This is a genomic window from Streptomyces sp. NPDC030893, assembly GCF_055571535.1.
Genome location: NZ_JBVIFC010000002.1, coordinates 243,748 through 359,090, shown reverse-complemented (window position 1 = coordinate 359,090; position 115,343 = coordinate 243,748). Strand labels below are relative to the sequence as shown.

Genomic DNA, 115,343 nt, shown 5'->3' with positions numbered 1-115,343 from the left:
GGGGCGCTCGTCGGGGCGAACGACGGGACGGTGCCCGTCGGGCTCGGCAGGTCGGAGGCTCCGGGCAGTTGGGAGGAGGCGCCCGGCGACGCCTGGTCGCTGCCGTTCGCCGACACGACGGCGACCGCCACGGCCGTGCCTATCGCGACGGTGGCGAGCGCGCCGCCGCCTATGAACAGCAGCCGGCGCCGCTTGGCGCGGGCCTCGGACGCGTCGGCGAGCGCCGCCCAGTCGGGCGACTGGCCGGAGCCACCGCCGCTCCACGGCTGCTGGGAATTCGGTTTCCAGGGATCCCACTGCTGCGAAGGTCCCCCCTGCCCAAAACTCATGGGGCGCATCTTAGACGTGCCCCGGGGTGTGCTGGTCCGCCTCAACGGCTGCCGCAGGGCCTAGCGTTGCGCGCATGGTGACGGGCAAAAGCGACATCTCCGGGTGGTTGGTGCGTCCCGCGGGCGGCTGGTGGTGGGCCGGACTCGTGGCCGTACTGGGGGCGCTGACGGTTCATACGGTGCTGGTGACCTCGGACGGAGGCATGGACAACCGGATCGTCGTGGACGCCGCGCGAACCTGGCTGGACGGCGGATCGCCGTACGACGACCGGCACTTCCTCTATTTCCCGAGCGCGGTCATGGCCGCCGCGCCGCAGGCGCTGCTGCCGCGCTCCGTGCTCGACGTGCTGGTGCCGGTGGCGGTGACCCTCGCCCTCGCGCTGGGCTGGGCCTGCGCGCTGCGGCTGCACCGGGTGCCGCTGCGCAGCCGGCTCGCCGTTCTCGGGCTGCTGGGCCTCGCGGCCGGCTTCGCGCCGTTCGGGCAGCTGGTGCGGCTCGGCAACTGGACCGTGACGGCCGTGCTGGCGCTGCCCCTGTGCCTGCTGCTGGCGAGCCGGGGCCGGTGGCTCGCGGCCGGCGCGGTCATCGGGGTGGCGGTGGCGGTGAAGCCCCTGCTCGCGCCGATGGCGCTGCTGTTCCTGTTCGCCCGCCGGTGGGGGGCGCTGGCCCTGGTGGTCCTGGTGCCGGCCGCCGGCTCGGTGGTGGCCGCGCTGTTCCTGCCCGACCCCACGGGCTTCCTGACCCGCACGCTGCCCTTCCTGCTCACCGGTGACGACGCCTTCCTGCGGCTCTACGAGGCCGGACCGGCGGCCGTGCTGCCCCGGCTCGGTGTGCCGCAGGCCCTGGCCACGGTGCTGTCGGTGCTCGCGGCCGCCGTGGGGGTGGGGTGCGCGTACCTGCGCTGGCGGGGGCCCGGGCCTCAGGCGCTGCGGCTGTCGGAGACGTCGGCGGGGCTGATGCTGTCGGCGTTCCTCGTCTCCCGGCCCTCCTACAACCACTACGTCCTCGTCGTCCTGCCGCTGCTGCTCGCCGGCCTGCCGTACGCCGGGTCGGTGACGCGGCGGCCCTGGTTCTGGCTCGCCCTCGTGCCGCAGCTGCCGGGGGTGACCTGGCCGTGGCTGGAGTCGGGGAAGCGGCGGGCGTTCCGGGACGCGGTCACCCTGTGTGTGCTGGCGGCGACGGTCGCGTACCACTGTGTGCGGGGGGCGCGGGACGCGCGGGGCGCGCGGGGCGGGCGAGGGACTGGTGGGGTGGATGCGGGGGGTGCGGGGGATGGGGCGCGGGAAGCGGGGGGAGGGCGGGGTGGGGGGCGTGGGATCGGTGCGGTCCGGCGGTGACGTCGCCGGTGGCGGTCTCGTTTTGACCCGTCCGGTCGAGCGTGGGTATTCTGCATGTTCGTTGTGTGTAGTGGCTTGCTCATTCTCACGTGAGGGGCCCTTACACCGGTCCACCGGACCGATGACCAGCGACCGGCACGCGGTTTGCGTCACCGCTGTGCGGTCAGGGCTGTCGTGATCGTCTTCGGTGACCTTGTCAGGACCATTCACTGAAGAAGCGAAGGCTACGAACCGTGCGTACGTACAGCCCCAAGCCCGGCGATGTGACGCGCCAGTGGCACGTCATCGACGCTCAGGACGTCGTCCTGGGTCGTCTGGCCTCCACTGCGGCCTCCATCCTGCGCGGCAAGCACAAGCCGATCTACGCGCCCCACGTCGACACCGGTGACTTCGTCATCATCATCAACGCGGACAAGGTGCACCTCTCCGGCAACAAGCGGACCCAGAAGATGGCGTACCGCCACTCGGGTTACCCGGGCGGTCTGCGCTCCGTCCGCTACGACGAGCTCCTCGAGAAGAACCCCGAGAAGGCCATCGAGAAGGCCGTCAAGGGCATGCTCCCCAAGAACACCCTGGGCCGTCAGATGCTCTCCAAGCTGAAGGTCTACTCGGGCGACCAGCACCCGCACGCTGCCCAGCAGCCGGTGCCGTTCGAGATCACCCAGGTCGCGCAGTAAGTCCGGCCACCCCCTAAGACGAAGAGAATCTGAGGAGCATCGTGGCCGAGACCACTGCCGAGCAGCCGATCGAAGAGATCGACATCGAGAGCTACACCACCGAGTCCGAGGTGCCCGTCGAGGGCGAGTACACCTCGGAGTCCATGGCGTCCCGCTTCGGCGAGCCCCAGCCGGCCGCCGGCCTGGGCCGCCGCAAGAACGCCATCGCCCGTGTCCGGATCGTCCCGGGCACCGGCAAGTGGAAGATCAACGGTCGTACCCTCGAGGACTACTTCCCGAACAAGGTGCACCAGCAGGAAGTCAACGAGCCCTTCAAGGTGCTCGAGCTCGAGGGCCGTTACGACGTCATCGCCCGCATCGCGGGTGGCGGTGTCTCCGGTCAGGCCGGTGCGCTCCGTCTCGGTGTCGCCCGTGCGCTGAACGAGGCGGACGTCGACAACAACCGCGGCCCGCTGAAGAAGGCCGGCTTCCTCACGCGTGACGACCGTGCGGTCGAGCGCAAGAAGGCCGGTCTGAAGAAGGCCCGCAAGGCTCCGCAGTACAGCAAGCGCTGATCCCAGGGCGCTCGCGCGTACTCCGAACGCCCCGGCGGCACGCCACAGTGCCGCCGGGGCGTTCGTTTATTCATGGCTGTGGGCGTATAACGGCACAAGGCGCTCAAACGCTAATGTGATCGGATGGTCGGGCGTTGGGCGCCGGGCATCGCTGTGGTGGTGGGCATCGCTGTGGTGGTGCGTGCCCGGAGGTGTGGTTGCCCGGAGGTGTGGAGCCGCACGCGCCTCGTGACCGTCGAACACATCACAAGCTTCGTCAGTGGCACAACCGTCGGCCGTACGGGCGGGTCCAACGCCTCGGCAGGGCCCGGGTGGCGGGGCTCCGGTTCGGCTATTGATACTGACGCATCATCAGGAGGACAAGTGGGACGACTCTTCGGCACGGACGGCGTGCGCGGTGTCGCCAACGCGGACCTGACCGCGGAGATGGCGCTCGGACTGTCCGTCGCCGCCGCGCACGTACTGGCCGAGGCCGGCACGTTCGAAGGTCACCGGCCCAAAGCCGTGGTCGGGCGTGACCCGCGCGCCTCCGGGGAGTTCCTCGAAGCCGCCGTGGTCGCCGGTCTCGCGAGCGCGGGCGTGGACGTCCTGCGGGTCGGCGTGCTGCCGACGCCGGCCGTCGCGCACCTCACCGGTGCGCTCGGCGCCGACCTCGGTGTCATGCTCTCCGCCAGCCACAACGCCATGCCGGACAACGGCATCAAGTTCTTCGCCCGCGGCGGTCACAAGCTCGCCGACGAGCTGGAGGACCGGATCGAGTCCGTGTACGAGGAGCACCGCACGGGCGCGCCCTGGGACCGGCCGACCGGCGCCGGCGTCGGCCGCGTGCGGGACTACGAGGAGGGGCTGGACACGTACGTCGCCCACCTCGTGGGTGTCCTCCCGAACCGGTTGGACGGTCTGCGGATCGTTCTCGACGAGGCGCACGGTGCCGCGGCGAGCGTCTCGCCGGAGGCGTTCACCCGCGCGGGGGCCGAGGTCGTCACCATCGGTGCCGAGCCGGACGGGCTCAACATCAACGACGGCTGCGGGTCCACCCACCTCGAGAAGCTGAAGGCCGCGGTCGTCGAGCACGGGGCCGCGCTGGGCATCGCGCACGACGGTGACGCCGACCGGTGCCTGGCCGTCGACCACACCGGTGAGGAGGTCGACGGCGACCAGATCCTCGCGGTGCTGGCGCTGGCGATGCGGGAGCGGTCCGCGCTGCGGTCCGACACCGTCGTCGCCACCGTGATGTCGAACCTCGGGTTCAAGCTGGCGATGGAGCGGGAGGGCATCCGGCTGGTGCAGACCGCTGTCGGGGACCGGTACGTGCTGGAGGAGATGAAGAACCAGGGCTACGCCCTCGGGGGCGAGCAGTCCGGGCACGTCATCATCCTCGACCACGCGACGACCGGTGACGGCACGCTGACCGGGCTGCTGCTCGCGGCGCGGGTCGCGGGGAGCGGGCGGTCGCTGCGGGAGCTGGCGTCGGTGATGGAGCGGCTGCCGCAGGTGCTCATCAACGTGCCGGATGTGGACAAGTCGCGGGTGCGGACCTCGGCGGAGCTCGCTGCCGCGGTGGGCGAGGCGGAGCGGGAGCTGGGGGAGACGGGGCGCGTGCTGCTCCGGCCGTCGGGGACGGAACCGCTGGTCCGTGTCATGGTCGAGGCGGCGGACATCGACCAGGCCCGCTCGGTGGCGGGGCGTCTGGCGGACGCGGTGAAGTCGGCGCTGGGGTAGCGGTCGTATGCCTGCGGCGCCGCTGTCCCTGTGGTGGGGGTGCGCGTAGCGCCTACGGGGGGTGGGTGGGTCGGTGCCGGGTCGGGGGTGGCCGTCCTCGGACTGGCGCGCAATAGGTCGGCTGGTAGGGGTTCGGGGCGCGGACGCGCCAGTCGCTGCGGGCGACCACCCCCGCCCCGTCCCCTCCCCGCCGCGCGCGACCACTGCCGCACCCCGCCGTCCACCCCGATCGCCGTACGCGCCTGCGGGCACCCGCCCTTCCGCGCTCTCCGCGGGCGTGCCTCCCCCAGAGGGGGTACCCCCAGGGCGGCACGGGTGGGCGCGACGGCACCCCGTGAGCGCCGGGCTGCGCGGACACCCCCGGCCCGCACCCAGCGCCGGGGCTGCACAACACCCCCCGCTACAGCTTGCGCAGCCTCAGGCGTTGGACCTTGTGGTCCGGGCCCTTGCGCAGGATCAGCGTGGCCCGGCCCCGGGTGGGTGCGATGTTCTCCACCAGGTTCGGCTTGTTGATGGTGCGCCACATCGTGCGCGCGTAGTCGAGGGCCTCCTCCTCGGAGACCTGGGTGTACTTCCGGAAGTACGAGGACGGGTCCTGGAACGCGGTCTCCCGCAGCCGCTTGAAGCGGTTGAGGTACCAGCGCTCGATGTCCTCCGTGCGGGCATCGACGTACACGCTGAAGTCGAAGTAGTCGGCGAGGCCCACGCGCGTGCGGCCGTCCTGGCCGGGCAGTGCCGGCTGGAGGACGTTGAGGCCCTCGACGATCAGGATGTCCGGGCGGCGCACCGTGAGCTTCTCGCCGGGGACGATGTCGTAGATGAGGTGGGAGTAGACCGGCGCGGTGACCTCGCTCTTGCCCGCCTTGATGTCGGCGACGAAACGGGTCAGCGCGCGCCGGTCGTAGGACTCGGGGAATCCTTTCCGCGACATCAGGCCCCGCTCCTGGAGCTCGCGCGTCGGCAGCAGGAAACCGTCCGTCGTGACCAGCTCCACGCGCGGGTGCTCGGGCCAGCGGGACAGCAGGGCCCGTAGGAGACGGGCGACCGTGGACTTGCCGACGGCCACCGAACCGGCGACCCCTATGACGAAGGGCGTGCCCGACTGGGAGCCCTGCTCGCCCAGGAACGTGTTCAGCGCGCCCCGCAGCCCGTCGGTGGCGCCGACGTAGAGATTGAGCAGCCGGGACAGCGGGAGGTAGATGTCCCGCACCTCGTCGAGGTCGATGACGTCACCGAGCCCGCGCAGCCGTTCGACCTCCGCGGCCGACAGCGGCAGCGGGGTCTTGTCGCGCAGCGCGCTCCACTCGGAGCGGGTGAGGTCGACGTAGGGAGTCGCCTCCGGCCGCTGCCGGTGGGCGCTCCGGGGCATCGAGGAGACCGGAGAGATCACAGTCCATTGTTAACGGAGTTTGAACGGGGCGACAGGTGGGCTGTGTCACGCCGGCCGGTCCGCGGTGGCCGACGGGAGCGTCGAGGTCACGGTCGGATTTCGGACCGCCGATTGTCGATCACCTGTGCGATTACTGTGTGTACGGTGCGTTCAAGATCGAACGGAGCCGGGCTCCGGCTTCCACAGACCTCGACGCAACACGACGAAAGAGTACCGACGTGAAATCGACCGCCGTCCGCCGCACCGCCCTCGCGGCCTCCGCCGCCGCGCTGACCCTGCTCGTCACCGCCTGCGGCGGGTCGTCCGACGACGGCGACAAGGCCGAGGCGGACCAGTCCGCACCGGCGGCCAAGGCCGAGGGGACCGCCCCGGCGGGCAAGGCGCTGAGCGCCGCCGAGCTGGAGAAGGCCGCCCTCGCGCAGGGCGACGTCGAGTACGGCGAGGTCGCCACCAAGATCCCGGCGGAGGACGACGTCGCCAAGGACCAGGTGAAGACGGGGGACGAGGCCTGTCTGCCGCTCGTCTACGTCCAGGGCGCCATCGCCCAGGGCGAGCCGGCGGCGGACGTGAAGCGCTCCTGGACGGGTCAGACGGAGTCGCAGTCCGAGGGTTCGGGCCCGGACGGGCAGGACATGACCGAGATCGACATCAACAAGATCATGCTGAACCTCGCGTCCTACGAGGACGGCGGTGCCGAGAAGGCGCTCGCGGCGCTGAAGACGGCCGCCGAGAAGTGCGCCGGCGGCTTCGACGCGACCGTGGGCAGCGACGAGATGCGGATCGCCAAGGTCACCACGACCGACGCCCCCGAGGGCGGCGACGAGGCGGTCGCCGCCACCATCGGCGTGGCCACCGGCGCGGACACCCACGCGCCCATGAAGATCGTCGTGGTCCGCAAGGGCGCCACGCTCGCCTCGTTCGGCATCGTCAACATCTCCGCCATGATGACCGGCAAGGACTTCGAGATTCCCACGGCCGTCATCGACGCACAGCTCGCCAAGCTCGGCTGACGCGAAGACCCGCCCGCAGCGTTCGTACCCCGGTGGGAATTTCCGATTTCGGGCACGTGATGACCGTTTCCGGCAGCTGACGGACCGTAGGCTGCCGGACATGTGCGGAATCGTGGGATATGTGGGGCCGCAGTCGGCGCTGGACGTCGTGACGGCCGGACTGAAGCGACTGGAGTACCGGGGCTACGACTCGGCGGGCGTCGCCGTGCTGGCCGACGGCGGGCTGGCCACCGCCAAGCGGGCCGGGAAGCTCGTCAACCTGGAGAAGGAGCTGGCCGAACGGCCGCTGCCGGCCGGGACCACGGGCATCGGGCACACCCGCTGGGCCACCCACGGCGGCCCGACGGACGCCAACGCCCACCCGCACCTCGACAACGCGGGCCGGGTCGCCGTCGTCCACAACGGCATCATCGAGAACTTCGCCGCCCTGCGCGAGGAGTTGGCCGAGCGGGGCCACGAACTCCGCTCCGAGACGGACACCGAGGTCGTCGCCCATCTGCTCGCCGAGGAGTTCTCCGCGTGCGCGGACCTCGCGGAGGCGATGCGGCTGGTGTGCCGGAGGCTGGAGGGCGCGTTCACGCTCGTCGCCCTGCACGCGGACGAGCCGGGCGTGGTCGTCGGCGCGCGCCGCAACTCGCCGCTGGTGGTGGGTGTCGGCAAGGGCGAGGCGTTCCTCGCCTCCGACGTGGCCGCGTTCATCGCGCACACCCGGGACGCCGTCGAGCTGGGACAGGACCAGGTGGTCGAGCTGCGCCGGGACTCGGTGACGGTCACCGACTTCGACGGGGGCGCGGCCGACGTCCGCGAGTACCACGTCGACTGGGACGCCTCCGCCGCCGAGAAGGGCGGCTACGCCTCCTTCATGCTCAAGGAGATCGCCGAGCAGCCGAAGGCGGTCGCCGACACGCTGCTGGGCCGCATCGACGGATCGGGCTCACTGACGCTGGACGAGGTCCGGATCCCGGCGGGCGTGCTGCGCGAGGTCGACAAGGTCGTCATCGTCGCCTGCGGCACGGCCTTCCACGCGGGGCTCATCGCCAAGTACGCCATCGAGCACTGGACCCGGCTCCCCTGCGAGGTGGAACTGGCGAGCGAGTTCCGCTACCGGGACCCCATCCTCGACCAGCAGACCCTCGTCGTCGCCATCTCCCAGTCCGGCGAGACCATGGACACGCTCATGGCGCTGCGTCACGCGCGGGAGCAGGGCGCGCACGTGCTGGCGATCTGCAACACCAACGGTGCGACGATCCCGCGCGAGTCGGACGCGGTGCTGTACACGCACGCCGGGCCGGAGGTCGCCGTCGCCTCGACCAAGGCGTTCCTGACCCAGCTGGTCGCCTGCTATCTGGTCGCGCTGTACCTGGGCCAGGTGCGGGGCACCAAGTGGGCGGACGAGATCCGCGCGGTGGTACGGGACCTGTCGTCGATCGCCGGCGCGGTGGACCGCGTCCTGGGGACGATGGAGCCGGTACGGGAGCTGGCGCGGTCGCTGGCGGGGAAGGACACGGTGCTCTTCCTCGGCCGGCATGTGGGTTACCCGGTCGCGCTGGAGGGCGCACTGAAGCTGAAGGAGCTCGCGTACATGCACGCGGAGGGCTTCGCGGCGGGCGAGTTGAAGCACGGGCCGATCGCGCTGATCGAGGACGACCTGCCGGTGGTCGTCGTCGTGCCGTCGCCGCGGGGCCGGTCGGTGCTCCACGACAAGATCGTCTCCAACATCCAGGAGATCCGGGCACGGGGTGCGCGGACGATCGTCATCGCGGAGGAGGGGGACGAAGCGGTCGCCGGGTACGCGGATCACCTGATCCGGATCCCGGCCACCCCGACGCTGCTCCAGCCGCTGGTGGCGACGGTGCCGTTGCAGGTGTTCGCGTGCGAGCTGGCGACGGCGCGGGGGAACGAGGTGGATCAGCCGCGGAACCTGGCGAAGTCGGTGACGGTGGAGTAGGCGCGTGCGCGTGTTCCGGGACGGATCCGTGGAGCCGGTGACACCGCCTAGGGTGCCGGTATGAGCATCATCGGAGTCGGGATCGACGTGGCCGAGATCGGGCGGTTCGCCGCCTCGTTGGAGCGGACGCCCGCGTTGGCCCGGCGGCTGTTCGTGGACGGCGAGTTGCTGCTGCCCAGCGGGGAGCGGCGGGGTGTCGCCTCGCTCGCCGCGCGGTTCGCGGCCAAGGAGGCCCTGGCCAAGGCGCTCGGGGCGCCGGCGGGGCTGGTGTGGACCGACGCCGAGGTGTGGTGCGAGGACAGTGGGCAGCCGCGGCTGCGGGTGACGGGGACGGTGGCCGCGCGCGCCGCCGAACTGGGCGTACGGTCCTGGCACCTGTCGCTCAGCCATGACGCCGGGGTGGCCTCGGCGGTCGTGATCGCGGAGGGGTGAGACCCGTGTTCGCCTTCCCCGGGGCCGGGGTCGACCTGCCGGTGTGGGGCGAGGCGTTCCTCGTCGCCGCCGCCGTGCTCACCCTGGTCTTCGCCCTCGTACGGCTGGTGCGCAACCGTCGCCGGTGACGGCGATGCGTGCTTCGCCCGAACGGGGGTACACGCGGGGAGCCGGTGCCCGGACTGGGGCCGATTGATTTGGGAGGGCTAACTGTGACGTCGACGATGGCGCGGACGGACCGAGCTCAGCGCGTGACCGAGCTGCCGGAGGTCGCCGATCCCGGCCAGGTCGCGCCCCAGGACGCACGCGAACTGTCCAAGCAGTTCTTCCGCCGGCTCACGGAGCTGGAGGAGGGCACGCACGAGTACCAGTACGCGCGCAACACGCTGATCGAGATGAACATGTCCCTGGTCCGCTACGCGGCCGGCCGGTTCCGCAGCCGCGGACCGGAGGAGATGGAGGACATCGTCCAGGTCGGCATGATCGGTCTGATCAAGGCGATCGACCGGTTCGAGCTCTCCCGCGAAGTGGAGTTCACCTCCTTCGCGATCCCCTACATCGTCGGCGAGATCAAGCGGTTCTTCCGGGACACGTCGTGGTCCGTGCACGTGCCGCGCCGGCTCCAGGAGGCCCGGGTGCAGCTCGCCCGCGCCACCGAGGAACTGCGCAGCCGGCTGGGCCGTACGCCGACCACCGCCGAGCTCGCCCAGCTGATGAGCCTGACCGAGGCCGAGGTCGACGAGGCGCGGATCGCCTCCAACGGCTACAACTCCGCCTCCCTGGACGCCACCATCGGCAGCGAGCCGGACGGTGAGAGCGTGCTCGCCGACTTCATCGGGGCCGAGGACGCCGCCCTGGAGCTGGTCGAGGACTTCCACGCGCTCGCCCCGATGATCGCCGACCTCGACGAGCGCGAGCGGAAGATCGTGCACTGGCGGTTCGTGGAGGAGCTGACGCAGGCGGAGATCGGTGAGCGGCTGGGCTGCTCGCAGATGCATGTGTCGCGGCTGCTGTCGCGGACCCTGAAGCGGCTGCGGGCGGGGATGCTCAGCACCACCTGAGGGCGAAGTCGGCAGAGGGACGAGGGGTGCGGCTCGGCGGGCCGCACCCCTCACCTGTCGGCAGATGGACGTCACCGTGCCGGCCCGTCGATGACGGGAGTCGGACGCGCCCGTACGGGAAACTCGGACGCATGCGGACTGCGTACAGCGTGGAGACGGTCAGGGCGGCGGAGCGGGAACTGATGGCACGGCTGCCGGAGGGGGCGCTGATGCAACGCGCCGCCGCCGGTCTCGCCGCGGCCTGCGCGGATGTGCTGGGACGGGTGTACGGCAGCAGGGTCGTGCTGCTGGTCGGCAGCGGGGACAACGGAGGTGACGCCCTGTACGCCGGCGCCCGGCTGGCCCGGCGCGGGGCGGGGGTCAGCGCCGTACTGCTCGCGCCGGAGCGCGCGCACGGTGGGGGGCTCGCGGCGTTGCGCCGGGCGGGGGGCAGGGTGGCGGTGGCGGGCGCGGCCGAGGGGCTGATCGAGCGGGCCGATCTGGTTCTGGACGGGATCGTCGGGATCGGCGGCAAGGGCGGGCTGCGGCCGGAGGCGGTGCCGCTCGCCGACGCGGCCGGGCGGTCGCGGGCGGCCGTGGTCGCCGTCGATCTGCCGAGCGGGGTCGACGCCGACACCGGGGAGGTACGCGGGGCGGCGGTCCGGGCCGACCTCACGGTGACCTTCGGGACGCACAAGCCGGCGCTGCTGATCGATCCGGCGCGGGAGTACGCCGGGACGGTACGGCCGGTCGACATCGGACTGTCGCTTCCGGAGACCCCGGAGGCGGAGGCGTTGCAGCACGCCGATGTGGCGCGGCTGCTGCCGGTGCCGGCCGTCGAGAGCGACAAGTACCGGCGGGGCGTCGTCGGCATCGCCGCCGGCTCCGCCCGCTACCCGGGAGCCGCGGTGCTCGCCGTGGCGGGGGCGCTGCGGGGCGGGGCGGGGGCCGTACGGTACGTCGGCCCCGCCGGGCAGGCCGTGATCGCCCGCTTCCCCGAGACGCTGGTGTCGGACCGGGGGCCGAAGCACGCGGGACGGGTGCAGGCGTGGGTGGTCGGACCGGGGGCCGGGGACGACGCGGCGACGGTCGCGGAGGTGCTGGCGGCGGACGTGCCCGTGCTGATCGACGCGGACGGGCTGCGGCTGGCGGAGGCGGCGGCGGTACGGGCGCGGCGGGCGCCGACGCTGATGACCCCGCACGCGGGGGAGGCCGCCGCGCTGCTGGGCGTGGAGCGGGAGGAGGTCGAGGGTGCGCGGCTGGCCGCGGTGCGGGAGCTGGCGCGGCGGTACGGGGCGGCGGTGCTGCTGAAGGGGTCGACGACGCTGGTCGCCCGCGCGGGCGGGGACGGGCCGGTGCGGGTGAACCCGACGGGGACGTCGTGGCTGGCCACGGCGGGCAGCGGGGACGTGCTGTCGGGGCTCGGCGGGTCGCTGCTGGCGGCGGGGCTGTCGGCGGTGGACGCGGGGAGTGCGGGGGCGTATCTGCACGGGCTCGCGGGGCGGTTCGCGGCGGAGGGGGCGCCGGTGGGGGCGCAGGATGTGGCGGAGGGGATCGTGGGGGCGTGGCGGAATGTGGTGACTTCCAGCCCCTCCGGCGTTTGAGGAGCGGGGTCCGGGGCGGAGTCCCGGGACGGAAAAGGGCCGGCGGGGGGCTCTGAGAGACTGTTGGCGATGAAAGAGACAGTGCGGGCCCGTGCCGAGATCGACCTCGCTGCCGTGCGGGCCAATGTGCGTGCCCTGCGCCGGCGCGCGCCCGGCGCCGCCCTGATGGCCGTCGTCAAGGCGGACGCCTACGGGCACGGCGCGGCCGCCTGCGCCCGGGCGGCCGTCGAGGCCGGGGCGACCTGGCTGGGCACCGCCACCCCGCAGGAGGCGCTCGCGCTGCGCGCGCCCGGTGCCGGGGTGCCGGACCACGTACGGATCATGTGCTGGCTGTGGACGCCCGGCGGGCCCTGGCGGGAGGCGGTCGAGGCCGGCCTCGACGTGTCCCTGAGCGGCATGTGGGCGCTGGACGAGGTGACCAGGGCCGCCCGCCTCGCCGGACGGCCCGCGCGGGTGCAGCTCAAGGCCGACACGGGGCTCGGCCGCGGCGGCTGTCAGCCCGGCGACGACTGGGCGGAGCTGGTCGCGGGGGCGCTGCGCGCCGAGGCGGAGGGGCTGCTGCGGGTCACCGGCCTGTGGTCGCACTTCGCCTGCGCCGACGAGCCAGGGCATCCCTCCATCGCCGCCCAGCTCTCCCGCTTCCGGGAGATGGTGGCGTACGCGGAGGGGCGGGGCGTCGACCCCGAGGTGCGGCACATCGCCAACTCGCCCGCCACGCTCACCCTCCCCGAGAGCCACTTCGACCTGGTCCGCCCCGGCATCGCGATGTACGGCGTCTCGCCCAGCCCCGAGATCGGCACCCCCGCCGACTTCGGCCTGCGTCCCGCGATGACCCTCTCCGCATCCCTGGCCCTGGTGAAGCACGTCCCCGGCGGGCACGGCGTCAGCTACGGCCACCACTACGTCACCCCGGGCGCCACCACCCTCGCCCTGGTCCCGCTCGGCTACGCGGACGGCATCCCGCGCCACGCCTCCTCCGCCGGTCCGGTACTGGTCGAGGGCAAGTGGCGTACGGTCGCGGGCCGGGTCGCGATGGACCAGTTCGTCGTCGACCTCGGCGGGGACGACCCGGGGCCGGGCGCCGAGGCCGTGCTCTTCGGCCCGGGCGACCGGGGCGAGCCCACCGCCGAGGACTGGGCGCAGGCGGCCGGGACCATCGCGTACGAGATCGTCACCCGGATCGGACACCGCGTCCCGCGCGTCTACGTCGACGACGGGAACGAGGGGAGCGGCACGTGAGCGAGGGCATCGCGGAGGCCGCCGCCTCCGCCGCCGAGATCTCCCGCGGGGGCTGGCGCCGGGCGACCGGCGTCGCGGGCGTCGCGATAGGCGTGCTCGCCACCGGAGCCGCCGCGGGCGTCGCCATAGAGCGGATGACGGTCGGGCGGGGCATGCGGAAGAAGGCCAGGCTCGCCCTCGACTCCACCGGACCGTACGGCTCGCTGCGCGGCACCCCCGGCACGGCGTACGCCGATGACGGCACCGAGCTGTACTACGAGGTCGACGACGTCGACCCCGATCCGGAGGCCACGCCCGCGCGGCGGCGCCGGCTGTTCGGGCGCAGGTCCCCGGCCCCGGTCACCGTCGTCTTCAGCCACGGCTACTGCCTCAGCCAGGACTCCTGGCACTTCCAGCGGGCCGCGCTCCGGGGCGTCGTACGGACCGTGTACTGGGACCAGCGCAGCCACGGCCGCTCGGCGCGGGGCGCGGCGCAGACGGAGCGGGACGAGCCGGTCACCATCGAGCAGCTGGGGCGCGACCTGAAGGCCGTCATCGACGCGGCCGCGCCCGAGGGACCCGTCGTGCTCGCCGGACACTCCATGGGCGGGATGACGGTGATGGCCCTCGCCGACCAGTACCCCGAACTGATCCGGGAACGGTGCCTGGGCGTCGCCCTGGTCGGTACGTCGTCGGGGCGGCTCGGCGAGGTCAACTTCGGGCTGCCGGTGGCCGGGGTCAACGCGGTGCGGCGGGTGCTGCCGGGTGTGCTGAAGGCGCTGGGGCAGCGGGCCGAGCTGGTGGAGAGGGGGCGCCGGGCCACGGCGGACCTGTTCGCGGGCATCATCAAGCGGTACTCGTTCGCGTCCCGGGACGTGGACCCGGCCGTCGCCCGGTTCGCCGAGCGGATGATCGAGGGGACGCCCATCGACGTGGTCGCCGAGTACTACCCGGCGTTCCACGACCACGACAAGACCGAGGCCCTCGCCCACTTCGCCGGACTGCCGGTGCTGGTGCTCGCCGGGATCAAGGACCTGGTGACGCCCAGCGAGCACAGTGAGGCGATCGCCGATCTGCTGCCCGACGCGGAACTGGTGCTGGTCCCGGACGCCGGGCACCTGGTGCTGCTGGAGCACCCGGAGGTGGTCACCGACCGCCTCGCCGACCTGCTCGTCCGCGCGGGCGCGGTGCCCGCGGGGACTACGGTGGGTGGCTATGGAAGCAGCAGCACCCCACAACCCGGCTGAACCGGGGCAGGCCGTGAACTCCGTCGAGCTGACCGTCACCTCCCCCGAGCGGATGCGCGCACTCGGGCGCAGGCTCGCCGGGCTGGTGCGCGCCGGCGATCTCGTCCTGCTCTCCGGCGAGCTCGGCGCCGGCAAGACGACACTGACCCGGGGGCTCGGCGAGGGCCTCGGCGTACGGGGCGCGGTCACCTCGCCGACGTTCGTGATCGCCCGGGTGCACCCGTCGCTGGGGGACGGCCCGCCGCTGGTCCACGTCGACGCGTACCGCCTGTCCGGCGGGCTGGACGAGATGGAGGACCTGGACCTCGACGTCTCGCTGCCGGAGTCGGTGATCGTCGTGGAGTGGGGCGAGGGGAAGGTCGAGGAGCTGACCGACGACCGGCTGCGGATCGCCATCCACCGGGCGGTCGGCGACACCACGGACGAGGTGCGGCAGGTGACCGTGACGGGTCTGGGCGAGCGGTGGGCGGGGGCGGGGCTGCACGCACTGTCGGCCTGAGCAGGGGGGTCCTTCTCGGCGCTGGCCGGGCGCGTGCGCTTGTCGTTCGGCTGCGGCGCCGTCCGGGCCGGTCTCGCAGTTCCCCGCGCCCCTGGAGGGTGCTGCCGTTCCGTCGGCTCCGTCGGCTCCGTCGGCTCCGTCGGCTCGGAGAGCGAGGGCCGGGGTCACGCCCCTGGGGGCGCGGGGAACTGCGCGACCGGCCACCCACGGCCCGCAGCCGAACGGCAAGCGCACGCGCCCCGCGCCCGTACATTCCGACAAGGTGTCGGCAAACGGTTGCGTTCGGCGTCTCCGGCGTGGTCACATGGTACCCAGTGCGTAGTTAGGTGTACCTAACTACGTCCGGCCCCCGGCCCTCAGGAGGCGTCCATGCCGGCCACCCAGAACCCGTCCGGGTCCACGGCCCAGCCGCAGCAGCTTTCCGGGGTGCCCATGCGTGATCTGCTGGCCGCCTGCGCCGCGGCCGCCGCGGTCTCCACCCCACCCCGCGCTCCCGAGCCCCGGCGTGCCGAGCCGGTCGTGCGGGACCACCACGAGGCGGCGTGACGCCACCGGGCCTCACGGCACGACGACGACCGTCCGTCCGATCGTCGCGAACGTCCACATCGCCGCGCCGTCCGCACGCGTCTCGCGGATGCCGCCCGTCCGCTCCCGCGGGTCGAGCACCGGCGCCGAACCGTCCACCGCCGCGCTGAACCCGATCGCCGTGCCGTCGACGTCGGCGAAGCGCACGACGTGCTCGATGGGGACGCCGTCCGATCCGGTGACCTTCCCGGACCGGGAGGTGACCCGGTAGACGCCCGGCCCGGGGTCCACCGTGCTGGGGCTGACCCCGAAGGTGCGCCGCACCGTGCCGGCCTCCTCCACCAGCCACACCCGGTCGGCCTTCAGCGAGTAGACGACCCGCTTGCCCGCACCCGACCGCGCGGGCAGGGCGGCGGGGTGGCCCCTGTCCGGGAGTGCCTTGCGTACGGCTCCGGCGGCTCCGGCCGCCGGGTGGCGCAGCTCGGGCGGGACGTTGGCCGCCGCCTGGTGGGCGAGGACACCGACCGTCGCGAGGGCCGCCGCGGTCAGCCCCGCCACGATCATCGAGCTGGTGCCTGACATCGCCGTCACCTCTGTCCCGCTCTGCGCCTTTATGTACGTATGCCGTCGTGACGGTAGCAGTACGTGACCGTCCGGCCGCCGCGGCCGTGGGCGGGGCGCGGGAGCCGTAGGCTGTTCGCGTGCTCTTGCTCGCTCTGGATACCGCAACCCCCGCCGTCACCGTCGCGCTGCACGACGGCGACGACGTCATCGCCTCGTCCAGCCAGGTGGACGCCCGCCGCCACGGCGAGCTGCTGCTCCCGGCGGTCGACAGGGTCCTCGCCGAGGCAGGCCTGCGGCTGGACGCCGTCACCGGGATCGTCGTCGGCACCGGACCCGGCCCCTACACCGGGCTGCGGGTCGGCCTGATGACGGCGGACACCTTCGGGCTCGCGCTGGGCGTGCCCGTGCACGGTGTGTGCACGCTGGACGGTCTGGCCTGGGCGGCCGACCTGGAGGGCCCCTTCGTCGTGGCGACCGACGCCCGCCGCAAGGAGGTCTACTGGGCGCGCTACGCCGACTCCCGCACCCGCCTCACCGAGCCCGCCGTCGACCGGCCCGCCGACATCGCCGAGCAGGTCGCGGGCCTGCCCGCGGTCGGCGCCGGCGCGCTGCTCTACCCGGACACCTTCCCCAGGGCGTACGAGCCCGAGCACGTGAGCGCCGCCGCCCTGGCCCGGCTGGCCGCGGAGCGGCTGGCGGCGGGCGAGGAACTGCCCGCGCCCCGGCCGCTGTATCTGCGCCGGCCCGACGCCCAGGTCCCCAAGAACTACAAGGTGGTCACCCCCAAGTGACGGGAACCGAGACGGCCGTGCTGCGCGAGATGCGCTGGTGGGACATCGACTCCGTACTGGAGCTGGAGCGGGATCTGTTCCCCGAGGACGCCTGGTCGCGCGGGATGTTCTGGTCCGAGCTGGCCCATGCGCGCGGCCCAGGGGCGACCCGGCGTTACTTCGTCGCCGAGGAGGGCGGCCGGATCGTCGGCTACGCGGGCCTGACCACCTCCGGCGCGGAGTCCGACGAGGGCCCGGCCGCGGGCGCCGACGTCCAGACCATCGCCGTCACCCGGGACCACTGGGGGACCGGCCTGGGCGCACGGCTGCTGACCGAGCTGCTGCGGGCGGCGACGGCGTTCGAGTGCGCCGAAGTGATGCTGGAGTGCCGGGTGGACAACGTCCGGGCCCAGAAGCTCTACGAGCGCTTCGGCTTCGAGACCATCGGCGTCCGGCGCGGCTACTACCAGCCGGGGAACGTGGACGCCCTGGTGATGCGGCTGACCGACCCGTCCACCTCCGTGACCCCGGCCGAACCCGACAACGGCGTACAAGGAACCGAGATCCATGGCTGACGAACCCCTGGTACTGGGGATCGAGACCTCCTGCGACGAGACCGGTGTCGGCATCGTGCGCGGGACCACCCTGCTGGCGGACGCCGTCGCCTCGAGCGTCGACGAGCACGCCCGCTTCGGCGGCGTCGTCCCGGAGGTCGCCTCCCGCGCCCACCTGGAGGCGATGGTCCCCACCATCGAGCGCGCGCTGAAGGAGGCGGGCGTCGGCGCCCGCGACCTCGACGGCATCGCCGTCACCGCCGGCCCCGGACTCGCGGGCGCGCTGCTGGTCGGCGTCTCGGCGGCCAAGGCGTACGCCTACGCCCTGGGCAAGCCGCTGTACGGGGTCAACCACCTCGCCTCGCACATCTGCGTCGACCAGCTGGAGCACGGCCCGCTGCCCGAGCCGACCATGGCCCTCCTGGTCTCCGGCGGCCACTCCTCCCTGCTGCTCTCGACGGACATCACCTCCGACGTCCGGCCGCTCGGCGCGACCATCGACGACGCGGCGGGCGAGGCCTTCGACAAGATCGCCCGGGTGATGGACCTGGGCTTCCCCGGCGGCCCGGTCATCGACCGCTACGCCCGCGAGGGCGACCGGGACGCGATCGCGTTCCCGCGCGGACTGACCGGCCCCCGCGATCCGGCGTACGACTTCTCCTTCTCCGGGCTGAAGACCGCCGTGGCCCGCTGGATCGAGGCCAAGCGCGCCGCGGGCGAGGAGGTCCCGGTGCGCGACGTCTCGGCGTCCTTCCAGGAGGCGGTCGTGGACGTCCTCACCCGCAAGGCCGTACGGGCCTGCAAGGACGAGGGGGTCGATCATCTGATGATCGGCGGCGGTGTGGCCGCCAACTCCCGGCTGCGGGCCCTCGCCGAGGAACGCTGCGAGGCGGCCGGCATCCGGCTGCGCGTGCCCCGCCCCAAGCTGTGCACGGACAACGGCGCGATGGTGGCCGCGCTGGGCGCGGAGATGGTCGCCCGGAACCGCCCGGCCTCCGACTGGGACCTCTCGGCCGACTCCTCCCTCCCGGTCACCGAACCCCACGTGCCGGGCCTCTCGCACACCCACGACCATGTGCACGAGACCGCCAAGGAGAACCTGTACTCATGACGGTGGCGCTGATGTGGGAGGCCCGCGCGGTGCCCGGCCGGGGACCCGAGCTGGTGGCCTGGGCCGAGGAGCGGGTCCGGGAGCTCACCCGGCGCCCCCCGCGCCGCGAGACCTTCCGCGCCCCGCAGGACCGCGTCCTGGTCATCACCTGGTGGGACGCCCCGTACGACGACCCGGACCTCCCCGAACTCCCGGAACCCCCCGGCGAGCTGATCACCCGTCCGGTGCACCGGTGGCGGTTCGAGTCGCTGGGAGCCGACTGAACGCCGGGGTTCCCGGGATGCGGGTGACCGTCGTCCGCGGCCCGGATGCGGAGACTGCGATCCCGCCTGCCACCTGGGCTTCCGTGTGCCGATGAGGAGCCGGCAGTGGCCCGCCCGATGTCCGGGCGGGCCATTTTCCGATCATTTTCAGCCGTAACTTGTCAGGTTCTTGACGATTTCGTGGCGCCCTCGGAATGATCACCGCGGCTTCATGCCTTTCGCAGGATCTTCACGGGGGAGGGGGCTCGTGTGCGCACCCGCACGAGCGTGATCGGGCTGGCTCTGGTGGCCGCCATGTCGCTTCCGGGCGGCGTGCTCACCGCGACGCCGGCGGCCGCGGCCGGATGCACGGCCGGCCAGGAGACGGACTTCGACGGCGACGGGACACGGGATGTCGCGATCGCGGATCCGGAGGCCACCGTCTCGGGGCGGGCCGAGGCCGGAGCGGTCCACATCGCCTACGGCGGCGGCAAGGGCGTCACCACGATCTCGCAGGACACGGCGGGGATCCCGGGCGCGTCGGAGCAGGGGGACCGCTACGGTCACACCCTCGCGACCTTCGACCACAACCGCGACGGCTGCACCGACCTGGTCGTCGGCATCCCGTACGAGGACCTCGACGACCAGGCCGACGCGGGCCTCGTCCAGATCCTGTACGGGGCGCCCGGCGGCCTGGCCACCGGAACGGCGGTGCGCGAATACCTCCAGGGCAGCGGCTCGGGCAACATCGGGAGCACCGCCGCGGAGGCCGGTGACTGGTTCGGCCACGCCCTGGCCGCCGGGGCGACTTCCTCCGGTGAGCCGTACCTGGTGATCGGCGTGCCGGGGGAGGACGTGGGCACCGTCGTGGACAGCGGCATGGCCCACTACCTGCGCGGCAGCACGAACGCCGGGTTCACCCAGAACACCGCCGGTGTCTCCGGGGACGCGGAGGAGCACGACCGGTTCGGCTATGCGGTGGCCGCCTCACCGCACCATGTCGCCGTCGGCAACCCCGGTGAGGCCATCGGGGACCAGGCCTTCTCCGGCGGCCTGCAGATCCTCAAGCACACGCTCAACTCCGGCGGCATCCCCACCCCGGTGGCCGGTGTCCACCAGGACGCCCCCGGCATCAACGGCGTCGCCGAGGCCGGCGACCGGCTGGCCGCGGCGCTCGCCGCCGTCCCGTACCGCCCCTCGGGCGCCTCGTCCGCCAACGAGACGCTGCTCGCCGTGGGCGTTCCCGGGGAGGACCTCGCGACCGGCGAGGACGCCGGGCGGGTCATCGCCCTGCGGGTGAACGCCGCCGGCGCCGTGACCCAGACGGCCGACATCCACCAGTCCTTCGCCGAGGTCACGGGCGTCGGCGAGGCCGGCGACCAGTTCGGTCAGCACCTCACCGCCGTGAACACCGCGCCCGGCTCCGTCGGGACGGCGGAGACCGTCCTGCTGGCCGTGGGCGTCCCGGGAGAGGACATCGAGGCGGAAGCGGCCCGGGACGCGGGCGGCGTCCAGATCTTCCCCCTGGTCGGTGAACCCGGCAACACGGACGTCTGGCTGGAGAAGGGCCAGTTCGGGCTGCCCGGACTGCCGGGACCGCGGGAGTACCTGGGCACCGGCCTGTCGGCCGACCGGGAACGGCTCCACATCGGCGTGCCCTACGGGCCGGAGAGCGACCGGGGCGTGTACGGCGTGCCGTGGACGAGTCTGCTCTCCGGCCGGCCCGGCCCGGTGACCGGCGTCCGCCCCGGCCAGGACGGCGTACCCGCCGACGGTCGCGCCTTCGGCGCGGTGGTCGAGTGACCGCGCGACGAGGCGACAGGCCGAGGCCGGACGGAACCGGCGGACCCGAGAGAACCGAGGACAGGAACGTGATCGAGACCCGGCCGCGGCGTCGTGCGCGCCGCACCGCGACCGTCGCCGGCGTGTTCGCCGTGCTGCTGGTGACCGGTCCCACCGCGCCCCCCGGCGCCGGGGCGGCCGAGGAGGTCCGGGACACGGCGCGCACGGCGGCCGCCACCCCGGTGAGGACGGCGGCAGGGACGTACGCGCGGGTCCAGCAGAGCGAGCGACTCGCCCAGGCCGCCGCGGAGGAGAACGGCGAGCCGGTGGAGGTGGCCGGCCTGCGCCAGGAGCGGCGCGAGGTCTTCGCCCAACCCGACGGCTCCTTCACCGCCTACGAGTACACCGAGCCCGTCCACGCCGTCCGCGGCGGGAAGTGGGTCGACGTCGACACCACCCTGGTGCGGGGCGCGGACGGAACCTGGTCGCCGAAGGCCGCCACCGTCGAGGTGGAGTTCTCCGGCGGCGGCGACGGGCCGTTCGCCCGGATGCGCAAGGCGGGCCGCGAGTACGCCCTGAGCTGGCCGGGCGGGCCGCTGCCCGAGCCGCGGGTCGAGGGCGGCTCCGCCACCTACCCCGACGTGCTTCCCGGCGTCGACCTGGTGGCCCGCGCCGAGGTGGACGGCCTGGCGCACCTGCTGGTCGTCAAGACGGCCGAGGCGGCCGCCGACCCGGAGCTGCGGAGCATCGAGTTCGGCCTGGGCACCGAGGGGCTGAAGGTCCGTGAGAGCGCGGACGGAGCGCTCCAGGCCGTGGACACGGCGGTCGGCGGGACGGTCTTCGAGGCCGGGAAGCCGGTCATGTGGGACTCCGCCGACCAGGCCGGCGCGGCGGGCCCGGAGCAGCAGCGGTCCACCGCCCCCGGCCGCGCGGAGCCGGCCGCGTTCACCGTGACCGCCGTGACCGCCGGGTCCGCCGGGTCCGCCGGGGAGACGTCCGCCGCCGCGGCCGCGGAAGGCCCCGGCCCGGGCGGCCGCACCGCGCCGGTCGGCATCGAGGTGACCGCGGACCGGCTCACCCTCGTGCCGGACCAGGAACTGCTGACGGGTAAGGACACCGTCTACCCGGTGGTCATCGACCCGATCCAGCGCACCACCTCCCGCAGCGCCTGGACCGGCGTCATGTCCGGCATCCCGGGCGAGCAGGACTGGAAGTACTCGGGCAGCGCCGGCGCGGGCAAGTGCCCCACCGACTACAACCCGGTCTCCTGCAACGGCGTCGGCGTACGGCGGCTGCTGTTCACGATGCCGATGTCGTTCTACAAGAACAAGTCGATCAAGAACGTCAGCTTCTCCGCCCGGGTGGAGCACGTCTACTGGGCCGACGCCCGCGCGGAACCGATCGACCTCTACCGGATCGGCGGCAAGAACTACGCCGTCAACTCCGGCAGCGACTGGTCGAACACCAAGGACGACTGGGACGACTTCCTGCAGACCGTGGACAGGAAGATCTCCCCGACCAAGTGCTCCAGCCAGGCCAACCTGCACTTCGAGGGCGGCGAACTGGTCGACGAGGTGAGCGCGGCGGCCTCCGGCGGCTGGACATCGATGACGCTGGGCCTGCGGGCGAAGGACGAGGGCGGCTTCGGCGGCTGGAAGCGGATCTGCGGCAACGCCTATCTGAAGATCGGCTACAACAACCCGCCCAAGCAGATCAGCACCGGTCACATGTCCACCAGCCCCGGCGGCAAGTGCGTGTGGGGGGCGAACCGCCCCTACACCGACGTCCTGCCGCAGCTGCGCACCGAGGCACGCGACCCGGACCACACCTCCTCCCACACGGACACGGTGAAGGTGCAGTTCAAGGTGGACTGGACCGCCAAGGACGGAACGTCCCGCTCCTACACCCAGGACACCGGCCACAAGGCACCCAACGTCGGCACCTCCTTCAGCCACACCATGAAGTCCGACGTCACCAAGGACCTCAAGCCGAACTCGGTGATCTACTGGTCGGCCCGCGCCCACGACGGCGACGACTGGGGCGGCTGGAGCTACGACGGCGACGCCCAGCGCTGCGAGATCGTCTACGACCCGACCCGGCCCGGCGCCCCCGCGGTGACCTCCGGGCAGTACCCGGACGACGGGGTGTGGCACCACGGCGTCGGCACGGTGGGCACGTTCACCTTCACGCCCAACACCAACGACGACGTGGCCGACGGCGACGTCATGGAGTACCGCTACAGCTTCGACGGCGGGCCCATGGAGCAGATCGCGGCCACCGGCCCGGGCGGCCCCGCCTCGGTGACCTTCACACCGATGTCCGCCGGACCCCACTGGGTGACGGTCGAGGCGTACGACAAGGCGAAGAACTCCAGCGTGCCCGCCCAGTACGAGTTCCTGGTCACCGACGGCCGCCCGGTCACCGCACAGTGGAACCTCGCGGACGGCGAAGGCACCGTCGACGCCCACGACGAGTCCGGCCGCTACCCGGCGGCCGCCGGCTCCGGCGTGCGGTTCGGCGTCACCGGCCCCGGCGGCGGAGTCGACGGCGCGGCCCGGTTCGACGGCAGCGAGAACGCCTACCTGGACTCCGGAACCAGGGTGCTGGACACCGGGAGCAGCTTCAGCGTCAGCGCCTGGGTCCGGCCCACCGCGCTCGACCGGGACATGGTCGTGGTCAGCCAGGACGGCACCGGCGAGCCGGGCTTCACCCTCGGCTACGACGCGACGGCCGGATCGTGGGCCTTCTCGACACCGGTGAGCGACGTCGACACCCTCGGACACTGGAAGGCCTCGGCGGGCGTCACGGTCCTCAAGGACCAGTGGGTGCTGCTCACCGGCGTCTACGACGCGCACGCCGCCGGCGGACCGCAGCTGAGCATCTACGTCAACCAGCAGCTGAAGAAGACCGTCCAGCGGCGCTCGCCGTGGGCCTCCTACGGCACCCTCCAGATCGGGCGCGCCACGGCCAAGTCCGGCTACCGCGACCACTTCACCGGCGACCTCGCCGACGTCCGGGTCTTCGACCGGGTGCTGCCCGCGGCCCAGGTCGCCGAGCTGATCACCGTGAAGCCCGACCGCAAGGGCTACTGGCCGCTGGACGAGGCCACCGCCGGGAGCACCGGCAACGTCCAGCCGGGCGGCCGGCCACTGGCCCTGGGCGGTGACGCGTCCGTGTACCGGCCGGCCGACCCGCTGGAGGACGTCCCCGCACTGGTCGGCGAGGGCCACCTCGTCCTGGACGGCGACGGCGACTGGGCCGCCACCGACGCTCCACCGGTGACCGGCGACGGCAGCTTCACCATCACCGCCCGCGCCCAGCTCACCAACGAGTACTCCGAGCAGTCGCAGACCGTGTTCTCCCTGCCCGGGAAGAACACCGACCGCGTCGTGGTGCGCTACCAGGCGTCCACCGGACAGTGGGAGCTGGAGGTGGCGCGGGAGGACGCGGCGGAAGCGCCCACCGTCGTCCGTACCAACGACCAGGAACTCCCGGCCAGTGGCGGCGCGGGACAGCATCTGGCCGTGGTGTACGACGCCTTCGCCAACGAGCTGCGCCTGTACGTCGAGGGACAGCTGGCCGCCACCGCGTACGGCGAGGACGACACCCTGTGGCCCGCCGTCGGAGGACTCCAGGTCGGCCGTTCCGCCCAGGGCGGCGGCAGCGAGTACTTCGCCGGCGCGCTCGACGAGGTGCGCGTGTACGGCGGAGCGGTCGACGCGTCCGGCGTCAGCCTGATGAGCCAGCTCACCGCCGTCCCCGACCTGTAGCCCCACGGGGGGAACCGGCCACCGGCCGGCTCCCCCCGGCCCCGAGCCTCGCGACCTGAACCCGCCTTCGGACCTGCGGAGAGAAGCCCCGGTGAACCCCTTCAGAGGCCGTCTGATCAGCCGCCGCATACCTCAACGCGCCGTCGGCGCCATCGTGCTGGGCTTGAGTCTGACCCTGGTCACCACCACGGCCGAGGCCGTGCCGCCGGCCGACCGGAGCGCCGGCGGAGGCCGCCCCGGAGTCCAGGAGTCACCGGACCCCGCCGAGGGCCGGGACGCCAAGGCCGCCCCACGGCCCGCGGACCCCAACGCGAAGGCCGCGGTCAGAACCCTCGACAAGGCGAGCTGGCCGGCGGCCGGCAGTGCCGAGATCGCCGTCGGCGCCCCCGGGAAGGCCACCGGGACCGAAGTCGGCGGACTGCCGGTGACGGTCAGCAAGGCCGGAGCACCCAAGGGGGCGGGGGACGGCGCGCGGAAGGCGGAAGGAAGGAGCGCCTCGGCCGCTCCCGCGAAGGTGCGCGTCACCTCCCTGGACCGCGAGCGGGCCCGGCAGTTGGACAGCGCCGCGGTGCTGGGGATCAGCAGGACCGACGGCGCGGACCAGGCCGGCGCGGTCGAACTCTCCGTCGACTACTCGGCGTTCGCCGAGGGCTTCGGCGGCGACTACGGAGCCCGGCTGCGCCTGGTGCGGCTGCCCGGCTGCGCCGCCACCGCCGAGCCGGGCAGCGCCGAGTGCCCCGAACTGCCCGTACCGCTGGCCGCGGAGAACGACACCGCCGAGCGGACGGTGACGGCGCGGGTCACCGCCGAACCGGAAGCGGCGGGCCTGTCCGCCCAGGCCGGCGAGGCGACCACGCTGATCGCCCTCGTCTCGGGGACCGAGTCCGCCAAGGGCGACTACAAGGCGACCCCGCTGGCGCCGTCGGCCAGTTGGTCGGTGGCCAACTCCTCCGGCGGGTTCTCCTGGAGCTACCCGCTGCGCACGGTGCCCACGCCGGGCGGTCTGACCCCGACGATCGGGCTCGGCTACTCCTCCCAGACGGCGGACGGCCGTACCGCGGTCACCAACAACCAGGGCTCCTGGATCGGTGACGGCTTCGGCTACGAACCCGGTTACGTCGAGCGTGCCTACAAGCCCTGCGCGGACGACGGTCACAAGGACTCCGCCGAGCAGTGCTGGGCGCACGACAACGCCACCATCGTCCTGGAGGGCAGCGCCGCCCAGCTCATCAAGGACGACAGGACCGGCAAGTGGCACATGACCGGGGAGAGCGGCGCCCGGGTCGAGAAGCTCACCGGCGCCGTCAACGGCGACGACGACGGCGAGCACTGGAAGGTGACCACCCCCGACGGCACCGAGTACCACTTCGGCCTCGACCGGCTGCCCGGCTGGACCTCCGGCAAGGAGGAGACCGACTCCGCCTGGACCGTCCCCGTCTTCGGCGACGACTCCGGCGAGCCCTGCTACGACGCCACGTTCACCAAGGCGCACTGCAAGCAGGCCTGGCGGTGGAACCTCGACTACGTCAAGGACACCCACGGCAACGTCATGTCGTACTTCTACGAGGCGGAGACCAACCACTACGCCCTCAACGGCAAGACGGACGTGAACGGCACCGCCTACCACCGGGGTGGCCACCTGAAGCGCATCGACTACGGTCAGCGCCACGAACAGGTGTACGCGGCCGGCGCCCCGGCCCGGGTGAAGTTCACCGTCGCCGAACGCTGCCTGCCCACCGCCACGTTCACCTGCGCCGAGGACAAGCGCACCACCGCCGACGCCGCCCACTGGCCCGACGTCCCCGTCGACCTGGAGTGCAGGGCCGGCACCCGCTGCAAGGCCGGACAGGCGGCTCCCTCGTTCTGGACCACCAAGCGGCTGACCGGCATCACCACCCAGATGCGCACCGGCGCGAACACCTACGACGACGTCGACGCGTGGACCCTCACCCACCGCTTCCTCGACAACGGCGACGACTCCAAGACGCTGTGGCTGTCGAGGATCCAGCACGAGGGCCGGGCCGGCGAGAACCACATCGAGCTGCCGACGGTCGACCTCCAGGGCATCCAGCTGGAGAACCGGGTGGACAAGGACGGCGACAACATCGACGCCTTCCACCGCTACCGGCTGGCCACCGTCCTCAGCGAGACCGGCGCCCAGCTCGACATCACCTACGCCCCCACCGAGTGCACCGCCGGCGCGCTGCCCGAGCCGGGCAAGTCCACCAAACGCTGCTACCCGGTGAAATGGGCACCGCCCGGCCACATCGACCCGATCACCGACTGGTTCCACAAGTACGTCGTCGCCGAGATCACCCAGACCGACCGCACCGGCGGCGGCGAGGACCTGGTCACCCGCTACGCGTACAAGGGACCGGCGGCCTGGCGGCATGCCGAACCCGACGGCATCACCGACGCGAAGTACCTCACCTGGGGCCAGTGGCAGGGCTACGGCAAGGTCACCGTCACCGCCGGCAACGGCGAGGTGACGGAGACTCGCGTCGACTACACGTATCTGCAGGGCATGCACGGCGACAAGGACCCGGACGGCGGCACCCGTTCGGTGAAGGTCACCGACTCCTCGGGGGTGGAGTACACCGACCACGAGGAGTACGGCGGCTTCGAACTGGAGGCGGCCACCTACGACAAGGGAACGGGCGGCAAGGTCGTCTCCAGGGTCTTCACCGAGCCGTGGAAGCACGACACCGCCACCCAGACCAGGTCCTGGGCCACCACCAAGGCCACCGTCGTCCGGTTGAAGACCACCCGCGGCCACGAACTGCTCTCCGACGGCACCTGGCGCAGGACCAGGTCGGAGTCGACGTACGACACCGACACCACCACCGGGCGGCTGCTCAGGACCGAGGAACTCGGCGACCTGGCCACGGACGCCGACGACCGCTGTGTCCGCCTGTGGTACGCCGACAACCCGGCGAGGAACATCTACGAGCTGCCCTCCCGCAGCGAGTCCGTCTCCGTCGACTGCGCCGCCACCCCCGACCGCCGCACACAGGTCATCGCCGACGAGCGCACCTCCTACGACGGCGGCGCCTTCGGGGCCGCGCCCAGCAGGGGCGACGCCACCAGGACCGAGCGGCTGGCGTCCCACGACGGCACCAAGGGCACCTACCAGGTCAGCGGCACCACCGAGTACGACGCCTTCGGGCGCCCCACCCTGCAGACCGACCCGGTCGGCTCGACCACCCGCACCGCGTACACCGACGTCAACGGGCTGATCTCCAGGACCAAGGTCACCAACGCGCTGGGCCACTCCACGACCACCGACCACGATCCCGCCCGCGGCCAGGCGACGGGGCAGACCGACCCCAACGGCCGGCGCACGGACCTGGCGTACGACGCGCTGGGCCGGCTGACCTCGGTCTGGCTGCCGGACCGGCGGAAGTCCCAGACGCCGAGCATCAAGTACGGCTACCACGTCCGCAAGGACAAGACGGTCGCCGTCAGCACCGAGAAGATCGAGAACGGCGGCACCTACGGCATCGAGTACGAGCTCTACGACAGCCTGCTGCGCCCGCGGCAGAAGCAGACCGAGGGGCCGGACGGCTCCCGCATGGTCGCCGACACGTTCTACGACGGCACCGGTGACGTCCGGAAGACCAACGCGACGTACAACGCGTCCGGCGCGCCGTCGGACGAACTGCTGACCGTCACCAACGGCGAGGTCGGCGCGCAGACGCTGTACGAGTACGACGGCCTGAGCCGTGTCACCGCGGAGATCTTCGCCGTGGCCGGCCTGGAGAAGTGGCGCACCACCACGGTCCACGACGGCGACCGCACCCACATCGACCCGCCCAAGGGCGGAGTGGCGGTCACGACGATCACCGACGCGGCCGGGCGGCTGACCGAGCTGCGCCACTACCAGGGCGAGAGCCCGAACCCGGACGGCGCCGAAGGCCCCGGCAACGGCTACGACGCCACCAGGTACACGTACACCCCGGCCGGCCGGACGAAGACGGTCACCGACGCCGAGGGCAACGCCTGGCGCTACGAGTACGACCAACTGGGCCGTCAGGTGAAGGCCGTCGACCCGGACGCGGGCACCACCACCACGGTCTACGACGCGGCCGACCGTCCCGTCCGGACCACCGACGCCCGCGGCAGGACCATCTCCACCGTCCACGACGCCCTGGGGCGGGTCACCACGACCTGGGAGGGCGCGCCGGACACCGGCACCAAGCTCACCGAGACCAAGTACGACAGGGCCGGCCGTCTGGGACACGCCTACGGTTCGTACCGGTACACCGACGGCGGGCAGTCCTTCGCCGCGGTCGTCCAGACCGTCGACGAGTTCTACCAGCCGCTGCAGACGGCCTACTCGGTGCCGTCCTCGACCGGTGACCTCGCCGGCATCTACCAGTTCACCACCACCTACAACCAGGACGGCACCGTCCGGGGCATGGGCATGCCCGCGGCGGGCGGACTCGCCGCCGAGGCCTTCGAGTTCGGCTACGACGAGCTGCAGCGTCCGGTGTCGATGACGAGCACCCTCTCCGACTACGTCACCGACACCCGCTACTCCACCACCAGCCTGCTCCAGCAGCTCGAACTCTCCACCGGCAGCGGCAAGAAGACCTGGCAGAACTTCGACCACGAGAAGGGCACCGACCGGCTGACCCGGTCGGCGGTCAGGACCGAGGGCGCGACCGGTCCGCTGAAGGAGGCGCACTACTCCTACGACCAGGCAGGCAACGTCCGCTCCATCTCCGACACCGCGGGCGGCTCCCCGGACGTCCAGTGCTTCGCCTACGACACCGGGCAGCGGCTGGCCGACGCCTGGACCCCGGCGGCCACCGCCGGGCAGGCCACCGGCTCCGGCACGGTCGGCGGCGGACTGGGCGGCTCGGCCCCGGCCGCGTGCGGCCCGGCTCCGGGCGAGAACCCGCTGGGCGGCCCGGCGCCGTACTGGAAGTCGTACAGCGTCGACGCCCTCGGCAACCGTCTCAAGGAGGTCGTCCACGACACCGGTCTGGACGCCGCCAAGGACGTCACCCGCACCTACACCTACGGCGAGAACGGCGCCGGACCGCACGCCGTCACCAAGGTCGTGGAGGAGACCCCGACCGGCGACCGTCAGACCACCTACGGCTACGACGCCTCCGGCAACACCACCGAGCGGGTGCTGGGCGGCGACACCCAGAAGCTGGACTGGGACGCCGAGGGCCAGTTGACGAAGACGGTCGAGGCGGACGGCCGCGAGGCGACCTATGTGTACGACGCCTCCGGCAACCGTGTCATGCGCGAGGACGCCACCGCCACCACGGTCTACCTGCCGGGCATGGAACTGAGCCTGGCCAAGGCGGGCGGCGAGGTGGAGGCCACCCGGTACTACTCCTTCGCGGACCAGACCGTCGCCGTCCGCACCGACGACGGCAGACTGTCGTGGCTGGCCGCCGACCACCACGGCACGGGCGAGCTGGCCATCGACGCCGTCACCGGCGCGATCACCGGACAGCGCCGCCTAGACCCCTACGGTGTGGAGCGGGGCAAGGCGACCGGGAGCTGGCCGGGGGAGAAGGGCTTCGTCGGCGGCACGGTCGACGCGCAGACGGGTCTGACGAGCATCGGAGCGCGCGAGTACGACCCGAAGCTGGGCAGGTTCGTCTCGGTCGACCCCGTCGTCGACTTCACCCAGCCCCAGCAGATCAACGGCTACGCCTACGCCAACAACAGCCCGGTCACCCTCTCCGACCCGTCGGGCCTGTTCGTGGGCTTCTTCTACAGCCTGATCAAGGTCGTCACCTGGGTGTTCAACCAGATCTCCCGCAGCAAGTACGGCAACTCCTACCACGATGTGAGGGCGGCCCAGAAGAAGAAGAACAGCGCCGAGCGGCGGTACAACTCCGCGAAGCAGCAGACCAAGCAGGCCGCCAAGGAACTCGTCAAGATAGCCAAGGACGAACTCGGCATCGACGCCGCCCTGGACTGCTTCTCCAGCGGTGACCTGGGCTCGTGCGGCGAGACCGCGCTGAATGTCGCCGGCTCCTTCGTCGGCGGTCTGGTCGGCAAGCTCGCGATCAAGTACGGCGCTTTCTGGAACTGGAAGAAGGGTGCCGCGCTGGCCAAGAAGGTCTGGGGCCTCCTGGAGGACCTGATCGGCGGGGCCAGGCGGACGTGGAAGGAGTCCAAGGCCCTCGACGAGGCCGACGACGCCCTGACGGCGGCCAAGAAGAAGGCGGAGAAGAACCGGGGCAAGGGCAAGGAAGAAGAGGCCACGAGCTGTCCGGCCAACAAGAAACACAGCTTCCTGCCCGACACCGAGGTCCTTCTCGCCGACGGCACCAGCAAGCCGATCAAGGACATCGAGCTCGGCGACAAGGTCACCGTCACCGACCCGGAGACGGGCGAGACCACGGTCCGCGAGGTCGTCGCCACCATCGTCACCGAGGACGACAAGGACTTCGTCGACCTCACCATCGCCACCGACGAGGGCGCCGCGGCCCTGATCTCCACCACGACCCACCCCTTCTGGGTCGAGTCCGAACGGCAGTGGATCGACGCCGGCGACCTCGAGCCGGGCATGACCCTCCGCACCCCGACCGGCGACACCGCCACCCTCGCCGGCCTGCGCCACTTCGAACAGCGGCAGCGCACGAACGATCTCACCGTCGCCGATATTCACACGTACTATGTGGCTGCGGGCACGACGCCCATTCTGGTTCACAATAGTGGTGGAAAGGTCACTCCCTTCCCGCCTCTTCCGAATATGAATGGCATGACGCAAACCCGGGCGTACGATACCCTTCGGGCCAATGGCTTCGATATGACGGGGCCCACTGGGGATTCAGGGGCCTGGGCCACTTTCAAGGACGCCTCGGGTAACAAGGTGTCCATAGAAATGGCGAACGGTCGTGTCGTGAGAACCAATATGGTGGACATGGGTCCGAACGTTAAGAACCGTCCGCAGCGTTGGAATCCCGATGGGAGTCCTTATTCTTCGACGCAGGACCACAAAGACACGGGTGAGTATCTCAGCAACTGCCCATAGGGGTGTGTGAACGGTGAACGAGTTCAATGGAGTCGACGAAGCCGACGCGTGCAGTTCGTACGCCCGGAAGATTCAGGCGATCTCGGGGATCACCGCTCGATGGGCCGATCACTGTATTCAGACGGCGGTGTGCCAGATGGATGCGGATCGGCCCGAGGGGGACCTGACGCTCGGGTTCGTGGAGGAGGGCAGGCCGTACGCGCCGGTCTGGCTGCATCTTGCACGGATCCGCTACCTGCGCATGGGGGATCTGCAGGAGACGGGACCATGCTTGGTCGACGGCGTCGACGTCTCGTTGCTGCCTGCCCGGCGATCCGGCTGGCCGGCCGAGGCGCGCATGCACGCGCTGCGGAGCTGGGAAGGCAGGTGGGGCGAGGCCGGCCTGGAGTGCGAGATGGCGTGGATCACCATTTCCGGCCCGTGGAGCTTGGAGGCGATCGCGCAGATCGTCAACGTGTCCGTCACGCCGCCGGAACTGGCCGACATCCCCGCCTGAGGGTGCCGGCGGGGACGGTCGGGTCCCGGATCGGCCCCGGGCGGATGTGGGCTCGCCTGACGCCAGGTGTCCGAATGTTGCGGGTCGTGTGGCGAATGTTCAGGTGGTTCACGGCGTGCGAAGGTCTTCGCCATGGGGGCGGGCGGGGTTACGATCGCGCGCATGACTTCCCCGCAGCCCGCTGAAACCCGGACGCAAGGGCGCAGCGCACAGACCGCGACGCTCGCCGAGATCGCGCGTGAGGCCGGCGTCTCCGCACCGACTGTTTCGAAGGTCCTCAACGGGCGGGCGGACGTCGCTCCCGGCACCCGGAGCCGGGTCGAGGGACTGCTGCGCGCCCACGGCTACCGGCGCCGGCGGGCCGAGGCGACCCGCTCGCCGCTGATCGACCTGGTCTTCCACGAGCTGGAGAGCGCCTGGGCGATGGAGGTCATCCGGGGCGTGGAGAACGTGGCCAGGGACGCGGGGCTGAGCGTGGTCCTCTCCGAGAGCGCGGGTCGGCTCACGCCCGGCCGTTCCTGGGCCGATCAGGTGGCCGCCCGCCGCCCGCACGGCGTGATCCTCGTGCTGTCCGGCCTCGACGAGTCCGGCCGGGCGCTGCTGACCAGCCGCTCCATCCCGTTCGTGGTGATGGACCCGGCCGGCGACCCCGGCACCGACGTGCCCTCCATCGGCGCCACCAACTGGCAGGGCGGGCTCGCCGCCACCCGGCATCTCGTCGAGCTGGGCCACACCAGGATCGGCGCGATCAGCGGCCCCTCCCGGATGATGTGCAGCCGCGCCCGCGTGGACGGCTACCGGGCCGCCCTGGAGACGGCGGGGCTCCCGGTGGACCCGGGGTTGATCGTCGCGGGGGACTTCCACCACGACGCCGGCTACCGGCAGGGCCTCGCCCTGCTGCGCCGCGAGGACCGGCCCACCGCGATCTTCACCGGCAACGACCTCCAGGCGCTCGGTCTCTACGAGGCCGCCCGCGAGCTGGGACTGCGCATCCCGGAGGACCTGAGCGTGGTCGGGTTCGACGACCTGCCCCTGGCCCGCTGGGTGGGGCCGCCGCTGACGACCGTACGGCAGCCGCTGACGGAGATGGCGGAGGCGGCGGCCAAGCTGGTCCTCGACCTCGGCAAGGGCGAGGACGCCGCCCCGGCGGCGACCCGGGTGGAGCTGGCGACGAGTCTGGTGGTGCGCAGCAGTACGGCGGCACCGGGCGGGGCCTGAGCCGCTTCGAAAGTTTCGAGTTGTTGGAAGTCTGAGAATTTCACAAGAAAATCTGTCCGGTAGTCGCCGCTCGTCATAATTCGGACTTATGTTCCTGCCCGTGACGGGACATCAGGGGAACGACGGCACCGGCGGTGCGGACATACGGGCCGGGGGCCGGGCGCGGGCACTGAGGATCACGGGATTCTCGCTGGCGGGCCTGCTCCTGCTGGGCGCCGGAGCGGCAGGCTGGGCGTACTGGCAGCTCGACGACAACATCAGCAGCGTCGACATCAACGGTGCCCTGGGCGACGACCGCCCCGCCAGGCCCCTGACCACCGAGTCCGCCGCCGAGCCGCTGCCGACCGGGCCGCTGAACATCCTGGTGCTCGGTTCGGACTCCCGCAGCGGCGAGGAGAACCGGGAACTCGGCGGCGGCGAGGGCGGCACCGCCCGCTCCGACACCGCGATGGTCGTCCACCTCGACGCCGGACGGACCGCCGCGACCGTGGTCAGCATCCCGCGCGACACCCTCGTCGACCGGCCCTCCTGCCCCCTGCCCGACGGGGAGTCGACGCGCCCCGCGTCCGGCGCCATGTTCAACAGCGCGTACGAGGTGGGCGGGCCGGTGTGCGCGGTGAAGACCGTCGAGACGCTCACGGACGTACGGATGGACCACTACATCGAGATCGACTTCGCCGGCTTCGCCCGCCTGGTCGACGCGCTCGGCGGTGTCACCGTCACCACGGAGGAGGACATCGACGACGACCGCAGCCACCTCACCCTGGACGCCGGCACCCACCACCTCGACGGCACCGACGCCCTCGCCCTGGCCCGCACCCGGTACGACATCGGCGACGGCAGCGACCTCGGCCGCATCGAGCTCCAGCAACTGCTGGTCAAGGCGCTGCTGGAGCAGGTCGGCCGGCAGGACCTGCTGACCAGCCCCGCCCGGCTGTACGAGGTCGCCGACGCCGCCACCGGCAGCCTCACCACCGACACCGGCCTCGACTCGCTCGGCGAACTGACCCGCTTCGGGCAGAGCCTGAAGGGACTGGCCTCCCATGGCGTCACCACCGTGACCATGCCGGTGGTCCCCGCGCCCTGGGACCGCAACCGCGTGGTGGCGGACGAGCCGGAGGCGAGCGAGCTGTGGGCCTCACTGAGGTGAGGCGAGGCGAGGCGAGGTGATCACCCGTTCGGCTGATCGAGGCCGGCCCCGGCACGGCGTGCGTCCCGGACGCGTAGCGTCACCGTGTCGCTTGTGCCGCAGTGGCGCCCGCACCCACACTTCCGAGCCGGGTTCCGATCTGGACGAGGTCCTGTGGCAGGCGTGGAAGGCCATGGATCTCCCCGAGGGCTACCGGGCCGAGATCATCGAAGGGGCCATCGAGGTCGCCTCGCCCGGACACCGCAATCTCCAGCGCGACCGCGTCCGCAGGCGCCGTGAGTGCGCACGGGCCGGCATTCCGGTGTACGTGATCGTCGACGACTTCGACGACGACGGGGCGGTGACCGTCCTGACGTGCCCTGCCGGGAAGAAGGCCACGTACGTGGACGAGCACCGGGTCCCCTACGGCACCGACGCGGTGATCCCGGAGGGGCCGGCCAAGGGGTTCGCGATCGGCAAGGAGATCGTCGCGTCCTGAGGCGGTGGCCCGGACCGTCCTCTCAGCGCACCGGGTGGCCCAGCAGCATGGTCGGGGCGCCGTTGACACGGGTGAGGAAGACCGTGACGGACTCGCGGCCGTGCGGCTTGGGCAGCACCTTGCGGCGCAGCTCCTCCGGCTCGACCGCCGACCCGCGCTTCTTGACGGTCAGGGTGCCGACCGAGCGCTCCCGCAGCAGCGCCTTCAGCTTCTTGACGTTGAAGGGGAGCCGGTCGGTGAGCTCGTAGGCGGTGGCGTACGGCGTCGGGCGGTGCTCGTCGGCGGTGATGTAGGCGATGGTCGCGTCGAGGAGCCCGCCGTCGAGTTCCTCGGCGACCTCGGCGACGAGATGGGCCCGGATGACGGCGCCGTCGGGCTCGTACAGGTACCGGCCGGGCGGGCGTACGGCGGGGTCGGGCAGGCCCCGGGAGGCGAGGGTGCGCGGGCCGGGCAGCAGGGTGGCCCGTACCGGGGCCACCTGCCCGGCGCCGAACCACAGCACCGCCTCCTTCACCTCCCCGCCGTCCGAGATCCACTCGGCCTCCGCGCCGGCGGGCACCGCCTCGTGCGGGATGCCGGGCGCGACCTTGAGCGCGGCGGCGCGGGATGCCGTACGGGCCGCCGTGACGGCCCAGGACAGCGGGGGCGAGTAGGCCTCGTGGTCGAAGATGCGCCCCCGCCCGCCGCGCCGGGCCGGGTCGACGAACACGGCGTCGTAGCCGGCCGTGTCCACCTCCGTCACGTCCGCCTCGCGCACCTCGATCAGGTCGGCCAGCCCCAGCGCGTCGGCGTTGGCCCGGGCGGCCGCCGCGGTGAGCGGGTCGCGGTCCACCGCCAGGACGCGGATCCCGGCGCGGGCCAGCGCGATCGCGTCCCCGCCGATCCCGCAGCACAGGTCGGCGACGGAGGTCACGCCGAGCTCCCTGAACCGCCCCGCGCGGTACGCCGCCACACTCGCCCGCGTCGACTGCTCGACCCCGTTGGGCGTGAAGAACATCCGCCGCGCGTCCTGCGCCCCGAACTTCGCCACCGCGCGCTGCCGCAGCCGCGCCTGGCCGAGCGCGGCCGACACCAGTTCGGCGGGGTGCTCGCGGCGCAGCCGGGTCGCGACGGCGAGTTCGCGCGCCGGGTCGGTGTCGCGCACCTCGTCGAGGAGGGCGCGGCCTTCGGGGGTGAGGAGCGGGGCGAGGTCGTTCACCGGGTCATTGTGGGCCAGTCGGTGGACCGTACGCCTCCGGCCGCGGTGTCGGGCCGGGTCCGGGGCGTCCGGCTGCGAGGATCCGGCCCCATGCGAGCAGTACGACAAAACGATAAAAACCGGCCGAGGTGTGGCGTACGTGTGCGTGTACGGACCGCCCTCGCCGTACTCGCTCTCGCCACCATCGCCTCGGCCTGCGGACAGGGCGACGGCGTCGAGGTCGAACCGGCGGGCGGCCAGCAGCCCCTCCAGGCGCCCCCGGCCCGTGCCCTCGACGCCTACGCCACCAAGCTGCGCGCCGCCCACGCCGCACGGGTCGCCGCCGCGAAACGCTGGGGCCTGAAGAAGGTGCCCCGGACGGCCCCGCCGCCCCCGGCGAGGAAGCCGAGGATCACCACCCGCGACGGCTTCGAGGTCGCCGGCCACCGCCGCCTGGGACTCCCCCCGGTCTTCACCACCGTCCCCACCAAGGAGAAGATCCTCTTCCTCACCATCGACGACGGCGAGGAGAAGGACCCCGCGTTCCTGCGGATGATGAGCGAGCTGAAGATCCCGTACACGGCCTTCCTCAGCGACTACCTCGTCAAGGACGACTACGGCTACTTCGAGGAGATGCGGGACCGGGGCGTCGGCCTGCAGAACCACACCCTCCACCACCCCTACCTGCCGGCCCTGTCGTACAGCCGCCAGAAGCGCGAGATCTGCGGCATGCAGAAGGTCATGGAGAAGCGCTACGGCGAACGCCCCGCCCTCTTCCGCCCGCCCTACGGCAACTACGACAAGAACACCCTGCGCGCCGCCAAGTCCTGCGGCATCACCCACGTCCCCCTCTGGAACGAGGAGGTGTTCGTCGACCGCTGGGAGTACCGCGAGTGGGACCGCTCGCTGCACCCCGGCGACATCGTCCTCACCCACTTCCGGGGCCGCGACGACTGGAAGGGCACGATGCCGGACATGGTCCGCCGCTTCCTCGACAAGGTCACGGCCGAGGGATACGCGGTGGCCCGGCTGGAGGACTACCTGTGAGGCGGGGGAGGGCCCTGCCGGCCCTCCTGGCGGCCGTCGCCCTGCTGGGCGCGGGATGCGCCCCGTCGGACGGCCCGCTCCGGCGCGCCGCACCGGCAGGGCCGACGGCGGCGGACAGCGCCTCCCGGGCCGCCCTCCCGCCCGTCGTCGACCACATCCCGACCGACGACAGGGTCGTCTTCCTCACCTACGACGACGGCGCCGAACGCGACCCCCGCTTCATCGACCTGGTGCGCGAACGCCGGCTCCCCGTCAGCATGTTCCTGACGGACAGTGTGGTGGGCCCCGGCTACGCCCACTTCGCCCGGCTGCGCGCGGTCGGCGCGAGCCTGCAGAATCACACCCTCGACCATGCCGCCCTGCGCGGCCTGCCGTACGCCGGCCAGCGCGCCGAGATCTGCGGCCAGCAGCGCAAGCTCACGTCCCGCTTCGGCGTCCGCCCCCGCCTCTTCCGCCCGCCCTACGGCACGTACGACACCACCACCCTGCGTGCCGCCGCCGACTGCGGCATCGCCGCGGTGGTCCTGTGGCGGGCCACCCTGGAACCCGACGGCCACCTCACCTACACCCACGGCCCCCACGATCTGACCCCCGGCGACATCATCTCCGTACCGTCGGGCGAGGCCCCGCCCCTGACACTGGCGCAACGAACGGAACGGCTGCTGGGGGAGTTGGGGCAGCGGGGGCTGAGGGTGGGCCGCCTGGAGGACTACGCAGGGCGTCGCATCCCATCGGGGGCCCCTGACGAACACGACTCGCCTTCCGGCCGGTGGGGGGTCCCTGAGGAGCACCGCTCACATAGCAGCCCGTCTGGGGGTACCCCCTCTGGGGGAGTTTGAGGACGAGGCCCGTTCAGGGCCGAAGCGGGGGCCTGGGGGCGGCAGCCCCCAGTAACGGTCACTGCAACACCGCCAGCTGCACAACCCGGTGCGACCAACGCCCCCACCGCCGACGCGCCGCACGGCAACTGGCACTCCGCTTGACCGAGTGCTAACCGCAGTCATAGTCTCAGTTCTGGCACTCCCCCCTGGAGAGTGCCAACACACGCGACGGGCAGGTCCGGCACCCGCGACGACGGATCGACCTGGTCGCCACCTCAGACAGTTAACCCCGTGAGATCTCCGAAGGGGGAGGTCGGATCGTGACGACCGCCAGCTCCAAGGTTGCCATCAAGCCGCTCGAGGACCGCATCGTGGTCCAGCCGCTCGACGCCGAGCAGACCACGGCTTCGGGCCTGGTCATTCCGGACACCGCCAAGGAGAAGCCCCAGGAGGGCGTCGTCCTGGCCATCGGTCCGGGCCGCATCGAGGACGGCAAGCGCGTCGAGCTCGACGTGAAGGTCGGCGACGTCGTTCTGTACAGCAAGTACGGCGGCACCGAGGTCAAGTACAACGGCGAGGAGTACCTCGTCCTCTCGGCCCGCGACGTCCTCGCGATCGTCGAGAAGTAAGGGAACCCCGGGGACAACCCCCCGGAGCACCCGACCTCGAAGCAAGCACTTTTGCTCGAACACCGCGCCCCTGGCCCCAGCATCCGACAAGGAGCCGGGTGACCGGGGGCGCGGTGATTTCACCTAGATTTCCGAGAGGGCTCCCGCTGCCATGGCGAAGATCCTGAAGTTCGACGAGGACGCCCGTCGCGCCCTCGAGCGCGGCGTCAACAAGCTTGCCGACACGGTGAAGGTGACGATCGGTCCGAAGGGCCGCAACGTCGTCATCGACAAGAAGTTCGGCGCCCCCACCATCACCAACGACGGTGTCACGATCGCCCGCGAGGTCGAGATCGAGGACCCGTACGAGAACCTCGGCGCGCAGCTGGTGAAGGAGGTGGCGACCAAGACCAACGACATCGCGGGTGACGGCACCACCACCGCCACCGTGCTGGCCCAGGCGCTGGTCCGCGAGGGCCTGAAGAACGTCGCCGCCGGTGCCTCCCCGGCCGCCCTGAAGAAGGGCATCGACGCCGCCGTTGCCGCGGTCTCCGAGGACCTGCTCGCCTCGGCCCGCCCGATCGACGAGAAGTCCGACATCGCCGCCGTCGCCGCGCTGTCCGCCCAGGACCAGCAGGTCGGCGAGCTCATCGCCGAGGCGATGGACAAGGTCGGCAAGGACGGTGTCATCACCGTCGAGGAGTCCAACACCTTCGGCCTGGAGCTGGACTTCACCGAGGGCATGGCCTTCGACAAGGGCTACCTGTCGCCGTACTTCGTGACGGACCAGGAGCGCATGGAGGCCGTCCTCGACGACCCGTACATCCTGATCACCCAGGGCAAGATCGCCTCCATCGCGGAGCTGCTGCCGCTGCTGGAGAAGGTCATCCAGGCCAACGCCTCCAAGCCGCTGCTGATCATCGCCGAGGACGTCGAGGGCGAGGCCCTGTCGACCCTGGTCGTCAACAAGATCCGCGGCACCTTCAACGCGGTCGCCGTCAAGGCCCCCGGCTTCGGTGACCGCCGCAAGGCGATGCTGCAGGACATGGCCGTCCTCACCGGCGCCACGGTCGTCTCCGAGGAGGTCGGCCTCAAGCTCGACCAGGTCGGTCTGGACGTGCTGGGCTCCGCCCGCCGCGTCACCGTCACCAAGGACGACACCACGATCGTCGACGGCGGTGGCAACAAGGAGGACGTGACCGGTCGCGTCGGCCAGATCAAGGCCGAGATCGAGACCACCGACTCCGACTGGGACCGCGAGAAGCTCCAGGAGCGCCTCGCGAAGCTCGCCGGCGGCGTGTGCGTCATCAAGGTCGGCGCCGCCACCGAGGTGGAGCTGAAGGAGAAGAAGCACCGTCTGGAGGACGCCATCTCCGCGACCCGCGCCGCGGTCGAGGAGGGCATCGTCTCCGGTGGTGGCTCCGCGCTGGTCCACGCCGTCAAGGTCCTCGAGGGCAACCTCGACAAGACCGGCGACGAGGCCACCGGTGTCTCCGTGGTCCGCAAGGCCGCCGTCGAGCCGCTGCGCTGGATCGCCGAGAACGCCGGCCTCGAGGGCTACGTCATCGTCTCCAAGGTCGCCGAGCTCGAGAAGGGCAGCGGCTACAACGCCGCCACCGGCGAGTACGGCGACCTGGTCAAGGCCGGCGTCATCGACCCGGTCAAGGTGACCCGCTCCGCCCTGGAGAACGCCGCCTCCATCGCCTCCCTGCTGCTCACGACCGAGACCCTGGTCGTCGAGAAGAAGGAAGAGGAAGAGCCGGCCGCCGGCGGTGGCCACGGCCACGGCCACGCCCACTGACGACGTAAGGTCGCCAGCGCCTGAACGAGGGCCCGGCTCCCCGGAAACGGGGCGCCGGGCCCTCGTCGTGCGTACGGCGGAACCATGTCACGGCCGACGTGGTCTCTCCCCACAGCAGTACGAACGTATGAACAGAAGGGGGCGGGCATGCACCAGGTGCTCTACGGGGAAAGGTCCCGAAACCCGCTGGCGCGCACCGTGGAACTCACCGAGAGCGGGCTGCGCCGGGGTGGCAGGAGGACCCCGCTCGACGAACTGAACCTCGCCGCCATGGCAGAAGCGTTTCGGCGGGGGCAGTGGCTCGGAGGCGGCGGCAGCGAGCGCCCCCTGTCCTCCCTCCCCCAGGACCGGGGCGTCATACCGGTCACCCGTGCGACCGGCACCTGCACCCCCCTGAGGACGCATCAGGCCGCCGAGTTCGCCCGCACGCTGGGCGAACTCGCGGTGCGCAGATGCGGCGGACCCGACCAGGTGGCCGCCCTCGCCGCGCGCGCCCGGGCGGAGGGCGTACCGCTGTGGATCGCACGCCGGTACGCGCACGGCCCCGCCGGTCCGGTGACGGTGACCGTGGACCGCCGCTCGGTACGCGCGGACGTCTGGGGCCCGCACGCCCCGGCCGTACGGATCAGAGCCCCGTACGGCTACCGCACCGACACCGCCGACCGGGCGAACGGCCTGATCATGACCGTCGGCGAGATCGCCGCGGAGCTCGAACTCCGCAAGAAGGTCCGCAGGTCCAAGAGCAGGGTGGAGATCCGTCTGCCCGACCGGCAGTGGACCCTGCGCCGCGAGAACGCGGTGACCTCGTCGCTGCTGCGCGACGGCACCCGGATCGCCGTCCTCACCCGCCCGCCCCGGGACTCGGCCCCCGTCCCCGGCACCGTGCTGCTGCCCCTGGCCGACGTCCACCACGAGAGCGCCGACCCCCTGGACGCCGTCATGGCCCACACGGTCGCGGTCTCCTTCGGCCTCGGCGACACCACGGGCACGGCCAGGTTCCGCGCCATGAACCCGGACCGGGACGCGGACGACGACATCTGGGAGTACCCCTGGTTCAGCAACCTCGGCAGGGGCCGCGACGACAACGAACCCGGCGGCGCCGACGGCTGGGGCAGCGACGGCGGGGACGGCGGCGACGGAGGCGGTGGAGGTGGAGACGGCGGTGGAGGCGACGGAGGAGGCGGAGGCGGAGGCGACTGAGCCCCTCCGCGAACCGCGCGACTACGGCGTACCGGGCACCGCCACCACCGCCCAGACGGTCTTGCCGGGGGCACCGGGGCGGGGAGCCGTTCCCCACTCCTTGGCCAGAGCCGCGACGAGGAGAAGCCCCCGCCCGCCGTCCTCCCCGGAGTCGGCGTCCCGCGCCTCGGGCAGCCGCTTACCCCGCGCGTCGGCGACCTCGACGCATACGTACCCGCCGTCCTCCCTGCTGAGCCGCAGCTCGGCGTCCCGGCCGGGCATCCGGCCGTGGGTGACGGCATTGGCGCCCAGCTCGGCGACGATCAGTTCCACGGCATCGTGCACGGGGGTGCCGTACCGCCAGCCCCAGGCGTCCATCTGGCAGGACGCGAGCCGGCGGGCGAGCCGGGCACCGCGCGGGGACGGGGTGAAGCGGAACGAGAACACCGTCTGATCGGCGAGCGGAAGCGGCAGCGCGGACCGCCGCTCCTGGCGTGGGGAAGTCGTCATGCCCCGAAGGTCCCGCGCCGACACCCCCGCTCACCAGGAGCGACGTCCCCACGGCGGTCCTCTGTCGGGGTGGCGGGCGACAGCGTCGGGCCTGTCGGGGCGCGGGCGTCCGTCGGCCCGCTCCGACGGCTCTCCGCTGCAGCCGTATGCGCGGTCAGACGGGCTCGAGGAGGTCTACGACGGAGAGCCCGGTTTCGCCGTTGACGAGAGTCAGGGCGATGTCGGCGCGAGCAGCCAGGGCGAGCGGATCAAGGCCTTCGACGTAATCGGCGTGGATGATCCGGTCCAAGCCCGCTCCGACCAAGGGGGCGGAGGTGCGGAGTGAGGCTTCCAATGCCACGCCCTGGGTTGCGCCGCCGTGCAGAATGATGTTCCGGGTCCGGTACAGGCGCCGGAGTGCGATCCGGAAGGCACCGGCGACATCGTTCAGAACCGGGCGCGGATTCTGCACCAGGTCGGCCATGCGCTGCGCGGCTGGACGGTCGCTGTACTTCGTGGAGGCGCCGGTGAAGTCCAGCGCCGTGGCCCCGTGGGTGAGCAGGGCCTCTGCGACCACGCGGGCTCGCTCCTGATTCGTAGTGCATCCTGCTACCACCCGGGCGAGTTCGTCCGGCGTGCGTGGCTTGTGCCGGTGCGCGAGGGCAGTGAGCTCGGCCCGGGGCCAGGAACACGCGATGATGGCCGCCATCCGGTCTGCCGCCACTGCCTTACCGGACCGTTCGCCCTCTCCCTTGGGGTCATCGGGGTTCGACAGCAGCGACTCGATGGCTGCCCAGGCGCCCGCCACGGCCGGAGCCAATGGACCACGATTGACCGCGGCCGCCAGCTCCAGGGCGTCGTCGGTCCGACTGAGGGCGCCTGCGACCTTGTACAGGTGACCCTCATTGACCAGGGTCAGGACATCTGCGCCGCGCGCGGGGGGATTGAGTGGGATGGGACGGGGGTGGCCGGCGACCCAGATATGAGGGAGGGGTCGCACACCGCCCCGGTCGCGGCGCAAGAACTGCGAGCGGGCTGTCATCCGCTCCAGCATCTGACGAGCCTGCTCGGCGGCGCTGAAGGGATCGAGGGCCGTGAACCGGTAGACGAACCCGCCGCCGGGCCGGATGCCCGCGGTGTCGTGACCGTGCTCACGCAGCCAGGCCACGACCTTGCCTTTGCCGTACCAGTGTTCCAGCGGTTCGGCGAGCTCGCGCCGGGGCATCTTCTCCACGCCACCAGGACGTCGTACGTGCGGGCCTGCGCACGGGCCAGCTCGACCGCCGCAGCCGCCGTGTCGGCCGTAGTGGCATGCGCGTCGTACAGCTCCTTCGCCCAGGCCTTCAGACAGCTGGCGCTGTAGCCCAGGTCGAGGAGGTGAGAGGCCACGGTTCGGGAGAACCTCTCCGGTTTGACGCGCTGATCGACGGGAGCGCTGACCGCCGTCGCCCACCTCTCCAGATAACCGGAGCGGACATGGCCGATGATCTCCTTGAGCCGACGACGCGCGGGACTGGGGTCCGGCAGCGGATGCTTCAGCAGGCTGGTGAGTTCCTTGCGTAGCTCCTTGTCTCCAAGGCCTCGGTCAGGGCCGATCAGAGCGCCGAGCTGGATACGCTGCCAGTCACACGCGCCCGGTGACAGTACTCCGTGGGCCTGCCAGTAACCGGCCTCCCAGAGTTCTTCCAGGGCCAGCACCGAACCTATGTCCCAGAGACGACGCGCCCACGGCGTGCCCTCATCGGTGAAGAAGTCCGCCATCCGGGCGAGCACATGCCGGGCATAGGGGTCAGAAGCGGAGGCCGTAACCATCGCAGCACCCTAGCGGAGGCCGAGATCTGCCACCGCAGGTCGAGCAAAGTCGTGTTACCGTTATCGCAGACTTAAAGGGGCACCCGCCGTTCAACGGCCGCTGCCCCTTTCTTCTTGCCCTCGTAGAGTCCCAGGCTCTGCGTCCCCTGTCGGTGGGGCCGCGCTATCGAGGAGCGATGAACCCCATCACCCCGGCAGCGGGCGCGCCTCGTTGTCGTCCGTCACCTCGTACACGTCGATCCGCAGCAGCTCGCGGACGTGGGCGGGAACCCGCTCGACGGCCTTCGCGGACGAGGACGGCACGACGAGTGCGTACCGTATGCGGGTGTCCTGGCTGGTCATGCGGCGCAGGAGCTGCCCGTAGGCGATGTCGGCGCCAATGCCCTTCTCCTTGGTGCGGCCCTTGGCCTCACAGATCAGCCGCTCCTCGCCGCGCACCGCTTCGGTCCAGCGGTCCGTGGGCTCGACCGGCGTCCACCCCGCGCCGAGCAGCCAGGCACGGAAGGCGTCGGTGATCCGGTCCTCGTCGCTGTCCCGGACCAGCATCTTCCGCAGCGCCGCCAGATCGGCCTCCTCGCTGCGCCGCAGCCGCCCGCGTCCGTCCGCGTCGAGGTCGGCCGGCCGGACGACGACCAGCCGCAGCCCGTGGGCGGGGATCTCGGTGTCGCGGCGGGCGTCGTACAGGGCCCGCTGCTCGCCCTGGTGGACACCGCTCACCGTGAGCCGGTTCGGCTTGTCGAAGTGAGGTACCGGCTGGTCGCGCGGGAGCTCCCGGTACTCGACCACCAGCCGGTGCCCGGGCCAGTAGGCGTCGACCGGCAGCCGGACCTGACGGCCACCTGCCCCCGGGGCGGTCGCGTGGCGTCATGACGCGCGGTGTGTCGGGCCCCTGTGACAACGGTGCCCGTGCGGCCCGTCCGGGTCATCGGGGTACGCCGGGACCCGTGCCGCGCCGCACGGCACCGCCTGTCAGGCCCGGTGGCCGGCCGGCGGCGACGCGGGGAGGCGGCTGGGTGAGGCATCGGGGGCAGCGTGTCTCGTGGCCGGTCGGCCGGAAGAGGGTCGCTTGCACGTGGTCGCCCTCGCATTCCCGGAAGGCGGCGAGGCGGCTGGACGGGCGGGCGGGGGCGGAGCGTTCGGCGGTCGGGGTGCGGCCGGTCGGGGTGGGCGCGGGCGGCACGTCGCGGAGGAGGTAGCGCAGGAGCCCGCCGGGGCGGTGGACGGGGGTGCCGTCGTCGGGGAGGCCCCGCAGGATGTGGGTGCGGATGGCGGTGGGGGCGTGACCGGCGGCGAGCCAGCGGGCGACGAGGCGGGCCAGTTCGTCGTGCATGCCCCGGGGGACGCGGCGCAGGTCCGGGGAGAGGCGGAGGAGGGCGGCGACGAGGGCGCGGGCGGCTTCGGGGACTTCGGTGGTCTCCGGGGCGGGCTCGGACTCCGGGTCCGGCTTCCGCTCCGGCTCGGCGGGACGGTGGGAGGTGTTCTCCCCGGGGTCTTTCCTTGGATGACCGTCGGTGGGCGGAGGGGCCGGAGCACCGGCCGCCGGAACGCGGGTACTCGGAGCGACCTGCGGCGATGCGTCGGCGGCGGGTACGTGTACGGGCAGTCGGGCGAGGATCTTGGCGGCCTCGATCTCGCTCAACGGCACGTCGGAGACGAGCTGTTGGGTGACCCAGTGTCCGCCGGGCCCCTGGAGCCGCCGCTCGTGCACGAACCCCTCCTCCTTCAGCTGCCGCTTGGCCTGCGTGAAGGCGCACGCGCCGATGCGGGCGCGCTCGGCGGTGCGCGACAGCGACTCGCGCGCCCCGTCGGGGAGGGAGAGCTGCCAGGTCAGCAACCGCACGGCGTGGGAGGACAGCCGGGGATGCCGGATGAGGTCGTGGGAGAACTGGGAGAAGGCGCGCGGGGGCGCGATATGGTGCCGGTAAATCACGGTGGAGGTCCGATCCACTGGTGGTTCAAGGCCCTCGCGGACGGGTGCAACCGCCGCGGGGGTCGCCTTCGTTCCGTGCCCGGTGTGGCACGCGGAAGACGTGATGTCGAGGCGACGCTACCGTACGCACCGTGTACGGGTGGTCGCGTTGAGTGAAGAAGGCTTGCGTGGAGAACACTCGGGAAGGACCGGCGGACAACGCGTTCGACGTCGATGTCGCTTGGGATGCGGTCACCAGGTCTCGCGAGCGGGACGACGCCTCCGGGGAAGCGCTGGCCCTGACCGTACTGGGACAGGCCCTCGACGAGGCCGGCCGCTCCGACGAAGCCGATTACCTCCACCGGCGGGCCCATGACGTCACCCCCACCGGAACCGTTCGTCTGGTCCAGGCGGAGCTTCTCATGCAGCGCGGCTTCGAGTTGGAGCAGGACGGGGGCGACCCGGACACAGCCTGGGGCGAATGGTTCGGGAAGAACGAACGAGAGGCCGAGATCGTCAGGCAGCGTGAAAGGGCGCTCTCCGCCGCTCAGAGCGCGTTCCGCCAGGCGGGGAGGATCTTCCGCACGGCCGGCATGCGGGAACGCGGTGATGACGCGGCTCGTCGGGCCCATGGGCTCCAACCCTCCCGGTTCAGGCACTTCTCCTGGTACCTACAGGTACTCCAGCCCTACGCGAAAGAGGTCGATGTGAACGGTGATTCCGGCTCCGCGGAATCCTCGACGCCCAGTTCTGCGGAGCCACCGAGGCCGGTTCCCCGTTCGGGCTTGCCGGAGAAGTGCGGGGAAGCCGGTGCGGAGTACCCGGGCGGTGCGCACGCAGCGCCCGGGTCGCTCTTCGAGGAGATCCTCGTCGGGTTCCTCGCCGTCAAGTTCCTCGGGCCGTTCCTCGAAGCCTTCGCCGGCAAGCTCGGAGAGCAGTTCGGAGAGTCTGCCGTCCGTGCACTCGGGCGCATCAGGGTGACACGCAGGCGCGGCACGGACTCCAGGGATCTGGAGATCGACGATCCGGACACCGGCGTCCCGACGGTCCTGGTCCTGCCGGAGGACTTCACAGAGGAGGCTCAACTCGCCCTCATCGGCCTCGACGTCACCGCAGAGGAGGTGCGCGGAACGACCCTGCGCTGGAACCCGGACACGGTGGCTTGGGAAACGGTGGAGGACGAGCAGGACTCCTGAGGCACCTGCATCGCGCTGTGCGCAGGAGAGTTCACTCGTCCGGCGCAATTCTTGCTGGCCCCGGCGTGGTTGATGTGGGGGCGTCCTACGGTGCGAGCACGGGTGACCGGTGGACGGATGTGCTGAGGGGGCTGGTGCGATGGAGTCGGGAGCGGACTCGGGTGCGGGCGTGGACGGTGCGGGCGCCGAGTCCAACGGGGAGTTCCTGCGGTGCTTCGGCCGCCAGATGAAGCTGCTGCGGGAGGCCGCGGGGCTGACGCAGGCGCAGTTGGGGGAGCGGGTCGGGTACGGCGAGGCGCTGATCGCGGCGGTGGAGCAGGGGCGGCGGATTCCCCGCCCGGAGTTGGTGGACGCGGTGGATCGGGAGGTGGGCGGGCGGGGATTGTTGGTTGCCATGAAGGGGGAGGTGGCGAAGGCTCGGTATCCGTCGTTCTTCCGTGAGTTCGCGGCCTTGGAAGCCGACGCTGCCGAACTGCATGCCTACGACGCCCATGTCGTCAATGGCTTGCTGCAAGGCGAGGAGTACGCACGCGCGGTCTTCAGCATGTGGCGGCCACTGGTGGATGCGGAGACCATCGAGCAACGGGTGTCCGCGCGTTTGGACCGGCATAAGTTGCTGACTCGGCGCCCCAAGCCGCTGCTGAGCTTCGTCATCGAGGAAAGCGTCCTGCGCCGGCCCCTTGGGGGTGCGGACGCCATGCGTGCCCAACTGGAGCACCTGCTGCTCGTCGGGCACGAACGCAACGTAGAGCTCCAGGTGATGCCGACAGGTCGTGACGAACATGCCGGAGTGGCAGGGCCCTTCACATTGATCCTCACGCGGCAACAGCAGAGGATGGCGTACACGGAGGTGCAGAGCAACAGCGCCCTGCATACGGCGCCAGCGAAGGTCCAGGGGTTCGAGTCCACATACGGAGTGCTGCGGGCGCAAGCGATGACCCCCAGGGAGTCACTGGCCTGGATCGAGAAGCTCTTGGGAGAGTTGTGAACGCCAACGACGATCAGGCAGCCGAGCTGACCTGGGTGAAGAGCAGCTACAGCGCTGGCGATGGTGGCCAGTGCGTCGAGATCGCGGACGCCGGTGCGGCCGTACTGGTCCGTGATTCCAAGTGTCCGGACGTGGCGATCCTCAATGTGCCGTCCGCCCAGTGGACGGCGTTCGTGCGGATGGCCGCAGGCGTCTGAGGCGAACGAGGGGCGGTGGGGCGCCGCTTGTGCTCCCTGCCGCACCGTCCGGTCGCCGCTGCCGGAATCCGTTTGTTGCCGTGCGGCAGGCGGCCTACTGTGGCGCCGTGACGACGCGGATGATCATTCTCAATGGTGGGTCGAGTTCCGGGAAGTCCGGGATCGTGCGGTGTCTGCAGGCCGTACTGCCGGAGCCGTGGCTCGCATTCGGGGTCGACTCGTTCGTCGACGCGTTGCCCGCGAAGCTGCAGGCGTCCGACGCGGGACTCGACATCGCGGCGGACGGCACGGTGAACGTCGGCGCGGAGTTCCGGGCGCTGGAGACGGCCTGGACCGAGGGGATCGTGGCGATGGCCCGCGCGGGCGCCCGGATCATCGTCGACGACGTGTTCCTCGGCGGGGCCGCGTCCCAGCGGCGGTGGCAGGAGGCTCTCGGCGAGGTGGGCGTGCTGTGGGTCGGTGTCCGGTGCGACAGTGCCGTCGCCGCCGGGCGGGAGACCGCGCGGGGGGACCGGGTCCAGGGGATGGCAGCGTTGCAGGCGGACGTGGTGCACGAAGGCGTCGTCTACGACCTGGAGGTGGACACCACGCACACCGAGTCCCTGGTGTGCGCGCACACCATCGCCGCCAAGGTGCGCTGACGGCCCGGGCGGCTCAGAGTTCCGTCGGCTCCAGCGCCCCCAGCTGCGCCATCAGACCCAGCCGGTCGTACTGCCACCAGCCCTCGACGATCTTGCCGTTGCCGCCGAAGCGGAAGACGGTCGTGCCGGTCATGGCGGCCTTCCTTCCCGTGGGCGGGATGCCGAGGAAGTCGGCCTTGTGGGTGCCCTCCCAGCTCCAACGGGTGCACACCCGGTCGTCCTGGGCGATCTGGTCCTCGATGCGGAACGAGAAGTCGAAACCGCCCCGCCACACGTCCATCTCGCGCCGGAAGTGGTCGAGGCCGATGATGTCCTGCTCGTTCGCCGGATCGTGGTCGCGGTAGTGCTCCTCGACCAGGCCCGTCATCGCGGACAGGTCGTCCGCCGTGGTCAGGACCTCGAAGAAGCGCCGCGCGGAGTCCGTGTTCAGCCGCGCGTCGCGCACCACGTCCAGGTCCGTGAAGGTCGGCGTTCCCTCACAGAGGGCCACCATCTCCCGGAAGATCCGGTCGGTCTCCGGAAGCTTCGAGTTCCGCATCGCCTCCTCGTACGACGGGAACTCCACGATCTCGACGACGTGCGAGGTGTCCGAACGGTCCTGGCCGACCACCGCGTGCGTCGCCGTCCGTTTCCCCTTGGTCTGCTCGACCCACTGGTCCATGAGCCGGTCGATCTCCTCGAACCGGTTCGTCCTGCAGTCGATGAGCTGTAGGAAGGTCATGACATCACCGCCTCCGGCCCCCCTGGGTCCGGCTGCCCCGTCCCTCCATTCTGCTCCGGGGAGCGGCCATGCGTCCCGCCGGCCGCCCGCGTGGCCGGACGGGGTGCCCCCGCCCGGGACCACCGGGGCTCTACCGGGGGCCGTACTTCCGCCCCGTCCGCGACGAGATTCCGCCCAGCAACCCGCGCGGGACCAGCTTCGCCGCCCCCATCAGCGCCTTGTACCGGGGGTCCGGGATCGACAGCATCTTGCCCCGGGCCAGATCCGCGAGCGCCGCCGAGGCGACCTTGTCCGCGTCCAGCCACATCCAGCTCGGGATGTTGTCCGTGCCCATCCCGGCCCGCTCGTGGAACTCGGTGCGCACGAAGCCGGGGCAGAGCACCATCAGGCGTACGCCGTGGCCCGCGAGGTCCATTGCCGCGCCCTGGGTGAACTGCACGACCCACGCCTTGGACGCCCCGTAGGTCCCGCGCGGGAGGAACGCGGCGGTCGAGGCGACGTTCATGACACCCCCGCGCCCGCGCTCCCGCATCGCCTCCACGGCGGCCGACGTCAGCCGGAGCACCGCCTCGCAGTGCACCTTGAGCATCCGCAGCTCATCGGCCATGGGCACTTCCAGGTAGCGGCCCTTGTTGCCGAAACCGGCGTTGTTGATCAGCAGGTCGACGGGGTTCTTGCGGTCGCCGAGCCGGTCGGCCACCGCTTCGATGCCCTTGTCCTGAGCCAGGTCGGCGGTCAGTACTTCCGCCTCGATACCGTGGCGGTCGTGCAGCTCGGTCGCCTGTTCGCGCAGCCGGCCGGTGTCGCGGGCCACCAGCACCAGGTCATGTCCGTCGGCCGCCAGCCGCCGCGCGAACGCGGCACCGATCCCAGCCGTCGATCCCGTAATCAGAGCCGTTGTCATGGCGCAAGACTAGTTACCCGGAGCGGGGGCGTCCGCTCAGCGTCTTCCTCCTGTGCGGCGTGACCGGACGGCTCCGCCGTGTTCGGCCGTACGACCGTGTTCCGCGTGGCCCGGCGGGTGCCGGCCCGCCGGCCCTTGTCCACGGCCGCGGAGAAGACGCTTCCGGCGCAAGCCACGACGGGGAGCGCCGGGTGGACTCTCCCCGGCCGGCGCCGCGTTTCGCGAGATGGGAGTTGGCATGCCCCAAGCCTCGTCGGCCACGGCCCACTGGACATCGGGGGACCGCCCCTATCCGCCCCTGAGTGAACCCCTGCCCGCCGTCCGGGGTTTGCCCCTAGGAGCCGTGCGGCGCCCGGCCGTCCGCGGTGGCCCGTCCGGGAAGGGGAGACGCGGCCGGACGGCCGACCGCCCGGCGGTGACGGAGCGTCAGCTCGACTGGTCCGCCCCGTACTTCTCCAGGTACCGGCGTGCCGCCGCAGCCGACTCGGGGTGCAGGGCCGGACCGGCCTCGGGCAGTCGCGACAGCAGCGTCCGCTCGGTCGTCATCGCCCGGAACTGCAGAGCCACCGTCACCTCGTGATCGGGGCGGTGAAGGATCCGTACGGTGTCGCCCGCCCGTATCCCGCCCGGCCGGATCACCCGCAGATACGCCCCCGGGGCACCCCGCTCCGTGAACCGCTTCACCCAGCCCTTCTCACCCAGATGGCCCTGGAAGGTGCGGCAGGGAATGCGTCCGGAGGTGATCTCCAGGACCACCTCCGGCCCGACGGCCCAGCGCTCACCGATCAGGGCGCCGGACACGTCGATGCCCTCGGTGGTGAGGTTCTCGCCGAACGAGCCGTTCGGCAGCGGGCGCCCCAGCGTGGGCTCCCACTCGTCGAGGTCCTCGCGGGCCACGGCGTACACCGCCTGGTCGTCGCCGCCGTGGTGCCGCGTCTCGCACACGGCGTCCCCGGCCAGGCCGCTCCCGCCGACCCCCTTCGGTCCCGGCGCCGCCACCCGTACCGGCCCGTCCACCGGCTGCTTGTCGATGCCCGTCACGCCGTCGCGCTGGTCCGTGTACGGCACGCTCTTGGGGCGGCCCACGTTCACTGACAGAAGCTTCATGGGTCGCACGGTAAGCGATGGGCATCAAAGCGTCGACGCATTATCCGGCGCCGTACCAAAGGACCGCTTATCCTTGAGGCGTGATAGAAGCCCGCCATCTCCGTGTGCTGCGCGCCGTCGCCACCACCGGTTCCTTCTCCGCGGCAGCCCGTGAACTGGGCTGCACCCAGCCCGCCGTCAGCCAGCAGATGAAGGCCTTGGAGGCGTCGGTCGGCACACCCCTGCTGGTCCGCACGGGCCGCGAGATGCGCCTCACCCAGGCCGGCGAGGCGCTGGTGCGGCACGCCGCCGGGATCATCGCCGGACTCACCGCGGCCGAGGAGGAGGTCGCCGCGATCGCGGGGCTGCGCGCGGGCCGGGTCCGGCTCGTCTCCTTCCCCAGCGGCAGCTCCACCCTGGTCCCCACGGCCCTCGCCGCCCTGCGCGACGCCCACCCGGGCACCCGGGTCTCCCTGGAGGAGGCCGAGCCGCCCCGCTCCGTGCGGATGCTGCGCGAGGGCGACTGCGACGTGGCCCTCGCCTTCCGGTACGAGGGGGCGGCGGGCGCCGAGGAGTGGGACGACCTCGTCGTACGGCCGCTGCTGTCCGACCGGCTCGTGGGGCTCCTGCCGGAACGGCACCGGCTCGCCCGCGCGGAGTCCCTCGCCATCGGCGAACTCGCCGGTGAACCGTGGATCGCCGGCTGCCCGCGCTGCCGGGGCCAGCTGGTCGAGGTGTGCGAGACGGCCGGCTTCACCCCGCGGATCGACTTCGCGACCGACGACTATCCGGCGGTCGCCGGACTGGTCGGCGCCGGCCTCGGGGTCGCGGTCCTGCCCCAGCTGGCCATCGAGTCCGTACGGCCCCGGGGCGTGCGCACCGTGGCGCTGGAGCCCGCCGTGCGGCGGGAGATCGTCGCCCTCACCCTCCCTGACCTCGCCCAGGTGCCCGCGGTCGCCGCGACGCTGGAGAAACTGGCGGCGGCCGCGGCCCGCTGAACGGTGCGGCGGCCCGCTCTCGGAAAGCGGAAGCAGGCCGCGGAGCCCCGCAGAAGAACAAAGGGCACGCGTGCGTGCCCGGTGTTTTTTGGAGAAACGTTCCTTCAGTTGTTCGAGGCGGTGGCGTGTCCGCCGCCGGCCGACGCCGACACCAGCCGGTTGCGCGCCCGCCCCATCAGCTCTTCGCGCTCGTCCTCGGTCAGGCCGCCCCACACGCCGTACGGTTCGCGAACCGCCAGCGCGTGTGCGGCGCACTCGGCGCGTACCGGGCACCTCATGCAGACCTCTTTGGCCGAGTTCTCGCGAGCGCTCCGAGCCGCACCACGCTCGCCCTCGGGGTGGAAGAACAGCGAGCTGTCCACTCCGCGGCAGGCAGCCAGGAGCTGCCAGTCCCACAGGTCCGCGTTCGGTCCGGGAAGGCGGGAGAAATCTGCCATTGCGTGACCCCTTGTAGCCGTTCTGGGCGGATCCGGTGTCCACGACCGTACAACTACGATCCAAGGAGATGAAAATATGACTCATTGCGAATCTAGCCCCGGACACCATCAAAGGGGAAGAAAAGGGTCTGAATGGGGCATGGGTTGTGGTGAAAGTACGGGGGTACGTCGCGCATGCCTCCACGTGAACGCCTCCTCACGTAGAGTGCCGAAGATGGCAGACGGCCCCGTAACTCTTTCGAGTGACCGTCGTTGAGAGTGCGAGGCGGTTGAAGGAACAAGCGCTCGGGCGGGCGTCCGAGACGGTCGACCGCACAGGTGACGATTTCGTACCAGCCTGGAGGCTCAAGGTGACGCGCATCAGCTGCGGAGGGCGGCCATGACTTCCGTCCTCGTCTGCGACGACTCCCCGCTTGCCCGAGAGGCGCTCCGCCGCGCGGTCGCGACCGTGCCCGGCGTCGAGCGCGTGACGACGGCTGCCAACGGCGAGGAAGTCCTCCGCCGCTGGGGAGCCGACCGCTCGGATCTGATTCTGATGGACGTACGCATGCCCGGTCTGGGCGGCGTCGAGACGGTCCGCCGGCTGCTGTCCGCCGACCCGGGAGCGCGCATCATCATGCTCACCGTCGCCGAGGACCTCGACGGCGTGGCGCTCGCGGTCGCCGCCGGCGCGCGCGGCTACCTGCACAAGGACGCCTCCCGCGCGGAGCTGCGCGCCACGGTCACGCAGGCGCTCGCCGACCCGACCTGGCGGCTCGCCCCCCGCCGGCTGCGCTCGGCCGAGATGGGCGCCGCTCCCACGCTCACCGCGCGTGAGATCCAGGTTCTCGAAGGCATGAGCCACGGCCGCTCCAACGCGGAGATCGGCCGCGAGCTGTTCCTCTCCGAGGACACCGTCAAGACCCACGCGCGACGGCTCTTCAAGAAGCTCGGCGCCTCGGACCGGGCCCACGCGGTGGCGCTCGGGTTCCGGTGGGGCCTGGTGCGCTAAGGCCCGTCCTCCGGGCCGGGCCGGACGTCGCGTACGGCATCGGACGCGGACGTGTGCCGGGCCGCCGTGGGCGCGCGGTGGAGCGGGTCCGTGTCGCACCGTTGTGTGTGGCGACGAGCGTCCGCGGGTGCCGCGCGCGCCCGTCCCGTGGCGCGAATGCATCGGTGGCTCGCTGCCCGGGCGACGCGGATTCCCGGGTACCCCTGGTCCGCGGTGACGCGGGTTCCCGGATGCCCGGTGGGCACGGAGACCCGGTCCCCCGAGCATGCTCGGCGTGCGGTGCCGCCGGACCCCGGGTGGTGCCCGGGCGCGGTGGCGTGGGCGCACGGATGCCCTGCCCGGTGGGCGGTGTGGACACGGCGGCGCTCTCGGTGTGCGGCCGGGGACGCTCGGGTGTCGCGTGGGTGGGCGCGCGGGTGGTCTGCCCGGTGGGCGGCGTGGTGGTCGGCACGCCCCTGGCCTGCGGCGGGACGGCTGCCGCGATGCCGTCCGCTCACGGTCGCGCGGACGCGGTGCAGCTCCCCGCGTGCGGCGCGTCCGCCGGTGACAGCACACGCGGGCGGGTCGCCGCGCACCTTCCGCGTTCCCGCGGAGCCGGAGCGGCGGGCGCCCGGCCACCGTCGTACGGCCGCCCCGCGCGGTGGCGCCGGCGGCACCGGATCCCGGCCCCGCGGAGCACGGGGCGGGGTGGGGCCGGACGGGTCCGGACGGCAGGCGCCGGAGGTGTCCGCGTACGCTGCTCCGACCGCACCGAAAACCCGGCCCACCAGGGCCTTCGTGGTGGCCGGAAGGTGCCCGCTGCTCGTTTCGCCGCGGATGGCGCATCCTTGAGGTGTGGAGTTCCTCGGGGACGAGTCGGTCGAGCGGAAGGGGAGGGCGCAGGGTATGAGTTCCGGCGCACCTGCTCATAACGCTTCGGTGCACAACCAGGGACACGGTGCCGCGGACCGGACGTCCGCAAGGCACCATGGACCGATGCGCGACGACGAGGCGGGCACTGCCCAAGGGGCGATCGGTGCGCTCGTCCATCGCGCCGTCGACGGAGACGAGCAGGCCACGCACGACCTGCTCGCCCACGTCCACCCCCTGGCGCTGCGCTACTGCCGCACCCGTCTGTCCCGGCTGCCCGGCGACGCCCGGCACTTCGTGGAGGACCTCGCCCAGGAGGTCTGCGTCGCGGTGCTCCTCGCACTGCCCCGCTACAAGGACACCGGCCGGCCCTTCGAGGCGTTCATCTTCGCCATCGCCTCCCACAAGGTCGCCGATCTCCAGCGCGCCGCGATGCGGCACCCCGGCTCGACCGCCGTGCCCTCCGACGAGATGCCCGAGCGCCCCGACGACTCCCTCGGCCCCGAAGAGCGCGCCCTGCTCAGCAGCGACGCCGAATGGGCCAAGAAACTGCTGGCCAGCCTGCCCGAGAACCAGCGGGAACTGATCCTGCTGCGCATCGCCGTGGGGCTCACCGCGGAGGAGACCGGCCAGATGTTGGGAATGTCACCCGGCGCCGTCCGAGTGGCGCAGCACCGCGCGCTGAGCCGGCTGCGTGCCCTGGCGGAGCAGTAACGGCCGCCATCGCGCCGCCTCTTGGCATATGAACGGACGATCATCCGTTCCCGTACGAACATACGATCACGGAGCCGTGGGAAACCGTGGAATGAGACACCCGCGCTTCCCGTTAGCATGGACATCCGCACCGATCAAGGCCATTTGGGGAAGGTGTCATGACTGCCAACGTCGACGGAGTGCCCGGAAAATTCGCGACACTCGGGCTGACCTACGACGACGTGCTGCTGCTGCCGGGCGCGTCGGACATGGCGCCCGACCAGATCGACACCGCCTCGTACGTCTCCCGTAACGTGCGGGTCAACATCCCGCTGCTGTCCGCCGCCATGGACAAGGTGACCGAGTCCCGCATGGCGATCGCGATGGCCCGCCAGGGCGGCGTCGGCGTCCTGCACCGCAACCTGTCCATCGAGGACCAGGCCAACCAGGTCGACCTGGTGAAGCGCTCCGAGTCCGGCATGGTCACCGACCCCATCACCATCCACCCGGACGCCACGCTCGCCGAGGCCGACGCCCTGTGCGCGAAGTTCCGCATCAGCGGCGTGCCGGTCACCGACGGCAACAAGAAGCTGCTCGGCATCGTCACCAACCGTGACATGGCCTTCGAGACCGACCGCTCCCGTCAGGTGCGCGAGGTCATGACGCCGATGCCGCTGGTCACCGGCAAGGTCGGCATCTCCGGCCAGGACGCCATGGAGCTGCTGCGCCGCCACAAGATCGAGAAGCTTCCGCTGGTCGACGACCACGGCGTGCTCAAGGGCCTGATCACGGTCAAGGACTTCGTGAAGGCCGAGAAGTACCCGAACGCCGCCAAGGACGGCGAGGGCCGGCTCCTGGTCGGCGCGGCGGTCGGTGTCGCCGGTGACGCCTTCGAGCGCGCCCAGGCCCTCATCGAGGCGGGCGTCGACTTCATCGTCGTCGACACCGCGCACGGCCACTCCCGGCTCGTCGGCGACATGGTCGCCAAGATCAAGTCGAACTCCACCGGTGTCGACGTCATCGGCGGCAACATCGCCACGCGCGACGGCGCCAAGGCCCTCGTCGACGCGGGCTGCGACGGCATCAAGGTCGGGGTCGGCCCCGGCTCCATCTGCACCACACGTGTGGTCGCCGGCGTCGGCGTCCCGCAGGTCACGGCCATCTACGAGGCCGCGCTGGCCGCCAAGGAGGCCGGTGTCCCCGTCATCGGCGACGGCGGCCTGCAGTACTCCGGCGACATCGCCAAGGCCCTCGTCGCGGGCGCCGACACGGTGATGCTGGGCTCGCTGCTCGCGGGCTGCGAGGAGTCCCCGGGCGAGCTGCTGTTCATCAACGGCAAGCAGTTCAAGTCGTACCGGGGCATGGGCTCGCTCGGCGCGATGCAGACGCGCGGCGACCGCAGGTCGTTCTCCAAGGACCGCTACTTCCAGGAGGGCGTCGCCTCCGACGAGCAGCTCGTGCCCGAGGGCATCGAGGGCCAGGTGCCCTACCGCGGCCCGCTCTCCTCGGTCGTCCACCAGCTGGTCGGCGGCCTGCGCCAGTCGATGTTCTACGTCGGCGGCCGCACCGTGCCCGAGCTCCAGGACAACGGACGCTTCGTACGGATCACGTCCGCGGGCCTCAAGGAGAGCCACCCGCACGACATCCAGATGACGGTCGAGGCACCGAACTACAGCCGCAAGTAGGCGGCGGGATTCGGCGAGGGCGGCCCCGGACCATCCGGGGCCGCCCTCGCCGTGCGTCCGGGGCCGTCGGCGCCGCGGCCGTCGGGGATACTGGAAGGCGCTGCAACGCATCAGGGAAAGGCCACAGACGTGACTGAGATCGAGATCGGGCGAGGCAAGCGCGGCCGCCGGGCGTACGCCTTCGACGACATCGCCGTCGTCCCCAGCCGCCGTACGCGGGACCCGAAGGAGGTCTCGATCGCCTGGCAGATCGACGCCTACCGGTTCGAGCTGCCGTTCCTGGCCGCTCCCATGGACTCGGTCGTCTCCCCGGCCACCGCGATCCGCATCGGTGAGCTGGGCGGCCTCGGCGTGCTGAACCTCGAGGGCCTGTGGACGCGCCACGAGGACCCGCAGCCGCTGCTGGACGAGATCGTCGGCCTGCCCGCCGAGGCGGCCACCCGCCGGCTCCAGGAGATCTACGCCGCTCCCATCAAGGAGGAGCTGATCGGGCAGCGCATCAAGGAGGTGCGCGACTCGGGCGTGGTCACCGCCGCCGCGCTCTCCCCGCAGCGCACCGCCCAGTTCTCCAAGGCCGTCGTCGACGCCGGCGTGGACATCTTCGTCATCCGCGGTACGACGGTGTCGGCGGAGCACGTCTCGTCCTCGCACGAGCCGCTGAACCTGAAGCAGTTCATCTACGAGCTCGACGTCCCGGTGATCGTCGGCGGCTGCGCCACCTACACGGCCGCCCTGCACCTCATGCGCACCGGCGCGGCGGGCGTCCTCGTCGGCTTCGGCGGCGGCGCCGCGCACACCACCCGGAACGTGCTGGGCATCCAGGTCCCGATGGCCACCGCCGTCGCCGACGTGGCCGCCGCCCGCCGCGACTACATGGACGAGTCCGGCGGCCGGTACGTGCACGTCATCGCGGACGGGGGTGTCGGCTGGTCCGGAGACCTGGCCAAGGCGATCGCCTGCGGCGCGGACTCCGTGATGATGGGCTCCCCGCTCGCCCGCGCGACCGACGGTCCGGGCCGGGGCAACCACTGGGGCATGGAGGCCGTCAACGAGGAGCTGCCGCGCGGCCAGAAGGTCGACCTTGGCACGGTGGGCACGCTGGAGGAGATCCTCACCGGCCCGTCCCACACCCCCGACGGCTCGATGAACCTCTTCGGCGCCCTGCGCCGCGCGATGGCCACGACCGGCTACAGCGAGCTGAAGGAGTTCCAGCGCGTCGAGGTGACGGTGGCGGACTCCCAGCACCGGCGGTAGGGCCTGCGCGGGCTCTGAATACGGCGCTGAGGGGCCGGTCACCTGGTGAGGTGACCGGCCCCTTCCGCATGTCCGGGGGCGCGCGGGGGCGCTCGTGGCGGTCGGGGGGCGCGCGGTTGCTTCCGCGGTCGATTCGCGCTGGTCCGCCCGGGTGAGGCCCTAGTGCCCTCGACGGCGCCCAGTCCTTCTGGGAGCCCCCTTCCAAGGATCCGTCCGGACCCCTCCCTTCGGGGCCCGGCCCGATTCCGACGGACCGTCCACCGGGCTACTGGGCGGTGTCGTGGAAGGGGGCGCCCATGGGACGTCACCGCAGGCCCACTCGCTGGGTCGGATCCGTCTGTGGACGGTGAAGTGCCGGAGGAGGTGGATCTTGCGGATCTTCGGATGGTGAGCGGCCGCCCCCCAAAGGACTAGGGGCGGACACCCGTGAACCATCTTGGAGCCTGCCGCAGCTAGCCCCTGCGGTGGGCTCCACCTCCCCCACCGTACCGGCGCGGCCCCCCTCCCACCACTAATCCCCGAGGCACGTCACCCCGCCGCACGCCCCCCTCACAACCGGTGCGCCGCCCCGGTAGGAGTCGCCCCCCGCGTGTCCAGCAGCAGCTGGGCCTTGACCGACAGCCCCTGCAGGTCGTACGTGCGGTGCTGCTGGAGCAGGATCGTCAGGTCGGCGTCGGCGGCTGCCTCGTAGAGGGAGTCCGCGCGGGGGACGGGGCGGTCGAGGACGTTCCAGGACGGCACGTGGGGGTCGTGGTAGCTGATGGCGGCGCCCAGCTCCATCAGCCGGACCGCGATCTCCCGCGCCGGGCTGCCCTGCTGGTCGGCGAGGTCGGCCTTGTAGGTGACCCCGAGGAGCAGCACACGTGCGCCGCGCGCGGACTTGCCGTGCTCGTTGAGGAGGGCGGCGGCACGCTGGACGACGTAGCGCGGCATGCGGCCGTTGACCTCCTGGGCCAGTTCCGCCATGCGCAGGGTGCGGCCCGCGTGTGCGGTCAGGTCCTGGGGGGCGGCGTGGCCGCCGACGCCGGGGCCGGGGCGGAAGGGGTGGAAGCCGAAGGGTTTGGTCTCGGCGCAGCGCAGCACGTCCCACAGGTCGATGCCGAGGTCGTGGCAGAGGGCGGCCATCTCGTTGACGAGGGCGATGTTGACGTGCCGGAAGTTGGTCTCCAGGAGCTGCACGGTCTCGGCCTCGCGCGTGCCGCGCGCGCGGACCACCTTGTCGGTGATCCTGCTGTAGAAGGCGGCGGCCGACTCGGTGCACGCGGGGGTGAGGCCCCCGATGACCTTCGGGGTGTTGGCGGGGGTGAAGCCGCGGTTGCCGGGGTCGACGCGGCTGGGGGAGTGGGCGAGGTGGAAATCGCGTCCCGCGCGGAGACCCGAACCCGACTCGAGCAGGCGCAGGAGGGGGCCCTCCGTCGTCCCGGGCGGCACGGGGGACTCCAGGATCACCGTGGTGTGCGGGCGCAGCCGCGCGGCGAAGGTGCGGGCGGCCGTCTCGACCTGGCCGAGGTCCAGCACGCCGTCCGCGCCGGGCGGGGTGGGGGCGCAGATGACGGCGGTGCGCACCCGGCCCAGCTCGGCGGGGTTGGTGGTGACCCGGAAGCCCTGCGCGAGCATGCGGCGCTGTTCGGCGGCGCTGAGGGAGCCGGGCTCGGGGCCGGTCCGGTAGCCGATGGTGGGGATGCCGGCGCCGACGGCGGCCTGGGCCAGGGGCAGTCCGTACGGGCCGAGTCCGATGACGGCGAGATCTGCGGGCATGGCGTGGGCCGTCCTTCCCAGTAACCGGAGTGCGACAGGTGCGCAAGCGCTGTGGACTGGACAGGCGAGCGCAATGTCAGACTAGGAGTAAATATGACCGATATGCGGGATTGATCGGCTGGTTTCCGGTGAGTCGTCCCGCAGGCGTTGTCCACAGGCTGGGGCGCGTGGTGGCTGAAGTCGGGCAAGCCGGTCAGAATTTGGGCATGAGGGTGGGGGACCGGGCTTCGCCCGACGGGTGCGGCCGACGCGACCGATGAGCGGGAGGCAGCGGTGAGGACAGCGACACTGGGGCCGGCGCAGCGCGCCGAATCACTCGCGTCCATGGCCGAGCACGAACTGGACGTGCTGGTGGTGGGCGCCGGAGTGGTCGGTGCGGGCACGGCGCTCGACGCCGTGACACGCGGCCTGTCCACGGGCCTGGTCGAGGCGCGCGACTGGGCGTCGGGCACCTCCAGCCGGTCCAGCAAGCTGATCCACGGTGGCCTGCGCTATCTGGAGATGCTCGACTTCGCGCTCGTACGGGAGGCGTTGAAGGAGCGCGGCCTGCTGCTGGAGAGGCTGGCCCCGCATCTCGTGCGGCCGGTGCCGTTCCTGTACCCGTTGCAGCACAAGGGCTGGGAGCGGCTGTACGCCGGAGCGGGCGTCGCGCTCTACGACACCATGGCGATGGCCCGAGGGCACGGCCGGGGCCTGCCCGTGCACCGGCACCTGAGCCGACGTCACGCCCTGCGCGTGGCACCGTGCCTGAAGAAGGACGCCCTGGTCGGCGCCCTGCAGTACTACGACGCGCAGATGGACGACGCCCGGTTCGTGGCCACCCTCGTGCGCACGGCCGCGGCCTACGGCGCGAAGACCGCCAACCGTGCCCGGGTGACGGGATTCCTGCGCGAGGGCGAGCGTGTCGTCGGCGCGCGGGTACAGGACGTCGAGGGGGGCGGCGAGTACGAGGTGCGCGCCAAACAGGTCGTCAACGCCACCGGTGTGTGGACCGACGACACCCAGGCGATGGTCGGCGAGCGCGGACAGTTCCACGTCCGGGCCTCCAAGGGCATCCACCTGGTCGTCCCCAAGGACCGCATCCACTCCACGACCGGACTCATCCTGCGCACCGAGAAGTCCGTCCTGTTCGTCATCCCCTGGGGCCGGCACTGGATCGTCGGCACCACGGACACCGACTGGGACCTCGACAAGGCCCACCCGGCCGCGTCCAGCGCGGACATCGACTACCTCCTCGAGCATGTGAACTCGGTGCTCGCGGTACCGCTGACGCGGGACGACGTCGAAGGTGTGTTCGCCGGGCTGCGCCCGCTGCTCGCCGGCGAGTCGGACGCCACGAGCAAACTGTCCCGCGAGCACACCGTGGCCCACCCGGTGCCGGGGCTGGTCGTGGTGGCGGGCGGCAAGTACACGACGTACCGCGTGATGGCCAAGGACGCGGTCGACGCGGCGGTGCACGGACTCGACGTGCGCGTCGCCGACTGCGTCACCGAGGAGACACCGCTGATGGGCGCCGAGGGCTACCACGCGCTGTGGAACGCGCGGGCGCGGACGGCCGCGCGGACCGGGCTGCACCAGGTCCGCGTGGAGCATCTGCTGCAGCGCTACGGCACGATGGCGGAGGAGGTCCTGGACCTCATCGCCTCCGACCCCTCGCTGGGCGAGCCCCTCCAGGCGGCCGACGACTATCTGCGCGCCGAGATCACCTACGCCGCCTCCCACGAAGGGGCCCGGCACCTGGACGACGTGCTGACCCGGCGCACCCGCATCTCGATCGAGACGTTCGACCGGGGCACGCGCTGCGCCCGGGAGGCCGCCGAGCTGATGGCGCCGGTGCTGGGCTGGGACGAGGGACAGATCGAGCGCGAGGTGCAGCACTACGAGAAGCGGGTGGAGGCCGAGCGCGAGTCGCAGCGGCAGCCCGACGACCTGACGGCGGACGCGGCCCGGCTGGGAGCGCCGGACATCGTGCAGCGGTAGCCGTCCCCGGCGCGGCGGCCGCGGTGGTTCCGCCACCCCCGGCCGTCGGGCGCCGGCACCGCCCCGAATCACTCGAACGGGTGGCGGAAACCGGGATCTTCGTTCGGAACCCGGCCGTTCTACTAGGTGCGAGGGCAGAACTCGGCGGCGAGCACCGCGGGTTCGAGACCGGGATCTGCGATCGCGTCCGTGTTCACCCGGAAGGTGAGGACACGCCGGCCGTCGACCGTGGCTGCGGTGCGCACGTAGCTGCCGGAGATACGCCCGTTGTGCCCCCACACCGTGGTGCCGCACGGAAGCGTCACCGGAAACAGGCCCATGCCGTACGAGCCGTGTGCGGTGCGGGTGTCCAGCATCTCGCGCAGCCGGCGCGGGGGCAGCAGCTCACCGCCGAGCAGGGCCGAGTAGAAGCGGTCCAGATCGGCGAGCGTGGTCACCACCTCGCCCGCGGCGCCGGCCACCCGCGGGTCGAGCCGGGTGACGTCGGTGCCGTCGGCGGCGTAGGAGCGGCCGTGCGGCCGGGGCAGGGAGGTGCGGGAGCCCGGAAAGGAGGTGCCCTTCAGACCCAGTGGAGTGATGACGCGGCGTTCGGTCTCGTCGGCGTAGGAGCGACCGGTGACCTGTTCGACGATCAGACCGAGCAGCACGTAGTTGGTGTTCGAGTAGGCGAAACGGCCGCGGTCGGCCGGGGGGTGGGTGAGTGCGATGCGTACGGCCTGAAGAGGCGTGACCGGGACGGCGCCCCGGGTGTCCGCGGCGAAGTCGCTGAGGCCGCTGGTGTGGGTGAGCAGGGAGCGGACGGTCAGCGCGCGGCCGTCGTTGCCGGCTCCCCGCACCAGACCCGGCAGATGCAGCTCCACGAAGTCGGACAGCGACAGACGCCCCTCCTCGGCCAGTTGAAGCACGACCGTGGCGATGAACGTCTTGGTGACACTGCCGGCGCGGAAGTGGTCGGCACGGTCGATGCCGGAGCCCGCGTGGGCGTAGCGCCGGCCCGTCGCAGCCGAGGCCAGCAGGGCCGCGGCCGGGGCGCCACCCCGCGTGACCAGCAGCGGAAGGACCGTGTCCGCGGACGGGACCGTGGGCGCGGGGGAGGCGGCCGGCGCCGGGGCGAGCAGGGCCAGGGACACAGGAACGGCCAGTAGGGTCCGAAGCGGCGTCATCCCGGGTCCTTCCTCGTCGGAGGCCATCATGCAGGCCCGGGGAACGCGCCCTTCGGCCGGGCTCCGTACGTGCCGCGTCCGGCGCGCGGACAGAGGCACCCTGGGCGTCGGCCACTTGTCGGGTGAGGGACAATGAAGGCTCTGTCAGGGCGGGTTGCATGAGGGGACGCATGTCGGAGGCGGAGCGGGCGGGGACATCCCGTCAGGACAAGAGCGCACGTCTCCTCGCCGGGCGGTACCGGCTGGGAGATGTGCTCGGCCGCGGCGGCATGGGGACGGTGTGGCGTGCCCAGGACGAGACCCTGGGGAGGACCGTCGCCGTCAAGGAACTCCGCTTCCCGTCCAGCATCGACGAGGAGGAGAAGCGGCGGCTGATCACGCGGACGCTGCGCGAGGCCAAGGCGATCGCGCGGATCCGCAACAACAGCGCCGTCACCGTCTTCGACGTGGTGCAGGAGGACGACCGGCCCTGGATCGTGATGGAACTCGTCGAGGGCAAGTCGCTCGCCGAGGCCATCCGGGAGGACGGTCTGCTGGAGCCGCGGCGTGCGGCGGAGGTCGGCCTCGCCATCCTGGACGTGCTGCGCTCCGCGCACCGCGAGGGCATCCTGCACCGTGACGTGAAGCCGTCGAACGTGCTGATCGCCGAGGACGGCCGGGTCGTGCTCACCGACTTCGGCATCGCCCAGGTCGAGGGCGACCCCTCCATCACCTCCACGGGCATGCTGGTCGGCGCCCCCTCCTACATCTCCCCGGAGCGGGCGCGCGGGCACAAGCCCGGGCCGGCGGCGGACCTCTGGTCGCTCGGCGGACTGCTCTACGCGGCCGTGGAGGGCACGCCGCCGTACGACAAGGGCTCCGCGATCGCGACGCTCACGGCGGTGATGACCGAACCGCTCGAGGAGCCGAAGAACGCCGGACCGCTGCGGGACGTCATCCACGGCCTGCTCACCAAGGACCCCGCCCAGCGGCTCGACGACCGCGGTGCCCGCACCCTGCTGAACGCGGTCCTCGACGCGCCCGAGCCCAGGGCCGATCAGGAACCGGCGGACGCCACCAAGGTCGTACCGCTGCCCGAGCAGCCCGGCGAGCGCGACTCCGGGAGCAGGCGGGGCGAGGAGGCGGGGGAGAAGCTGCGGGGCGCGCTGCGCTCCGTGCGGAAGGCCGCGGTGGCGGCGGGCTCGGTGGGCGCCGCCGCGGCGGCCCGTGCCAAGTCCGGCAGCGGCACCGCCGCTTCGGCACCCCGGACGACCACCGCCACCCCCGGGACCGGACCGGGGACCGGTCCGGCGGCGACCTCCTCCGCGTCCGCCACGGAACCGGCACCGGCGGCCGCGTCGGGTGCGCGGGGCACCGGGCAGCAGAAGCCGGCCGCCGGCGGGCGCAGTTCCGGATGGCCGGTGATGACACCACCGGATCTGCCGGAGCGGCCCGTGCCGAGGGCGTCGCTCACCGATGTGGTGCCGCGGCGGACGCTGGTCCTCATCGCGGCGGTCGCGGTCCTCGCCGTGCTCGCCGCCGTGCTGGCCTTCGTGTTCAGCGGCGGTGACGACGAGGGCAGCCAGGGGGCCAAGGACAGCGGCGGCGACCGGACCGCGGCCGCCGACCGGGATCCGAGCGCCGAGACCAAGGGCGACAAGGGCGACGGCACCGACGGCAAGCCGACCGATCCGGCAGCCGCCGAACCGGCGGCGGGCACGGCGACGAACGCCCCGGGCGCCCCCGCCGGCGACCCCGGCGACTCGGCCGGGGACGGCGGCGGTACGTCGGAGGCGGAGACGTACAAGGGGAGCCAGGGGTACTCGATCGGGCTCCCCGAGGGGTGGAAGTTCCAGTCGACGGGGGCGGCCGGGGACCGGTTCACCGGGCCCGACGGGCAGAAGCTGCTCATCGGCTGGACGACCACACCGAAGGACGACCCGGTCGCCGACTGGACCAACCAGGAGCGCGGCATGCTGCGTTCCCAGTACCGGCGGATCAGCATCGAGGCGGTGGAGTACCGGGGCTGGAAGACGGCCGACTGGGAGTTCACCTACGTGGGGAACGGAACCAAGTACCGGTCCATCGACCGGGGGACCGTCGTCGGCGACCGGCTCGGGTACGGGCTGATGTACACCGCACGGGCCGACCAGTGGGACAGCGACCGGCGCAAGGACACCTGGCGGACGCTGACCGAGACGTTCCGTCCGAAGGCCTGACCCCGCGCGGTTCCCGGAAAGGGGAGCCGGATGTCGGCATCCCCTCTCGGCGGGTTGCCTCCGGCACGTATCGTGAGTAGTTGCGGACCGTACGCAGCCGGAACGGGCCGCCGGCCGAGCGGAAATGACCGACCGTAGAACCGGGGGAGGCAACGTGGACGACTATGCGGGACGGGTTCTCGCCGACCGCTACCGCCTGCCGCTGCCCCCCTCCGACGAGTACGAACTGACCGAGACCCGTGCCTTCGACACCTACAGCGGGCAGGAGGTGCTGGTCAGGCAGGTTCCGCTGCCGGAGGTCGTCGAGGCCGAGGTCCTCGACGCCGAGGGGCTCCCCGACGGTTTCACCGCCCGTGACGGGACCGCACGGCGGGCCGGCTCCGGTCCCGGCGCCGCGCGCTCCGGCACCCGGCGGCCCGCCGACCCGGTGGTGCGGCGCGCGGTCGAGGCCGCGCAGGCGGCGGCGGCCATCCCCGACCATCCGCGCCTGGACCAGGTCTTCGACGTGTTCGCGGAGGGCGGTTCGCTGTGGATCGTCAGCGAACTCGTCGCCGCCCGCCCCCTGGCCGCCCTGCTCGCCGAGAAGCCGCTGTCCCCCTACCGGGCGGCGGAGGTCGCCTCCGAGGTCCTGACGGCCCTGCGGGTACTGCACTCCCACGGCTGGGTGCACCGCAACATCACCGCGCGCACGGTACTCGTCTGCGACGACGGCCGGGTCATGCTGACCGGCCTCGCGGTCGGCGCGGCCGAGGAGGCACTGTGCGGCTACGACCCGGTGCCGGCCCCCGAGCCGGAACCGGCGCGGGACGGGAGCGCACCGGCGGCCCCCGGACCGGCGGCGGATGCCGGGAGCGGCCCGTCCTGGCCCCCCGGCTTCGCCCGCGACCCCGGTCCCGGTCCCGACCCCGACGCCGCCCGCCGGGCCGCCATCGAGGCGCGGGCCGGCCACCTGCCCGGCGGCGGGACGGCCGCGCCGGGCGGACTCACCCCCGCCGCCGCGCCCAAGGCACTCGACAGCGCGGGAGACGTACGGGCCGCCCGTGCGGGCGCGATCGCCGCGTACCGGGCGGGTGCCCGCGCCGCCGCCCGTGTGCAGGAGGCGCAGCAGAGCGGCCGTACGGCGCTGCCCGGCGCCCGCCCCGCCCCCGAGGACGGCGTCCCGCCGGCCCGCGCGGTCCCGCCGGGACAAATAGCCGACCCCTACGGCGTCCAGGCCACCGGCCGGCCCGCGACCACGTCCCGCACCGGCCCCGGAAGCCCCGGCGGCCTCGCGGAACTCCCGGCCGGCCCCGCGGGCCCCGGTGCTCTCGAAGCGGCAGCGGGCCCCGGCGCGACCGCTCCGCCCGCCCGCTGGGACGACCTCGTGGCGCACACTCCCGCCCGCCGGGGCCCGACCACCGCGCTGGCCGCGGAGCGGGCGCGGCAGGCGCGTATGGCCGTCATCGGACCCGTGACCGAGCGCTGGGCGCCGGAGCAGGCCGGCCCCGTGCACGAGAACTGGCAGTTGGCCGCGCCCATCGGGCCCGCGACCGACCTGTGGGCTCTGGGCTCCCTGCTGTTCCGGGCCGTGCAGGGACACGCGGCCTACCCGGAGGAGTCGACGGCCGAACTGGTGCAGATGGTGTGCGCCGAACCGCCCGCCTTCGCCGAGGAGTGCGGGCCGCTGAGGCCCGTCGTGGAGTCGCTGCTGCGTCAGGACCCCACCGAGCGGCCCGACTTCGAGGAGCTGCGCGGCTGGCTGCGCTCGCTGGTGCGGTCGGCGCCCGAGCCCGAGGCCGGTGTGCACGTGATAGCGGCACCGCCCGCCGACACCAGCCGGCTGCCCGTCATACGGCGCCGGGGCGAGCTGGTGCGCCGGCGGCGGGCCGGGCTTCCCGCGCACCACGGACGGCACAAGCGGACCAGGAAGCAGGCCGGTTCCCCGCGCCGGCTCGGCCGCACCCTGCTGCTGCTGGTGCTGCTCGCCCTGGCGGCGGCGATCGCGTACGCCGTGCTGTTCATGCCGAAGGCCGGCGAGGACGGCGCGGGGGCGCCGGCCGACCGTACCGGGTCCGCCGGCGAGGTCGGTGAGGCGTCGAACCCGCCGGACGCCGGGCAGAACTCCCCGGAGCCCGGGGGCACTCCCGGGAACGGCCCGCAGGAGTCGGCCGGCTCCGACGAGACGCAGACCACCGGACCCGAGGTGCCCGACGGCTTCACCCTGCGCAAGGACCCCGAGGGATTCCAGGTCGCCGTCGCCGAGAACTGGCAGCGCACCGCGAAGAACGGCAGCGGCCAGGTCGTGTACTCCCGGGGCGACTTCGAGCTCATCGTCGTCCCCGGCCGGGACAGCGCCGAGCGGTTCGGCAGCGACCCCATGGCCTACCAGCGGGACGACGAGCGGGAACTCCAGCCCTACCGCGACTCCAGCTGGGCCACGTCCACCGGTCTGAAGACCATCGAGGTGGGCGGACGCACCATGGCCGAGGGCCAGTTCACCTGGACCGGCGACGGAGGCGATCTGTACGTCCGCAACCTCGCGGCACTGATCGACGGCCGCTACCACGTGGTGCAGGTACGCGGACCGGAGGGCCAACGGGACGAGGTGACACGGCTGTACGAGCAGGCCTCGGCGACCTACCGGTTCACCGGCTGAACCCCGGGCGCCACGCAACCGCGGGCGTCCGGGTTGCCTTCGGGGCCGTACAGCGACAACCATCACAGTGCGGTCTCCATGGCATGTCGCCGGTTCCCAGGATGGTCCGGGGTACTTAACCTGAGCCTGTCAAGACCATTGCGGGGCAACGTGAATCAGATGCAGGGCTCGCTCGTCGCGGGCCGCTACCGGCTCGGTGACGCCATCGGGAGCGGTGGCATGGGCCGGGTGTGGCGCGCCCACGACGAGGTGCTGCACCGTTCCGTCGCCATCAAGGAACTGACCGCGGCGCTCTACGTCTCCGACAGCGAACAGGCCACGCTGCTGGCGCGCACCCGCGCGGAGGCCCGGGCCGCCGCCCGGATCAACCACTCCGCCGTCGTCACGGTGCACGACGTGCTGGAGCACGACGGCCGGCCGTGGATCGTGATGGAACTGGTCGAGGGCCACTCCCTCGCCGACGCGGTGAAGGAACAGGAACGCGTCGACCCCCGCGAGGCCGCCCGGATCGGCCTGTGGGTGCTGCGCGCGCTGCGCGCCGCCCACACCGCCGGCGTACTGCACCGTGACGTCAAGCCCGGCAACGTCCTGCTGGGCCGGGACGGCCGGGTGCTGCTCACCGACTTCGGCATCGCCCAGATAGACGGCGACACGGCCATCACCCGCACCGGGGAGGTCGTCGGCTCGGTCGACTACCTGGCACCCGAGCGGGTCCGCGGCCACGACCCCGGCCCCGCCTCCGACCTGTGGGCGCTCGGCGCGACGCTCTACACGGCGGTGGAGGGCATATCGCCGTACCGCCGCACCTCACCCCTGACCACCATGCAGGCCGTCGTCGAGGAGGAGGCCGAGGAGCCGCGGCACGCCGGCCCGCTCGCCCCCGTGATCGGCGCGCTGCTGCGCAAGGATCCGGCCACCCGCCCCGACGCCTCCCAGGCGGAGCAGATGCTCGCCGAGGCCGCGGAGGGACGCCGGCCGCGCGCGGCGCAGGAGTACGTGCCGACCCGGGCCGTCGACGCCCCCGTGCCGCTGCCGCACCAGCGCGGTCCGCACACACCGCCCACCGCCGTGCAGCCGCCCCCGTACCCGCAGGGCAGCGGGCCCGCGGCCGTGCAGCCGCCGCACCCTCCGCAGGGCAGCGGGTCCACGGCCCCCCAGCAGCCGTACGGGCCGCCCGCCCCCCGGCGCCGGCCGGTGCGCGGGCGGATGATCGCCCTGGTCGCCGCCCTGGCCGTCGTCGTCGGCGCGGGAACCGCCGTGCTGCTCCAGCAGTGGGACCGGGGCACCACCACCGGGGCGGGCCCCGCCGAGAGCTCGGGCCCCGCCCCGACTCCCGGTGCCACCAGGACGGGCGGGACGGAATCGACGGACGGACTCCCCGAGGGCTGGGTGCGCCGTACCGACCCGTTCGGGTTCACCGTCGTGCTGCCCGGCGAGGACTGGGAGCGGGTGGTCTTCGACGAGGAGACCCGGCAGGTCGACTACACGCCCGACGGCGGCAAGCACTTCCTGCGGATCGCCGCCGACGACTCCCCCGACTTCGACGACCCCTACGAGCACCTGAGCGACCTGGACCAGCAGGTGGGCCGGCGCCTGGTCGACTACCGGCGGCTGGGCCTGCAGCGCCTCACCTACCGTGACCGCGACAGCGCACGGCTGGAGTACAGCTGGACGGCGCTGGCCAAGGACACCGAGTTCCCGGGCCCGTACCGGGCGGTCGACCAGATGTACATCTCGCGCGACGGTGTCGAGTACGCCCTCTACATGGCCGCCCCGGCGGCCGACTGGGACACGACCCGCGAGCAGTTCCGGACGATCCTGCGGGGCTGGCGGGAGCCCTGACGCCCAGCGCACGGGCGTACGCGTGCCGCTTGGCCGAATCGCCGTACCGGAGCGGACACATCCGGTGGGGCATGATGGGCGCATGGTGACCGAGGGGGAGCCGGAGAACGGGAACGCGAGACACAATGCCCGTGTCATCGCGGGCCGTTACCGCCTGGAGGCGTTGATCGGGCGCGGCGGCATGGGCGTGGTCTGGCGGGCCACCGACCAACTGCTCGGGCGGAGCGTCGCCGTGAAGGAACTCCCCTTCGACGACACGCTCTCCGCGGCCGAGGCCCGGCGGCAGCGGGACCGCACCCTGCGCGAGGCGCGGGCCCTCGCCCAGCTGAGCCACCCGAACATCATCGTCGTCCACGATGTCGTCGAGGACGACGAACGTCCGTACATCGTCCTGGAGCTGATCGAGGGGCCGTCCCTCGCCGACCGTATCGCCGAACAGGGTCCGGTCGACGCCGCCCAGGCCGCGCGGATCGGTGTCGACCTGCTCGGCGCGCTGCGCGCCGCCCACGCCTCCGGGGTGCTGCACCGCGATCTCAAGCCCGCCAACGTCCTGCTGGAGGACGACACCGACCGGGTCCTGCTCACCGACTTCGGCATCGCCCAGGTGTCGGGCTCCACCACGCTCACCGAGACCGGCTCCTTCGTCGGCTCCCCCGAATACACGGCCCCGGAGCGGATGTCGGGGGCGCGGACGGGAGCCGAGTCCGACCTGTGGTCGCTCGGCGCGCTGCTGTGCACGGCGCTCAGCGGCGAGTCGCCGTTCCGCCGCGACTCGCTGAGCGGGGTGCTGCACGCGGTCGTGGTGGACGAGATCCGGCCGCCCGCCGAGGCCGCGCCGATCCTCCCCGTCGTGCTCGGCCTGCTGGAACGGGACCCGGACCGCCGGCTGGACGCGGACGGGGCCGAACGGATGCTGCGGGCGTTCCTCGCGACGGGCCGTACGCCGGAGTCGGTGCCCCTGGACCTGCTGCCGGCGGACCGGATTCCGTCCCGCCGCCGGTTCACGGCGTGGCGTACGGAGACGGCCGCGACGGGACTTCCCGGGGAACGTCCCGCCCGGCGGCAGCCCACCAGCGGCGTGCTGGTGGCCGCGCTGGCGGCCGCCGCCCTGGTGGGGGCGGGGGTGTCCGCGGCGGCGCTGCTCCTGCAGGACCGGGACGGCGACGGGGGCGGTACGCCGTCGAGCACGGCGCCGGAGACACCGCCGGGGGAGACGGCCCCCGGTCCCCGGCCGCCCGCGACGGTCCCCACGACCACCAGTCCGCAGCGGACCCTGCCGTCGGAGTCCGGGTCCGCGGAGGCCACCCCGACGACGGCCGCGCCCTCGGTGTCGGGTTCCTCACCAGGTGCGGGCGCCAAAGGGCAATAAAAGGGAGATAAGTTCCAGTGACGGTCACGGGTCTGTGACCGGTGGCCGTTCGCGGTGGATACGCGGGGGCCTCGCACGATATGGATGAACCATGAGCAGCAACGGGGGAGCCCGCAGCGGGGCCGACGAGCCCACCAGTTTTGGACTGCAACCGCCGAACCCGCCCACGGCGAGGCCGCACTCCGGCAACCCCTACGCGGCCCCGACCCAGGTGGTCCCGCCACGGGCGCCGCAGCCGCAGCCCCCGCACGATCCGGCGCCCCACCCGGCGCCCGCGCCCGACCCCGGCGCCGGCCGGCTGATCGCCGGACGGTACCGGCTGCTCGCCAAGCTCGGGCACGGCGGCATGGGCACGGTGTGGCGGGCCAAGGACGAGACGGTGGACCGCGAGGTCGCCGTCAAGGAGCCGCGCGTCCCGGACCACCTTCCCGAACGCGAACGTTCCAACGCCTTCGAGCGGATGCGCCGCGAGGCCCGCGCCGCCGCCCGGCTCGACCACCCCGCGGTGGTCAACGTCCATGACGTCGCGGTGGTCGACGGCCGGCCGTGGATCGTGATGGAGCTGGTCCAGGGCCGTTCGCTGGGCGCCGTGCTGCAGGACGAGGGCACCCTCTCCGCGCGCGAGGCGGCCAGGGTGGGACTGGAGGTGCTCGGCGCGCTGGAGGCCGCCCACGCGGCGGGCATCCTGCACCGGGACGTGAAGCCGGACAACGTGCTCCTCGGCCGGCACGACCGGGTCGTGCTCACCGACTTCGGCATCGCCCAGATCGAGGGCGAGACCAATCTGACCGACACCGGCGGCTTCGTCGGTTCGCCCGAGTACATCGCTCCGGAACGGGTGCTGGGCCAGCGCCCCGGCCCCGCCTCCGACCTGTGGTCGCTCGGTGTGGTGCTGTACGCGGCGACGGAGGGCGTCTCGCCGTTCCGCCGCAGCAACACCCCCGCCACCCTCCAGTCCGTGCTGAACGCCACCCCGGCGCCGCCCGCCTCCGCGCAGGGACCGCTGGCGGAGATCATCACCGCCCTGCTGCAGAAGGACCCGGCGCGCCGTCCGAACGCCGCCCAGGTCCGCGCCGTACTCGAAGCGTCCGCGAACCCGCCCGCCCCGCAGCCCACGCAGGTCGCCGCGCTCCCCGCGCCGGGCGGCGGCAAGGGCATCCGGATCGGCCGCAAAACGCTGACCGCGCTGGGCGCGGTCGTGGTGGCCGGTGCGGTGGCGGCGTACCTGGTGATCGCGAACCCCTTCGCGGGCCCCCTCCCGGACGGCTGGAAGACGCACGACCTCGGGGACAGGCCGGGAGTCGCCCTCGCCGTGCCGGAGGGCTTCGTGAAGGACGAGCCCGCCGACGACTCGGACGGGACCGTCGTCTCCTTCACCGACCCGAGCGGAATGGTGCGGATCGAGACCGACCGCGACCTCAAGGCCGACGACGAGGACGGCGACCTCGAGGCCTCGGCGTCGGAGCGGGCCTTCGCGCACTGGAACGAGCTCAAGGACGGCGAGTACGGCTGGGGCATCGCCTCCGAACCCGCCCCCGAGGGGCAGCCGCGCGAGACCACGTACAAGGAGAAGGACGCGGCCACGAACACCATCGTCTACACGACGACGACCACTCCGGCGCTGGTGCGCGAGGCGCAGGTCATGTACTACCGGAACAAGGACGGCGACATGTACCGGCTGTGGATCGTCTACCCGGGCAAGGGGCACTTCGCGGAGGAGGGCCGGGAGATCGCCCGTACGGTCATCGAGTCCTGGGACATCCACAAGCTCTGAAGCGGACCGCGCCGGGCCGGCTCTGAGACCGAAACGTAGTCAATCGGGGCCGGCCCGATCACCAACGCCCTGATCAGGTGCTTTGTTGCCAGCGTTCACTGGCGATGTGCGAACCGTGCGGGAATCCGTTACCGACGGGTACACAAAGGGTGCGCTCCGGCATACCCTGCGGCTCATGACGGACGCGCAGACCCGGGAAACCACCGGCACCAACCCCCTCGCCCCCGCCCCGGCGGGTGCCCGCACCGCCGCGGACGTGGTCACGCCGGAGCTCGTCGCCCAGCTCACCAAGGGCGTGGCCGGCTCCGGCCGGACCGCCAACCACACGCCGTTCACCGGTGAGAAGCTGGCCGACCTGCCCGAGTCGACCCCCGAGGACGTGGCCAAGGCCTTCGACGCGGCCCGGGCCGCCCAGGCCGTCTGGGCGCGCGTGCCGGTACGGGAGCGCGCCGCGGTTCTGCTCCGCTTCCACGACCTGATGCTGGAGCGCCAGGCCGAGGTGCTGGACCTGATCCAGCTGGAGACCGGCAAGGCCCGGCTGCACGCCCACGAGGAAGTACAGGCCGTCGCCGTCGCGGCCCGCCACTACGGCCGCCGGGCCGCCGCCCACCTGCGGCCCAAGCGGCACGCGGGCGCCATGCCGGTCCTGACGAAGGTCACCGAACTGCGTCACCCGCGCGGTGTCGTGGGCCAGATCGCGCCCTGGAACTACCCCCTCGAACTCTCCGTCGGTGACGCGCTCCCGGCGTTCGTCGCGGGCAACGCGGTCGTGATGAAGCCCGACACGGAGACCTGCCTCACCGCGCTGTGGGCCCGTGACCTGCTCGTCGAGGCCGGACTGCCCGCCGACGTCTTCCAGGTCGTCCTCGGTGAGGGCCCGGTCGTCGGCCCCGAGGTGGTCCGCCACGCCGACTACGTCTCCTTCACCGGCTCCACCCGCACCGGCCGCGAGGTCGCCCAGGGCGCCGCCGCCCGCCTGGTCGGCGTCTCCCTGGAACTCGGCGGCAAGAACGCCATGCTGGTCCTGGACGACGCCGACCTCGACAAGGCCGCCGCGGGCGCCGTCCGCGCCTGCTTCTCCAGCGCGGGCCAGCTCTGCATCTCCATCGAACGGCTGTACGTGCACGAGTCGGTCGCCGACGCCTTCCTGGAGCGCTTCGCCGCCCGCACCAAGGCGATCCGCCTCGGCACGTCCCTCGCCTACGGCGCCGACATGGGCTCCCTCGTCGGGCAGCGCCAGCTGGACGCCGTCGTCCGGCACGTGGACGACGCCGTCGCCAAGGGCGCCAAGGTCCTCGCCGGTGGCACGGCCCGCCCGGACATCGGCCCCTACTTCTACGAGCCGACCATCCTCGACGGCGTCGCACCTCCCATGAGCGTCTGCTCGGAGGAGACCTTCGGCCCGGTCGTCTCCGTCTACCGCTTCTCCTCCGACGACGAGGCGGTCGAGCGCGCCAACTCCACCCCGTACGGCCTGAACAGCTCCGTCTGGACCCAGGACGCCCGGCGCGGACGCGAGATCGCCTCCCGGATGCGCACCGGCACGGTCAACATCAACGAGGGGTACGCGCCCGCGTACGGCAGTGTCCAGTCGCCGATGGGCGGCATGAAGGACTCCGGCCTCGGCCGCCGGCACGGCTCCGAGGGCATCCTCAAGTACACCGAGGCCCAGACGGTCGCCCACCAGCGCCTGCTCCCGATGGCCCCCTCGCTGGGCATGGACGACGAGAAGTACGCCGCCTTCATGAGCCGCAGTCTGAGGGTGATGAAGGCACTCCGGTTCAGGTGACCGACCCAAAGGGGCGCGGGGAACCGCGCGCTCAGCCAAAGACGACCCGCACGCGAACTCAAAGGGGAGCCCTCCGTGCCTGAAGACGCTTACGACTACGACGTCCTCGTCGTCGGTTCCGGCTTCGGCGGTTCCGTGACCGCCCTCCGCCTGACGGAGAAGGGCTACACCGTCGGCGTCCTGGAAGCCGGCCGCCGCTGGACCCGTGAGTCCCTCCCCAAGAACTCCTGGGACATCAAGAACTACCTCTGGGCGCCGAAGCTCGGCATGTACGGCATCCAGCGCATCCATCTGCTGGGCAACGTCATGGTCCTGGCCGGCGCGGGCGTCGGCGGCGGCTCCCTCAACTACGCCAACACCCTCTACGTACCGCCGAAGCCGTTCTTCGACGACCCGCAGTGGGGGCACATCACCGACTGGCAGGAGGAGCTGAAGCCGTACTACGACCAGGCGCGGCGCATGCTGGGCGTGCGGCTCAATCCGACGATGACCCCCTCGGACGTGCATCTGAAGGCGGCGGCCCAGCGGATGGGCGTGGGCGACACCTTCCACATGGCTCCCGTCGGTGTCTTCTTCGGCGACGGCGAGGACGCCGACGGCGAGGTGAGGGCGAAGCCCGGTCAGGAGGTGCCCGACCCGTACTTCGGCGGGGCCGGACCGTCGCGGCGGGCCTGTGCCGAATGCGGGGAGTGCATGACCGGCTGCCGGCACGGCGCGAAGAACACCCTCAACGAGAACTACCTCCACCTCGCCGAGAAGGCGGGCGCCGTGGTGCACCCGATGACGACGGCCGTGTCGGTGACGGAGGACTCCCGCGGCGGGTTCGCGGTCGCCACGCTGCCGACGGACAACCGCCGCAAGGGCAGGGGCCGTACCTTCCGGGCCCGCCGGGTCGTCCTGGCGGCCGGCACCTACGGCACCCAGACGCTGCTGCACCGGATGCGGGCCGGCGGCCAGTTGCCGCACCTGTCGGACAGGCTGGGCGAGCTGACCCGGACCAACTCCGAGGCGCTGGTCGGCGCGCAGACCGACAACCGCCGCTACCGCAAGGCGACCGGCTCGCCGAAGGCCGACTTCACCCGCGGTGTGGCCATCACGTCCTCGATCCACCCCGACGAGAACACCCACATCGAGCCGGTCCGCTACGGCCGGGGCTCCAACTCGATGGGCGGGCTGTCCATCCTCCAGGTGCCGTACGCGGGCGGCGGCTCGGGCGCGGCGCGGGTCCTGGGCTGGCTGGGCAACGCGGCGCGGCACCCGGTGATGACGCTGCGTTCGCTGTCCAACCGGCGCTGGTCGGAGCGGACCATCATCGGGCTGGTGATGCAGTCGCTGGACAACTCCCTGACGACGTACCTCAAGCCGTCCGGGGTGGGCCGCGGGCTGCTCACGGCCCGGCAGGGACACGGTGCCCCCAATCCCAAGCAGATCAAGGCGGCCACCGAGGGCGCCTCGGCGCTGGCCGCCGAGATCAACGGCTTCGCCGGTTCCAACGTGGGCGAGCTGACGGGGATGCCGCTGACCGCGCACTTCCTGGGCGGCTGCCCGATCGGCGGCTCCCGCGAGACCGGTGTGATCGACCCGTACCACCGCCTGTACGGCCACCCGGGCATCTCGGTCGTGGACGGGGCGGCGGTCTCGGCGAACCTGGGCGTCAACCCCTCGCTGACCATCACGGCACAGGCCGAGCGGGCGATGTCGTACTGGCCCAACAAGGGCGAGGCCGACCCGCGCCCGGAGCAGGGCGAGCAGTACCAGCGGCTCACTCCGGTCGAACCGAAGTCCCCGGCGGTCCCGGCGGACGCGTTCGGCGCGCTGCGGCTGCCGTTCCTGGGCATCCCGGCGGTTCCGCCGAAGGAGTAGGCGGTCCCGCCGAAGGAGTAAAGGAAAAAGGACCTGTGCCCCCCTCCGAGCTCAGGTCCTTTTCCCTTGTCCTGGGTGGTGCCGCGCGGACCGCGCGGCGAGGCGGTGTTACGCCTCCGCACCGGCCTTGCGGCGGCGCACCACGAACACCGCGCCGGCGCCGGCCACGACGGCGGCGCCGCCGACCAGGCCGATCATCGGCAGGGCGGAGTTCGAGCCGGTCTCGGCGAGGGTGCCGGTGACCTTGACGTTGCTGACCTTCTCGAGCTCGGCCATGCCGCCGGTCTGGGGCTTGGCGTCGTTCGGCTTACCGGGGTCGGTGCCGGAGTCGGCGGCCAGAATGTCGAAGAAGTAGATCCAGCCGTTCTGGTCGTCGGCGATCCAGCAGCCCTCGGCGTCCGCGTACTCGGCGAAACCACCGGTGAGGCCGAGCGCGTCGGGCACCTTGCCGGAGACCTTGAGCCGCAGCTGGTACGAGGTCGACTGGCCGGCGCCGAGCGAGAACGCGGCGAACGTACCGCCCTCACCCGCGGCGTCCGCGAGCGTGATCCACTTGCCGGTGGCCTTGTCGAACACCTGGACGGTGATCTGGCCGGAGTAGTCCTGCTCGTCCCAGCCGATGGCGGCGACGCCGATCAGCGGCTTGATGTCCTTGATCTCCTCGTCGCCGCGGTTGGAGACGTTGAAGGAGAACGCCTTCCAGCCGCTGCCGGCGACGACCGTCTCGGGCAGGCCCGACAGACCGCTCTTCAGATCGAAGCTGAGCTCGGCCGTGCTGTTGCCCTCGTCGTCGAGGCAGAGCTCGGGGTCCTCCTCGGCCGGGGGCTTGTTCTCCTCTTCCTCGGCCGGCGGCTTCTCGCCCTCGGCCGGGGGCTTGTTCTCCTCCTCGGCGGGCGGCTGCTGGTCGTCGGCCGGGTCCTTGTCGTCCTCGGCGGGCGGCTGCTGGTCGTCGGCCGGGTCCTTCTCCCCGTCGGCGGGCGGCTGCTGGTCGTCCGCCGGGTCCTTCTCCCCGCCGGCCGGCGGCTGCTCACCGTCGGTCTGGGAGTTCTCACCCTGGGCCGGGGGGTTCTGGCCATCCGTCGGAGAGGTGTCGCCCTCCGTGGAGGTGTTCGACGACGTGCTCGGCGTCTCTCCGCCGGTTGCGAACGCTGCCGGAGCCGAGAGCAGGGCGAGCGGCGATATGACGGCCGTCGCGGCCGCTACGGCCATGGCACGGCGAAGCTTCATGAAGACCTCGGAAAGTCCGTGTGCCACGTGACCGCGGCACGAACGAATGTGGGGAGGCCTCCGCGGTGGGGCGCGGGTGTGGCCCTTGGTTTCGATGGTTTGATCAACGAAGCCTGTGAATGGTTGTCCCCGATCTCACACAACTTTTATGTGAGCTGGGTCACTGGCGATCCGTCCGCGATCCTTCGACGATCCGCGGTCCTTCGACGATCCGCGGTCCTGCGACGAGGTGTGCCGGCCGGTGAAACGCGTCGGCCGGCCCCGGGCGTCCCCGGAGCCGGCCTTCTCTTGGGTGACCGGGGCGGCTGTCCCCTGCCGCCTCGGTCACCTGTCCGGAGCGAGGTCCCACGGCGTACGGCACACATCCGATCCGTACGCCTCATCGCTCCGGCGAGTCACGCGTGCTTCTCTCCTGCCCGTCCCTGGCCGGCACGGACACCGGTACCAACGAAGCGGCCGATGCGCCGGTCACGCGCCGGACGGGTGAGAGACGATGCGCACGTCTGTACCGGGAACGCGGATTCAGATCCTGCCCCGGCACAGTTCCAGCAGGGTCATCGCGAGCGTGGTGCCGGGCTTGCCCAGGGCGTCGCGGTAGGTGGCGAGGATCTCCATCTCGCGCGAGAGGTTCACGCGCCGGCCGCCGGAGGCGATCCGCTCCTTCTGGATGACGGCCGACACGGCCATCCGTTCCTGCACGAGACCGATGATCCGGTCGTCGAGCGCGTCGATCCGCTCGCGGGCGCCGGTGATCAGTTCGGCGGCCTCGGTGGTGCGGGCACCGGTCTTCCCGGCCGGATCCGCGGTGGCCGGTGCGGTCGTGGTGGCGGTCATCTCGGGGCTCCTCGGTGAGGTGGGTGGGCGGGTGAGGTGCCCCGGAGCGACACGGTCCGGAGGAAAACGCCAGGCGCCCCGGACCTTGTCGGCCCGGGGCGCCTGGGAAGTCGCTTGTCAGTTGCTCAAGCAGCACGACCATGGCAGCCGGCGGGCCGGGTGCCATAGGTAAAGAGGAAGGTCGGGTGCGTGAGCATGGGCCCAGTATGCCCGGCGGACGGCGGCTGTCCAACACGGGCCGCATGGTGAGACGGGGGCGCGGGGGCCGCGGGATGCCGGAGCCGCTGGAGCCTTCGGGCCCGGTGTGCCGCCGCGTCGCGGACGCCCCGCCGGCCTCCCCGTGGCGGCCCGCGACGCACCTCACCGCCGCCTCGGTAGAATCGGGATGTACAAGACCCCGCCCCAGCCGGAAGGCACCTCGTGTCATCAGCGTCTCCCGCTGCCAACGCGCCCGACACCGTTCTGGTCGTCGACTTCGGCGCGCAGTACGCCCAGCTCATCGCCCGTCGCGTCCGCGAGGCGCGGGTCTACAGCGAGATCGTCCCGAGCACCATGCCGGTCGCGGAGATGCTCGCCAAGAACCCGGCGGCGATCATCCTCTCCGGCGGCCCCTCGTCCGTGTACGAGGAGGGCGCCCCCCGCCTCGACCGCGAGATCTTCGAGGCCGGCGTCCCCGTCTTCGGCATGTGCTACGGCTTCCAGCTGATGGCGCAGAGCCTGGGCGGCCAGGTGGACAACACCGGCGCCCGCGAGTACGGCCGCACCGACCTGCACGTGTCCAAGAACTCCTCCACCCTCTTCGAGGGCACCCCGGAGGAGCAGGCCGTCTGGATGTCGCACGGCGACGCCTGCTCCGCCGCCCCCGAGGGCTTCTCGGTCACGGCCTCCACGGACGTCGTCCCGGTCGCCGCGTTCGAGAACGACGCCAAGAAGCTCTACGGCGTCCAGTACCACCCCGAGGTGATGCACTCCACGCACGGACAGCAGGTGCTGGAGCACTTCCTGTACCGGGGCGCCGGCCTGTCGCCGGACTGGACCACGGGCAACGTCATCGAGGAGCAGGTCGCCGCGATCCGCGAGCTGGTCGGCGACAAGCGCGCCATCTGCGGTCTGTCCGGCGGTGTGGACTCCGCGGTGGCCGCCGCCCTCGTCCAGAAGGCCATCGGCTCCCAGCTCACCTGCGTGTACGTCGACCACGGCCTGATGCGCAAGGGCGAGACCGAGCAGGTCGAGAAGGACTTCGTCGCCGCGACCGGCGTACAGCTGAAGGTCGTGGACGCCCAGGAGCGGTTCCTGAAGGCGCTGGCCGGGGTCTCCGACCCCGAGGAGAAGCGGAAGATCATCGGCCGGGAGTTCATCCGGGTCTTCGAGCAGGCCCAGGCCGAGATCATCGCGGACGAGGGCCCGGCCGTGGAGTTCCTCGTCCAGGGCACGCTCTACCCGGACGTCGTCGAGTCCGGCGGCGGCACCGGCACCGCCAACATCAAGTCCCACCACAACGTGGGCGGCCTCCCCGAGGACCTCGAGTTCAAGCTGATCGAGCCGCTGCGCCAGCTGTTCAAGGACGAGGTCCGCATGGTCGGCCAGGAGCTCGGCCTCCCGGACGAGATCGTCCAGCGCCAGCCCTTCCCCGGCCCCGGCCTCGGCATCCGTATCGTCGGCGAGGTCACCAAGGAGCGGCTCGACCTGCTGCGCGAGGCCGACGCCATCGCCCGTGAGGAACTCACCGCCGCCGGCCTCGACCGCGACATCTGGCAGTGCCCGGTGGTCCTGCTGGCCGACGTGCGCTCGGTGGGCGTCCAGGGCGACGGCCGCACCTACGGTCACCCGATCGTGCTGCGCCCGGTCTCCAGCGAGGACGCCATGACCGCCGACTGGTCCCGGCTGCCGTACGACGTCCTCGCCAAGATCTCCACCCGCATCACCAACGAGGTGCGGGACGTCAACCGGGTCGTCCTCGACGTGACCTCCAAGCCGCCGGGCACCATCGAGTGGGAGTAGTCCCGGCCGTCAGGTCCGTTTGAGGGTGCGCACCGGCCCTCCGGGCTTCCAGACGTGGACGACGAGGTAGGTGTCGTCCTCGACGCAGGTCCGTACGACCTCCGTCAGCTCGGTGCGGAAGAGGTGGAACGGCTCCGGCGGTTCCACCTCTTCGGCGTACCGGGCCCGGGTCTCCGTGTCGTCGTCGGCGATCTCGACCGCCCGGCCGCTGATACGGACGTCGCCGCCGCCCATGCCGGTGCCCTCGCCCGGGTTCGCCTGGAGCGCGAAACGCGGGTCGCGGCGCAGGTCCAGCGCCTTGAGCGAGTCCGGCATCATGCCGAGCCACAGCTCGCCGTTCAGGAAGCGGACCTCCAGGCCGGTGGTGCGCGGTGAGCCGTCCCGGCGCAGGGTCGCCAGGACGTGGTGGGTGTACGCGGCGAAGCGTTCCTCCACGGTCTTCGCGAGGTCCGGTTCGGCCGCGGTGAAAGCTGCCCAGTTCATCTGCATGCGCCGAGTGTGACGGGGATACCGGACATCCTGTGTCGGGTATCGCTTCCGTCCTCCGGACGGAGCAGTGGCCCGCCGGGGGAAGGCAGGCGTATCGCGGGAGCGGCTGGGCGGGGACCTCGTGGCGTGGATCGACCACCGGCCGACGCGGCAGGAGATCGGCCGGAGGGAGCCGGAGCGAGCCGGATCGGCCGGAGGGAGCCGGATCTGCCGGACTGACGTCGGGTCGTCAACTTCGTGCCTCGAAGTTCACTCTCGTTGGGCGGGCCTGCCGGACGGGGAGGGCGTGCCGTAGGGCACAATTCGCTTGCGTCATGGGGGACTTGTGTCGGGGTGTTGATGCGGCGGGGAAGGCGGGCTTCGGGCGTGGCGGTGCAGGCGGCGAGACAGGGCGGCGCGGACGCGCACGAGGGCGGCTGCACCTGCGGGGACTGCCCGCACGGGGCGCGTGAGGGGCATCGGCGCGCGGTCGCCGCGTTCCTGCTGAAGCGGGACGGGTTCGCGGCCGGACAGGGCGTACCGGCCGCGGTCGCGCACTCCGCGTCCGCCTCCCGGCAGTGGGTGTCGGAGGAGCTCACCCAGGCCGCGGAGGCCGTCGCCGAACGAGGGCGGGCCGAGGGCGAGGCCTGGCTGCCACGGCTGTGGCGGTGGACCGCGGCCGTGGTCTGGGCGGGCGTGGTCCTGCTGCTCCTGGGCCAGGCGCTCACGGCGATCGGCGCGGGCTGGACCGCCGCGCGCACCGCCGGGCTGCTGGGCGCGGTGGTCGTGGCCGGGGCGCTGACCGCCGCGTCGTGGTTCCACCGGGCTCGCGGTGGTGCGCTCGCACCGGTGATCGGGGAGGACAACCGGCTCTCCACCTCCCGTGCGGTGGCCGCCTGCTGGGTGCTGCTCCTGGCGTTCGCGGTGCTCGTCCTGGTGGGGCAGCTGGCGGTCGCCTCCGGGAACCGGGAGCGCGACGCGCTGATCGCCGGGCTCGAACTCGCCCGCGGCGCCGGGGTCGTGACCGTGCTGGCCGTGGTCTGCGGGATCGCCGTGCTGGTGCGGCGGGTCGTCGGACTGCGGGTGCAGGGGCAGCGGCTGCAGAAGGTACGGGCGCACCGGCCCAGGGCGGCGGACCTGCTGACCGACGACTCCGGGCGCGGGAGCTTCGCCGACATCCAGTACGTCGTGATCAGCGGGGTCGCCCTGACCTTCGCGGCGGTACGGCTGGCCCGGCGGCCGGACCAGTTGCCGGATCTGCCGTGGGGGCTGGCGGTGGTGGTGCTGGTGTCGGCCGGCACGTACCTGGCGGGGAAGTACGCGGAGGGCGGGCGTCCGGTGATCCTGTCGGTGGTGCGGGCGCGGGAGGCGGGTGACCTGGACGCGCCGGTCCGCACCGGGGACGACATCGAGATCCGGGGGACCGGGTTCGTGCCGGTGGGTGCTCAGGGGGCGGACCGGTTGTCGCGGATGGTGGTGCGGGTGGGCCCGGTGAACGTCCACGTACCGCTGGTCCCGGTCACCGGCGGCTTCGACAACCCGACGGACACCCTGCTGACGGTGCCGGTGCCCGCGGAGGTGGAACCGGGCCGGGTGGATGTGCAGGTGGTCACCGCGGCGGGCGTGGAGACCAACCGGTACACGATCGATGTGACCGAGTAGCGCCCGGTCACCGCCTCTCGCCGAGAAAAACCCCGCACACAGGGTTGAGCCGCGCCACTTCGTCGTACGTATGGTCTGCAAGGAGGCCCCGGCACGGCAGTGAGAGGCGGCGGACAGTGATGACGCACGGTATGCGCACGGACACGCACTCCCCCCACGCCGGCGGCGACGGGGACTGGCGCGACACCGCCACCCGCTACGCCCTCGTCCCCCTGCGCATCTTCCTCGGCGTCACCTTCATCTACGCCGGCCTGGACAAACTCACGGACAGCGCGTTCATGACGGACTCCGGCGCCGGTTCGATCGGCGACATGATGCGCGCCGTCCGGGATTCCTCCGCCGTCCCCGCCCTCGTCGACATGGCACTGGAGAGCCCCGTCGCCTTCGGCTACGCCATCGCCCTCGGGGAACTGGCCGCCGGCATCGGTGCCCTGCTCGGTCTCCTCACCCGCCTCGCCGCCCTCGGCGGCGCGCTGATCTCCCTCAGCCTGTGGCTGACCGTGAGCTGGGCCGCCGATCCGTACTACTACGGCAACGACCTCCCCTACCTGTTCTGCTGGGTCCCCCTCGTGCTCGCCGGTGCGCCCCTCTGGTCGCTGGACGCCCTGATCAGGAACCGGCGCCACCGGGGGGAAGCGAGCGGAAGGACCGTCAGCTGAGGACGTGAGGTGCGCGCTGCGGCGAGGGCGGCGCCTCGTGCTGCGGCGCCGGCACGGCGGGGCCCTTCGCACGGAGCAGACGCTCCAGGGGGTGCTCCACCCAGCGGTAGGCGCCCCAGGACAGGAGCAGGCTGACCCCGATCACCAGCAGCCAGACCAGAACCGTCGACGAGAGCGTCTCCGTCCGCCCGTACCGCGCGAGACAGATCCGGATCACGATCTGCGGCGGGAGGGCGGGCGGCGCGGGGAGAAGCAGCAGCTCTGTGTCACATCAGGGATCGCCGACTACTCCCCGTACCACGCCCCTCGCCCCGTCCACCCCTTGATTTCCGGTCTCCTGTCAGTTCCCCGGTCCGGGGCCGGTGCCGTCCGTTCTGCCCCGGCACCGTATGTGGCCGGTCAGGGAGCCCACCGCGGCGGCCAGGCAGAGGCCGCCGGTGACGACGGGGATCATGACGAACCACGGGGTGTCCCAGGCGTCGCCCGCGTCGCCGGCGTAGATCACCGCGGCGGCGGTGAGGACGAGACCGGCGATCAGTCTGCCGGGCTGGAACTCATGACGCAGCACGGGTCACCTCCGCCTGTCCCACACCGACGTGGAGCTCGACTTCGAGGGTGCCCGCCTTCCCGGTGCCCGCGGCCGGTTCCAGGGTCACCACCTTGCGCTTGCCCGGTGCCACGTCCACGTCCTTCCGCTCGTCGCCCGGCAGCTGGATGTCCCCCACGCCCACGTCGACGGTCAGCTTCACGGTCGCGTCCCTGGGCACGATCACGTGGATCCGGCCCACGCCGACGTGGGACCTCGTCGAGACGGTGTCGTTCTCCGGGACGCGGATCGCGGAGAGGTCCAGTTCGCCCTCGCCCGCGCCCACGTCGTACGCGGGGCGTATCTGCGCGACCGAGGTGGGCTCCCAGGACGTGCGCGTCCAGTCGGTGCCGATGTCCTTGGGGATCGCGGTCGAGCCGGCCAGCAGACCCGCCGTGACGACCGCCAGGACGATCGACCCGGCGCCGGTGCGGCCGAGGAACGCGCTGACGGCCACGCCGATGCCGAAGACGGCGAGCGCGCAGGCGAGTCCGGTCTGCAGGCTGGTGCCGAGCGGCTGGGTCTCCCAGGTCAGGCCGGTGCCCAGCCCGGCGGCGAGCAGCGCCAGCAGGAAGATCCAGCCGCCGATCCCGCGGGGCCCGCGCGGCTTCGCCGGCCGGTGGTGCGGCGCGCACGGCTTGTCGCGGTCGCCGGTGCGGACGCCGCGGCCGATGTTGACGGCGGCGGCGACGTCCTTGTCGCGGGAGTCGCTGGGCCCCCACAGATAGCCTGTGCCGCCCACATGTGTGCCGTCCTTGACGATGGGGTCGCGCCACCACGAGGGGAAGGCGTCGGGCACCGGCGGCGCCTGGGGCTCCGGCGGGGCGTCGGCGACCGCCTGCGCGGCGAGGTGGTCGGCGCTGGGGGCGCCGCGCCGCCGCGACCAGTATCCGGCGCCGGCGAGCAGCAGGGACAGTATGACCGCGAAGCTCAGCACGCCGTCGTTGCTCAGCATGGTGAGGAAGACACCGCAGCCGACCAGGGCGAACAGCACGGCCGTCAGGGTGTGGCCGTCGACCCGGCCGGTCAGCAGCCGGCGGATCTCGCTCTCCTCCCCCTCGTCGTCGTACGGGACGAAGAGCCAGGCGAAACCGTAGAAGATGAGGCCGATGCCACCGGTGGCGGAGAGCACCGCCAGGGTGATCCGGAAGATCACCGGGTCCATGTCGCACTGCCGGCCGAGCCCCGCGCAGACCCCGCCGAGCATCTGGTGCCGGCGGTCCCGCCGGAAGCGGTGGTCCAGGTCGTCCGCGGGGCCGGGCGCGGCGTCCCGCGGCCGCGCGCCCTTCGAGGGGCGCGGGCCGGAGCCGGGTCCCGGACCCGCCGCGGCGTGCTGGTGATCGGTCATGGGTCCATGGTGACGGTCGGGCCGCCGCGGCGGGAGTCGGGACGACCCTGGCCGGACCCTGATATCGGTCCCTGAGCGGAGCCCGGGGAGCGTTCGAGGAGCCCGCGCCGCGGAGATCAGGGGAGTCTCCGGGACGGACCCTGATGCTCCGGCAACCCGGTGCGTGTGACCATCATTGACATGTCGGAAGCCGCAGCAGCGCCACTCGCCGAGCCGCGGCCGCCGCGCAAGCTCTACCGCAGCAGTGACGGACGCTGGCTCGGTGGCGCGGCGCGGGGGCTCGCCGGACACCTCGGGCTGCCCGTGATCTGGGTGCGTCTCGTCTTCGTCGGCCTGTTCATGGCCGACGGCCTCGGCGCTCTGCTGTACGCCGCGTTCTGGTTCTTCGTACCGCTCGGTGTCGGCGGTGTGGACGCGCAGAAGGCCCCTCCGGTGACGACGGAGACCGCGCCGGACGGCCGGCGCAGGCTCGTCACCCGCAGACCCGACAAGGGGCAGATCGTCGCCCTGCTCCTCATGGTCGTGGTCGCCATGGTGTTCGTGGGCAATGTGAACCTGAGCAACGGCGCCAGGGCCTATCTCTGGCCGACCGTCCTGGTCGCCGCGGGTGTCGCCCTGGTGTGGCGGCAGGCGGACAACGCGCGACGGGCCCGCTGGATGGAGGTCGGCCGCCGCCGGCGCACGGTCACGCTGCTGCGCGCGGTGGCCGGGGTGCTGCTGGTGACGGCGGGAGCCTCGGGCATCTTCGTCCTGCGCGGCTCCGGCAGCCACCTCGGTTCGGTGCTCCAGGCGGCCCTCGCGGTCCTCGTCGGCATAGCGCTCCTCGCCGGCCCCTACCTGGTGCGCATGACGCAGGATCTCTCCGAGGAGCGGCTGATGCGCATCCGGGCGCAGGAGCGGGCGGAGGTCGCCGCCCATGTCCACGACTCGGTGCTGCACACCCTCACCCTGATCCAGCGCAACGCGGACAACGCGGGCGAGGTGCGCCGCCTGGCCCGTGCCCAGGAGCGCGACCTGCGCGCCTGGCTCCACAAACCGGAGGGCAACGGAAAGGACGAGGACGACGAACCCACCACCCTCGCCGAGGCCGTGAAGCGAAACGCCGCCGAGGTCGAGGACAAGCACGGTGTGCCCCTCGAGGTCGTCGTCGTCGGCGACTGCCCGCTCGACGAGAGGATCGGCGCACAGATGCAGGCCGCGAGGGAAGCGATGGTCAACGCCGCCAAGTACGGTGGCGAGGGAGGCGCGGTGCAGGTCTACGCCGAAGTCGAGGGGAGGATGGTCTTCGTGTCGGTCCGTGACCGCGGTCCCGGCTTCGACCTGGACGCGATACCCGCCGACCGGATGGGCGTCAGAGAATCGATCATCGGCCGCATGGAGCGCAACGGCGGCACGGCGCGGCTGCGCGCGGTGCCGGACGGCGGCACGGAGGTCGAGCTGGAGATGGAGAGGGCGGAGAAGACGTCATGAGCGAGCCGACCGAGGCGAACGCAGCGGCGGGAGCGGTGCAGGGGCCCGGGTCCGCGGAGCCGGCCGGGAGCACCGCCGGACGTCATGTGCGCGTCGTCCTCGTCGACGACCACCGCATGTTCCGCACGGGGGTCCAGGCCGAGATCGGGCAGACCGCGCAGACGGGCGTCGAGGTGGTCGGGGAGGCCGCCGACGTCGACCAGGCGGTCACGGTCATCACCGCGACCCGGCCCGAGGTGGTCCTGCTCGATGTGCATCTGCCCGGTGGCGGCGGCGTCGAAGTGCTGCGGCGCTGCGCTCCGTTGATGGCCGACGCCGAGCAGCCGGTGCGCTTCCTCGCGCTGTCCGTGTCGGACGCGGCGGAGGACGTGATCGGGGTGATCCGCGGCGGCGCCCGCGGCTATGTGACCAAGACGATCACCGGGACCGATCTGGTCGACTCGATCTTCCGGGTCCAGGAGGGCGACGCGGTCTTCTCGCCGCGGCTGGCGGGATTCGTCCTGGACGCCTTCGCCTCGACCGACGCCCCGCCGGTCGACGAGGACCTCGACCGCCTCACCCAGCGCGAGCGGGAGGTGCTGCGGCTGATCGCCCGCGGCTACGCGTACAAGGAGATCGCCAAGCAGCTTTTCATCTCGGTGAAGACGGTCGAGTCCCACGTCTCGGCGGTGCTGCGCAAGCTCCAGCTCTCCAACCGCCACGAGCTGACACGCTGGGCGACGGCACGGCGACTGGTCTGAGCGGGCGCCCCACGGCGACGTGGTGAAGGAAGGCAGGGGGGGAGGGCGCCGGAGTGCCCTGGGGCGGGTGTGGCTAGGCTCCGGCCTCATGGACGTACTCATCCACATCTTCGTCGGTCTGCACATCATCGGTATCGCGTCGCTGCTCGGCGGCTTCCTCACCCAGATGAAGGCGATGGGCGAGGGCACCGCCCGCTTCAGTCCCGCGATGCTGCACGGTGCGCTGACGATGCTCGTCACCGGCGTGGCCCTGGTCGGGCTCAACCAGGCGCAGGACTACTCCGTCGACAACATAAAGATCGGCGTGAAGCTGGCCCTGCTGATCGTGATCCTCGGCCTGGTCTATGTGAAGCGGGACGACGAGAAGGTGGACAAGAAGCTGTTCGGCCTGGTCGGCCTGCTGACCCTGACGAACATCTTCATCGCGGTGCTGTGGACCTGATCCGCTGCCGGAGGAACCCGCCCGGTTCCGGCCGCCGGGCGGATCAGGCGGGGCGCACCACGCTGTGGACCGACGACTCGCCGTCGTAGAAGATCGACTCCTCGCGGACGTACGAGCCCGGCTTCGGTGCGTGGATCATCATGCCGTTGCCGATGTAGATGCCCACGTGGGTGACGTCGTCGTAGAAGAAGACGAGGTCACCCGGCTGCGCCTGGGACACGGGGACCGTGGTGCCGGCGTTCACCTGGTCGTAGGTGGTGCGCGGGAGGGTGACGCCGGCGGCCTTCCAGGCGGCCTGGGTGAGACCGGAGCAGTCGTAGGAGCCGGGACCGGTGGCGCCCCACACGTACGGCTTGCCGATCTGCGCGCGGGCGAACGCGATGGCCTTCTCGGCCTTGGTGCCGTACGAGGGGTCCGCCGACGTCGACGGTGAGGTGGCCGAGCCGGAGGACCCGGAGCCGTCCGTACCGCCGCCGTCCTGCTGGGCGGCCTCCTCCCGGGCCTGCTGCTGCTCGGCCTGCTGCCGGGCGAGCTCGGCGGCCTTGCGGGCGGCCTCCTCCTGCTTCTCCTTCTCGATCGCCGCGAGCCGTGCCTTCTCCTCGGCGGTCAGCTTCGACATCAGCTCACGCGCGTCGGTGAGCTTCTTCTGGACGGTGGCCTTGGCCGTCTTCAGGTCGTCCTGCGACTCGGTGAGCGTCTGGAGGCTCTCGGTGGCCTCCTGGCGCTTCTTCATCGTCTCGGACTGCTGGGTGACGTAGTCGTCGACCGCCTGCTTCTGGCGGCCGGTCATCCGGTCCATCACCTGGCGCTGGTCGAAGATGTCCTGCGGGGTGTCCGCGAGCAGGAAGGTCGCGGTGTCGGGGACGCCGGCGCCGGTCCGGTACTGCGCGGCGGCGAAGGAGCCCAGCTCCTCACGCGCGTCGTTGAGCTTCTGCGTGCGCTCGGCCACGTCGTCGAGGAGGGTGTCGACGCATTTGCGCTGCTTGGTCGTCTTCTCCTTGGCGGCGTTGTACTTCTCGGTCGCCGACTCCGCCTGGCGGTAGAGGTCGTCGACCTTCTTCTCGACCTCCTCCAGACTCGGCTTGTCGTCCTCCGAGGGGGCGGCGTCGGCCGTCTGGGAGAGCAGGGCGACGGAGGTCAGGGCGGCCGTGGCCAGGGCCGGGGTCCGTATGCCTGCCACGCGCGTGCCGGGGGTGCGTGACTTGCGGTGCGACGCCAAGGGAGGCGACTCCTTCCAGTGCTCCGCCTACCGGGTTAGCTGTCGGGTTCGGGCGGGGGTGCGTCGGAAGGGTTGCCCTACGGCCGTTTCCGCGAGGGAGTGGGCCGATTCACCCCATGGTGTCGGTGGGTCCCCGGCTCCGGCTGTCGCGGCGGACAGTGACGGACTCGGCGGAGGCCGCGCGGTCCGGCGAGGTTCGCCGGCGGGGGACGAGCGGCCTGCCCGCACCGTAGCCAACCGGTGTGGCCCCTGTGAAGGTTGATGGGTGATATGCCCGATACATTTTTGTGACCTTGTGCGACGGGTCACTCAGCGTGAGGTGGCGGTCCTGGAGGGTGCGCGCCCGCGCGGCGGCCGGGAACCGGTGCCGGGGGCGTGCGGAAACCGGGGGATGTTCCCGGGGCGGCCCCTGGTTGTCGGTGGGGCACCCTAGACTCGGAGAGCGATGAGCAGCCTCTTTGACGACAGCTTCCTGGCGGACCTCCAGGCCCAGCGGGGCCCCGCGGACGAGCCCCCGCCACCGCCCGAGGACGATCATGCGCCGGAGACCGTTCCGGACGATCTGTTCGGCGGGAAGTTCGACGTGCCGCCGGACCGGGACGCGTACTACCGCGACGGCGCCCCGCGCCCCGTGATCGACGCCGCGGCCCTGCTGGAGGGGCTGAACGAGAACCAGCGCGCCGCCGTGGTGCACTCCGGTTCCCCGCTGCTCATCGTGGCCGGCGCCGGCTCCGGCAAGACCCGGGTGCTCACCCACCGCATCGCCCACCTGCTGGCCGAGCGGCATGTCCACCCGGGCCAGATCCTCGCGATCACCTTCACCAACAAGGCCGCGGGCGAGATGAAGGAGCGCGTCGAGCAGCTCGTCGGCCCGCGCGCGAACGCGATGTGGGTGATGACCTTCCACAGCGCGTGCGTGCGCATCCTGCGCCGCGAGAGCAAGAAGCTCGGCTTCACCTCGTCGTTCTCGATCTACGACGCCGCCGACTCCAAGCGTCTGATGGCCCTGGTCTGCCGCGATCTGGACCTCGACCCCAAGCGCTTCCCGCCGAAGTCGTTCAGCGCCAAGATCAGCAACCTGAAGAACGAGCTGATCGACGAGGAGGACTTCGCCGCACAGGCGGCTGGGGGCACCTCCCAGACGGAGTCTGGGGGAGGTTTCGAGAAGACCCTCGCCCAGGCCTACGCGCTGTACCAGTCGCGGCTGCGGGAGGCCAACGCCCTCGACTTCGACGACCTGATCATGACGACGGTCAACCTGCTGCGCGCCTTCCCGGACGTCGCCGAGCACTACCGCCGCCGCTTCCGGCACGTCCTGGTCGACGAGTACCAGGACACCAACCACGCCCAGTACGCGCTGGTCCGCGAACTCGTCGGCACCTCCGAGCACCCCGTCGACGTGCCGCCGGAGGCCGAGGTGCCGCCCGCCGAGCTGTGCGTGGTGGGCGACGCCGACCAGTCGATCTACGCGTTCCGCGGTGCGACGATCCGCAACATCCTCCAGTTCGAGGAGGACTACCCGGACGCCACCACGATCCTGCTCGAGCAGAACTACCGCTCCACCCAGACCATCCTGAGCGCGGCCAACGCGGTCATCGAGCGCAACGAGTCGCGCCGCCCCAAGAACCTGTGGACCAACGCCGGATCCGGCGCGCGGATCACCGGGTACGTCGCCGACACCGAGCACGACGAGGCGCAGTTCGTCGCCGACGAGATAGACCGCCTCACCGACGCGGGCGAGGCCAAGGCGGGCGATGTCGCGGTCTTCTACCGCACCAACGCCCAGTCCCGTGTCTTCGAGGAGATCTTCATCCGCGTCGGCCTGCCCTACAAGGTCGTCGGCGGCGTGCGCTTCTACGAGCGCAAGGAGGTCCGGGACGTCCTGGCCTACCTGCGGGTGCTCGCCAACCCCGAGGACTCGGTGCCGCTGCGCCGCATCCTCAACGTGCCCAAGCGGGGCATCGGCGACCGCGCGGAGGCCATGATCGACGCCCTCGCCCAGCGCGAGAAGATCAGTTTCCCGCAGGCGCTCAAGCGCGTCGACGAGGCGTACGGCATGGCCGCGCGCTCGTCGAACGCCGTGAAGCGGTTCAACACGCTGATGGAGGACCTCCGTACGGTCGTCGAGTCCGGCGCCGGCCCGGCCACCGTCCTCGAAGCGATCCTCGAACGCACGGGCTACCTGGCCGAGTTGCAGGCGTCCACCGACCCGCAGGACGAGACCCGCATCGAGAACCTCCAGGAACTCGCCGCCGTCGCCCTGGAGTTCGAGCAGGGGCGCGGCGAGGGCGAGTCGGTCGCCCTGTCCGACTTCCTGGAGCAGGTCGCCCTGGTCGCCGACTCCGACCAGATCCCCGACGAGGACGAGGACGGCTCCGGCGTCATCACCCTGATGACCCTGCACACCGCCAAGGGCCTGGAGTTCCCGGTCGTCTTCCTCACCGGCATGGAGGACGGCGTCTTCCCGCACATGCGCGCCCTCGGCCAGACCAAGGAGCTGGAGGAGGAGCGGCGCCTGGCGTACGTCGGCATCACGCGTGCGCGGGAGCGGCTCTACCTGACCCGGTCGACGCTGCGGAGCGCGTGGGGCCAGCCGTCGTACAACCCGCCCTCCCGCTTCCTGGAGGAGATCCCGGCCGCCCACCTGGAGTGGAAGCGGACGGGAGCGACCGCGCCCGTGTCCGCCGGACCGGTGTCGGGCGTGGCGGCCTCGCTGTCGTCGTCCCGCTCCCGCTCCTCGGCCTCGGGTGCCTCCGGCTTCGCCACCCGGCGGACCGCGGAGAAGCCCGTGGTGTCACTGGCGGTCGGGGACCGGGTCACGCACGACCAGTTCGGCCTCGGCACCGTGGTCGGAGTGAAGGGCACGGGGGCGAACGCGGAGGCGACGATCGACTTCGGGGACACCAAGCCCAAGCGTCTGCTGCTGCGGTACGCGCCGGTGGAGAAGCTGTAGCCGCAGGGCCGCGACCCGTCGGGGGAGGGGGTCCTACGACGGGTCGAGGCCGTGGCTGCGGAACCAGGCGAGCGGGTCGATCGCCGAGCCGCCGCCGGGACGCACCTCGAAGTGCAGGTGCGGGCCGGTCGAGTTGCCCGAGTTCCCGGAGAACGCGATCCGGTCGCCGGCCTTGACGGTCGTACCGGAGGGGATCGTGTAGCTGGAGAGGTGGCAGTACCACGTCTCCGTGCCGTCCTTCGCCGTCACGATCATCATGTTGCCGTAGGCGGAGTTGTACTGCGTCCGCACGGTGCCGTCGGTCGCGGCCAGCACCGGAGTGCCGTACGAGACGGGGAAGTCGATGCCGGTGTGGACGGACATCCAGTTGATGCCGGACTGGCCGTAGTAGGCGCTGAGTCCGTTCTGGGCCACCGGGAGGGCGAACTTGGGACGCAGCCGCTCCTTGCGGGCCGCCTCCTCCGCCGCGCGCCTGCGCTCGGCGTCCTGCTGCGCCTTGAGGTCGATGCGCTCCTGGGTGCGGCTGGCCCGGTCGGCGAAGTCGTCGGCGCCGGCGGCGAGGCTCTCCAGCTGGGTGTCCAGCTTGACGTTGGCGGCGGAGGGTTTCACCGGCTGGGCGTCGGGCGCGGTCGCCGCCGTGGTGTCCTGGCCGCTGTCCTCGGTCAGATCGCCGACCGAGGCGGCGGCGATACCGGCGACGCCCATCACGCACGCCGAGGGCACGGCCACCGTCAGCAGCGCGGAGCGCTTGGCGGGCGTACGGCGCCGGGAGCGGGACGCGGCGCGGGAGGCCGCGCGCGGAGCCGGGACGGGGAGGATCTCCTCCTGCTCGTCGAGCAGGGACACGGCGGGCAGTTCACCGGTGTCCCCCGGCTCGCCGTGGACCGGTTCGCGGGCGGCGGGGTCCTGGTGGGCGTCCTGCTCGTACGTCTCCGGCCGGTAGGCGTCCTGGCCGTAGGTGTCCTGGTCGTACGTCTCGGTCTGCGGTTCGTACGTCTCGGTCTGCGGTTCGTAGGACTCGGAGGCGGTGGCCGGGTCGGTGGTCTCGCCGCCGTCGGAGTTCCACTGCGTGGCGTCGTACACGCCGCTGTCGAAGGTCTGCGTGCCCCAGTCCCACTGCTGGGCCTGCTCGGCGGGGCTCCCGGCCTGGCCGGACCCGATCCAGGCGCCGGCGTCCCACTGACCGCTCGTCTCGGGCGAGCCGGCCTGCGGAGGGATCACCGTCATCGGCTGGTCGCCGGTGGTCCACGCGGTCGTGTCGTAGCCGCCGGTGTCGTACGGAGCGGGGTGCTGGGCCGCGTACAGGTCGTAGTGGCCGGTGTCCTGGCCGCCCGTGGACCAGTGCGCGGTGTCGTACGCGCCCGTGTCCTGGCCGCCGCCCGGGAGGTCCCCGAAGAGGGGGTCGGTGGCGAAGCCGCCGGTGGTGTGACCGCCGGTGCCGTAGTGCGTGGCGTCGTAACCGGGGGCGTCGTAGCCACCGTAGGCGGTGAAGTCGCCGTACTGGGCTTCCTGGGTGCCGTACGACGCATAGGGCGCCGCGTCGGCATCGGAAGCCGGAGCCGGGGCCATGGTCCCCGACGGGTGACGGTCGTTCACCAACTTCTCTTTCGCCTCGACAACAGGGGCTGGCAGAGCAGTGCGGCGACTGTACCCGGCGGTATGCGGGCGCGACAATCTTCCCCAGGTTTCGGGCGCGCAGGAAACGGGCATTCGGTCGTCTTTTGGGGGACGGCGGGCGCGGTCTTGGCTCTTTGTTCGAAGTCTGTTCGATGCTTCGGACGCTTCTGCGGCCGTAAGTCGGGCCTGCCGGGCCGCTGTTGTTCGGATGCGGACGCCGAGGACGTGCTTGTCACGGGGGACGGGTGCCGGGCGTGTCGCGCCCTGCCGCCCTCACGCCACCGTCAGGCCGTTCGCCCGGCCGGTGGACGGCTCGCCGGGGTGGGCCGTGTCCAGCGCCTGCCGGATGCCGGTCGCCACCGCCGGGTGCACGGGCAGGGCGAGATGGCCGACGCCGCTCACCCGGACGTTCACCGCGGTCAGGTCCGGGTGCTCGATGCACGCCGTCTCCAGCGGGTCCATGATGTGGTCGAGGTCGCTCCAGAAGGCGACGAAGTGCGTACGGCAGCCGGGCGCCGGCCGGCTGAGCTCTTCGAGCACCGGTGAGCCGGGGCGCATCTGGCGCACGATGGGGTGCGCGTTGGCCAGTGGTGCGACGCGGGTGCCGGAGTGCGGGGTGCCGAGCGTGACGAGTGTCCGCACGCGGGTGTCACCGCCCAGCCGCTGCACGTAGTACCGGGCGATCAGCCCGCCCAGGCTGTGGCCGACCACATCCACCCGGCGGCTGCCCGTGCGCTCGCACACCTGCTCTATGTGCCGGCCGAGCAGTTCGGCGGCGATGCGGATGTCGCAGGTCAGCGGCGAATAGTTGAGCGACTCGATCTGCTGCCTGCCGTGCTGGGACAGGCTGCGGCGCAGCAGGACGAAGACCGAGCGGTTGTCGATGAAGCCGTGCAGCAGCACGACCGGGGGTTTGGCCTCCGTCGGCAGCTGTGCGGTGCCCTTCGGCTCGGGCAGCGCGGGGCGGTCCGGGCCCCGCCGCTCCTGGATGATCCCGGCGGGATAGAGGAAGACGTGGCCCGCCAGGATCGCCAGTTCCAGGGCGGTCGCCTTCAGCAGGGCCAGGGAGAGATCCGTCAGCCGGGCCGGCAGGAGACGCCGGCAGAGCGGCAGGAAGGGAAGAGCTGCCTCGGTGACCTTCATGGCCGACCTCCTGTCGGCACGCGGAAGGACAGCCTCGTCCCCCGTGTGCCCTCATGGGATGTCGCTGCGTGAGCGGTCGACGGTGCGCGCGTGCGAAGGGTGGAGGGGGCGCGCTGGTACGGCGACGTCGGTGCGAATCCCTTATGCGCATGGTCCCACCGATGCCCATGAGTCGCACGAGCACACGGTGTGCGGGCCGCGGGGCCCGGGAACGCTGCGCGGTGAACGTGTCCCAAGGTGTGATTTGCCCCTCCCTCCGCACCGCGAAACTGCCGGTTGCGGGATGCTGGAGATAACGTTCGTTCACTTCTCCGGCCGGTTCGGGCCGGGGTGTCCGTGCGATGTGTGCGGTACTTGTCGGTACGGATGGATGTAGTCGCTTCATGGAGGCAGTGATGGGTGTGGCAGCCGGTCCGATCCGCGTGGTGGTGGCCAAGCCGGGGCTCGACGGCCACGATCGCGGGGCCAAGGTGATCGCGCGTGCGCTGCGCGACGCCGGTATGGAGGTGATCTACACCGGGCTGCACCAGACGCCCGAGCAGATCGTCGACACCGCGATCCAGGAGGACGCCGACGCGATCGGTCTGTCCATCCTCTCCGGGGCGCACAACACGCTGTTCGCCGCGGTCATCGAGCTGCTCGAGCAGCGGGACGCGGCGGACATCCTGGTCTTCGGCGGCGGCATCATCCCCGAGGCGGACATCCCCCCGCTGAAGGAGAAGGGCGTCGCGGAGATCTTCACCCCGGGCGCGACCACGGCGTCCATCGTGGACTGGGTGCGGGCCAACACCCGCCAGCCCGCGGGGGCGTAGCCGGCCACGTCCGGCGGGCGGCCGGTCGGCGTCCGTGCGTGAGGGCAGTCCCGGGCCGGGGGCGTGACGACGGCGGGTGCCGCCGGTCCTCGCCGCCACCGGGCCCTGACGCATGTGCCCGTGCCGCCGGGCCGGTCCTGCCGCCGTGGACGTCCCGGCAGGCGCTCCGGATCCCTCGGCAGGCGCTCCGGATCCCTCGGCGGGCGGTGCGGCGCCGGTGCCGCGGGGCGCGGGGCCGGTGACGGGCCGGGTCAGGCGGCCGGCGGGGAGAGCTCCGCGAGCATCGCCGCGCGCAGGCGCAGTGTGGTGACCAGCCGCTGGAAGGCCTCCGACCAGTAGCCTCCGGCTCCCGGTGACGCGTTCTCCGGCTCGTCCGGTATCGCCAGGAGCGCGTCGAGGCGGCCGGCCTCGGACGGGTCCAGGCAGCGTTCGGCCAGGCCCATGACTCCGCTGAAACTCCATGGATAACTCCCTGCGTCCCGCGCGATGTTGAGCGCGTCGACCACGGCCCGCCCGACGGGCGCGGCCCAGGGCACGGCACACACCCCGAGCAGCTGGAACGCCTCGGACAGGCCGTGCGTCCGGATGAACCCGGCCACCCATTCCGCCCGTTCGGCGGGGTTCAGCGTGCCGAGCAGCTTGGCGCGTTCCGCCAGGGACACCGCCCCCGGCCCGCCGGCCTCCGGCGCGGAGGGCTCCCCGAGCAGGGCCCGGGACCATGCCGGGTCCCGCTGCCGCACCGCCGCCCGGCACCAGGCCGCGTGCAGTTCGCCCTGCCAGTCGTCCGCCACCGGCAGTGCGACGATCTGCCCGGGGGTACGTCCGCCGAGCCGCCGCGACCAGCTGCCGAGCGGTGCCGACTCCACCAACTGGCCGAACCACCACGAGCGTTCGCCACGCCCCGCGGGGGCCTTGGCCACCACCCCGTCGCGCTCCATGCCCGCGTCGCACTCGTGCGGAGCCTCGACGGTGAGCACCGGTGTCTCCCGCGTGCGGTCCACGGCCACGCACGCGCCCGCTCTGACGGCCATCCGCCGTGCGAGGGCCGAGGCGGGCAGCGCCGACAGCAACTCCGCCGCCGTCGCCCGTACGTTGCGGCTCCGGTCGGCCAGGGCCTGCTCCAGGAACGGCTCGTCGTCCTCGCCGAGCCCGGTGCGCAGCGAGTCCAGGAACATCAGCCGGTCCTCGGCCCGCTCCGTCGCCCAGGTCGCCGCGAGGAGTTCGCGTGCGGCGGCCGGATCCCGGGAGCGCAGGGAGGCGAGGAGGGCGACCCGCTCGGCGAAGAGGCCCTCCTGCCAGAGCCGCCGTGTCCCGTCGGCGTCGTGACGGGCGGGTGCGGACGTACCGCCGCCCGGGGTGGAGCGCAGGGCGAAGCGCCAGTCAGGGTTGAGCCGGGCCAGCCACAGGGCTCGCGGTCCGGCGAAACGGAGCGCCGCGGGACGCAGGTCCGTGCGTCCTCGCGCGGCGTCGAGCAGGGCGGGCAGGGCGGCGGGAGGCGGCGCGAAACCGCGGGCGTTCGCCGCCGCCAGCCACTGGGGCAGCAGCTCCATGAGATCCGGGGCCGCGCCCCGGCGGCCGCCGCCGGAGGCGCCGGGGCGGTCGGCGAGCAGCAGGGCGAGCCGGCGGGCGGCGGCCGGTGGCAGCGCGGGGCGCCGGTCCTCGGGGGCGGGCTCCGGACGCTCCGCGGCCCGCGCGGGCCGCAGCCCGGCCCGTCGCCGTACGGTCGCCACGGCCGCGGCGTCCAGCAGGGCCGCCGGCGCCTGCGGTCCGGGCGCGACGCCCGCCGGTGTGCGCCGGTCCGTGCCCAGCAGGGCCGCGGTCAGCAGGTCCTCCCAGTCGCCCGGGAGGGAGGCGTCCGCGGCGGCGGTCGTCGTGCTCATGAGCTTCCTTTCCGGCGGGAGGCCCGGTGCGGTCGGACACTCAGGTGCACCGAGTGTCCAGTGATGTCCGAAAGATTCCTGAGATGCCGGGGAACCGGACCAGGCGCACCGCTCAGCACAGCGGTACCGCCTCACCGGGCCCGTCGGGCCATGCCGCCAAAGGGGTGAATCCCCGGTGGCCGCACTCACCGAAGACCCGGACCGGGGCGCCGCCCGACAGGGCGACCAGACGCCACAGGCCCGGCCCCGGCCGCGCGGCCGGGGAGAGCGGCAGGGCAGCGTCCTCGTCGGCGTCTGCGAGCTGCCAGCCGTCCCCGTCCGGGGCCGGTATCACCCGCTCCAGCGTCACCGGCACCGAGTCCAGCCAGGGGTCCTCGCGCAGGGCCTCGCCGTAACGGGCGACCGCCCGCGTCGTCGTCGTGCCCGCCGGCCGCACAGCCGTCGGCGCGGGGGCCGCGAACCGTTCCCCCAGGGCGGCCCTCGACTGTCCGGCGCCCGGGTACGCGGACAGCTCCGCGTCCAGGGCCAGTCCGACCGGCAGCGCGAGCTCCGGGGCCCGGCCCGCCGCACCGTAGGAGAGGAGCAGCGCCGTACGCCCCGAACCGGTGCCGTACAGCCAGACGCGGCGGGTGGTCAGCCGGCTGTCCGCCGTGTCGTACTGGGCGAGGACCAGCCAGTGGTCCCGCACCGGCGGGCCGTCCGCCGAGGCGGGCAGGCCGACGCGCGAGCGGACGGTCGCGGCGAGCCCCTCGGGCAGCCGGTCGCGGCGCAGCCAGCCCCGGGCCAGCAGATGCAGCAGCGCGCACTCCTCCAGCAGCCGCACCGGCCCGCCCGGTCCGCCGCCCGCGAGCGCCCCCAGCTCCCGCACCCGGGTGGCCAGCCCCTGCGCCTGGGCGTCGACCATGCGGGCCGCGGTCTCCTCCCACATGCCGTATCCCGTCTGCCCGGCCGCGGCGAGACCGCCCCGGAGTAGATCCGCCAGGCGCTGCTCCAGCTCCTCCGCGCCCGCCGTGACCCGCTCGGCCCGGCGCTCCCTCCTGCGCCGCGCCGCCTCGGGATCGGCCGTTCCGGGAGAGGCACCAGAGGATTCTGCGGCCTCTCCCTCCTTGGCGCGTGACGCAACGTCAGGCGCCGCTGCCGGCACCTGGTCCGCGGTCCGGCGCACCCCCTGCTCAGTCATGTCATCGAAGGTAGATCCCAGCACTGACAATCGACCCGGAGAGCGCATATGTGCAGGTCAGAGCGATTGTCAGTGGCGTGGTGCAGGGTTGGTGCCAGATCCGAACCGGCCGAGCCGGAGGGGGACTCACGCCATGACTCTGCCTGTTGAACCGACAGCCGCCGACCCGAGCCGGAACGGCTCCGTACCCGTGAACGCGCCCGCCGACACGGACACCCGCACCACGCCCGTGAACGCGCCCGCCGCCGCACCGCCCGTGAACCCGCCGGCCGGGGCGACGGAGCCGCTGCGGCCGCACGCCGAGGATGCCTTCGCCGCCGAACTCGCCGCGCTGGCCGCGCAGGACGACCGTCCGCGTCCCGCCCGCTGGCGGCTCTCGCCCTGGGCCGTCGCCACCTACCTGCTCGGCGGCACACTGCCGGACGGCACGGTGATCACGCCCAAGTACGTCGGCCCGCGCCGGATCGTCGAGGTGGCGGTCACCACGCTCGCCACCGACCGCGCCCTGCTGCTGCTCGGGGTGCCGGGCACGGCGAAGACCTGGGTCTCCGAGCACCTGGCAGCGGCGGTGAGCGGTGACTCCACCCTGTTGGTGCAGGGCACGGCCGGCACACCGGAGGAGGCCATCCGCTACGGCTGGAACTACGCCCGGCTGCTCGCCCACGGCCCCAGTCGGGACGCCCTCGTGCCCAGCCCGGTGATGCGTGCCATGGCGGAGGGCATGACGGCCCGTGTCGAGGAGCTGACCCGCATCCCGGCCGACGTGCAGGACACGCTGATCACGCTCCTGTCGGAGAAGACCCTGCCGATACCGGAGCTGGGCCAGGAGGTGCAGGCGGTCCGCGGTTTCAACCTGATCGCCACGGCCAACGACCGCGACCGCGGGGTCAACGAGCTGTCCAGCGCCCTGCGCCGCCGGTTCAACACCGTGGTGCTGCCGCTGCCGGAGACGGCGGAGGCGGAGGTCGACATCGTCTCGCGCCGCGTCGGCCAGATCGGCCGCTCCCTCGACCTGCCGGCCGTGCCGGACGGCATCGACGAGATCCGCCGGGTCGTCACGGTCTTCCGTGAACTGCGTGACGGGGTCACGGCCGACGGCCGCACCAGGCTCAAGTCGCCCAGCGGCACACTGTCGACCGCCGAGGCGATCTCCGTCGTCACGGGCGGGCTGGCGCTGGCCTCCCACTTCGGCGACGGGGTGCTGCGGGCCGGGGACGTCGCCGCGGGCATCCTCGGCGCGGTCGTCCGGGACCCGGCGGCGGACCGTGTCGTCTGGCAGGAGTACCTGGAGACCGTGGTCCGCGAGCGGGACGGCTGGAAGGACTTCTACCGGGCCTGCCGGGAGGCCGGCGGGTGAGCGGAGCGAACGCGGAAGGCACGGGGCCGCTGCTGCTCGGGGTGCGGCACCACGGTCCCGGGTCGGCGCGGACGGTGCGGGCCGCGCTGGAGGAGACCCGGCCGGGCGTCGTACTGATCGAGGGACCGCCGGAGGCGGACGCGCTGCTCCCGCTCGCCGCCGAGGAGGGCATGCGGCCGCCCGTGGCCCTGCTCGCCCACGCCGTGGACGAGCCCGGCCGCTCGGTCTTCTGGCCACTGGCCGGGTTCTCCCCGGAGTGGGTCGCGATCCGCTGGGCGCTGGAACACGGCGTCCCCGCCCGCTTCATCGACCTGCCGGCGGCCCACACGCTGGCCTGGGAGGGGGACGAGGGGGCGGTGGAGGGGGACCGCGGCCCGCGCAGGACGGACCCGGACGGGGAGGATGCCCCGGACGCGGCGGACGGGTGGCCCGGCGGGGCGGGCGGGCCCGGCGACGGGGCCGTGCCGGAGGCCGGCGTGCGGATCGACCCCCTGGGGGCGCTGGCCGAGGCGGCGGGGTACGACGACGCCGAGCGCTGGTGGGAGGACGTCGTCGAGCACCGGGGCGTGGGGAAGGGGGACCCGGTCGCGCCGTTCACCGCGCTGGAGGAGGCGATGACCGCGCTGCGGGAGGAGTACGGCAGCGGGGGACACGAGCGGGACCTCGTGCGCGAGGCCCACATGCGGCTGCGGATCCGCGCGGCGCGGCGGGAGTACGGGGACGGCGTGGCCGTGGTGTGCGGGGCCTGGCACGTGCCGGCGCTGCGGCGCAGGTCCACCGTCGCAGCCGACCGGGCCCTGCTGAAGGGGCTGCCCAAGGTGAAGACGGACATGACCTGGGTGCCCTGGACCCACCGCAGGCTCTCCCGGGCGAGCGGCTACGGCGCGGGCATCGACTCTCCGGGTTGGTACGGGCACCTGTTCGAAGCCCCGGACCGGCCGGTCGAGCGATGGCTGACCAAGGTGGCCGGGCTGCTGCGGGCCGAGGACCGGATGGTGTCGTCCGCGCATGTCATCGAGGCCGTACGGCTGGCGGAGACCCTGGCGGCGATGCGGGGACGTCCGCTGGCCGGGCTGAGCGAGACGACCGACGCGGTGCGGGCGGTGATGTGCGACGGCTCCGACGTGCCGCTGGCGCTGGTGCACGACCGGCTGGTCGTCGGCGACGTCCTGGGGGAGGTGCCGGCCACGGCGCCCGCCGTGCCGTTGCAGCGGGACCTCGCCCGGATCCAGCGCCGGCTGCGGCTGAAACCGGAGGCGGCGGAGCGGGAGCTGGAGCTCGACCTGCGCAAGGAGACCGACGCGGAGCGCGGCAGACTGCTGCACCGGCTGCGGCTGCTCGGCGTCGGCTGGGGCGAACCCGCCGTCTCGCGCGGCAGCACCGGGACGTTCCGGGAGACCTGGCGGCTGCGCTGGGAGCCGGAGTTGTCCGTGCGGGTCGCCGAGGCCGGGGTGTGGGGGACGACCGTTCACGCGGCGGCGACCGCCAAGGCGGAGACGGACGCCGTCGCCGCGCGGGGGCTCGACGCGGTCACCGGGCTCGCCGAGCAGTGCCTGCTGGCCGGGCTGTCCGGCGCGCTGCCCACCGTGATGCGGATCCTCGCCGACCGCGCGGCCCTCGACACGGACGTCGGCCATCTCGCCCGGGCGCTGCCCGCCCTGGCCCGCTCCCTGCGCTACGGCGATGTGCGCGGCACGGACACCGCGGCACTGGCGGAGGTCGCCGCCGGGCTGGCCGAGCGGGTCTTCGTCGGGCTGCCCCCGGCCTGTGCCGGGCTGGACGCGGACGCCGCCGAGGAGATGCGCGGCCACATCGACGCGGTGCACGGCGCGGTGGGCCTCCTCGGCGACTCGCCCGCACCCGGCCATGGGAAGCTGCGGGCCCGCTGGCAGTCGGTGCTGCGGACGCTGTCCGCCCGGGACACCGTGCCCGGAGTCCTGCGCGGACGGTCGGCGCGGCTGCTGCTGGACGGCGGGGGGCTGGCGCAGGACGAGGCGGCGCGGCTCATGGGACTCGCGCTCTCACCGGGCACACCGGCGGCGGACGCGGCCGCGTGGATCGAGGGGTTCGTCGGCGGAGGTTCCGGCGGCGGGCTGCTCCTGGTCCACGACGAGCGGCTGCTCGGGCTGGTCGACACATGGCTGACGGGCGTACCGGCGCAGGCGTTCACGGAGGTACTGCCGCTGCTGCGGCGCACGTTCTCGGCGTACGAGCCGGCGGTACGGCGCACCCTCGGCGAACTGGTCCGGCGCGGGCCCGGGAGACACGGGGGCGCGACGGCCGCCCACCACGGCATACCCGGCTTCGCGCCCGGCCCCGACGCCGTGCGCGCGAACGCCGTGCTGCCGGTCCTGCGACTGCTGCTGGGCCCGGACCCGGAGGCCGGGGCGGCGCTCACCGGACCGGCCGGGGCGGCCGGATGACGGACACGCACCGAGAGGGGGAGACGGACATGGCGGACCCGGCGGAGGGCACGGGGGAGGACACGTCGGCGGACACGGCGGGGGACACGGCGGCGCGGGAGCGGCTGCGCAGATGGCGGCTCGTGCTCGGCGGCGACGCGGGCGACGGCACCGGCCACGCGCTGTCCGGACAGGACGCCGCGATGGACGGGGCGCTCACCGCGCTCTACGGCAAGGAGGACAGGGCGCAGGCGGGCCGGGAGCGTTCGGCGGGCCTGGGGGCATCGGCGCCGTCGGTGGCCCGTTGGCTCGGGGACATCCGGACCTACTTCCCCACCTCCGTCGTCCAGGTCATGCAGCGGGACGCCATCGACCGGCTCGGGCTGGGCACGCTGCTGCTGGAGCCGGAGATGCTGGAGGCGGTCGAGGCCGACGTCCACCTCGTCGGCACCCTGCTGTCGCTCGACCAGGCCATGCCCGACACCACGAAGGAGACGGCCCGGGCCGTCGTGCGCGAGGTCGTCCGGGACCTGGAGGAGCGGATCGCCACCCGCACCCGGGCCACGCTCACCGGCGCTCTCGACCGCAGCGCCCGCGTCAGCCGGCCGCGCCACCACGACATCGACTGGAACCGCACGATCGCGGCCAACCTCAAGCACTACCTCCCCGAACACCGCACGGTCGTGCCCGAGCGGCTGATCGGATACGGGCGCGCCTCCCGGTCCGTGCGCAAGGAGGTCGTCCTGTGCGTCGACCAGTCGGGGTCGATGGCCGCGTCCGTCGTGTACGCGTCGGTGTTCGGGGCGGTGCTCGCCTCCATGCGGTCGATCGACACGCGGCTCGTCGTCTTCGACACGGCGGTCGCCGACCTCACCGAGCGGCTCGACGACCCCGTCGACGTGCTCTTCGGCACCCGGCTGGGCGGCGGTACGGACATCAACCGGGCGCTCGCGTACTGCCAGTCGCGGATCACCCGGCCGGCGGAGACGGTGGTCGTACTGATCAGCGACCTCTACGAAGGGGGCATACGCGACGAGATGCTCAAGCGGGTGGCGGCGATGCGGGCGTCGGGCGTGCAGTTCGTGGCGCTGCTCGCGCTGTCCGACGAGGGGGCGCCGGCCTACGACAGGGAGCACGCGGCGGCGCTCGCCGCGCTGGGCGCGCCGGCCTTCGCCTGCACGCCCGATCTGTTCCCGGAGGTGATGGCGGCGGCGATCGAGAAGCGGCCGTTGCCGATACCGGAGGCCGGGTGACGGGGGCGCAGCCCCACCGGTGAAACCGGACATGGCAGCCCATCGGTGACGGCGGGCTTGCGCGGGCCGAGGAGGCGCGTGCGAGGATCGGCGCCGTTCGATGCGGGCCCCGTGCAGCGTCCGCACTCGTCCCGTCGTCCGGGAGGAATCCCGTTGTGACCCGGTCCCCGGCCGTGCTGCCCGGTGCCGCCCCGCGCGCGATGCGCGTCGCGGCCGGTCGGCGTGCGGTCCGGCTGGCGCTGCTGGTGGGCGCGGTGTTCGTGCTCGGTGTGCTGTGGGGTGAGCGGGCGCAGGCGGCGGACGGCTCCGCGGGGCGGACGGTCCTGGGGACGTTTCCGGGACCGGGCGCTTCGTCCAGCTCGGCTGCTCCCGGGTCGCTCACCGGCGCCCTCGCCGGGTCGCGCCCGGAAGAGGCCGACCCGATCGGTCCGCTGGCGGGGACGGTGGTCCGGTCAGCCGACCGGCGGGTCGCGCGCCCGGCCGGTGAGCCGGTGGCCACGGCGGCCGAAGGCGCAGCCGGGACAGCCGTGAGGCCCCCCGCTCCGCCCACCCCACGACCCCCCGCACCGCCGCGGGCTCTCCCTGCGCCGCCGGACCCGCCCGTGTCGCCGGTCCCCCCCTGAGCTGCCACACCTGCCCGAGCCGTCGCCCCAGCCTGCGCCGCAGGACCTGCCTGTGCTGTCGGGCCTGCCTGTGTTGTTGGGCTCTCCTGTGCCGCGCTACCTGCCCGAGCCGTCGGGCGCTCCTGTGCGGTCAGACCTGCCCGAGCCGTCGGGCGCTCCTGTGCGGTCAGACCTGCCCGAGCCGTCGAGCCTCCCCGTGCGGTCGGGCCGTTATGCGCTGCCGGACGTGCCTGAGCTGTCGGGCCCTCCCGCGCCGCAAAACCCGCCCGAGCCGTGGGACCCTCCTGTGCTGTCAGACCTGCCCGAGCTGTCGAGCCTCTCCGCGTTGTCGGGCTTGTCCATGCGGTCGGGCCGTTCTGCGCTACCGGAACCGCCTGCGCTGCCGAGCCTGCCTGTGCTGCCGCCCGGCCTCTCCGTGCTGGCGGACCTGCCTGCGCTGCCGGGCCTTGCCGCGCTGTTGCCCCTCGCGCTTCCTGACCTTCCGGCGCACGCCCTTCCCGTGCCGGGTCCGCCCGGTCGTCCGGGGCAGCCGTCGTCCCCGTCGCCCGGCGGCCCCGGCGTGGGCTCCCCTGATGCGCCCGGCATCCCGACCGCGCGGAACGGGCCGGGCGGCGGGATCGCAGGCCCCGCTTCCCACGGCCCGCCGTTCACCGGCGCCGGCAGCGCGGCGACGTACTACGGCGGCCTCGGTGCGCCGGGGGCCGACCGCACTCACAGCGGTCACCGAGACGGCGCCCCCGCCCTGGACGCCGGCGGCGTACGCACCGGCCCCGTCCTCGGCCCCCGCGCCCCCGCCGACGGCCCCGCCGACGGCGCGCCGGACAGCCGGTCGGCGGCGGACCAGGGCACACCGCGGCACGCCGACGCCGCTGCCGTCCCGGCGTTCCACCGGCCCGCCACCGGCCTCGTACCCGGCGTCGCCGTGCGCGCCGAGGCGGGCGGGACCCGTGACCGGTGCCGGGAGGTCCCGGTCCCACCGGCTTAGGGCAGGCCCCTCCGTCGCCACGGCGTGAGCAGGCGTGCCCGCGCGGACCTCCCCCACCCCGGCCGGAACGGCCGGGCCGGACCGCCCGCCTGGCGCCCCACCCCACCTGACTCACGAGTAACAAGGACTCCGCGGGGCATCAGGACCCGGACAGCCGAAAGCCGTCGGCTCGTCCGGGCGCGACCTCACGGAGGACGGCCGGTTCCCATTGGGGTGGGGGCCGGTCGTCCCACAGCCTCGGAAGCCGGGCATCCCAGCTCCTTCCGGGTTGTTCACAGGGCCTCACCGGGTCAACCCCAGCCCGGTGAGGCCCCTCACCTCCGGCACGCCGTGCCAGGGACGGCGGCATCATGTGACAGGTATCACCGCTCACGTGTGACCCGCGATTTAGAGACGTCACCCAACCGGCGATAGCCTGCGAGATGGACATGCCGCGCGCTCGGACACCGTGTGCGCCTCCCTTGTGACACAGCGGACGTCACGTTGCCCATCGCGGCACGCCCACGCATCCAACGAACCGCGAGATCACTGATAGGGACGGAAGCGCGTGGACCTGTTCGAGTACCAGGCGAGGGACCTCTTCGCCAAGCACGATGTACCGGTGCTGGCCGGTGAAGTCATCGACACGCCTGAGGCGGCCCGCGCAGCCACTGAGCGTCTCGGTGGCAAGTCCGTCGTCAAGGCCCAGGTGAAGGTCGGCGGCCGGGGCAAGGCCGGCGGCGTCAAGCTCGCCGCGACCCCCGACGAGGCCGTCGCCCGCGCGACGGACATCCTCGGCATGGACATCAAGGGCCACACGGTCCACAAGGTGATGATCGCCGAGACGGCCCCGGAGATCGTGGAGGAGTACTACGTCTCCTTCCTCCTCGACCGTGCCAACCGCACCTTCCTCTCCATCGCCTCCGTCGAGGGCGGCATGGACATCGAGGAGGTGGCGGCCACCCGCCCGGAGGCCGTCGCCAAGACGCCGGTCGACGCCAACGAGGGCGTGACCCCGGCCAAGGCCCGCGAGATCGTCGAGGCCGCGAACTTCCCGGCCGAGGTCGCCGACAAGGTCGCCGACGTGCTGGTCACCCTGTGGAAGACCTTCGTCGCCGAGGACGCGCTCCTCGTCGAGGTCAACCCGCTGGCCAAGGTCGCCTCCGGTGACGTCATCGCCCTGGACGGCAAGGTCTCCCTGGACGAGAACGCCGAGTTCCGCCAGCCGGAGCACGAGGCCCTGCAGGACAAGGCCTCGGCCAACCCGCTCGAGGCGGCCGCCAAGGAGAAGAACCTCAACTACGTCAAGCTCGACGGTGAGGTCGGCATCATCGGCAACGGCGCGGGTCTCGTCATGAGCACCCTGGACGTCGTCGCCTACGCCGGTGAGGCGCACGGCGGCGTCAAGCCCGCCAACTTCCTCGACATCGGTGGCGGCGCCTCCGCCGCCGTCATGGCGAACGGCCTGGAGATCATCCTCGGCGACCCGGACGTCAAGTCCGTCTTCGTCAACGTCTTCGGTGGCATCACCGCCTGCGACGAGGTCGCCAACGGCATCGTGCAGGCGCTGCAGCTGCTCGCGGACAAGGGCGAGGAAGTCACCAAGCCCCTCGTCGTCCGCCTCGACGGCAACAACGCCGAGCTGGGTCGCAAGATCCTCTCCGACGCCAACCACCCGCTGGTGCAGCGCGTGGACACCATGGACGGCGCGGCCGACAAGGCCGCCGAGCTCGCGGCTGCGAAGTAAGGGACGAGGGACACCACAGCCATGGCTATCTTCCTCAACAAGGACTCCAAGGTCATCGTCCAGGGCATGACCGGTGCCACGGGCATGAAGCACACCAAGCTCATGCTGGCCGACGGCACGAACATCGTCGGCGGTGTGAACCCGCGCAAGGCCGGCACGTCCGTCGACATCGACGGCAACGAGATCCCGGTCTTCGGCACGGTCGCCGAGGCGATGGAGAAGACGGGCGCCAACGTCTCCGTCCTCTTCGTCCCGCCGGCCTTCGCCAAGGCCGCCGTCGTCGAGGCCATCGACGCCGAGATCCCGCTCGCGGTCGTCATCACCGAGGGCATCGCGGTGCACGACTCCGCCGCCTTCTACGCCTACGCGGTGGAGAAGGGCAACAAGACCCGGATCATCGGCCCGAACTGCCCGGGTCTGATCACCCCCGGTCAGTCGAACGCCGGCATCATCCCGGGCGACATCACCAAGCCGGGCCGTATCGGCCTGGTCTCGAAGTCCGGCACGCTGACGTACCAGATGATGTACGAGCTGCGGGACATCGGCTTCTCCTCGGCCGTGGGCATCGGTGGCGACCCGGTCATCGGCACCACGCACATCGACGCGCTCGCCGCGTTCGAGGCCGACCCCGACACCGACCTGATCGTGATGATCGGTGAGATCGGCGGCGACGCCGAGGAGCGGGCCGCGGCCTTCATCAAGGAGAACGTGAAGAAGCCGGTCGTCGGCTACGTCGCGGGCTTCACCGCGCCCGAGGGCAAGACCATGGGCCACGCCGGCGCCATCGTCTCCGGCTCCTCCGGCACGGCCGCCGCGAAGAAGGAGGCCCTCGAGGCCGCCGGCGTCAAGGTCGGCAAGACGCCGACCGAGACGGCGAAGCTGGCGCGCGCGATCCTCGCCGGCTGAGTCACCGGCGCGGCACACCGCGTACGAGTGGGCCCGTTCCACCCACCGGGGGACGGGCCCACCGTCGTCTCCGCGTCGATGTCGCCGAGTCACCGGCGCGGCCCATCGTCGTCTCCGCGTCGATGTCGCCGAGCCACCGGCGCGGCCCGCCGCCGACTCCGCGTCCGATGCGCCGTTCCCCGGCTCACCGCGCCTGCGGCAGCACCCGTTGCGGGCCCCGCGGCAGCTCCTCGCGGAGGCGGTCCCGCAGTTCGCGCTGTTTCTCCGACAGGGGACCGGGCGCCACCCGGGGCGGGACGCCCCGGACGGTCTCGCCCGGCGGCACCGGCGGCTCGTAGCGGGTGGGTGCCGTGTGCAGGGTGAGGGCCGTGGTGCCGATCAGGGCGACCGTGAAGGCGATGGCGGCCCGGGTCCAGAAACGGGCCCGGCGCTCGCTGCCGCCGCGCACCTCCGGCGGTTCCGCCGCGCGCAGCCGTCCGGTGGAGGCCAGCTCGGTCAGCCGGTGGTGCAGCTCCCGCGGATCCGACAGCTCCGGCAGCCGGGCGGCGACGGTCTCTCGCGCGTACGTCAGCCGGCCGGCCGCCGCCCGGGTGCTGGCCTCCGTCTCCGCCGCCGTCTCCGGCAGGCCGAGACCGATCCCGTCGTACAGCAGCAGCGTGCGGCGGTACGGCGGCGGCAGGCGCCGCAGTGCCTCCAGGAGCGCGCGGTCGTCGTCATCGGGCGGCGGGGGCTCCGGCTTCCGGTATCGGCGGCGGAACCGGTGCCACGGGGAGAGCGCCCATTCGTGCGCCGCCGCACGCACCCAGCCGGCCGGATCCGGGTCGCGGGCCACCTCCGGCCAGCGGTCCCAGGCCCGCTGGAAGGCCCGCTCCACCGACTCGCGGGCGAGATCGCAGCGGCCGCCGAGCAGATACGTCTGCCGGACGAGGGCGGGGGCGCAGTAGGAGTACAGCGCGTCGAAGGCCTGAGCCGGCGTCAGCCCGCGGAACGCCTCCTCCGGAGCCGGGACCGCGGGGGGCGCCTGCGCGAACGCCGACGGCTCCGGTACGACGACCGCGGCCGGCCCGCCACCGCCCGGCCGGTCCGGACACACCGTCACCACCGCCGTCCCCACCCCCTGCCGACGACCCGGTACGCGGTCCCCGGCCGTGTTCCCGGCCTCGTCCCCGACTGCTCCGGACGCGTCCGGCGGCTCGGTCAGGCCGGCCAGCAGCGTGGCGTACGCCTCCCGGTTCCGGCCGCGTGGTGTGCTGCGCCCGGACTCCCACGAACGCACCGTTTCGGGCCGTACGCCCACACGCGCGGCGAGCTGAGCCCGCGTCAGCGCGCCCGCCTCGCGCAGGCGTCGGCGTTCCTTGGGCGGGGGGAGCGGGGTGGCGGGGCTCCCTGTCACCGGACACCCTTCCGTGCGAAAAAGTACATAAACGTATATTGAGCGACACAGCCGGGCTTCGCCCGTTACACCGGGAAAGCGCGTGTCGTTGGGAGCATGGCGGGCGTGACGCAGATGACCGCCCGCCGTTCGACACCGGCCGCCCTGCTCGCCCGGCTGCGTGACCGCTCGCCGGGGCTGGCCTCCGGTCTCCTCGGCGGCGCCCTCGCGGCCGGACTCGGGCTCGCGGCGTTCACCGTGTTGGTGATGCTGCTCTGGGTCAGCTCGCCGTACCCGGACAGCGGACCCGGCGGCGCCCTGCACATCGCGGCGGCCCTGTGGCTGCTGGCGCACGGCGCCGAACTCGTCCGCACCGACACCCTCTCCGGCGTCCCCGCACCGATGGGCCTGACCCCGCTGCTGCTGCTCGCCCTCCCGGTGTGGCTGCTGCACCGCGCGGCCCGTGACGCCGCCGACGGGGACGCGGGCGACGAGGCCCCGCTGGTCCCCGGCCGTACGGCGCTGGCCGGCGTCGTCCTCGGCTACCTGGCCGTCGGCGCGCCCACCGCGTACTACGCCGCCGGAGGTGCGCTGCGCCCCGTGTGGGCGGGGACGGCGGTGTGCCTGCCCCTGGTCGCCGTACTGGCCGCCGGGGCGGGAGTGTGGTCCGCGTACGGCCGTCCGAGCGGGCCGCTGGAGCGCGTGCTGGGGCGGGTGCTGCCCAGAAGTCTGCGCCATCTGGTCCTCGGGCCGGACGGCCGCCCCGGTGTCGCGGCACGCGCGGCGGCGGCCGGGGCGGCGGTGCTGGCCGGCGGCGGGGCGCTGCTGCTGGCGGTGTCGCTGGCCTGGCACGGCGGGGAGACCCGGAAGGCGTTCCTGGGGCTGACCGAGGGCTGGTCGGGATGGGTGGCCGTACTGCTGCTCTGCCTCACGCTGGCGCCGAACGCCGCCGTATGGGCCGCGGCCTACGCCCTCGGCCCCGGTTTCCTCCTCGGCGACGGCACCACGGTGACCCCGCTCGCCTCCGCACCCGCCTCGCTGCTGCCGCCGTTCCCGCTGCTCGCCGCGGTGCCGGACGCGGGAGCGGGAACGCCGTGGAACTGGGCGGCCGGGGTGGTACCGCTGACGGCCGGGGCGGTGACGGGGTGGTTCGTGGGCCGGGGCGCCACGGTCGGCGGACGGGCCCCGGCCCCCGTCTGGACGGCCGGCCGGACCGCCGGCGCGGCGCTCCTGGCCGGTGCGCTCTGCGCGGCCCTGCTGTCCGTCCTCGCCGCCCTCGCGGGCGGCCCGCTGGGCGTGGCCGCGCTCTCCCGGTTCGGCCCGGTCTGGTGGCAGGTGGGGGCGGCGACCCTGCTGTGGCTCGGCACGACGGCGGTCGCGACGTCACTGGCGGTACGGGCCTGGCGCGCCCGCCCGCTCCCCGGCGACCCCGTGGGACGCGTCCCGGGGCTCGGCGACCGGCTCGGGCGTCCCCCGCGCCCCCGCCGCACGGGCGGCGGACGGTTCCGGAGCCCGCGCCCCGGCGCCGGAGCTGGAGAGGAACGGACGGGGAAGGACATGCCCCGGCACTCCGTCGGATCCCCGACGCCGGACGACGACGACCGGGACGAGCCGTACCTGTTCCTCGACTTCGACGCCCCGGACCATCCCGCGACTGAGGCTGCGCCGGGCCGAGACCGGACGCACGACCGAGGCGCGACGGCCTCGCGGCCGTGCCCCGGTCCCGGGCACTCCGTCGGATCCCCGATGCCGGACGACGACGACCGGGACGAGCCGTACCTGTTCCTCGACCTCGACGCCCTGGACCATTCACGCGACCGCGACTGACACTGCACCGGGCCTGGGCACGGGACCTGGGCGCGACCGACAGAACCGCGAGCCCAGCCCCAGCCCTCAGTGCTCGGCCCGAGCCAGAGTCCCCGGGCGTTCAAGTCCGAGTCCTCGGCCGCTCGCGCCCGGGCCGCCCGGGGTTCGTGCCCGAGCCGCGGCACCGCAGCTTCCGTCTGCTCGGAGTTCCGGTCGCCCCGGCACCCGCACGGGAGACCGACTCCCTCACCGCCCGCCGGGAGGACCGGACCGGGCCGCCCGAGCCGCCCCGGTCTGCTCCGCCTACCGGCCCCGCGCCGCCGGGACCGTCACTCGCCCTCGCCCAGCAGGCCGCGGAGTTCCTCCGGCAGGAGGTCGCTGCAGCCCTGGCGCGCCTCCTGGGTGAGGGCGTCACTCGTACACGTGTAGTAGTCGCTGTAGACCATCTGGGCCACGAAGGACGCGGCGACCAGGGCGAGTGCCAGGGAGGCCGTGACCAGACCGCTCACCGCGGCCGTGGTCTGCGGGCGGCCCTTCTGCTCGGGCGCCGGGGCGTCCGGGTCCTGGGCGCGGGGCTTCGCGCGCAGGGCGCTGATGGCCCAGTACAGGGCGAGCGCACCCAGCAGCAGCGCCACGTACGGCCAGTTGAAGAGAGCGAAGAAGAAGGCCCACATGCCGGACAGCAGCGCGTACCGCGCCCTGCGCTGGGCCGGGTCCGTGGGGTCCCAGCGGGGACCGGGCGTCTGAGGGCCGCCGCCCTGCCCCTCGGGGCCGCGCGGACGGTCCCCGAAGCCGCCGGAGGAACGGCCGGGCTGGCGGTCGCTCCAGTTCCGGCCCCAGGGAGAACGGCCGCCCTCCCCGCCCGAGGGGTGCCTCGGCTGCCATGGCCGGTCGGGAGTCCCCTCCGGCGGCGGCGCGAACGGATTGTCCTCCTGGGAACCCCCGGTGCCCTGGGCGCCGCGCTCGTCGTCACCGCCCCCGCCCCGCGGAGTGTCGGGCGGAGAGGTGGGGCGCTCCCGCAGCAGCATGCCGCCACGCTCCCCTCCCTGGGCCGACTGCTGGGAGAACGTGAGGAATCGCAGGCTGCGGTCCGGCATCAAGTGAGCGTCTTCCCCTTAATGAAGCACGGCGTGGTCCGGCGCGGCCGCCTCGCACGACGTATTCGACTACGACTGAGCTGTGAGCTGGTGCGTTCCCGTCAGCTCTGCGCGGCCCGGGTCCGTCCTCCTGTGAACGCTCGGTGCGCGGCCGGCGTTCCCGCGCGCCTCCGGCGATCCAGTACCGGCTTTCCCGGACCGGCTCGTCCCAGACGCTACCTTCCGGCCGCGCCCCCGTCCCGTGGGGGCCGCCCGGTGTGCCGGTATCGTTGCTGACGGTCGGCCGCTTCGTAGGCTTCCCCGTATCCGGGGGCCCGAAGCATTCGTATGAATGTACAAAGCGCTGTGCCGCCGGCCGTACAGACGCTCCCCGAGAAAGGGCCCCACCGTGGCCGCCAAGCCCGTGGCCGAGCGCGCCAGGCGTCTCGTCGTGCTGGTCTCCGGATCAGGCACCAATCTGCAGGCGCTCCTCGACGAGATCGCCGCCACCGGCGCGGAGGCGTACGGAGCCGAGATCGTGGCCGTCGGCGCCGACCGTGAGGGCATCGAGGGGCTCGCCCGCGCGGAGCGCGCCGGGCTGCCGGTCTTCGTGTGCAAGGTCCGGGACCACGCGACCCGGGAGGAGTGGGACGCGGCGCTCGCCGAGGCCGTCGCCGCGTACGAGCCCGACCTCGTGGTCTCCGCCGGGTTCATGAAGATCGTGGGGAAGGAGTTCCTCGCGCGCTTCGGCGGGCGGTTCGTCAACACCCACCCCGCCCTGTTGCCCAGTTTCCCCGGAGCCCACGGTGTGCGGGACGCGCTCGCGTACGGCGCCAAGGTCACCGGCTGCACCGTCCACTTCGTCGACGACGGCGTCGACACCGGTCCGATCATCGCGCAGGGCGTGGTGGAGGTCCGGGACGAGGACGACGAGAGCGCTCTGCACGAGCGCATCAAGGAAGTCGAGCGAAGGCTGCTCGTCGAGGTCGTGGGGCTCCTCGCCCGCAACGGCTATCGCATTGAGGGACGAAAGGTAGTTATCCAGTGACCGCCGAGAGCAACAAGCGGGCCATCCGACGGGCGCTCGTCTCCGTCTACGACAAGACCGGCCTCGAGGACCTCGCGCGGGGGCTGCACGAGGCCGGTGTGGAGCTCGTCTCCACCGGCTCCACCGCCGCGAAGATCGCCGCCGCGGGCGTCCCCGTCACCAAGGTCGAGGAGCTCACCGGCTTCCCCGAGTGCCTGGACGGCCGGGTCAAGACCCTGCACCCCAAGGTCCACGCCGGCATCCTCGCCGACCTGCGTCTGGCCGACCACCAGCAGCAGCTCAAGGACCTCGGTGTCGAGCCGTTCGACCTGGTCGTCGTGAACCTCTACCCGTTCCGCGAGACCGTCGCCTCCGGCGCGACGCCCGACGAGTGCGTGGAGCAGATCGACATCGGCGGCCCGTCCATGGTGCGTGCCGCAGCCAAGAACCACCCGTCCGTCGCGGTCGTGACCAGCCCGGCGCGTTACGCCGACGTCCTCACGGCCGTCCGCGACGGCGGCTTCGACCTCGCCACCCGCAAGCGGCTCGCCGCGGAGGCCTTCCAGCACACGGCCGCGTACGACGTGGCGGTGGCCTCCTGGTTCGCCTCCGAGTACGCCCCGGACGACGCTGCGGCCGACGGCGGCTCCGCCGCGGGCCGGTTCCCCGACTTCCTCGGTGCCACCTGGGAGCGCAAGAACACCCTGCGCTACGGCGAGAACCCGCACCAGCCCGCGGCGCTCTACGTCTCCGGGACGGGCGGTCTCGCAGAGGCCGAGCAGCTGCACGGCAAGGAGATGTCCTACAACAACTACACGGACACCGACGCCGCCCTGCGTGCCGCCTACGACCACGACGCCCCCGCCGTCGCGATCATCAAGCACGCCAACCCGTGCGGCATCGCGGTCGGCGCGGACGTCGCCGAGGCGCACCGCAAGGCGCACGCCTGCGACCCGCTCTCGGCGTTCGGCGGCGTGATCGCCGTCAACCGGCCGGTGTCGAAGGAGATGGCCGAGCAGGTCGCGGAGATCTTCACCGAGGTCATCGTCGCGCCGGACTACGAGGAGGGCGCCCTCGACGCCCTCACCAAGAAGAAGAACATCCGCGTCCTGCGCGCCCCCGGGGCCCCGGCCGCGCCCGTCGAGGTCAAGCCGATCGACGGCGGCGTGCTCCTCCAGGTCGCCGACCGTCTCCAGGCCGAGGGCGACGACCCGGCCACCTGGACGCTGGCCGCCGGCGAGGCGCTGAGCGCATCCGAACTCGCCGACCTCGCCTTCGCCTGGAAGGCCTGCCGCGCGGTGAAGTCCAACGCGATCCTGCTCGCCAAGGACGGCGCCTCCGTGGGCGTCGGCATGGGCCAGGTCAACCGCGTCGACTCCGCGAAGCTGGCGGTGGAGCGGGCCGGCGCCGAGCGCGCGGCCGGTTCCTACGCCGCCTCGGACGCGTTCTTCCCCTTCCCCGACGGCCTGGAGATCCTCACCGGGGCCGGTGTGAAGGCCGTGGTCCAGCCCGGCGGTTCGGTCCGCGACGAACTGGTCGTCGAGGCCGCGAAGAAGGCGGGCGTGACGATGTACTTCACCGGCACCCGGCACTTCTTCCACTGACGGCCCGTCCGCCCATCCACGGGGACGGGCGGACGCAGCCCCCTACTGGCCGGCCTCGTACTGGCCGACCTCGAGGAAGTGCCGCAGCTCCTCGGGCGTACCGTCGATGACCTCCTCGGCCGCCGCGCGGAGCGCGTCGCTGATGTCCGGGTCGGCCAGCATGCGGGCGACGGTGACGCGGTCGTCCTCGGCCCGGGCGAGGCGGTAGCCGGTTTCGAGGAAGGCGCGGGCGGCTTCGGGGGTGCCCGCGTCGAGGGCTTCGGTGGCTTCCCGCTTGACGCCCTTGCCGGAGTCGGGGTCGGCGAGTATGCGGAAGATGGCGACCTGGTCGTCTTCGAACCGGGCGAGGCGGTAGCCGGTTTCGAGGAAGGCGCGGGCGGCTTCGGGGGTGCCCGCGTCGAGGGCTTCGGTGGCTTCCCGCTTGACGCCCTTGCCGGA

General features: G+C 72.5%; 92 protein-coding genes and 1 riboswitch (1 of these 93 running past the window's edge). Of the genes, 64 read left to right on the top strand and 28 right to left on the bottom strand.

All coding sequences use genetic code 11. The features are described from left to right. Positions 1 to 329, bottom strand: partial view of a hypothetical protein gene (locus ACZ434_RS06285; RefSeq protein ID WP_468452399.1) — the 5' end (the start) only. It extends 553 nt beyond the left edge of the window; 329 of the gene's 882 nt are visible here — the first part of the coding sequence; it begins with the start codon at positions 327 to 329; the stop codon falls past the left edge of the window. A gap of 74 nt (positions 330 to 403) precedes the next feature. Here ACZ434_RS06285 and ACZ434_RS06280 point away from each other — a divergent pair, with 74 nt between their 5' ends. From ACZ434_RS06280 to glmM, 4 genes are all read left to right on the top strand, one after another. Beyond that, positions 404 to 1,666 carry a glycosyltransferase family 87 protein gene (locus ACZ434_RS06280; protein ID WP_468452397.1) on the top strand — a complete coding sequence of 421 codons (1,263 nt, stop codon included), beginning with the start codon at positions 404 to 406 and terminating at the stop codon, positions 1,664 to 1,666. Positions 1,667 to 1,899: 233 nt separating this feature from the next. After that, the gene (gene rplM, locus ACZ434_RS06275) at positions 1,900 to 2,343 is read left to right on the top strand and encodes a 50S ribosomal protein L13 (protein WP_190166836.1); all 444 of its coding nucleotides are present in this window, start codon (positions 1,900 to 1,902) and stop codon (positions 2,341 to 2,343) included. 41 nt (positions 2,344 to 2,384) lie between these two features. Beyond that, positions 2,385 to 2,897: a 30S ribosomal protein S9 gene (rpsI, locus tag ACZ434_RS06270; RefSeq protein ID WP_468452395.1), complete on the top strand. Its 513-nt coding sequence runs from the start codon at positions 2,385 to 2,387 to the stop codon at positions 2,895 to 2,897. 363 nt (positions 2,898 to 3,260) lie between these two features. Then, positions 3,261 to 4,619 carry a phosphoglucosamine mutase gene (gene glmM / locus ACZ434_RS06265; RefSeq protein ID WP_468452393.1) on the top strand — a complete coding sequence of 453 codons (1,359 nt, stop codon included), beginning with the start codon at positions 3,261 to 3,263 and terminating at the stop codon, positions 4,617 to 4,619. A gap of 400 nt (positions 4,620 to 5,019) precedes the next feature. Here glmM and coaA read toward each other — a convergent pair whose 3' ends face one another. Next, complete coding sequence (coaA, locus tag ACZ434_RS06260; protein ID WP_468452391.1) at positions 5,020 to 5,988, bottom strand: type I pantothenate kinase; 969 nt, start codon at positions 5,986 to 5,988, stop codon at positions 5,020 to 5,022. Between the two features lie 239 nt (positions 5,989 to 6,227). Here coaA and ACZ434_RS06255 point away from each other — a divergent pair, with 239 nt between their 5' ends. The 10 genes from ACZ434_RS06255 (at position 6,228) to ACZ434_RS06210 (ending at position 15,553) form a co-directional block, all read left to right on the top strand. Beyond that, positions 6,228 to 7,019, top strand: coding sequence for a hypothetical protein (locus tag ACZ434_RS06255; RefSeq protein ID WP_468452389.1), 792 nt, complete (start codon positions 6,228 to 6,230; stop codon positions 7,017 to 7,019). A 100-nt stretch (positions 7,020 to 7,119) separates the two neighbouring features. Next, positions 7,120 to 8,967 (top strand): glutamine--fructose-6-phosphate transaminase (isomerizing), encoded by a 1,848-nt coding sequence (glmS, locus tag ACZ434_RS06250; protein WP_468452387.1) that lies wholly within the window; start codon positions 7,120 to 7,122, stop codon positions 8,965 to 8,967. A gap of 60 nt (positions 8,968 to 9,027) precedes the next feature. Continuing rightward, entirely contained in the window at positions 9,028 to 9,399 is a 372-nt protein-coding gene (locus ACZ434_RS06245; protein WP_468452385.1) for a holo-ACP synthase, read from the top strand. A gap of 5 nt (positions 9,400 to 9,404) precedes the next feature. Then, entirely contained in the window at positions 9,405 to 9,527 is a 123-nt protein-coding gene (locus ACZ434_RS06240) for a hypothetical protein (RefSeq protein WP_468452383.1), read from the top strand. A gap of 96 nt (positions 9,528 to 9,623) precedes the next feature. Beyond that, positions 9,624 to 10,460 carry an RNA polymerase sigma factor SigF gene (locus ACZ434_RS06235; protein WP_468452921.1) on the top strand — a complete coding sequence of 279 codons (837 nt, stop codon included), beginning with the start codon at positions 9,624 to 9,626 and terminating at the stop codon, positions 10,458 to 10,460. A 131-nt stretch (positions 10,461 to 10,591) separates the two neighbouring features. Further along, positions 10,592 to 12,043 carry an NAD(P)H-hydrate dehydratase gene (locus ACZ434_RS06230; protein WP_468452381.1) on the top strand — a complete coding sequence of 484 codons (1,452 nt, stop codon included), beginning with the start codon at positions 10,592 to 10,594 and terminating at the stop codon, positions 12,041 to 12,043. A 69-nt stretch (positions 12,044 to 12,112) separates the two neighbouring features. After that, complete coding sequence (alr, locus tag ACZ434_RS06225; protein ID WP_468452379.1) at positions 12,113 to 13,282, top strand: alanine racemase; 1,170 nt, start codon at positions 12,113 to 12,115, stop codon at positions 13,280 to 13,282. Beyond that, entirely contained in the window at positions 13,279 to 14,508 is a 1,230-nt protein-coding gene (locus ACZ434_RS06220; RefSeq protein WP_468452377.1) for an alpha/beta fold hydrolase, read from the top strand. Before alr ends, ACZ434_RS06220 begins: the two co-directional genes overlap by 4 nt. Beyond that, positions 14,477 to 15,007, top strand: coding sequence for a tRNA (adenosine(37)-N6)-threonylcarbamoyltransferase complex ATPase subunit type 1 TsaE (tsaE, locus tag ACZ434_RS06215; RefSeq protein ID WP_468452375.1), 531 nt, complete (start codon positions 14,477 to 14,479; stop codon positions 15,005 to 15,007). The genes ACZ434_RS06220 and tsaE overlap by 32 nt, the downstream gene beginning before the upstream one ends. A 369-nt stretch (positions 15,008 to 15,376) precedes the next feature. Then, the gene (locus ACZ434_RS06210; RefSeq protein WP_468452373.1) at positions 15,377 to 15,553 is read left to right on the top strand and encodes a hypothetical protein; all 177 of its coding nucleotides are present in this window, start codon (positions 15,377 to 15,379) and stop codon (positions 15,551 to 15,553) included. A 12-nt stretch (positions 15,554 to 15,565) separates the two neighbouring features. On the opposite strand, the gene ACZ434_RS06205 is transcribed toward ACZ434_RS06210, so the two are convergent. After that, positions 15,566 to 16,114, bottom strand: a complete 549-nt coding sequence (locus tag ACZ434_RS06205; protein WP_468452371.1) for a hypothetical protein — start codon at positions 16,112 to 16,114, stop codon at positions 15,566 to 15,568. Positions 16,115 to 16,233: 119 nt separating this feature from the next. Here ACZ434_RS06205 and tsaB point away from each other — a divergent pair, with 119 nt between their 5' ends. From tsaB to ACZ434_RS06150, 11 genes are all read left to right on the top strand, one after another. Beyond that, positions 16,234 to 16,887 carry a tRNA (adenosine(37)-N6)-threonylcarbamoyltransferase complex dimerization subunit type 1 TsaB gene (gene tsaB, locus ACZ434_RS06200; RefSeq protein WP_468452369.1) on the top strand — a complete coding sequence of 218 codons (654 nt, stop codon included), beginning with the start codon at positions 16,234 to 16,236 and terminating at the stop codon, positions 16,885 to 16,887. After that, a complete protein-coding gene (gene rimI / locus ACZ434_RS06195) occupies positions 16,884 to 17,441 on the top strand; it encodes a ribosomal protein S18-alanine N-acetyltransferase (RefSeq protein WP_468452367.1) in 558 nt (185 codons plus the stop codon). Before tsaB ends, rimI begins: the two co-directional genes overlap by 4 nt. Then, positions 17,434 to 18,531 carry a tRNA (adenosine(37)-N6)-threonylcarbamoyltransferase complex transferase subunit TsaD gene (gene tsaD, locus ACZ434_RS06190; protein WP_468452365.1) on the top strand — a complete coding sequence of 366 codons (1,098 nt, stop codon included), beginning with the start codon at positions 17,434 to 17,436 and terminating at the stop codon, positions 18,529 to 18,531. Before rimI ends, tsaD begins: the two co-directional genes overlap by 8 nt. Continuing rightward, positions 18,528 to 18,794: a hypothetical protein gene (locus tag ACZ434_RS06185; RefSeq protein ID WP_468452363.1), complete on the top strand. Its 267-nt coding sequence runs from the start codon at positions 18,528 to 18,530 to the stop codon at positions 18,792 to 18,794. The genes tsaD and ACZ434_RS06185 overlap by 4 nt, the downstream gene beginning before the upstream one ends. 249 nt (positions 18,795 to 19,043) lie before the next feature. Then, entirely contained in the window at positions 19,044 to 20,576 is a 1,533-nt protein-coding gene (locus tag ACZ434_RS06180; RefSeq protein ID WP_468452361.1) for an FG-GAP repeat domain-containing protein, read from the top strand. Between the two features lie 68 nt (positions 20,577 to 20,644). Next, positions 20,645 to 24,325 (top strand): LamG domain-containing protein, encoded by a 3,681-nt coding sequence (locus ACZ434_RS06175; RefSeq protein ID WP_468452359.1) that lies wholly within the window; start codon positions 20,645 to 20,647, stop codon positions 24,323 to 24,325. Positions 24,326 to 26,849: 2,524 nt separating this feature from the next. Beyond that, entirely contained in the window at positions 26,850 to 31,331 is a 4,482-nt protein-coding gene (locus ACZ434_RS06170) for a polymorphic toxin-type HINT domain-containing protein (protein WP_468452919.1), read from the top strand. A 13-nt stretch (positions 31,332 to 31,344) separates the two neighbouring features. Next, positions 31,345 to 31,827, top strand: a complete 483-nt coding sequence (locus ACZ434_RS06165; protein ID WP_468452357.1) for a hypothetical protein — start codon at positions 31,345 to 31,347, stop codon at positions 31,825 to 31,827. 162 nt (positions 31,828 to 31,989) lie between these two features. Then, positions 31,990 to 33,045 (top strand): LacI family DNA-binding transcriptional regulator, encoded by a 1,056-nt coding sequence (locus tag ACZ434_RS06160; RefSeq protein ID WP_468452355.1) that lies wholly within the window; start codon positions 31,990 to 31,992, stop codon positions 33,043 to 33,045. An 88-nt stretch (positions 33,046 to 33,133) separates the two neighbouring features. After that, entirely contained in the window at positions 33,134 to 34,195 is a 1,062-nt protein-coding gene (locus ACZ434_RS06155) for an LCP family protein (RefSeq protein WP_468452353.1), read from the top strand. Between the two features lie 172 nt (positions 34,196 to 34,367). Next, positions 34,368 to 34,673, top strand: coding sequence for a hypothetical protein (locus ACZ434_RS06150; RefSeq protein WP_468452351.1), 306 nt, complete (start codon positions 34,368 to 34,370; stop codon positions 34,671 to 34,673). 22 nt (positions 34,674 to 34,695) lie between these two features. Here ACZ434_RS06150 and ACZ434_RS06145 read toward each other — a convergent pair whose 3' ends face one another. Next, entirely contained in the window at positions 34,696 to 35,871 is a 1,176-nt protein-coding gene (locus ACZ434_RS06145) for a THUMP-like domain-containing protein (protein WP_468452349.1), read from the bottom strand. A gap of 90 nt (positions 35,872 to 35,961) precedes the next feature. Here ACZ434_RS06145 and ACZ434_RS06140 point away from each other — a divergent pair, with 90 nt between their 5' ends. From ACZ434_RS06140 to ACZ434_RS06120, 5 genes are all read left to right on the top strand, one after another. Further along, entirely contained in the window at positions 35,962 to 36,897 is a 936-nt protein-coding gene (locus tag ACZ434_RS06140; RefSeq protein WP_468452347.1) for a polysaccharide deacetylase family protein, read from the top strand. Next, positions 36,894 to 37,736 carry a polysaccharide deacetylase family protein gene (locus tag ACZ434_RS06135; protein ID WP_468452345.1) on the top strand — a complete coding sequence of 281 codons (843 nt, stop codon included), beginning with the start codon at positions 36,894 to 36,896 and terminating at the stop codon, positions 37,734 to 37,736. Before ACZ434_RS06140 ends, ACZ434_RS06135 begins: the two co-directional genes overlap by 4 nt. 302 nt (positions 37,737 to 38,038) lie before the next feature. Continuing rightward, positions 38,039 to 38,347, top strand: coding sequence for a co-chaperone GroES (groES, locus tag ACZ434_RS06130; RefSeq protein WP_073932713.1), 309 nt, complete (start codon positions 38,039 to 38,041; stop codon positions 38,345 to 38,347). Between the two features lie 151 nt (positions 38,348 to 38,498). Beyond that, on the top strand, positions 38,499 to 40,127 hold the full coding sequence (gene groL / locus ACZ434_RS06125; protein ID WP_468452343.1) for a chaperonin GroEL: 1,629 nt from the start codon (positions 38,499 to 38,501) through the stop codon (positions 40,125 to 40,127). A gap of 147 nt (positions 40,128 to 40,274) precedes the next feature. Then, positions 40,275 to 41,327: a hypothetical protein gene (locus ACZ434_RS06120; RefSeq protein WP_468452341.1), complete on the top strand. Its 1,053-nt coding sequence runs from the start codon at positions 40,275 to 40,277 to the stop codon at positions 41,325 to 41,327. A gap of 21 nt (positions 41,328 to 41,348) precedes the next feature. Here the strand turns inward: ACZ434_RS06120 and ACZ434_RS06115 are convergent, their stop codons facing one another. From ACZ434_RS06115 to ACZ434_RS06100, 4 genes are all read right to left on the bottom strand, one after another. Next, entirely contained in the window at positions 41,349 to 41,816 is a 468-nt protein-coding gene (locus tag ACZ434_RS06115; RefSeq protein ID WP_468452339.1) for an ATP-binding protein, read from the bottom strand. 154 nt (positions 41,817 to 41,970) lie between these two features. Continuing rightward, on the bottom strand, positions 41,971 to 43,029 hold the full coding sequence (locus tag ACZ434_RS06110) for a hypothetical protein (protein ID WP_468452337.1): 1,059 nt from the start codon (positions 43,027 to 43,029) through the stop codon (positions 41,971 to 41,973). 764 nt (positions 43,030 to 43,793) lie between these two features. Further along, entirely contained in the window at positions 43,794 to 44,393 is a 600-nt protein-coding gene (locus tag ACZ434_RS06105) for a hypothetical protein (RefSeq protein WP_468452335.1), read from the bottom strand. Positions 44,394 to 44,529: 136 nt separating this feature from the next. Next, entirely contained in the window at positions 44,530 to 45,537 is a 1,008-nt protein-coding gene (locus tag ACZ434_RS06100; RefSeq protein WP_468452333.1) for a hypothetical protein, read from the bottom strand. Between the two features lie 167 nt (positions 45,538 to 45,704). Here ACZ434_RS06100 and ACZ434_RS06095 point away from each other — a divergent pair, with 167 nt between their 5' ends. From ACZ434_RS06095 to cpt, 4 genes are all read left to right on the top strand, one after another. Beyond that, positions 45,705 to 46,712 (top strand): hypothetical protein, encoded by a 1,008-nt coding sequence (locus tag ACZ434_RS06095; RefSeq protein ID WP_468452331.1) that lies wholly within the window; start codon positions 45,705 to 45,707, stop codon positions 46,710 to 46,712. A 139-nt stretch (positions 46,713 to 46,851) separates the two neighbouring features. Then, entirely contained in the window at positions 46,852 to 47,700 is an 849-nt protein-coding gene (locus ACZ434_RS06090; protein WP_468452329.1) for a helix-turn-helix domain-containing protein, read from the top strand. Further along, the gene (locus ACZ434_RS06085) at positions 47,697 to 47,897 is read left to right on the top strand and encodes a DUF397 domain-containing protein (protein ID WP_468452327.1); all 201 of its coding nucleotides are present in this window, start codon (positions 47,697 to 47,699) and stop codon (positions 47,895 to 47,897) included. The genes ACZ434_RS06090 and ACZ434_RS06085 overlap by 4 nt, the downstream gene beginning before the upstream one ends. 107 nt (positions 47,898 to 48,004) lie before the next feature. Continuing rightward, positions 48,005 to 48,538: a chloramphenicol phosphotransferase CPT gene (gene cpt / locus ACZ434_RS06080; RefSeq protein WP_468452325.1), complete on the top strand. Its 534-nt coding sequence runs from the start codon at positions 48,005 to 48,007 to the stop codon at positions 48,536 to 48,538. 13 nt (positions 48,539 to 48,551) lie between these two features. On the opposite strand, the gene ACZ434_RS06075 is transcribed toward cpt, so the two are convergent. The 3 genes from ACZ434_RS06075 to ACZ434_RS06065 form a co-directional block, all read right to left on the bottom strand. Beyond that, a complete protein-coding gene (locus ACZ434_RS06075; RefSeq protein ID WP_468452323.1) occupies positions 48,552 to 49,259 on the bottom strand; it encodes an ester cyclase in 708 nt (235 codons plus the stop codon). A gap of 130 nt (positions 49,260 to 49,389) precedes the next feature. Continuing rightward, positions 49,390 to 50,163, bottom strand: a complete 774-nt coding sequence (locus tag ACZ434_RS06070) for an SDR family NAD(P)-dependent oxidoreductase (RefSeq protein ID WP_468452321.1) — start codon at positions 50,161 to 50,163, stop codon at positions 49,390 to 49,392. A 426-nt stretch (positions 50,164 to 50,589) separates the two neighbouring features. Next, positions 50,590 to 51,270, bottom strand: coding sequence for an MOSC domain-containing protein (locus tag ACZ434_RS06065; protein WP_468452318.1), 681 nt, complete (start codon positions 51,268 to 51,270; stop codon positions 50,590 to 50,592). An 80-nt stretch (positions 51,271 to 51,350) separates the two neighbouring features. On the opposite strand from ACZ434_RS06065, the gene ACZ434_RS06060 reads away from it, so the two are divergent. Beyond that, a complete protein-coding gene (locus ACZ434_RS06060; RefSeq protein ID WP_468452316.1) occupies positions 51,351 to 52,247 on the top strand; it encodes a LysR family transcriptional regulator in 897 nt (298 codons plus the stop codon). Positions 52,248 to 52,351: 104 nt separating this feature from the next. On the opposite strand, the gene ACZ434_RS06055 is transcribed toward ACZ434_RS06060, so the two are convergent. Next, the gene (locus ACZ434_RS06055) at positions 52,352 to 52,684 is read right to left on the bottom strand and encodes a WhiB family transcriptional regulator (protein ID WP_468452314.1); all 333 of its coding nucleotides are present in this window, start codon (positions 52,682 to 52,684) and stop codon (positions 52,352 to 52,354) included. A 379-nt stretch (positions 52,685 to 53,063) separates the two neighbouring features. On the opposite strand from ACZ434_RS06055, the gene ACZ434_RS06050 reads away from it, so the two are divergent. From ACZ434_RS06050 to ACZ434_RS06035, 4 genes are all read left to right on the top strand, one after another. Beyond that, entirely contained in the window at positions 53,064 to 53,675 is a 612-nt protein-coding gene (locus ACZ434_RS06050; RefSeq protein WP_003948568.1) for a response regulator transcription factor, read from the top strand. Between the two features lie 975 nt (positions 53,676 to 54,650). Continuing rightward, a complete protein-coding gene (locus tag ACZ434_RS06045; protein ID WP_006130726.1) occupies positions 54,651 to 55,238 on the top strand; it encodes a sigma-70 family RNA polymerase sigma factor in 588 nt (195 codons plus the stop codon). Positions 55,239 to 55,396: 158 nt separating this feature from the next. After that, positions 55,397 to 56,902, top strand: a complete 1,506-nt coding sequence (guaB, locus tag ACZ434_RS06040; protein ID WP_468452311.1) for an IMP dehydrogenase — start codon at positions 55,397 to 55,399, stop codon at positions 56,900 to 56,902. Between the two features lie 129 nt (positions 56,903 to 57,031). After that, positions 57,032 to 58,156 (top strand): GuaB3 family IMP dehydrogenase-related protein, encoded by a 1,125-nt coding sequence (locus ACZ434_RS06035; RefSeq protein ID WP_468452309.1) that lies wholly within the window; start codon positions 57,032 to 57,034, stop codon positions 58,154 to 58,156. Positions 58,157 to 58,705: 549 nt separating this feature from the next. Here the strand turns inward: ACZ434_RS06035 and ACZ434_RS06030 are convergent. Beyond that, positions 58,706 to 59,914, bottom strand: coding sequence for a nucleotide sugar dehydrogenase (locus ACZ434_RS06030; protein ID WP_468452307.1), 1,209 nt, complete (start codon positions 59,912 to 59,914; stop codon positions 58,706 to 58,708). Positions 59,915 to 60,187: 273 nt separating this feature from the next. Between ACZ434_RS06030 and ACZ434_RS06025 the strand changes: the two genes are divergently transcribed. Then, a complete protein-coding gene (locus ACZ434_RS06025) occupies positions 60,188 to 61,894 on the top strand; it encodes a glycerol-3-phosphate dehydrogenase/oxidase (RefSeq protein WP_468452305.1) in 1,707 nt (568 codons plus the stop codon). Between the two features lie 122 nt (positions 61,895 to 62,016). Here the strand turns inward: ACZ434_RS06025 and ACZ434_RS06020 are convergent, their stop codons facing one another. Then, the gene (locus ACZ434_RS06020) at positions 62,017 to 63,057 is read right to left on the bottom strand and encodes a serine hydrolase domain-containing protein (RefSeq protein ID WP_468452303.1); all 1,041 of its coding nucleotides are present in this window, start codon (positions 63,055 to 63,057) and stop codon (positions 62,017 to 62,019) included. A 170-nt stretch (positions 63,058 to 63,227) separates the two neighbouring features. Between ACZ434_RS06020 and ACZ434_RS06015 the strand changes: the two genes are divergently transcribed. From ACZ434_RS06015 to ACZ434_RS05985, 7 genes are all read left to right on the top strand, one after another. Then, a complete protein-coding gene (locus ACZ434_RS06015; RefSeq protein WP_468452301.1) occupies positions 63,228 to 65,255 on the top strand; it encodes a serine/threonine-protein kinase in 2,028 nt (675 codons plus the stop codon). Between the two features lie 124 nt (positions 65,256 to 65,379). Next, complete coding sequence (locus tag ACZ434_RS06010) at positions 65,380 to 67,890, top strand: protein kinase domain-containing protein (RefSeq protein ID WP_468452299.1); 2,511 nt, start codon at positions 65,380 to 65,382, stop codon at positions 67,888 to 67,890. Positions 67,891 to 68,049: 159 nt separating this feature from the next. Beyond that, entirely contained in the window at positions 68,050 to 69,732 is a 1,683-nt protein-coding gene (locus tag ACZ434_RS06005) for a serine/threonine-protein kinase (RefSeq protein WP_468452297.1), read from the top strand. 82 nt (positions 69,733 to 69,814) lie between these two features. Then, positions 69,815 to 71,101 carry a serine/threonine-protein kinase gene (locus ACZ434_RS06000; RefSeq protein WP_468452295.1) on the top strand — a complete coding sequence of 429 codons (1,287 nt, stop codon included), beginning with the start codon at positions 69,815 to 69,817 and terminating at the stop codon, positions 71,099 to 71,101. Between the two features lie 91 nt (positions 71,102 to 71,192). Next, positions 71,193 to 72,875: a serine/threonine-protein kinase gene (locus ACZ434_RS05995; protein WP_468452293.1), complete on the top strand. Its 1,683-nt coding sequence runs from the start codon at positions 71,193 to 71,195 to the stop codon at positions 72,873 to 72,875. Between the two features lie 175 nt (positions 72,876 to 73,050). Continuing rightward, on the top strand, positions 73,051 to 74,664 hold the full coding sequence (locus ACZ434_RS05990) for a succinic semialdehyde dehydrogenase (RefSeq protein ID WP_468452291.1): 1,614 nt from the start codon (positions 73,051 to 73,053) through the stop codon (positions 74,662 to 74,664). Between the two features lie 75 nt (positions 74,665 to 74,739). Then, positions 74,740 to 76,527, top strand: a complete 1,788-nt coding sequence (locus ACZ434_RS05985) for a GMC family oxidoreductase N-terminal domain-containing protein (protein WP_468452289.1) — start codon at positions 74,740 to 74,742, stop codon at positions 76,525 to 76,527. Between the two features lie 108 nt (positions 76,528 to 76,635). Here the strand turns inward: ACZ434_RS05985 and ACZ434_RS05980 are convergent, their stop codons facing one another. Both ACZ434_RS05980 and ACZ434_RS05975 read right to left on the bottom strand, forming a co-directional pair. Then, positions 76,636 to 77,754: an LAETG motif-containing sortase-dependent surface protein gene (locus ACZ434_RS05980; protein WP_468452287.1), complete on the bottom strand. Its 1,119-nt coding sequence runs from the start codon at positions 77,752 to 77,754 to the stop codon at positions 76,636 to 76,638. A gap of 522 nt (positions 77,755 to 78,276) precedes the next feature. Then, positions 78,277 to 78,588 carry a chorismate mutase gene (locus tag ACZ434_RS05975; RefSeq protein ID WP_468452285.1) on the bottom strand — a complete coding sequence of 104 codons (312 nt, stop codon included), beginning with the start codon at positions 78,586 to 78,588 and terminating at the stop codon, positions 78,277 to 78,279. A 420-nt stretch (positions 78,589 to 79,008) separates the two neighbouring features. Here ACZ434_RS05975 and guaA point away from each other — a divergent pair, with 420 nt between their 5' ends. After that, entirely contained in the window at positions 79,009 to 80,589 is a 1,581-nt protein-coding gene (gene guaA / locus ACZ434_RS05970) for a glutamine-hydrolyzing GMP synthase (protein ID WP_468452283.1), read from the top strand. A 9-nt stretch (positions 80,590 to 80,598) separates the two neighbouring features. Here the strand turns inward: guaA and ACZ434_RS05965 are convergent, their stop codons facing one another. Then, positions 80,599 to 81,078, bottom strand: coding sequence for a pyridoxamine 5'-phosphate oxidase family protein (locus ACZ434_RS05965; RefSeq protein WP_468452281.1), 480 nt, complete (start codon positions 81,076 to 81,078; stop codon positions 80,599 to 80,601). 366 nt (positions 81,079 to 81,444) lie between these two features. Here ACZ434_RS05965 and ACZ434_RS05960 point away from each other — a divergent pair, with 366 nt between their 5' ends. Both ACZ434_RS05960 and ACZ434_RS05955 read left to right on the top strand, forming a co-directional pair. After that, positions 81,445 to 82,719 (top strand): hypothetical protein, encoded by a 1,275-nt coding sequence (locus ACZ434_RS05960; protein WP_468452279.1) that lies wholly within the window; start codon positions 81,445 to 81,447, stop codon positions 82,717 to 82,719. A gap of 119 nt (positions 82,720 to 82,838) precedes the next feature. Further along, positions 82,839 to 83,378 carry a DoxX family protein gene (locus ACZ434_RS05955; RefSeq protein ID WP_468452277.1) on the top strand — a complete coding sequence of 180 codons (540 nt, stop codon included), beginning with the start codon at positions 82,839 to 82,841 and terminating at the stop codon, positions 83,376 to 83,378. Here the strand turns inward: ACZ434_RS05955 and ACZ434_RS05950 are convergent. The 3 genes from ACZ434_RS05950 to ACZ434_RS05940 all read right to left on the bottom strand — a co-directional run bounded on the left by ACZ434_RS05950 (position 83,371) and on the right by ACZ434_RS05940 (position 85,312). Beyond that, positions 83,371 to 83,595, bottom strand: a complete 225-nt coding sequence (locus ACZ434_RS05950; RefSeq protein ID WP_468452275.1) for a hypothetical protein — start codon at positions 83,593 to 83,595, stop codon at positions 83,371 to 83,373. The two genes, ACZ434_RS05955 and ACZ434_RS05950, sit on opposite strands and share 8 nt — an antisense overlap. Positions 83,596 to 83,718: 123 nt before the next feature. Beyond that, positions 83,719 to 83,946: a hypothetical protein gene (locus ACZ434_RS05945; RefSeq protein WP_468452273.1), complete on the bottom strand. Its 228-nt coding sequence runs from the start codon at positions 83,944 to 83,946 to the stop codon at positions 83,719 to 83,721. Then, positions 83,933 to 85,312 carry a PspC domain-containing protein gene (locus tag ACZ434_RS05940; protein WP_468452271.1) on the bottom strand — a complete coding sequence of 460 codons (1,380 nt, stop codon included), beginning with the start codon at positions 85,310 to 85,312 and terminating at the stop codon, positions 83,933 to 83,935. Before ACZ434_RS05940 ends, ACZ434_RS05945 begins: the two co-directional genes overlap by 14 nt. Before the next feature lie 180 nt (positions 85,313 to 85,492). On the opposite strand from ACZ434_RS05940, the gene ACZ434_RS05935 reads away from it, so the two are divergent. The 3 genes from ACZ434_RS05935 (at position 85,493) to ACZ434_RS05925 (ending at position 87,964) form a co-directional block, all read left to right on the top strand. Continuing rightward, positions 85,493 to 86,782: an ATP-binding protein gene (locus tag ACZ434_RS05935; protein ID WP_468452269.1), complete on the top strand. Its 1,290-nt coding sequence runs from the start codon at positions 85,493 to 85,495 to the stop codon at positions 86,780 to 86,782. Continuing rightward, positions 86,779 to 87,522 carry a LuxR C-terminal-related transcriptional regulator gene (locus ACZ434_RS05930; RefSeq protein ID WP_468452267.1) on the top strand — a complete coding sequence of 248 codons (744 nt, stop codon included), beginning with the start codon at positions 86,779 to 86,781 and terminating at the stop codon, positions 87,520 to 87,522. The genes ACZ434_RS05935 and ACZ434_RS05930 overlap by 4 nt, the downstream gene beginning before the upstream one ends. Positions 87,523 to 87,610: 88 nt before the next feature. Then, a complete protein-coding gene (locus tag ACZ434_RS05925) occupies positions 87,611 to 87,964 on the top strand; it encodes a hypothetical protein (RefSeq protein WP_468452265.1) in 354 nt (117 codons plus the stop codon). 43 nt (positions 87,965 to 88,007) lie between these two features. On the opposite strand, the gene ACZ434_RS05920 is transcribed toward ACZ434_RS05925, so the two are convergent. Beyond that, a complete protein-coding gene (locus ACZ434_RS05920) occupies positions 88,008 to 89,183 on the bottom strand; it encodes a C40 family peptidase (RefSeq protein ID WP_468452263.1) in 1,176 nt (391 codons plus the stop codon). Between the two features lie 7 nt (positions 89,184 to 89,190). Beyond that, positions 89,191 to 89,347: riboswitch (cyclic di-AMP (ydaO/yuaA leader) on the bottom strand. 281 nt (positions 89,348 to 89,628) lie between these two features. Here ACZ434_RS05920 and pcrA point away from each other — a divergent pair. Continuing rightward, positions 89,629 to 92,136: a DNA helicase PcrA gene (pcrA, locus tag ACZ434_RS05915; protein ID WP_468452261.1), complete on the top strand. Its 2,508-nt coding sequence runs from the start codon at positions 89,629 to 89,631 to the stop codon at positions 92,134 to 92,136. Between the two features lie 33 nt (positions 92,137 to 92,169). Here the strand turns inward: pcrA and ACZ434_RS05910 are convergent, their stop codons facing one another. Then, on the bottom strand, positions 92,170 to 93,846 hold the full coding sequence (locus tag ACZ434_RS05910) for a M23 family metallopeptidase (RefSeq protein WP_468452259.1): 1,677 nt from the start codon (positions 93,844 to 93,846) through the stop codon (positions 92,170 to 92,172). Positions 93,847 to 94,026: 180 nt separating this feature from the next. Continuing rightward, a complete protein-coding gene (locus ACZ434_RS05905) occupies positions 94,027 to 94,896 on the bottom strand; it encodes an esterase/lipase family protein (protein WP_468452257.1) in 870 nt (289 codons plus the stop codon). Positions 94,897 to 95,291: 395 nt separating this feature from the next. Between ACZ434_RS05905 and ACZ434_RS05900 the strand changes: the two genes are divergently transcribed. Then, entirely contained in the window at positions 95,292 to 95,708 is a 417-nt protein-coding gene (locus ACZ434_RS05900; RefSeq protein WP_468452255.1) for a cobalamin B12-binding domain-containing protein, read from the top strand. A 251-nt stretch (positions 95,709 to 95,959) separates the two neighbouring features. Here the strand turns inward: ACZ434_RS05900 and ACZ434_RS05895 are convergent, their stop codons facing one another. Both ACZ434_RS05895 and ACZ434_RS05890 read right to left on the bottom strand, forming a co-directional pair. Beyond that, a complete protein-coding gene (locus ACZ434_RS05895) occupies positions 95,960 to 97,588 on the bottom strand; it encodes a DUF5691 domain-containing protein (protein ID WP_468452253.1) in 1,629 nt (542 codons plus the stop codon). 112 nt (positions 97,589 to 97,700) lie between these two features. Then, entirely contained in the window at positions 97,701 to 98,768 is a 1,068-nt protein-coding gene (locus ACZ434_RS05890; RefSeq protein WP_468452251.1) for an SWIM zinc finger family protein, read from the bottom strand. A 133-nt stretch (positions 98,769 to 98,901) separates the two neighbouring features. Between ACZ434_RS05890 and ACZ434_RS05885 the strand changes: the two genes are divergently transcribed. From ACZ434_RS05885 to sucD, 6 genes are all read left to right on the top strand, one after another. Next, complete coding sequence (locus ACZ434_RS05885) at positions 98,902 to 100,125, top strand: ATP-binding protein (protein WP_468452249.1); 1,224 nt, start codon at positions 98,902 to 98,904, stop codon at positions 100,123 to 100,125. Next, complete coding sequence (locus ACZ434_RS05880) at positions 100,122 to 102,548, top strand: DUF5682 family protein (protein ID WP_468452247.1); 2,427 nt, start codon at positions 100,122 to 100,124, stop codon at positions 102,546 to 102,548. The genes ACZ434_RS05885 and ACZ434_RS05880 overlap by 4 nt, the downstream gene beginning before the upstream one ends. A 29-nt stretch (positions 102,549 to 102,577) precedes the next feature. Further along, positions 102,578 to 103,780 carry a VWA domain-containing protein gene (locus tag ACZ434_RS05875; RefSeq protein WP_468452245.1) on the top strand — a complete coding sequence of 401 codons (1,203 nt, stop codon included), beginning with the start codon at positions 102,578 to 102,580 and terminating at the stop codon, positions 103,778 to 103,780. 1,182 nt (positions 103,781 to 104,962) lie between these two features. Further along, entirely contained in the window at positions 104,963 to 105,388 is a 426-nt protein-coding gene (locus ACZ434_RS05870; RefSeq protein ID WP_468452243.1) for a hypothetical protein, read from the top strand. A gap of 547 nt (positions 105,389 to 105,935) precedes the next feature. Then, entirely contained in the window at positions 105,936 to 107,114 is a 1,179-nt protein-coding gene (gene sucC / locus ACZ434_RS05865; protein ID WP_468452241.1) for an ADP-forming succinate--CoA ligase subunit beta, read from the top strand. Positions 107,115 to 107,135: 21 nt separating this feature from the next. Continuing rightward, on the top strand, positions 107,136 to 108,020 hold the full coding sequence (sucD, locus tag ACZ434_RS05860; RefSeq protein ID WP_030871259.1) for a succinate--CoA ligase subunit alpha: 885 nt from the start codon (positions 107,136 to 107,138) through the stop codon (positions 108,018 to 108,020). 184 nt (positions 108,021 to 108,204) lie between these two features. Here sucD and ACZ434_RS05855 read toward each other — a convergent pair whose 3' ends face one another. After that, positions 108,205 to 109,413: a helix-turn-helix domain-containing protein gene (locus tag ACZ434_RS05855; RefSeq protein ID WP_468452238.1), complete on the bottom strand. Its 1,209-nt coding sequence runs from the start codon at positions 109,411 to 109,413 to the stop codon at positions 108,205 to 108,207. 96 nt (positions 109,414 to 109,509) lie between these two features. On the opposite strand from ACZ434_RS05855, the gene ACZ434_RS05850 reads away from it, so the two are divergent. Beyond that, positions 109,510 to 111,219: a cell division protein PerM gene (locus tag ACZ434_RS05850; protein ID WP_468452236.1), complete on the top strand. Its 1,710-nt coding sequence runs from the start codon at positions 109,510 to 109,512 to the stop codon at positions 111,217 to 111,219. 308 nt (positions 111,220 to 111,527) lie between these two features. On the opposite strand, the gene ACZ434_RS05845 is transcribed toward ACZ434_RS05850, so the two are convergent. Next, a complete protein-coding gene (locus tag ACZ434_RS05845; RefSeq protein WP_468452234.1) occupies positions 111,528 to 112,295 on the bottom strand; it encodes a hypothetical protein in 768 nt (255 codons plus the stop codon). 388 nt (positions 112,296 to 112,683) lie between these two features. Here ACZ434_RS05845 and purN point away from each other — a divergent pair, with 388 nt between their 5' ends. Next, on the top strand, positions 112,684 to 113,322 hold the full coding sequence (gene purN / locus ACZ434_RS05840; RefSeq protein ID WP_468452232.1) for a phosphoribosylglycinamide formyltransferase: 639 nt from the start codon (positions 112,684 to 112,686) through the stop codon (positions 113,320 to 113,322). Next, positions 113,319 to 114,905, top strand: coding sequence for a bifunctional phosphoribosylaminoimidazolecarboxamide formyltransferase/IMP cyclohydrolase (gene purH, locus ACZ434_RS05835; protein ID WP_468452230.1), 1,587 nt, complete (start codon positions 113,319 to 113,321; stop codon positions 114,903 to 114,905). The genes purN and purH overlap by 4 nt, the downstream gene beginning before the upstream one ends. 42 nt (positions 114,906 to 114,947) lie before the next feature. Here purH and ACZ434_RS05830 read toward each other — a convergent pair. Then, positions 114,948 to 115,343, bottom strand: a 396-nt coding sequence (locus ACZ434_RS05830; RefSeq protein ID WP_468452228.1) for an ALF repeat-containing protein, incomplete at its 5' end; no start/stop codon positions are given.

What these genes read in the sequence shown, in the direction of transcription:
- glmS (WP_468452387.1), top strand. Translation starts at nt 7,120, where the DNA reads ATGTGCGGAATCGTGGGATATGTGGGGCCGCAGTCGGCGCTGGACGTC.
- ACZ434_RS05890 (WP_468452251.1), bottom strand. Translation starts at nt 98,768, where the DNA reads ATGACTGAGCAGGGGGTGCGCCGGACCGCGGACCAGGTGCCGGCAGCG.
- tsaE (WP_468452375.1), top strand. Translation starts at nt 14,477, where the DNA reads ATGGAAGCAGCAGCACCCCACAACCCGGCTGAACCGGGGCAGGCCGTG.
- ACZ434_RS06030 (WP_468452307.1), bottom strand. Translation starts at nt 59,914, where the DNA reads ATGCCCGCAGATCTCGCCGTCATCGGACTCGGCCCGTACGGACTGCCC.
- ACZ434_RS05980 (WP_468452287.1), bottom strand. Translation starts at nt 77,754, where the DNA reads ATGAAGCTTCGCCGTGCCATGGCCGTAGCGGCCGCGACGGCCGTCATA.
- ACZ434_RS06235 (WP_468452921.1), top strand. Translation starts at nt 9,624, where the DNA reads ATGGCGCGGACGGACCGAGCTCAGCGCGTGACCGAGCTGCCGGAGGTC.
- ACZ434_RS05930 (WP_468452267.1), top strand. Translation starts at nt 86,779, where the DNA reads ATGAGCGAGCCGACCGAGGCGAACGCAGCGGCGGGAGCGGTGCAGGGG.
- guaB (WP_468452311.1), top strand. Translation starts at nt 55,397, where the DNA reads ATGACTGCCAACGTCGACGGAGTGCCCGGAAAATTCGCGACACTCGGG.
- ACZ434_RS05885 (WP_468452249.1), top strand. Translation starts at nt 98,902, where the DNA reads ATGACTCTGCCTGTTGAACCGACAGCCGCCGACCCGAGCCGGAACGGC.
- ACZ434_RS06065 (WP_468452318.1), bottom strand. Translation starts at nt 51,270, where the DNA reads ATGAAGCTTCTGTCAGTGAACGTGGGCCGCCCCAAGAGCGTGCCGTAC.
- ACZ434_RS06115 (WP_468452339.1), bottom strand. Translation starts at nt 41,816, where the DNA reads ATGACGACTTCCCCACGCCAGGAGCGGCGGTCCGCGCTGCCGCTTCCG.
- ACZ434_RS05875 (WP_468452245.1), top strand. Translation starts at nt 102,578, where the DNA reads ATGGCGGACCCGGCGGAGGGCACGGGGGAGGACACGTCGGCGGACACG.
- ACZ434_RS06020 (WP_468452303.1), bottom strand. Translation starts at nt 63,057, where the DNA reads ATGACGCCGCTTCGGACCCTACTGGCCGTTCCTGTGTCCCTGGCCCTG.
- ACZ434_RS06050 (WP_003948568.1), top strand. Translation starts at nt 53,064, where the DNA reads ATGACTTCCGTCCTCGTCTGCGACGACTCCCCGCTTGCCCGAGAGGCG.
- coaA (WP_468452391.1), bottom strand. Translation starts at nt 5,988, where the DNA reads ATGCCCCGGAGCGCCCACCGGCAGCGGCCGGAGGCGACTCCCTACGTC.
- ACZ434_RS06205 (WP_468452371.1), bottom strand. Translation starts at nt 16,114, where the DNA reads ATGTCAGGCACCAGCTCGATGATCGTGGCGGGGCTGACCGCGGCGGCC.
- ACZ434_RS05910 (WP_468452259.1), bottom strand. Translation starts at nt 93,846, where the DNA reads ATGCCCGTTTCCTGCGCGCCCGAAACCTGGGGAAGATTGTCGCGCCCG.
- ACZ434_RS06000 (WP_468452295.1), top strand. Translation starts at nt 69,815, where the DNA reads ATGGTGACCGAGGGGGAGCCGGAGAACGGGAACGCGAGACACAATGCC.
- ACZ434_RS05955 (WP_468452277.1), top strand. Translation starts at nt 82,839, where the DNA reads ATGACGCACGGTATGCGCACGGACACGCACTCCCCCCACGCCGGCGGC.
- groL (WP_468452343.1), top strand. Translation starts at nt 38,499, where the DNA reads ATGGCGAAGATCCTGAAGTTCGACGAGGACGCCCGTCGCGCCCTCGAG.
- ACZ434_RS06090 (WP_468452329.1), top strand. Translation starts at nt 46,852, where the DNA reads ATGGAGTCGGGAGCGGACTCGGGTGCGGGCGTGGACGGTGCGGGCGCC.
- ACZ434_RS05995 (WP_468452293.1), top strand. Translation starts at nt 71,193, where the DNA reads ATGAGCAGCAACGGGGGAGCCCGCAGCGGGGCCGACGAGCCCACCAGT.
- ACZ434_RS05845 (WP_468452234.1), bottom strand. Translation starts at nt 112,295, where the DNA reads ATGCCGGACCGCAGCCTGCGATTCCTCACGTTCTCCCAGCAGTCGGCC.
- ACZ434_RS05940 (WP_468452271.1), bottom strand. Translation starts at nt 85,312, where the DNA reads ATGACCGATCACCAGCACGCCGCGGCGGGTCCGGGACCCGGCTCCGGC.
- ACZ434_RS06045 (WP_006130726.1), top strand. Translation starts at nt 54,651, where the DNA reads ATGCGCGACGACGAGGCGGGCACTGCCCAAGGGGCGATCGGTGCGCTC.
- ACZ434_RS06185 (WP_468452363.1), top strand. Translation starts at nt 18,528, where the DNA reads ATGACGGTGGCGCTGATGTGGGAGGCCCGCGCGGTGCCCGGCCGGGGA.
- ACZ434_RS06150 (WP_468452351.1), top strand. Translation starts at nt 34,368, where the DNA reads ATGGATCTCCCCGAGGGCTACCGGGCCGAGATCATCGAAGGGGCCATC.
- ACZ434_RS05990 (WP_468452291.1), top strand. Translation starts at nt 73,051, where the DNA reads ATGACGGACGCGCAGACCCGGGAAACCACCGGCACCAACCCCCTCGCC.
- tsaD (WP_468452365.1), top strand. Translation starts at nt 17,434, where the DNA reads ATGGCTGACGAACCCCTGGTACTGGGGATCGAGACCTCCTGCGACGAG.
- ACZ434_RS05975 (WP_468452285.1), bottom strand. Translation starts at nt 78,588, where the DNA reads ATGACCGCCACCACGACCGCACCGGCCACCGCGGATCCGGCCGGGAAG.
- ACZ434_RS05850 (WP_468452236.1), top strand. Translation starts at nt 109,510, where the DNA reads ATGGCGGGCGTGACGCAGATGACCGCCCGCCGTTCGACACCGGCCGCC.
- ACZ434_RS06015 (WP_468452301.1), top strand. Translation starts at nt 63,228, where the DNA reads ATGTCGGAGGCGGAGCGGGCGGGGACATCCCGTCAGGACAAGAGCGCA.
- ACZ434_RS06120 (WP_468452341.1), top strand. Translation starts at nt 40,275, where the DNA reads ATGCACCAGGTGCTCTACGGGGAAAGGTCCCGAAACCCGCTGGCGCGC.
- alr (WP_468452379.1), top strand. Translation starts at nt 12,113, where the DNA reads ATGAAAGAGACAGTGCGGGCCCGTGCCGAGATCGACCTCGCTGCCGTG.
- ACZ434_RS06055 (WP_468452314.1), bottom strand. Translation starts at nt 52,684, where the DNA reads ATGGCAGATTTCTCCCGCCTTCCCGGACCGAACGCGGACCTGTGGGAC.
- ACZ434_RS06280 (WP_468452397.1), top strand. Translation starts at nt 404, where the DNA reads ATGGTGACGGGCAAAAGCGACATCTCCGGGTGGTTGGTGCGTCCCGCG.
- pcrA (WP_468452261.1), top strand. Translation starts at nt 89,629, where the DNA reads ATGAGCAGCCTCTTTGACGACAGCTTCCTGGCGGACCTCCAGGCCCAG.
- ACZ434_RS06170 (WP_468452919.1), top strand. Translation starts at nt 26,850, where the DNA reads ATGCACGGCGACAAGGACCCGGACGGCGGCACCCGTTCGGTGAAGGTC.
- sucD (WP_030871259.1), top strand. Translation starts at nt 107,136, where the DNA reads ATGGCTATCTTCCTCAACAAGGACTCCAAGGTCATCGTCCAGGGCATG.
- ACZ434_RS05900 (WP_468452255.1), top strand. Translation starts at nt 95,292, where the DNA reads ATGGGTGTGGCAGCCGGTCCGATCCGCGTGGTGGTGGCCAAGCCGGGG.
- ACZ434_RS05905 (WP_468452257.1), bottom strand. Translation starts at nt 94,896, where the DNA reads ATGAAGGTCACCGAGGCAGCTCTTCCCTTCCTGCCGCTCTGCCGGCGT.
- ACZ434_RS06155 (WP_468452353.1), top strand. Translation starts at nt 33,134, where the DNA reads ATGTTCCTGCCCGTGACGGGACATCAGGGGAACGACGGCACCGGCGGT.
- ACZ434_RS06140 (WP_468452347.1), top strand. Translation starts at nt 35,962, where the DNA reads ATGCGAGCAGTACGACAAAACGATAAAAACCGGCCGAGGTGTGGCGTA.
- ACZ434_RS05925 (WP_468452265.1), top strand. Translation starts at nt 87,611, where the DNA reads ATGGACGTACTCATCCACATCTTCGTCGGTCTGCACATCATCGGTATC.
- ACZ434_RS06245 (WP_468452385.1), top strand. Translation starts at nt 9,028, where the DNA reads ATGAGCATCATCGGAGTCGGGATCGACGTGGCCGAGATCGGGCGGTTC.
- ACZ434_RS06070 (WP_468452321.1), bottom strand. Translation starts at nt 50,163, where the DNA reads ATGACAACGGCTCTGATTACGGGATCGACGGCTGGGATCGGTGCCGCG.
- ACZ434_RS06230 (WP_468452381.1), top strand. Translation starts at nt 10,592, where the DNA reads ATGCGGACTGCGTACAGCGTGGAGACGGTCAGGGCGGCGGAGCGGGAA.
- ACZ434_RS06010 (WP_468452299.1), top strand. Translation starts at nt 65,380, where the DNA reads ATGACCGACCGTAGAACCGGGGGAGGCAACGTGGACGACTATGCGGGA.
- ACZ434_RS05965 (WP_468452281.1), bottom strand. Translation starts at nt 81,078, where the DNA reads ATGCAGATGAACTGGGCAGCTTTCACCGCGGCCGAACCGGACCTCGCG.
- ACZ434_RS06075 (WP_468452323.1), bottom strand. Translation starts at nt 49,259, where the DNA reads ATGACCTTCCTACAGCTCATCGACTGCAGGACGAACCGGTTCGAGGAG.
- ACZ434_RS05895 (WP_468452253.1), bottom strand. Translation starts at nt 97,588, where the DNA reads ATGAGCACGACGACCGCCGCCGCGGACGCCTCCCTCCCGGGCGACTGG.
- ACZ434_RS05935 (WP_468452269.1), top strand. Translation starts at nt 85,493, where the DNA reads ATGTCGGAAGCCGCAGCAGCGCCACTCGCCGAGCCGCGGCCGCCGCGC.
- ACZ434_RS06160 (WP_468452355.1), top strand. Translation starts at nt 31,990, where the DNA reads ATGACTTCCCCGCAGCCCGCTGAAACCCGGACGCAAGGGCGCAGCGCA.
- ACZ434_RS06210 (WP_468452373.1), top strand. Translation starts at nt 15,377, where the DNA reads ATGCCGGCCACCCAGAACCCGTCCGGGTCCACGGCCCAGCCGCAGCAG.
- ACZ434_RS06005 (WP_468452297.1), top strand. Translation starts at nt 68,050, where the DNA reads ATGCAGGGCTCGCTCGTCGCGGGCCGCTACCGGCTCGGTGACGCCATC.